Genomic DNA, 113,590 nt, shown 5'->3' on the forward strand with positions numbered 1-113,590 from the left:
ATGGCCTTGCCGCGCACATAGGGTTCGGCAATCTGCTGCATGGTCAGTGCGGATTGCACGCGGGCAATCAGACCCACCTTGCCCATTGCATCCTTCAGCGCCAGTGCATTCATCACCGTCGCCATCATGCCCATATAATCGGCCGTTGCACGATCCATGCCGCTGGCAGCACTGGAAACGCCACGGAAGATATTGCCGCCACCAATCACGATACCCACCTGCACACCAAGCTCTACCACTTCCTTGATCTGGCCAACAATCTGCTCGATGGTCGAGCGGTTGATGCCGTAGTTATCGTCGCCCATCAGGGCTTCACCAGACAGCTTGAGCAGAATGCGTTTATAGGAAGGAGCTTGGCTCATGATAACCTCGAGTTGGGTGTTTTTAGGGCATTCAGTTTGCAAAACGGCACCCTGCAGGCAGGGTGCCGTTCGATCATACAGTCTTGTCAGACTTACAGCTTGGCAGCAGCAGCCACTTCAGCAGCATAGTCTACAACCTTCTTCTCGATGCCTTCGCCAACAACAAACATGGCGAATGCCTTCACAGAAGCGGATTTTTCAGCCAGCAGCTTTTCAACGGTCACGTCCGGGTTCTTGACGAAAGGCTGACCCACCAAGGTCACTTCAGCCAGGTACTTGTTGACGCGGCCTTCTACCATCTTGGCGACGATATCAGCCGGCTTGCCGGATTCAGCAGCTTGTGCGGTGTAGATCTTGCGTTCTTGTTCCAGGGTTTCGGCCGGAACCTGATCCTTGGACACGCAGATCGGCTTGGAAGCAGCGATGTGCATGGCAATGTCGCGACCCAGCGCTTCGTCACCCTTCAGGTCGACGATCACGCCGATCTTGGCACCGTGCAGGTAGGTGGCGATGGTGCCGTCGGTTTCGTAACGCACGAAACGACGGATGGTCATGTTCTCACCCAGCTTGGCAATGGCAGCCTTGCGGATTTCTTCAACGGACACGCCGTCTACTTCAACAGCGGACAGGGCTTCAACATCAGCCGGGTTCGCAGTTGCAGCAGCCTGGGCAGCAGCAGCAGCCAGCGCCAGGAAGGTCGGGTCCTTGGCAACGAAGTCGGTTTCACAGTTCACTTCAACCAGGGCGCCAACGCCACCAGCCACGTAGGAACCGATGATACCTTCGGCAGCCAGACGGCCAGCCATCTTGGAAGCCTTGTTGCCGGACTTGATGCGCAGAATTTCTTCGGCCTTGGCAGCGTCGCCTTCAGCTTCAACCAGGGCTTTTTTGCACTCCATCATGCCCAGGCCGGTAGCAGCGCGCAGATCCGAAACCATCTTTGCGGTAATTTCCGCCATTTGTAACTCCTGTATTCGATACGTAAGGTAATCAGGTCTAAAAAAAGGGGCTTGCGCCCCCTTTCGAGTCTGCTTACTCAGCCTGGGCCGTTTCAGCAGCGGCTACGACTTCTTGCAGCGACTGAGCGCGGCCTTCCAGTACGGCGTCGGCGATGCCGCGAGCGTACAGGCGGATAGCGCGACTGGAGTCGTCGTTACCCGGAACTACGTAGTCGATGCCGTCCGGGGAGTTGTTGGTATCAACAACGCCGATCACCGGAATGCCCAGTTTCTTGGCTTCAACAATGGTACCTTTCTGGTAGCCAGTGTCGATAACGAAGATGGCGTCCGGCAGGCCCTTCATATCTTTGATACCGCCCAGCGAGCGTTCCAGTTTGTCAACTTCGCGTTGCAGGTCCAACAGTTCTTTCTTGTTGTAACCCATGTCAGCGCCTTCCAGGATGGCACGCTTCTCTTCAAGACGCTTGATGGACTGCTTCACGGTCTTGTAGTTGGTCAGCATGCCGCCGAGCCAGCGGTGATCAACAAACGGCATGCCAGCGCGAGCGGCTTCTTCACGGACGATCTCACGTGCCTGACGCTTGGTACCAACAAACATTACGGTACCCTTGTTGGCGGCCAGACGACGCACATATTCCTGGGCGCTGATGAACAGCGGCAGAGTCTTTTCCAGGTTGATGATGTGGATCTTGTTGCGGCTGCCAAAGATGTACTGAGCCATCTTCGGGTTCCAGAAACGGGTTTGGTGGCCGAAGTGAACACCGGCCTCAAGCATTTGACGCATGGTAACGTTGGTGGACATGCAAAAACTCCTTAAAGGGTTAAGCCTCCATCCGCGCAGACAACCGTCAGTCAATGACGGCACCCTTTGGCACGGATGTGCGTAGTTTATTCCCCTACCCAATGTAGAGGACGCAAGATTCTAGCACCACAGGGCAAGCTCACTCAAGCGTCTTGCCTGCATTTGCCTGCTCACGGGCCAATTCCTGCCTTTTTAGCAGGCGGCGGCGTGTCATTCTTGCAATAAACAGGGTGGGCAGAAAGCCCAGAAAGAACAGAATGGAAAACGCCGCCCACAGACTGTTCTGCGCCACCGCCAGCATCAACACCACGTAGAGCCAGCCAATCAATACCATATACATAATCAAACAACCGTTTGAAATTTTCGAAAAAAGCCTGAACAATAGCCCCACATTGTAAACCACCCGCCCGGTTCCCATCATGCAAACCCGATTTACCGAAACCTTTGGCGTGAGCCTGCCACTAGCCTGCCCCGGCATGAGCTATATCGCCACTCCCGAACTGGTCGCTGCCACGGCCAATGCAGGTGGACTGGGCATTCTGGCAAGTGGCCCGCTCAGCCCGGAACAGACCCGCGCCGCCATCCGCCGCATCCGCAGCCTGACGGATCGCCCTTTTGGCATCGGCTGCACGCTGATGATGCCGGGTGCGCGCGAAAACTGTGAAGTCGCCCTGCAAGAACAGGTAGCGGTGATCAACTTCTCACTGGGCAAAGGTGACTGGATCATCAAACGCGCCCATGCCTACGGCGGCAAGGTCATTGCCACCGTAGTTACCGAGAAACATGCCATTTCTGCCGAAAAAGCCGGCGTGGACGGGCTGTTGGTCACCGGCCACGAAGCGGCAGCACATGGCGGCGAGGTGACCTCGCTGGTGCTGATCCCGGCCATCCGCAAGGCAAGCTCGCTGCCCATCATCGCCGCCGGCGGCTTTGGCAGCGGTGCCGGCCTGCTCGCCGCGCTGGCACTGGGAGCCGACGCCGTGGCCATGGGTAGCCGCCTGGCAATGACGCAGGAAAGTCCGGTCCACGAGCGCAGCAAGGAGATGATTCGTCAGCGCAGCGTGGCCGATACCTTGTACTCGCGCAATTTCGACGGCCTGTGGTGCCGCATGATGGACACCCCCACCGCCCGTGCCGCCACCCGCAAGCCAATGAACCTGCTGGCAGCCGCCTGGAAAGCCAGCGCCATCGCCCGCAAGATGGGCATGCCGGTACTGAAAGTCGCCCTGGGCGGCATGCTGCAAAAACCGCAGGAGCTGCGCCAGCTGGCGCTGTTTGGCGCAGCCACCGAATCCATCCGTCTGGCTATTGAAGATGGCAATCACCAGCAAGGGGTGCAACTGATCGGCCAGGTACAAGGGCTGATTGATGATGTCCCCACCGTGCAGCAGCTGTTCGACCGCATCATGCAGGAGGCCGAACATAGCCTGAGCCACCTGCAACAGCTACACCAAGCCTGATCACCGCGCCGCCCGTTCATTCCAAGCGACTGGCGGCGCATTTTTCATGATGCGTTGTGCCAAATGACAAGATTTACACCATGCAAATCTTGTTTACACGCAACAAGATGCCAGCACGCAGCACCTGACCACATTGCCCGCCTCCGTCCCTTCCCGTATTCTCCCAGACTGACCCACCAGCCCGACAGCATGCCGCCACAGAGCGGCCAGCCCACACATCAAGAGATGACGCATGATCCCGCACCACAACGAGGCCGACCTCAGCACACCACGCCCGCTCAACCGCCAGGACTACCGCACCCTGGCCCTGGCTGCCCTGGGCGGCGCACTGGAATTTTACGACTTCATCATTTTCGTATTTTTTGCCCTGGTCATCGGCAAGCTATTCTTCCCGCCGGACATGCCGGACTGGCTGCGCCAATTCCAGACCTTCGGCATCTTTGCCGCCGGCTATCTGGCTCGACCACTAGGCGGCATCGTGATGGCCCACTTTGGTGACAAGCTGGGGCGCAAGCGCATGTTCACCCTGTCCATCGTGCTGATGGCCGTCCCCACCCTGCTGATGGGCATGCTGCCCACTTACGCCAGCATCGGCATCGCCGCGCCGCTGGCACTACTAGCCCTGCGCATTCTGCAGGGCGCAGCCATTGGCGGCGAAGTGCCCGGTGCCTGGGTATTCGTGGCCGAACACGTACCCGCCCGCCACACCGGCTATGCCTGCGGCACGCTGACTGCCGGCCTCACCGCCGGCATCCTGCTGGGTTCGCTGCTGGCCACCCTGATCAACAGCAGCTTCAGTCCGGCACAAATCAGCAACTGGGCCTGGCGGCTGCCTTTTCTGGTGGGTAGCATTTTTGGCCTGCTGGCCATGTATTTGCGCCAATGGCTGCAGGAAACGCCGGTCTTTGCCGAAATGCAGGCGCGTAAGACCCTGGCCGACGAACTGCCACTGAAGACTGTGCTGCGCGAACACAAACGCGCCGTCATCATCTCCATGCTGCTGACCTGGCTGTTATCCGCCGCCATCGTGGTGGTCATTCTGATGACGCCCACCTATCTGCAAAAGCAGTTCGGTATGGATGCCGCAACCACCCTCAAGGCCAACAGCCTCGCCACCATCGCCCTGACCGCAGGCTGCATGCTGGCCGGCCGCATCATCGACCGCATGGGCAGTGGCCTGACCTTCATCGTCGGCAGCCTGTTGCTGGGCGCTTGCAGCTATCACTTCTACACCAGCGTGGCGAGCGATGGCAGCCAGCTGTATGCGCTGTACAGCCTCACCGGCTTCAGCGTCGGCATTGTCGGAGCCGTTCCCTTCGTCATGGTGCGCGCCTTTCCGCCAGCAGTACGCTTTAGCGGCCTGTCATTCTCTTATAACGTCGCGTACGCCATTTTCGGCGGCCTGACACCAATGGCGGTTTCGCTATGGCTCAAGGCCGATCCGCTAGCCCCAGCCCACTATGTCGTCAGCCTGTGCGGCATGGGCGCATTATTAGGTGTCTACCTGCTACTGACCGAATCACCCCAGCGTGCAGACCGCACATCGACGCAGCACTGATTGCAGCAGCAATCGCTTTTTTCCACGGCCCTGCGGGGCCGTTTTTCATGCAACTGCGACCAGGATAATTCCGCAGCGCAGCAAGAATTAATTCTGACCACAGCGGAACCCTCGCGGCAAATCAGCAGTCCCTAATTTATACACCCGGCATTTCAACCTGCCCGCAACGCCGTTCAAGACACAACTCCCAGCCTCATCCCGCCCCGGCGGGCCTCACCCACAGACCACGGAGACACCCATGAGCCTCCTGCCCTGGCACAGCCTTTCCCTCAACCCGCTGGCTGCTTTTGGCATCCTGCTGACGCTGGGCGTCATCGGCGGCCAGATCGCCAACCGTGCCGGACGCCTGCCGGCCATTACCGGCTACGTATTGACCGGCCTGATCATCGGCCCAGCCAGCTTGCACCTGCTCAACCAGGAATTGCTCAGCGCCGCCGACCTGTTCGTCAACCTGGCATTGGGACTGGCACTGTTTGAAAGCGGTCGCCGGGTCGACCTGCACTGGCTGCGCGTGGAGCGCACCTTGCTGCTGACTACGCTGTGCTATTGCCTGGCGGTGTTTGCCGCGCTGTGCGCACTGCTATTGCAAGGCGGGCTGGGCTGGCAGGCCAGTAGCATGATGGCCGCACTGGGCATGGCCACCTCGCCTATCGTCATTCTGGAGATGCTGCGCGAAACCCGTGCCGAGGGGCAGGTCAGCGAAAGGCTGACCACGGCCACCGCATTATCCAGCCTGCTGTCGGTCATCGTATTCGCCATCGCCCTGGGCTCGGCCCACCTGCAGAACCAGCACAGCACCGAAGATGGCATCCTGTCGCCGGCCTGGCTGATTCTGGGTTCCAGCCTGCTCGGGCTACTGGCCGGCCTGCTGGCCATTGCCCTTAATCGCTGGCTGGGTAGCCAGCGACGCCAACAGCAGACCGTGCTGCTGTTTGGCCTGATCGCCCTACTGGTGGGGCTGTCGGTCATGCTGAACACCCTGCCCTCGCTGGCCCTGCTGGTCTTCGGCCTGGCCACGCGCAATCTACGCGGCGGACACACGGTGAGCGAGCCGGGCCTGTTAAGCGGCAGCCATTTTTTCTTTGTTGCCTTTTTTGTTGCCGCCGGTGCCCAGCTGGCACCGCAGACGCTGGCCACTTACTGGCCACTGGCCTTGGCCTACCTGCTGCTGCGCTCGGCCATCCCCATGCTGTTCTGGTGGCTGCTGGCACCGCAAAACTGCCTGAGCCGCCGACGTGGCCTGTGGCTCGGGCTGGCGCTCAACCCGCTGTCCGGCGGCAGCGCCATGTTAATGGGAATGAGTACGCTGGCACTGGGCACGGACGCCACCGCCTTTACCGGCACCATGATGGCGGTTTTTGTCATCAGTGAACTGGCAGGCCCCCTGCTAACCCGTCTGGCGCTGCGCCAGGTTGGCGACATTCCATCGGAGGACTGACATGCTGCACTTCAACAACAGCACCCCGCTGACACTGGGCGTGGAACTGGAACTGATGATCCTCAACCGGCGCGACTACAACCTGACGCGCGGCTCGGACGACTTGCTGCTACTGATAGACCGCCAGCCGCACGGTTATGACATCAAGCCGGAAATCACCCAGGGCATGATCGAAATCGGCACGGCCATTCACCAGGGCAGCGACACCATGCTGCAGGAGCTGCAGCAGATTCGTGCCCTCTTGGTCAGCAGCGCCCAAAAGCTCAATCTGGGTCTGGCTGGGGGTGGCTCTCATCCTTTCCAGCACTGGAGCGACCAGCAGATCTACCCCAAGGAGCGCTATCAGCTGGTTTCCGAGCTGTACGGCTATCTGGCCAAGCAGTTCACCGTGTACGGCCAGCACATCCACATCGGCTGCCCGGATGGCGATGCTGCCATCCGCCTCAGCCACTATCTGGCGCGCTATATCCCGCACTTTATCGCCCTGTCCGCGTCCTCGCCCTTCTATCAGGGCATGGATACGCTGTTCCAGACTTCACGCCTGACCAGTGTCAACGCCTTTCCCCTGTCCGGCTGCATGCCCTGCGTGGAAGACTGGGCACAGTTCAATGATTATTTTCAGCACATGGCCGAGCTGGGCATTGTCGCCAGCATGAAGGACTTTTACTGGGACATCCGTCCCAAGCCGGAGTATGGCACGGTGGAAATCCGCATCTGCGATACCCCGCTGGACATCGTCACCCCCACCCTGCTGGCGGCTTACGCCCAGATGCTGGCGCATCGCTGCCTGGCTGAGGAATGGCACGACATTCAGGCCGCGCACTACCATACCTATAACTACAACCGCTTCCAGGCCTGCCGTTTTGGCTTTGATGGCGTACTGGTCGATGGCGCGGCACGGCAGCAAATCAGCCTGCAGGAAGACCTGCTGAGCACGCTGAACGCCCTGCAGCCGCAAGCCCGGGCACTGAACTGCGAAAGCGAACTGGGCCAGCTGCGCGAGCGCACGCTCAAGCGCCAGTCGGATAGCCAGTGGCTGCGCGCCATCTACCGCGCCAGCGGTTCCTTGTCCGAAGTGGTGCGCCGCCAGAGCGAGCACTGGATGTATGGCAGCAGCGCCTGAACGCCGACGCGCGCGCTACCCCGCAGTGCAATGCAGCAGACATCGCCGCGCTCAGCAGCTAAACTGGCGGCTTAGCGTCCCAAAGCCTCGTCATGCCGCTCGAACTGCCCGAACACCGTAATCCCGATCTTCCCACGCGCTGGTGCATTTTCGATGGCCCGCGCCTGCTACTGCAAAATCAGGCCCTGCCCGGCGATGCCGCCCGCCACTGGCCGCTGGCCAACCGCCTGTTCATCGACCAGCAGCAAGGCAGCAATCTGTACGCCGCCGACCTGATCGGCCCGCCCCCGCCCGACTGCGAATGGCTGCCGCTGCGCGCCGCCCTGATGGCGCTGCCGCCGGAGCAAACCGCCGGCATCGCCCGTGCTGCGCAGCTGCGCCAGTTTCAGCACACTCACCGTTTTTGCGGCCACTGCGCCAGCCCGCTGCAACAGCATGGTCATGACCAGGGCAAACACTGCCCCGGCTGCGGCCAGCTCTACTATCCACGACTGTCGCCAGCCATGATGGTGGCGGTGTATCGCGGCCAAGAGCTGCTGCTGGCACGCAGCCCGCACTTCCTGCCCGGCGTGTACAGCGCACTGGCCGGCTTTGTCGAACCGGGCGAAACCGTGGAGCAATGCGTACACCGCGAAACCCTGGAAGAAGTGGGCGTGCGGGTAAAAAACCTGCGCTATGTCTGCTCGCAATCCTGGCCTTTCCCGCATTCGCTGATGCTGGCATTCACTGCCGAATATGATGGTGGCGACATCCGCCCGCAGCCGGGAGAAATCGAGGACGCAGGCTGGTATCACATTGACGCCCTGCCCACCATCCCGGCCCAGCTGTCAGTGGCCTACCAACTGATTCGCCACACCAGCGACTGGCTGCACCAAACACAAGCCTGAGCAGTCGTCATACAAAAGGGGAGCCGTCGGCTCCCCTTTTTTGCTCACGGCACACCGCAGACTCAGGCAGACAGCACGCTGCTTTCGATCAACTGCAGCAAGCGACCCAGCGCCGTCAACACAGTCTGCTGCCGCACCGCCGCCCGGTCGCCAGCAAAGTGGCAGACAAAAGCCTGACTCAGTCCATCCGGCCCGGCCAGCGCCAGCCACACCGTGCCCACTGGCTTGGCTGGAGAACCACCACCCGGACCGGCAATGCCGGAAACAGCCACCGCCCAATCAGCAGCGGCACGCTCACGCGCTCCAGCAGCCATCTGCCGGACCACGGCCTCACTGACGGCACCGTGCTCCGCCAGTGTAACGGCCTGTACCCCCAGCAGATCCTGCTTGGCCTCATTGCTGTAGCTGACCAGGCCATAACCGAACCAGGCCGAGCTACCCGCAATATCGGTCAGCGCGGCGGCGATCATGCCGCCGGTGCAGGATTCTGCCGTGGCCACTGTTTCGCCTCGTGCCAGCAGCTGCTCGCCCAGTTGTGCCGCCAGCGCGGCTGCCTGCTTATCCATGCACGCTCCTGAAATATTCAATCAAACCGTGGGTTGAGCTGTCGTGCGCAGCTGGTGCGGCGGCAGCGGCATCCAGCTCGGGCAGGATGCGCCGGGCCAGCTGCTTGCCGTATTCTACGCCCCATTGATCGAAGGAATTGATGCCCCAGATCACCCCTTGCACAAAGACCTTGTGCTCATACAAGGCCAGCAGCATGCCCAGGGTGCGGGGCGTGACCTGGTCCAGCGCAATGGTGTTGGAGGGCTGATTGCCCGGAAACAGCTTTTGCGGCAGCAGCATGTCCAGCTCTTCGCCCGGCAGATCGGGCAATTCAGCCATGACCTCGGCCTCGCTCTTACCGCGCATCAGCGCCTCGGACTGGGCAAAGCAATTGGCCACCAGCACACGGTGCTGCTGCTCCAGCCCGTAATGACCGTTCATCGGCACGATGAAATCACAAGGCACCAAGCGGGTGCCCTGATGCAGCAGCTGGAAAAAGGCATGCTGGCTGTTAGCCCCTTCCTCGCCCCAGATCACCGGCCCGGTATCAAAATCCAGCGGCGCGCCAAAACGCCCCACCCGCTTGCCGTTCGACTCCATGTCCAGCTGCTGGATATGCGCCGGCAAACGGCGTAGGCCGTGGTCGTAAGGCATGATGGCGTGGGTATGCGCCTGATAGAAGGTGTTGTACCAGATGCCGATCAGCGCCAGCAGTACCGGCATGTTCTGCGCCAGCGGCGCATTGAAGAAGTGCTCATCCATGGCATGCGCGCCATCCAGAAACTGGCGAAAGCTGTCGTAGCCCACGGCCAGCATCACCGGCAGACCAATGGCCGACCAGACCGAATAACGCCCGCCCACCCAATCCCAAAAGCCGAACATGTGTTCGGTATCGATGCCAAAAGCCTGCACGGCCGGCGCATTGGTAGACACGGCAACAAAATGCCGGGCAATGTCGCCCTGGCTTCCCGCCTGCAAAAACCAGGCCTTGGCCGCCTCGGCATTAAGCAGGGTTTCCGGCGTGGTAAACGACTTGGACGCCACCACAAACAGCGTGGTGGCCGGGTCCAGCTGCTCCAGCGTACGCGCGATATGCTGGCCATCGACATTGGAGACAAAATGCACCTTCAGCGCGGGATGGGCATAGGCCGACAGCGCCTCTTTCACCACCAGCGGCCCCAAATCCGAGCCGCCAATACCCAGGTTCACCACATCGCGTATCGGCTGGCCGGTGTAGCCCAGCCACTGCCCGCTGCGTACCTTGTCGCTGAAAACCCGCATGCGCTGCAGCACGGCATGCACCTCGGGCACGATATCCTGCCCATCCAGCAGCAGGCTGGCCGACGCGGGCAGACGGAGCGCGGTATGCAGTACAGAGCGCCGTTCGCTGACATTGATGCGCTCACCGCGGCGCATGCGCTGCATCCAGCCTGACAGGTCCGCCTCGTGCGCCAGATCGATCAACAGCTCCAGCGTGCGTTCGGTGATACGGTTTTTCGAGTAATCCAGCAACAAGCCATCCAGCTGCAAGGAAAAACGTTGAAAACGCTGGGTATCGGTCTGGAACAATTCACGCATCTGCATGAAACGGGTGGCACGCTGATGCTGGTGCAGCCTGGCCCAGACGGGGCTGTGATTGATACCGGTTTTGCTGTCGTCAAACATGGTCGTGAGATGGCTGCATTCAAAAATGGAATTGGATTGTGCTTTAATCACCCCGCCACCGATGGCCGGGCTGGCAAGAATAAAGGGGACTGACGTCCCCTTGGCAAAATGCATGTTACCACTGTAGTGCCAGCACTACATCACACCTTGAGAAAGTGCTCGCGGTAGTATTTCAGCTCTTCGATGGATTCCTCGATATCCGCCAGCGCTTCGTGCTTGCCGCGTTTCACCACGCCACGCGCCACCTCTGGCCGCCAACGCTTGCACAGCTCCTTCAGCGTGGACACATCCAGATTGCGGTAGTGGAAATACTCCTCCAGCTGCGGCATCCAGCGCACCATGAAACGGCGATCCTGATGGATGGTATTGCCGCACATCGGCGTGGTCCGGGCCGGCACATACTCGGCCATGAAGGCCAGCAACGTCGCCTCGGCCTCGGCCGCAGTCAGGGTAGAAGCCTTGACCTTGGCAATCAGGCCGCTCTTGCCGTGGGTATTCTTATTCCAGTCATCCATGGCGTCCAGCACGCTGTCCGGCTGGTGGATCACCAGCACGGGCGATTGCCCCAGCACATTCAACTGGCTGTCGGTGGCAATCATCGCCACTTCGATAATGCGGTCGGTTTCAGGATTCAGCCCGGTCATTTCCATGTCGAGCCAGATGAGGTTGTTCTGATCTTGTGCCATACTGTCCAATCTTTGCGAAACCCAAGCATTTTCCTTCATTGCCGCCGCGGCGGCAAACCCACCTGCGTAAATCATGACCGAGGCATTCCGCTATCTCTTTCTGGGCGCTCTGGCGCTGACCCTGATTCTCAAATTGTGGCTGGGCTTGCGCCACATCCGCCATATTGCGCGCCATCGCGCCCGCGTACCGGCAGAGTTTGCCGACGCCATCACACTGCAGCAGCACCAGCATGCCGCCGACTACTGCATGGCCAAAACCCGGTTGGGCTTGCTGTCCAGCTGCATCGACACCGCACTGATCGCCAGCCTGACGCTGGGCGGTGCACTCGACTGGCTGGCACGGCAGATTAGCGGCCTGGCTCTGGGAGAAATCGGCAGCGGCCTGCTGCTGGTCGTGGCCCTGACCCTGCTCACCTCCGCCATCAGCCTGCCCATCTCGCTGTATAGCACTTTCCGTATCGAGGCGCGCTTCGGCTTCAACAAGATGACGCTGGCCATGTTTGTGCTGGATGCCATCAAGGGCAGTGCCATCGGCGCGCTGATCGGACTGCCCCTGCTGGCGCTGGTACTGTGGCTGATGGCCCAGGCCGGGCCGCTGTGGTGGCTGTGGGTGTGGCTGGTATGGTCGGCCTTCCAGTTATTGATGGTGGCACTCTACCCCACACTGATCGCCCCCTTGTTCAACCGCTTCCTGCCGCTGGAAGACCTGGAACTGAAACAGCGCATCGAAGCCCTGCTGGCACGTACTGGCTTTACCAGCCAGGGCGTGTTCGTGATGGACGGCTCGCGCCGCTCCAGCCATGGCAATGCCTACTTCACCGGTTTTGGCAGCGCCAAGCGCATCGTGTTTTTCGACACCTTGCTCAAGCAGCTGTCGGCAGAGGAAATCGAAGCCGTACTGGCGCACGAACTGGGCCATTTCAAACGCAAGCACATCGTCAAGCGCATCGGTTTTGCCTTTGCCCTGTCGCTGGGCTTCCTGTTCATACTGGGTCAATTGCTGCATGCCGGCTGGTTCTACCAGGCATTGGGCGTCAGCACACCCAGCACCGCCATGGCACTGATCCTGTTCTTCCTTGCCGTGCCGGCTTTTACTTTTCCGCTGACACCGCTGTCCAGCCTGCTGTCGCGCCGTCACGAATACGAGGCTGACGAATTTGCCGCCAGCCAGTCCGATGCGCACCATCTGGTCGCCGCACTGGTCAAACTCTATCGTGACAACGCCTCGACCCTGACACCAGACCCGCTGCACTCGGCGTTTTACGACTCCCACCCACCGGCGAGCCTGCGCATCGCCCATTTGCAAGGAGCCCGTCCATGAATCTGCTCGCCCTGCATTGCGAGGCCCAGCACGGCAAAAGCCCGCTGGATGCCAGCACCATCAATCAATTCCTGACCACCCTACCTGGCTGGGAAGTCAAAGGTATCGAGCTGTGCAAGACTTTCCGTTTTGACGACTATTACCAGACCATGGCCTTTGTAAATGCCCTGGCCTGGATTGCCCATCAGGAAGACCATCATCCCGACATGTCGGTGCACTACAACCGCGCCGTGGTGCACTTCAGTACCCACGACGCCGGCGGCCTGACCCTCAACGACTTCATTTGCGCGGCGAAAACCGAAGCGCTGCAAGGCCGGGCATGAGAGCAGCCATCGGACAGATCATCCGCAGCCATGGCCGCCGCTTCATCGTGGAGGCCGAAGGCCAGACCTACGGCTGCTCCACCCGCGGCAAACGGGTGGACTTCGCCTGCGGCGACCGCGTGGAAATCCTGATTCAGAACAAGGAACAGGCCGTCATCGAGGAAAGCCTGCCACGCAGCAGCCTGCTGTACCGTCAGGACGACTGGAAGACCAAGGTGATTGCCGCCAATGTCAGCCGCATTCTGTTTGTGATTGCCGCCGTTCCCAGTCCCAACGAAGAACTGCTCAATCGCTGCCTGATTGCCGCCGAGGCCGCCGACATCGACCCAGTCATCCTGATCAACAAGGCCGACCTGCCGGAAACCGCAGCGCTGATCGAGAAGCTGCAGCCCTATGCCGCGCTCGGCTACAAGATGATCACCCTGTCGGCCAAAGAAGACATGAGCCCGCTGCTGCCGCTGCTGGATGGTGAAACCTGCGTCTTTGTCGGCCAGTCCGGCATGGGCAAGTCCACCCTCACCAACGCCCTGCTGCCCGAGGCCAACGCCCGTATCGGCGATATTTCCGAAGCACTGGATTCCGGCAAGCACACCACCACCCACGCCACGCTCTATCATCTGGATACCCTGTCGGCGGGCAGCGACCTGATCGACTCCCCCGGCCTGCAGGAATTCGGCCTCAAGCATTTGCAGGCCACCGACCTGCTGCACTACTTCCCGGAAATGCGCCCGCTGATCGGCCAATGCCGTTTCCACAACTGCACCCACCGCAAGGAGCCTGATTGCGCAATCAAACAGGCCGCAGAAGATGGCACGATATCCCGGCAAAGACTGGATTTACTACAACGTTTAAGTAATGAATTGTTAAATCATTCTGCATAAAACGTTTTGTCATCTGGCCTGTTTACAATTCGGTGCAGGACTCATATTCTGGTAAGAAAAAAGTCATATCAGACTTCAGATCAGCGAGTTTTTCGCCCCAACAAAGACAAGGAGCCAGCATCATGACAAAACGCATCGCACTCGTAACCGGAGGCATGGGCGGCATTGGCACCGCCATCTGCAAGGCTCTGGCCGAATCCGGCCACACCGTCATCACCACCTACAGCAAGCCGGGCAAGGAACAGGCCTGGCTGGCCGACATGAAGGGCATGGGCTTTGCCGACATCCACGCCTACCAGTGTGACGTCACCGATACCGCAGCCTGCGCTGCCATGCTGGCAAAGGCCCAGCAGGAAGTCGGCGCAGTGGATGTACTGGTCAACAATGCCGGCATTACCCGTGATGGCACTTTCAAGAAACAAACCAAGGATGACTGGGACGCGGTCATCAAGACCAACCTGGATTCGCTGTTCAATATGGTGAAACCGGTGCTGGACGGCATGGTGGAGCGCGGCTTTGGCCGCATCATCAATATTTCCTCGATCAATGGCCAGAAAGGGCAGTTTGGCCAGACCAACTACTCCGCCGCCAAAGCAGGCATGCATGGTTTCACCATGGCGCTGGCACAGGAAGTGGCCCGCAAGGGCGTCACCGTCAACACCATCTCCCCGGGCTATATCGCCACCGACATGGTGATGGCCGTACCGGAAGAAGTACGCAACAAGATCGTCGCCAACATCCCGGTGGGCCGCCTGGGCAAGCCGGAAGAAATCGCCGGCCTGATCAACTACCTGGCCTCCGATGTTGCCGGTTTCATGACCGGTGCCAACCTGGCCATCAATGGCGGCCAGCACATGATGTAAGCCGGATTCCACAAGGGATACCGCACAAAAACCCGGCATCGCGCCGGGTTTTTTATTGCCCTCTTCATGCGCGGCATTCTGCTATGCTGACGGCCTTGAATTTCACATCAGAGCAAGATATGGCTGAACATTTGACCATTCAGGGCGAAACCAAGGAAGAAAAATACCAGACCCTGCTGCCGCAAACACAGGCACTGGTGCAATACGAAGACGACCAGATTGCCGCACTGGCCAATCTGGCTGCAGCACTGCACGCCAGCTTTGACTGGTTATGGACCGGCTTTTATCTGGTCAAGGGCCAGCAACTGGTGCTTGGCCCCTTTCAGGGGCCAATTGCCTGCACCCGCATCCCGCATGGCAAGGGGGTATGTGGCAGCGCCTGGGCACAAAACCGCACGCTGATCGTGCCGGATGTCGATGCCTTTCCCGGCCACATTGCCTGCTCATCCAGCGCCCGCTCGGAAATCGTTGTCCCCGTACGCAATGCAGCCGGCGAAGTGGTCGCGGTGCTGGACGTGGACTCCGCTCAACTCGACCAGTTCGACGCCATCGACGCACAATATCTGGAAACCATCTGTCTGGCGCTGCGACACCTGTTTTAGCCCAAAAAAAGCAGATGCGTAAGGCATCTGCTTTCAGGCTGCTGACAAAGTAAACGGGGGCGATTTCACCGGACCCGGCAAAGCCGGGCCTTTCTGCTCACTGTATTGATCCGGCGGCCTTCCCATTGATTCCCCTTCCCCCCGCCCTTGCCCTGCGAGGGAGCCTCGCTTTCTTTGCAGAAAGCGAGATGGGTGTGTCAATAAGCTGAAAAGCAGATGTGCCATGCATCTGCTCTTCAACCATCCATTCAGGCCAGGGGCAATTGCAACTGCCGGCTGACCCACTCGCGCATGCCAGCCTCATCCAGCACAGCCAGATCCTGACGCGCATCATGCATGGCAGAGGCCAGCCGCTGCAATTGTCGCTCCAGCCCCGCCGCCATCTCCCCAGCCAGCCGCGCATTTTCTCCAGCCATATCCAGCAATCGGGCATTGGCCTGCTCCCCCAGCACCGACTGGCGCTCGGCCGCCTGTTGCAACTCGATATTGCGCTGCTCCAGCATTTCCAGCCGCGCCGCCTGCTTGCCGGATTCGCGATCCCGCTCGGCCAGTCGCTCACGCCACACCTGCTCCACCTGCAATACCTGGCGCCGCGCCGCCTGCAACTCCTCCTGCAAGGCCGCCGTCGCCAGCTTCATGGCCTGGCGCTCCTCCTCGACCTGCTCATACAGGCGTAACCGCAAGCCTTCCAGCCGCTCATAAGCCAGGCTCTCACGCCGCTCGGCCTCCTGCCGTGCCTCTTGCAGCCTTTGCTCATGCCGCGCCTCCAGCTCGGCCACCCGCTCATCACTATCTCGGCGCACTTGCTGCGCCTCCAGCCTGCTGGCTTCCAGCTGCTCACCCAGCCGCTGGCTGTTCGACTCCAGCAAAACATGCCGCTGCTCGGCAGACTGCAGCTTGCCGTCCAGCTCCTGCAGACGGACTGCCCGCAGCTCCAGCTCACGCAAGGCTGACTGCAAGGAAGCCTGTGTGGTTTCCAGCTGGGCCTGGGCCGCCGCCTGTGCCTGGAGCGAATCCGCCACTTGCTGCTCGGCCTCTTGCCGTACCGCTTCCCATTGCTGTTCGGCCGCGGTGCAAGACTGCTGCCAGATCAAGCCGAATGCCTCGGCCAGGCCGGCAGGCCAATCCGGATGACGGGCCGAACTGGCCATACGCGCCAGAAACTCCTGCCGCCACTCCTTGAGTGTGTTGTTGATGGTGGTATTGGAACCGGTACCCAAGCGGCTGCGCACCTCCACCACGGTAGGCCACACCCCTTCCCCCACCAATTCAAAAGCCACCTGCCGAATGCGTGAATAGATGTCAGTTGCCATGCCAACCATACCATTTCAGTTGAATGAGCACATTTTATCACAAGCATAAAATATTATTTATTACGTATTACATTATTTTATTACACAATCGCTACAATTATTTCCGATTACTGTACTTATCGGATGTTTCTTTCAGAAAATTTCAAAATACCAGCCACCATGCAGCAAGCCCCTCCTTCCCAGAGCCCTCTTGCCGACCCTTCTTTAGACACCGCAAGCCAGCATCAATGCATGATCGATGCCGACCGCACACCATCCTGCATAACAACACCCCACACCAAAGCCACCAGCAACGGCCCCCTCCAAAAACAAAAAAGCCCGGCATGCAAGCCGGGCCTTACCAAGCACCACTTCACATCAGGCCGAAGCATCTCCCGCCACCTGGCGCAAATCCGCCACCATCTGCGACAAGCGATTCTGCAGATCCGAAATATCCGCCTGCGAGTTCAGCAACTCATCCACCCCCTCATCCAGCGCCCGATTGAGCACATTCTCCTGATTCGTCGTCAACATCATCGACACATAAGCCGCATCCACCCGTTGCCGCACATTTTCCAGCGCAATGCGACTGGAAACCTGGTTATCCCGCTGCGCCCTGTCCACCTCTCCCAGCACCTCGGTCATGCGCAAGGCCAGCCGCACGATTTCCTCATCACGATTCCGCGCCAACTCCAGCGCAGCCAGCGCACCAGCATGCACATCTGCCGTTTCCACCAGCATGGTCAGGTGATCACGCAAGCGGCCGCAGCGATCCTCATCCCCCAGCGGCATGTCGCGCACCAGCAAGGACACCACCGGATAGTTGATCACCATGCGCGCCTTGAACTGCACCAGACGCCCCATGCCGACCAGATGATCCATCACCGACAGCTCCAGCGGGCTAGCCTCACCACCGCGACAACGCGTTATCCCACCGGTCGGCACGCGCACCTGCACGCAAGACTCCAGCCCATACAGCGCCACACCAGCCACCATGGCATCCGCCAGCTCCAGCACCGTGGATGCCGTACCCAAACGCTTCACCACCTCCAGCAAGGCCCCCATCTCGCTCATGCTCTGCATGGCGGTCATGGCAGCACAGCTGGCATCACGGGCCAATCCATTCAGCCTGCCACGCTCAACAGTGGAGTCAATCAGCCGCTGCAACTTCGCTACCAGTTCCGGCGCAGAAAACGGTTTGACGACATAATCCTCACCCCCAGCCTCGTAGCCGGCCAGTCGGTCTTCTATCTCCTCGCGCGCCGACACAAATACGATCGGCACCTGCGCAAACTCTTCATTTGCCCGGATGCGGCGGCAAGTCTCAAAGCCATCGATGCCGGGATGCATTTCCACATCCAGCAAGATGGCTGCCGGACGCACCTCACTCAGCATCGCCAGCGCCTCCTCGCCGCTACTGGCATCCACCACCTCAAAGCTACGCGACAAGCCCATTTTCAGCAGCCGCCGCACCGTCTCCACATCGTCCACCACCAGTATTTTTGCTTTTTCGTTCATGCCTGAAACACCTTTTCCCCTTACCTATCTAAGTACTCAGTCTCTCTTCTATAGCTGCCAACACCAGTCCTATTCAAGCGACATCAGCAAAGTCAGCTGGACTAGGGCCTGTTAACACTATGTTTTCTGCAGCGCAGGCCCTGAAAGGTTGTCAATGCAAGGCGTAGGGTGCAGCGCTTGGTGGCCCCAAGCGCAAATCCGACAACGCAGCAGTGGCAAGCTAATCCGGCCTGCCCTGCGGGGCGGATGTTGAGCGGCGCGCGGTTTTTCGCGCATTGCATCCCCTCAACATCCGCTGCCGTGAAAAAAATAGCGTTAACAGGCCCCAAGCCCACCCGGCCAAGCACCAACACCGCCACAACGCTGCAAGAGTGCTTGTCCACCGCACCATGCCGCCCTAGAATCGGCAAGCCCATGCCCAATATCCTGCCCGACACCCGACACCCCGACGCCCTGATCGCCGCCCAGTCCGACCAGCAGGCCGTCCTGCTATGGCTGAGCGAATTCATCGACCGCCCCGCCACCTTGCGCAGCTATCGCAAGGAGACCGAGCGCTTCCTGCTGTGGCTGACAGATCGCCACAAGGGCCTGCAAGCCGTGCGGCGGGAGGATGTGCTGGACTACCAGCGCTTTTTGCAAGCACCCTGGCCAGCAGAACGCTGGATAGGACCAGCCCGGCCACGCCAGCATGCGCACTGGAAACCATTTACCGGGCCACTGAAGCCCGCCAGCATCCGCCAGGCCCTCACCATTCTGTCCGCCCTGTTCAGCTATCTGAGCGAAGCCGGCTACCGCCATGGCAACCCGTTCAAGCTGCTGCGCCAGCGCCAGACGCTGGACACGCGCCCGGTGGAACGCTTTCTCGACCACGCCGCCTGGCAAGCCATTCTCAGCGCACTGCAACACCTGCCACACAACACGCACCGCGAGCAACTACAAGCAGCCCGCGCCCGCTGGCTGCTCACCCTGCTCTACCTCACCGGCGCACGCCGGCAGGAAGTAGCCGCAGCCCGCATGGGTGACATCAGCCAGCGGCGGCAACAATGGTGGTGGCGCGTACATGGCAAAGGCGGCAGCACTGCCGATATACCGGTATCCGATGAATTGCTGCAGGCACTGGGCGACTATCGCCACAGCCTGGGACTGGGCCGCCTCCCCCAGCACGCCGAAGACACGCCCCTGCTGTGCCGCATTCCCGGGCAAGGCAAGGACAGCCTGCACGGGGTCAGCGACAAGGCGATCTACCTGATCTGCCAGGAAATCTTCAAACGCGCCGCCAGCCATTGCGAAGACCCGCAAAGTCGCAGCCAGCTACTGCAGGCCAGCACCCACTGGCTGCGCCACACTGCGGCCAGTCATCAGCTGGAAGCGGGCGTGCCGCTGCTGATGGTGAGCCAGAACCTGCGCCACGCCAGCATCCAGACCACCCGCCGCTACCTGCACAGCGAAGACGAGGCGCGGCACGAATTCTCCCAACGACATCGCTTTACCCGCTCAGAGTAATCTTTTACTGATCAGCCTCTGCGGGCGCATACCTGTTGGCTGAAGGCGGACTTCCACCGACCATCCGCTCCTGCCAGCCCAGCAGCCCCGCCCGACATGCCACGCCACATCATCTGCATCAGGCACGCAGGCCCGCCAGCATCACCGTGAGTTTTTCCAGCGACATCACCTCGTCCACACCACCGTGCTGGATGGCCTCGTTGGGCATGCCGAATACCACGCAGGATTCCTCATCCTGTGCCAGGGTACGGGCACCGTTATCATGCATCTCGCGCATGCCGCGCGCGCCATCGTCGCCCATGCCGGTCATGATGACGCCAACCGCATTCTTGCCGGCGCTGACCGCTACCGAGCGGAACAGCACATCCACCGAAGGGCGATGGCGCGACACCAGCGGGCCGTCCTTTACTTCGGCCTGGTACTGCGCACCATTGCGCTTGATCAGCAAATGCTTGCCCCCGGGCGCAATCAGCACCGTACCGGGCAGCAGGCGGTCACCATTGCAGGCTTCACGAATCTCCACCTTGGCCAGCCGGTTCAGCCGCTCGGCAAACGAAGTGGTGAATTTTTCCGGCATGTGCTGCACCACGGCGATACCCGGACAGGTGGCCGGCAGTCGTGGCAGCATGTACTCCAGCGCCTGAGTACCACCGGTCGAGGTGCCGATGGCGATGATTTTTTCCGTAGTACGAAACATGGCCCGGCCGGATGGCGCCTCCAGCACGGCATCGGCGGTCAGCTTGGGCGCTGGGCTGGCGGATGCCGCTGCGCCATGCAGGATGCGCTTGACCGCGCCCATCCTGGCTCCGGCCGCGGCACGCACTTGCTGGATCAGCTCTTGCGCGCTGCCTTGCAGGAATGACTTCAGATTGAGTGCAGGCTTGGTGATGATGGCCACCGCGCCGGCAGCCATCGCTTCCAGCGTGATGTGCGCGCCTTTTTCGGTCAGCGAGGAACAAATGATGACCGGAGTGGGATGATCCGCCATGATCTGCCGCAGAAAGGTCAGGCCGTCCATGCGTGGCATTTCGATATCCAGCACGATCACATCCGGCCATTGCTGCTTCATGCGCTGCATGGCAAACAGCGGGTCGGGCGCGGCACCCAGCACCTGGATATCCGGCGCGGCGGCCAGCATCTGGCTGAGCACTTCCCGCACCACGGCGGAATCATCGACAATCAGCACCCGAATCGGCATGTTCTCACCTTTGTGTATGGCTGACCGGCACATGGCGGTAACGCGAAGGCTGCTCTTGCTGCAAGGGCAGGTCCAGATTGCGCAAGGACTCCGAATGGCCGATCAGCAGATAGCCGCCGGGGCGGATCTTGCTACACAGCTGGCTGAGCACCTGCTGCTTGGTCTCGCCATCGAAGTAGATCAGGACATTGCGCAGCAACACCACATCGAACTGCGCCTGACGAAAGTCTTCGCAATGCAGCAGGTTGATATTGGAAAAATCCACCTTGCGCGCCAGTTCCGGCAGCACCCTGACCTTGCCGCTGTATTCGTCGATGCCGCGCAGCAAGTATTTGCGCCACATGGCTGGCGGTGTTCTGCGCACTCTGTCGTGCAGGTAGACGCCACGCCGGGCAAATGCCGTGACCTGGGTATTGATGTCACTGGCGTACACCTGCCAGTTGCCATGCAGGCCCAGGCTATCCGCCAGCGTCATGGCGATACTGTACGGCTCCTCCCCGGTCGAGCAGGCAGCAGACCAGATACGGATCGCACCACGGCGCTGGCCATGCAGCTCGCGCACATGGTGCTGCAGCCAGTCAAAGTGCTGCGGCTCGCGAAAAAAATAGGTTTCATTGGTAGAGAGCAGGTTGATCGCCCTTTGCTTCTCCACCCGGCCCTCCGCTCCCTGCAGCAATTGCCAGTAGGCCATGAAACTATCCAGCTGCAGCTGGCGGATGCGTTTGGACAGGCGCGACTGCACCAGGGCCAGCTTGCCCGGCGGCAGGTCGATGCCCGCCTCCTGATAGATGAAACGACGAAAGCGACTGAACTCCTGATCGCTCAGCACCGGATCGCGCCCCAATAGCGGTCCTGGGCCAAACACTAGCTGACCTCGGCTTCATCGCTGAAATACTGCAGGCTGGCCGACTCGGCCATGGCACTCAGCTCGGACACCGACAAGGCCTGCTGCACATTCAGCAAAATGGCAAAGCGCTCGTTGATGGTGGCAATCCCCTCGATGAAGTCGCCACGGATGCTGGCACCAAAGCTGGGCGAGGGGTCGATGTCGCGGCGCGGGATTTCCAGCACTTCGCACACGGCATCCAGCAGGATACCGACCTCGCTATAGCCGCTTTCCAGCCCAGGCAGCGACAGAATGGCCACACAGGTGGAGGGCTTGAGCTCGGTCATGCCCCGGCCAAAACGGATGGAAAGATCAATCACCGGCACCACCGAGCCACGCAGATTGATGATGCCGCGCACAAAGCCGGGCATCATCGGCACCTGGGTGATGCCGTCAAACTCAATGATCTCGCGGATGAAGTTGATCTCAATCCCAAACAGATCCTCACCGAGAATAAAGGTCACGCAGTGAAACTTGCTGTCGGTGGCGGCGCCGGCCACAGGTTCAAGACGTTCTTTCATGGTCTTGCTCCTAGTACTTGGTGAATTTGTCGTCGTCTATCTCGTCGTCGAAATCGTCATCACCGTGCGACTGCGGTGGCGGAGCACTGGCCTTGCGCGTGCTCCCTGCGCCATGGCCAAGCTTGCGCATGCTGCTGCGACCACCGCGCAGCTTGAACTGCTGCATCAGCTCTTGCAGCTGCATGGCGGCGGAGCTGAGTTCTTCCGAGGTGGAGCTGAGTTCTTCTGCCGACGACGCCGACGACTGCATGCCGCTGCTGATCTGGGTCACTGCGCTGTTGATCTGGTCGATACCGGTACGCTGCTCGCGCGAGGCGGCGGAGATTTCCTGCACCAGGGTCGCGGTCTGGTCGATGCCCGGCAGCATCTCCTGCAGCAGCACACCAGCACGTTCGGCCACGCCCACCGAGCGCCCGGCCAGATCACCGATTTCCTTGGCGGCCACTTGCGAGCGCTCGGCCAGCTTGCGCACCTCCACCGCCACGGTGGCAAAACCCTTGCCATGCTCGCCGGCACGGGCCGCTTCGATAGCAGCGTTGATGGCCAGCAGATCGGTCTTGTTGGCGATATCGTTGATGACGGTAATGCGCGAGGCGATTTCCTTCATGGCATGCACCATGTCACCCACGGCACGGCCGCCATCGGTGGCGCTGCTGGCCGATTTGGCGGCAATGCCTTCGGTGACGCGGGCATTATCGGCATTCTGGGTAACCGTAGCGGCCATTTCCTCGACCGAGGCACTGGTTTCCTCAACACTGGCCGCCAGTTCCGACGAAGTTTGTGCCAGCGAATTGGCGGTGGCCGACACCTGTTCCGAGGCCGAACCGATCGATTCGGACATGGAGCTAACCTCCAACAGCGTGTCGGACAGGCGGTGTGCCATGCCCTTGATGGAAAACAGCAGGCTGGAATCGTCATTGCTGCGCAGGCGGATGGGCACCGTCAGATCACCCTGGGCCACCCGCGACACCACCTGCATGGCATAGGAAGGATCACCACCCAGCTGGCTGAGGATGCTGCGAATCACCAGCAGCGCCACCACGATGCTCACCACGATGGCCAGCAGCACGATGACCAGGATCATTTCCAGGGTATGCCCGCTGGTGGCCTTGCTTTCATCCATCTCCGCACTGGCCTGCTTGAGATTGGCATCGATCAGCTCGGTCATGATGCTGTTGATGCTGTCGAAGGTAGGCCGGGCCTTTTCCGACATGATCTTCAATGCCAGCTTGTTGTTTTCGCCATTACCGTTATCGGTGTAGGACAGCTTCTTGACTTCAGCCGCATAGCCCTCATAGGCCGCCCAGGCGGTATCAAAACGCCGCAGTGCGTCTACTTCTTGCGGGCTGAGTGCCGTTTTACGGTAGTGATCCAGCGCGCCATTCATTTCCTTTTCAAACTTGCCGATATTGATGTCCACCTGGTCCATGACCTTGGTGTCGCTCTCGGCGATATAGCGGTAGAGCGAACGATTACAGGCCATGGCATAACGCGCGGCATGGCCCAGATCCCTTACCGGTATCAGCTCGCGCTCATACATATTGACGGTTAGGCCAGTCATCTTGTCGGTAGAGGAGTAAGCCAGCACTCCCAGCAATAACAGAAATGCCAACACCAGCGAAAAGGCAATGGTCAGCTTGTTTCTAACCTGCAGTGTGTGAAACCAGTTCATGGCAGCCTCCGGACCTGTTAGAAAATAGGCAATGCGGGTTTAGTTCTTATCGCTCACCAGCGCTTCGGCACGCTGGCGGATGGTACGACGCTCACGCCGGCAGGCGTGCTGGATCAACTGGGGAATGTCCAGCACCAGCGCCGGCTTGCCATTGCCGAGGATGGTGGAGCCACTGATTCCCCGCAGTGACTTGAAAATCTCGCCCAGCGGCTTGATGACTGCTTGTACTTCGCCCATCAGCTTGTCCACCACGATGCCGGCACGATGCTCGCCGTAATGGACAATGACGATAAACTCCGGCCCGCTGGCCGGCGGCAGGCCGAACAGCTCGCGTAGCGAGACAAAGGGCAGCCAGTCGCCACGCAGGTTTACCTGGCGGGTGTGCTGGTTCATGGCCTCCTGCGGCATGTCGACGCATTCGATCATCATGTCCAGCGGCATCACCAGCGCCGAGTCGTTTACCTCCACCCGGAAGCCATCGATGATGGCCAGCGTCAGCGGCAGCCGCAGGCGGAAGGTGGAGCCGACGCCCGGCGTGGACTGGATTTCGATTTCGCCGCGCAGCGCCTCGATATTGCGTTTCACCACATCCATGCCGACTCCGCGACCGGACAGGTCGCTCACCGCGTCGGCAGTAGAAAAGCCCGGCAGGAAAATCAGCTGCAGGATGTCCTGGTCGCTCAGCGGCCGGCCGTCGGCCAGCAAGCCACGCTCGGTAGCCTTGGCCAGCACCTTGTCGCGATTGATGCCGCCACCATCGTCACTGACTTCCACCACCACCGAACCGGCATCGTGATAGGCATTGAGCGTGATGGTGCCCACTTCCGGCTTGCCGGCGGCACGCCGCTTGTCCGCCTGTTCCAGCCCGTGATCAACGGCATTGCGCACGATGTGCATCAGCGGGTCGGTCAGCTTTTCCACCATGGACTTGTCGATTTCGGTGTCAGCCCCCTTGATCTCCAGCTGGATGGCCTTGTCCAGTTGCCGCGAGACTTCACGCACCATGCGCGGGAAGCGGCTGAACACCTCATCCACCGGCACCATGCGCAGGGTCAGCGCGTCATCGCGAATGCTTTCCACCAGGGTATTGATGATGGCCACCGACTCCAGCAGCTCGGCATCGCCACGGCTTTGCGCAATCAGCTTGGTGCCGGACGAGGCAATCACCAGCTCGCCCACCCGGTTGATCAGCCGGTCCAGCTTGCTGGCCTCGATGCGGATGTACTGGTTTTCACTGCGCGGCACGGCCTTGGCCGCCGCGCTGGCACTGGCTACCGGCTTGTCTTCATCCACCACGGCGGGCTGAGTCTCCAGCGGCACATCCTCGCGGACGCGCAGGGCCTCCTCCGGCGTCAGCGCCGCACGTTGCAGCCAGCGCTGCAACTGCTCGGGCTCATCCAGCCGTTGCCACGCGGCGCGGTAATCTGCCAGCGGCGCATGCGGCGGCAGGATGCAGATCAGGCTTTCTTCCTCGATGAATTCAAAGGTGCCGGCGATCTTGTCCAGGCTTTCGTCGGAATCCAGCGCCAGGTCCAGGCCGATGAAGCACTCGGTCGGGTCCAGTTCTTCCAGCTGGGGCGTGGCACGCCAGACCAGCTCGATGCAGCGCACCTCGCCCAGCTGCCCCAGATAGCGCAAGAAGGACAAGGGATCAAAACCATGGCGAAAGGTGTCGGGATGAAAACGCAGCGACAGCTGCCAGTACGGGCTCTGGCTTTGCTCTGCCGTCGCCGGCAGCTCGGCGGCGACCGGACTGGTCACTGCAAGGACCGGAGCCGTCACCCCGGCAGTGGAGGATGACTGCTGGTAGGCACTGAGCCACTTGAGCAGTGCTGCGCCTTCCGGCAGGTCCTGCACCGCCTGCTCCTCATTGCCGTTGGCGGCCTCCAGCAGCAGGCGCAGGTGGTCGTTGCAGTTGAGCAGCAGATTGACCAGGTCATCACTGAGCTCGACCTCGCCCGAGCGCAGGCGCTCCAGCACGTTCTCCACCACATGAGCGAAGCGCACCAGCGCGTCCAGCCCGAAAATACCGGCCGAACCCTTGATGGTATGGGCAGTACGAAACAGCAGATTGAAAGTTTCCGCATTGGGCGGATAGATGTCCGGGTGCAGCAGCGCATTTTCCAGCGCCGTGCACAATTCCTGGGACTCTTCAAAGAAGATGGCCTTGGCCTTGCTCAGATCCATTGCTAATCCTCTGCGTGTGGCGGCAACGACATGCCGATCAACAGCCCTATTTCGTCCAGCACCGGACTGCTGCCAAACAGCCGCAACACGTGCCCGGCTGCGGCGGATTTGGCCTGCAGCAACAGCAATAGCTGCAGACCGCAGCCATCCAGTTCGCTCAGTGCGGATAAGTCCAGCTGCACCCGTGGGTACTGCAGCAAGCCGAGCAAGGCATCCTGCACTTCGTGCATGGTGTAGATCGTCAGCTCGCCGCTGAAGGCGGCCTGACACACATCCTGCTCATGACTGAGGGTCAGCGACATGGCAGGACCTCTCAGGGCTGAATCAGCTTGGCTACCGCATCCAGCAGCTTCACCGGATCAAACGGCTTGACCACCCACGCCTTGGCACCGGCTTCGCGCCCCTGGTTTTTCTTGTCGTCACTGCCCTCGGTAGTCAGCATGATGACGGGCAGAAAACGGGTGGCCGGGCCTTCGCGCAAGCGCTTGAGCAAGGTGATGCCATCCATGCCGGGCATGTTGACATCGGAAATCACCAGATTGACGCGGGTACCTTGCAGCTTGTACAGGGCATCATTGCCGTCCAAGGCTTCGATCACGTTATAACCGGCGCCTTTGAGCGCGATACTGACGGTCGCCCTGATGCTGGCGGAATCGTCCACAATCAATACGGATTTGCTGGCCATTTTCGGCTCTCCCTGGCAATGAAATGGTTCTGCTACCGATGCCGGACCTGCGTCCTGGGCTTAGAAGAAATCCACATCCCCATTGGACGCCGCCACGGCCTGCTGACTGCCACCCTTGTGCAGTGCCGCCTGTTCCAGCGTGGTATAGGTGGATTCAAGACGCCGCAGCCATTCGGCTGGGCTGGCGACCGGCAGGCTCTGCCCCTGGCGCACGGCATCGCGCAATGCCTGCACATGGCCATGCATCAACTGCAGGTCGTTGCCGACGTGCTGCAAGATCTGGCACACCCGGTCCTGATACTGCATGGCAATCAGCGAGGTATTCAGATCCCCCTCCACCTGCTTGCCGTGCAATTGCATGTCGTGATTGATGGTGGCCAACTGGCCGGCCGCCTGGCTGAAATCCTGCACCGAGGCATCCAGCAGCTGCAGGGCGCTTTTGCCTTTTTGCACGTCTTGCGCACCCAGCTCCAGCGTGCTGCTGCGGGTGCGCTCCAGCGCGGCATTGATGATTTCCACCTTTTCGGTCATGCGCAGCCCGGTTTGCGCCGACAGCAGCGACAACTTGCGCACCTCGTCGGCCACCACGGCAAAACCGCGACCGAATTCACCGACCCGTGCGGCTTCGATACTGGCGTTCAAGGCCAGCAGATTGGTCTGGCTGGAAATCTTGCCGACATCCTCGGCCATGGTGCGCAGTTCAGCAGAAAAGGTGGTCAGGCTGGCGACTTCATCGATGATGATCTGGCGGTGGCTGACGATCTCGGCCAGCACCTGGGCAATTTCCTGGCTGCGCTGGCGTGCTGCATCCACCAACCCGCCCAGGCTGTCGCTACCCGCCTCACCGCTTGCCGACCGTGAAGAGTCAATCGTCGCGTGCAGGCCGCCGGCAATATCGGCCAGGCTCTGCGCCACCTGGTTGCCACCCTGGGTGGACTGCGCGATGACCAATTGCAGATTGCCGCCCCACTTCTGGATCACCTGCTCGATCAGGTTGAGCTGGCCATCCAGTTCATGCGGTGCGCTGGTGTTTTCCGGCGAGGGTTCAGACGTGGTATTTGCCGGCTCGGCAGGCTTGGCGCTGACCAGCAACAGCAGGGTGGCGCTGACCAGAAACGAGAAAATCACCAGCAGCCAGAGCGGCAGAGCATGGTTTCCCAGCCAGACCAGGACATTGGCGGACGCCAAGATGGCCAGACTCAATCCCCGTGACACCATGTTGACACCCCCACCCGCTATCGCTTTCACGGCACAGCAGGTGGCCGCAGGCGTACCCACGGCGATTGCATCCTGTATGCACAAGCGAATTTATTGAAATTGGATCAGCTTTATCGGCAGATTTTGCCAAACCGGCCTTGTTAGCTGCTGTTGTTCAATAAAGTTCAGCATCCCCAGGCTGTCAATGTGGATTTGAAATTAATTCATTATTTTACATATTTCATTAACAGTAATATTGATGGTGCTTTTAGCTGCAAGCCGCCGATAGCGATGTCCGGCAGATTGCGCAGCAGGTAACACCGCAAGGTCATCTTGCTATTCTTGACCAACACGCGCGAGGCAGAACACCAGCAGCGACCGCCAGCCCACTGACGGAGAGTGCGGAAAAATCCGCTGTGCGGCAAAAGTCAACCGCCGCCCGGCCATCCGCCCGACAAGCCACAACACCCCTGCGCGGCCCTTCACAAAAAGCGCCATTGCGCGTACCATCCCGCCTCGCTTTTCGGGATGGCATCAATGACTACTAGCAGCGCTGCGCAGGCATGCGGCATCGACTTCGGCACCTCCAATTCCACGGTTGGCTGGCTGCGCCCTGGCGCAGACACCCTGATTCCGCTGGAAGACGGCAAGATCACCCTGCCCTCGGTTGTCTTTTTCAATTACGAAGAGGACCACTCGGTATTTGGCCGCCGCGCCCTGCTGGAATACACCGAAGGCTATGAAGGGCGCCTGATGCGCTCGCTGAAAAGCCTGCTGGGCAGTAGCCTGATCGACAGCCAGACCGAGGTACAAGGCCGCGCCCTGCCGTTTCGCCATCTGCTCACCCTGTTCATCCAGGAGGTCAAGCAGCGCGCCGACCGTGCCGCTGGCCGCCCCTTCGAACAAGTGGTGCTGGGCCGCCCGGTGTTCTTTGTCGATGACAACCCCAAGGCCGACGCGCTGGCGGAAGAAACCCTGGCGCAGATTGCCCGCCAGGTGGGCTTCAAGGAGATTTCCTTCCAGTTCGAACCACTGGCAGCCGCCTTTGACTACGAATCCTCCATTACCCGCGAAGAGCTGGTGCTGATCGTCGATATCGGCGGCGGCACTTCGGACTTTTCGCTGGTGCGCCTGTCGCCGGAAAGACGTGAGCTGGACGACCGCCGCGCGGACATCCTGGCCACCGGCGGCGTGCATATCGGCGGTACCGACTTCGACAAGCAGCTGAGCCTGCACGGCGTGATGCCGCTGTTCGGCTTCAAGAGCCGCCTGCGCAACAATGCCGAAATGCCCTCGGCGCAATACTTCAACCTCGCCACCTGGCACACCATCAACTTTGCCTACACCCGCAAGGCGTGGATGGATTTGCAGGATATTCATCGCGACGTGGAAGACCCGCGTGCGTTCGACCGCCTGTTCAAGCTGATTCAGGAACGCGCCGGCCACTGGCTGGCCATGCAGGTGGAGGAAGCCAAGATCGCCCTCTCCAGCCAGGAGCGCCATCAGCTGCAACTGGAACTAATCGAAGACGGACTGTATGCCGAACTGCTGCGCCAACAGTTCAACCAGACCATTGACGGCATGCTGGGGCAGATCGGCAAAACCATTGGCAGCCTGCTGGCCGATGCCGGCATCAGCGCCAGCCAGATCGACACCGTGTTCTTTACCGGCGGCTCCAGCGGCGTCCCCGCGCTGCGTCAGTGCGTACAGCAACTGCTGCCCAATGCTCACCACGTGGAGGGCAATCTGTTTGGCAGCATTGGCAGCGGCCTGGCCATCGAAGCGAAAAAACGCTACGGCTGACAGATGCAAAAAGGGCTGCCCAAACGGAGCAGCCCTTTGACAAAGAAGGTGCAGTGAATCAGCCCTGGCGCTTGCGCGGGGCTTTTTTTGTGGCTGCCGGCGGCAGGTCGAGATCAAACAGCATGCCGGTGCGCCCGGTCTGCGACTGGCAGGCAATCTGCAGCGCACGGTTGATCGCTTCCTTCTTGCTCACCCCCCACCACTCGATCATCTTGTCCAGCGACTTCTGTGCATCACGACTCAACTCCACCGTCACCGACAGCTCCTGCAAGCGGTTGCGGCGCTGCTCGCGGCTGCGGCGCTTGCGCTCGGCCACCGTCATGGCGCGCTCGCCCAGCGGCTTGCGTCCGGGCTTTTTCTGCACGCCGCCAATCAGGTCGAAGGTGTAGTGATCGCAGGGATCTTTCATGGATGGGTGACGGGTCACAATCAAGAGGGGCGCAAGAATACCACAAAGCCACGCCAGATGGGGCATACAGGCCCATCGCCCCTGCAATTAGTCGCTTCGCATAGCCTGCCCCGCCCAAGCAGCAATTCACGATTTAGCCAACGAAGGGTCAGCCAAGGCGAAAGGGCGTGAAAAAGCGCAATGGACAGGGCATCCATGAGCATGGTGAACGACCTGTCAACGCAGGATCACCCGAGTCTCGCAGAGCGTAAACAGGTTCTTACAGCGGATTGGCGCTGAAGGTATCGCACTGCGCGATATCACCACCGTCGAAACCACGGCGGAACCAGCGCACGCGCTGCTCGCTGCTGCCGTGGGTGAAGGAATCCGGCACCACGGCCTGCCCGGCGGAACGCTGCAAGGTGTCATCGCCGATCTTGGAGGCCGCATTCAGCGCCGACTCCAGATCACCGCCCTCCAGAATGTGCCGCGCCTTGTCGGCATGGCTGCCCCACACCCCAGCAAAGCAGTCGGCCTGCAATTCCAGCCGCACCGACAAGGCATTGGCCTTGCGCTCCGAAGCACCACGCCGTGCCGCATCCACCTTGCCGGAAATACCCAGCAGGTTTTGCACATGGTGCCCCACCTCATGCGCAATCACATAAGCCTCGGCAAACTCGCCCGGTGCACCCAGCTGCTGATTCAGCGTGCGGTAGAAGGCCAGATCGATATACACCTTGCGGTCGGCCGGGCAATAAAACGGCCCCATGGCCGACTGCCCCTGACCACAGGCGGTCGGCGTGCTATTGCTGAACAACACCAGCTTGGGCTGCTGGTAGCTGGCACCGCGCTGCTGGAAAATCTGCCCCCACACATCCTCGGTATCCGCCAGCACCACGCGCACCAGCTTGGCCTCGCGCTGTTCTTCGGCAGAATGCACCTTGGGCTGCTGCGGCTGGGTCTGCACTTGCTGATGCCCGCCACCGCTCAGCGCCGAGATGACCTGCAGCGGGTTGGCACCAAACACCAGCCAGGCCACCAGGCCAATGGCAATCGTACCCAGACCGATACCGCCGCCACCCAGCCTGAACCCGGGAGAGCCACCACCGCCCTCGTCACGGCGGTCTTCTACATTGTCACTTTCACGATTGCCATCCCAACGCATGCCAGCTCTCCTTTTATCCGATCAGGCCGGCAGATAGCCAGCCAGCAGCGCCTGCACCAGCAAGGCGAACAGCGCGGCAATGATGTCATCCAGCATCACGCCAAAGCCGCCATGTACCCGGCGGTCAAACCAGCCGATTGGCCAGGGTTTCACAATATCAAACAGGCGGAACAAGGCAAAGGCCAGCAGCCAGCCCGCCCAACTGGCCGGCGCATACGCCAGCACCAGCAGCATGGCCACCACCTCGTCCCAGACGATGCCGCCGTAGTCGTGCACCCCCAGCGCATCGCCGGTTACCTGACACACCCACACCCCCAGCACAAACAACGGCAGGCATAACAAGGTCAAGCCCAGGCTGCCCACCCCCAACGCATGCAGCAGGAAAAACAGCGGGTAAGCCACCAGCGTCCCCCAGGTGCCCGGGGCCTTGCGTGCCAGACCGCTACCAAAGCCAAAAGCCAGCAGGTGCGCCGGATGGCGACGCAGAAAAGCCCAATCGGGGCGGAAAGCCGGTGCCCGTTTATGCGAAGTGGTCATAACCTGCCTTGTTCAATGTAATTACTTGGCCTGTGGCATCCAGCAAGCGCGCGCCACTGCCTGCCACGACACGGCCGATACGTGTCACCCGGCAGCCCGCCTGCTCTGCCGCCGCCAATACCGCCTCCCGCGCAGACAAGGGCGCAGTGAAGCAAAGTTCGTAATCATCGCCACCTGCTGCCAGAAACTCCAGCCAGCGCGGCCGCTCTGCCTCCAGCGGCGGCAAGGATGGCAGGCTGTCGGCCCAGATTTCTGCCGCCACGCCCGAGGCCGCCAGAATATGCCCCACATCAGCCAACAGCCCGTCTGACACATCGGCCGCAGCATGGGCCGTCCCCAGCAAGGCCTGGCCCAGCTCCAGCCGTGGCACCGGGAAATCCAGCCAGCACTGGCAAGCTGCCAGCACATCATCCGACACGCTGCCAGCCGGCAGCCGCCCCAGGCGCTGCGCCACCGCCAGCGCCCCCAGGCCCAGCTCACCACTGACCCAGACATCGTCATCCACCCGGGCAGCATCGCGCCGCAGGGCCTGCCCTTGCGGTGTTTCACCCATGATGGTGATGGACAGCGTCAGCGGCCCACGGGTGGTATCCCCGCCGGCCAGCTCCACGCCATATTGTTCGGCCAGCGCAAACAGGCCACGACTGAAACCCTGCGCCCAGGCTTCATTCACCTCGGGCAAGGCCAGTGCCAGAAATGCCCAGCGCGGGCGGGCGCCCATTGCCGCCATGTCCGACAGATTCACCGCCAGCGTCTTGTGACCCAGCGCGTGCGGGCTGACATCGGCAAAAAAATGCCGCCCCTCAACCAGCATGTCTACCGACATATGCAGGTCCAGCCCCGGCGTCGGCCGCAGAATGGCGGCATCGTCGCCCACCCCCAGCACGGCAGAAGGAGCTGGGCGGGTGAAATACTGGCGGATCAGTTCAAATTCGTTCATGCGCAGCAACTCCGCGTCTTCATGCAAAAACACCCGCCGTAGCGGGTGTCAGTTTCATGCAGCAAGATTATCAGCCCTGACGACGCGAACGCTGCGAGGCAACCTCGTCGGCGCGTACATCGGCAGCCAGCTTGTCCAGCACGCCGTTGACGAATTTGTGGCCGTCGGTACCACCAAAAGTCTTGGTGATTTCGATGGCTTCATTGATGATCACCGGGTAAGGCGTTTCCGGGTGCTGGGTCAGTTCCAGCGCCGCCATCAGCAGCACGGCGCGCTCCACCGGGCTGACTTCTTCTTCGTTGCGCTCGTAATAGGGACGAATGCGGCCGGACAGCACGGCAACGTCTTTCAGTACACCGTACAGCACGGCGCGAAACAGGGTTTCGTCCGCCTTGGCGAAGTATTCGTTTTCGCGCAGGTGTTTTTCAATCAGCGAAGCCGGACGATCCGGATTCAATTCCCATTCATAGATGCCCTGAACGGCAAATTCGCGGGCACGGCGACGGGCGGTTTTCATGTCGGTTTCCTAAAAAGAACAAGTGAGCGGCATCATCCCCAAGGGATGATCAACCGCGCAGCGTTTTATGCAGATTGGCCATTTCCACCGCAACGCGTGCTGCGTCACGGCCTTTTTCCAGCATGCGCACTTCGGCCTGCTCGTCGTTCTCGGTGGTGAGGATGGCGTTGGCAATGGGGATGTCGAAATCCAGACCAACACGGGTCACACCAGCACCGGATTCATTGGAAACCAGCTCGAAGTGGTAGGTTTCGCCACGGATGATGGCACCCAGTGCCACCAGCGCATCGAACTTGCCGCTCTTGGCCATGGTTTGCAGTACCAGCGGCACTTCCAGCGCCCCCGGCACCGTGGCCAGCACCACGTCATCCGCAGCCACACCCAGCACCTTCAGCTCGGCCAGGCAGGCGTCACGCAGCCCGTGGCACACTTCCTCGGTAAAACGCGCCTGGACGATGCCGACCTTGAGGCCGCGGCCGTTGAAATCGGAAGAAATGCGCTGGATAGCTTCAAGCATGGGAGTCCTCGCTGCTGAAATTCGGATCAGATAAGCCCTCTGTGCCACCGGCAGCTACCGGCACCCAGAGGGAGTCATGACGGAAAACCGGCTATTTTAACCGATTTCGATATGAAAGTGTTCCGGCTGGCAAAAGCCGGTGACTTCCAGATTAAAACCGGCCATCGACGGCACGCTCAACGGCGGCGACATCAGCTTCATCTTGCCCACACCCAGCGCCTTGAGCATTTGTGCACCCACGCCAAAGGTTTTGCCGTCCCAGGGTGAGCGTTTCACATTCTGACCCAGCGCACGCTGCAGCAGGTCATCGCCGGTTTCATCGCGATACAGCAGGATGACCACGCCCTTGCCGGCTTCATCGATGGCTTCCAGCGCACCCGGCACGGTCCAGGAGTGCGGCCGCGAAGTCGGGTCCAGCACATCCATGATGGACAGCGGCTCGTGCACGCGCACCAGGGTTTCCTCCGCCTCATCCAGCTGACCCTTGACCAGCGCCAGATGGGTTTCGCGGGTGGTGACATCGCGGAACACATGTAAGTCGAAAGCACCGAACGGGGTTTCCACCGGGCGCTGCCCCACTTCTTCCACCAGCGATTCGGTACGGCTGCGGTAGTGGATCAGGTCGGCAATGGTGCCGACTTTCAGGCCGTGGGTCTTGGCGAACGCCAGCAGCTCCGGCATGCGTGCCATGGTGCCGTCGTCGTTCATGATTTCGCAGATCACCCCGGCCGGCTCCAGCCCGGCCAGCATCGGCAGGTCGCAAGCCGCTTCGGTGTGACCGGCGCGAATCAGCACGCCGCCATTCTGTGCCTTGAGCGGGAAAATGTGGCCCGGCTGCACCAGATCGCTGGCCTTGGCATTGCGCGCCACCGCAGCCTGCACGGTCTTGGCGCGGTCGGCGGCGGAGATACCGGTGGTCACGCCTTCCGCCGCTTCGATGGAAACGGTGAAATTGGTGCCGAAAGAGGTGCCGTTATTGGCCGCCATCATCGGCAGCTCCAGCAGTTTGCAGCGCTGCTCGCTCAGCGTCAGGCAGATCAGGCCACGCGCATGCTTGGCCATGAAGTTGATGGCTTCCGGGGTGACGAACTCGGCCGCCATCACGATATCGCCTTCGTTTTCGCGATCTTCCGCATCAGCCAGCACCACCATTTTGCCGGCCTTGATGTCGGCAATGATGTCCTGCACCGGAGAAATAACCATTTGCTACATCCTTTATATAGAGGGCACTGCGCGGCTGAGCCGGGCAGACTGCAAATCCTGACGGCTGGCGGTAGTCCTGCCCAGACCGTGAGCGGGGCATCCGCCCCGCGCTGTATTTTCACAACATGGAGGCAATCGGCAGCCTATACAAGCCGATTCGCCACTTTTTTCAAACCAGTCCTGCGCCATGGCGCTGTGCCAGCACCCGCTCCACCGTGTCCACAATGGCCTGGGTTTGCGGATCGACCTCGATATTGATGGCGTCCCCCACCTGCCGGAACTGGATGATGGTGCGCTCCAGCGTTTCCGGAATCAGGTGTACGCAAAAACGGCTGCCTTCGACGCTGCCAATGGTCAGACTGCAGCCATCAATACCGATATAGCCCTTGGCAAACAGATATTTGCCGAACGCTGCCGGCAGCGTGAACCACACCGTGCAGTTGTTCGGGCTGCGGATGACCTCGTCCACCTGCGCCAGGCAGATGATGTGACCAGACATGGCATGGCCGCCGATTTCATCACCGAAGCGGGCTGCCCGCTCCACATTGACCTTGTCGCCCACCTGCAGCCGGCCCAGATTGGTCAGACGCAGGGTTTCGGCCATCAGGTCGAAAGCCACCCGGTCGTCCTGCACCTCGGTTACGGTCAGGCAGCAGCCGTTATGGGCAATCGATGCCCCCAGTTCGATACCGCCCAGCATGGACGGCGGCAGCCGCAGCACATGGCGACGGAAATCCTGTCTTTCCTCGATGGCCACCACCTCGGCCATACCCTGCACGATACCGGTAAACATGCTTGCTCCTGTTCTGGACCGCCCGGCCGCTGCTGCAGCCGTCAAAACACCCATGATAACCAAATCGCCGCCGAGTGCCGACCCGCTTTCAAGCCTTGGCGCAAGGCCCGGCCACGCCGGCAAAGCTATCTTGCTGATGTCAAAAGAAAAGCTTTTGTCAAAACGATGGCAGAAATTTGCAGTCTGCGAGGTTTTGTTGCGCGCCGCTATCCTGTAAAATCACCGCCTTCTTAAGTCAAGCCTGTTCCTACTCCATGTCCGCAGAATTGTCCCGCATTGCCGAGGAAGTGGCGCGCCGCCGCACCTTCGCCATCATTTCCCACCCTGACGCCGGTAAAACCACGCTGACCGAAAAGCTGCTGCTGTTTTCGGGCGCCATCCAGATGGCCGGTACGGTAAAGGGCAAGAAGGGCGGCAAGTTTGCCACCTCGGACTGGATGGAAATCGAAAAGCAGCGCGGCATTTCCGTGGCTTCCTCGGTGATGCAGTTCGATTACCGCGAGCACACCGTCAACCTGCTGGACACCCCGGGCCACCAGGACTTCTCGGAAGATACCTACCGCGTACTCACCGCCGTGGACAGCGCCCTGATGGTGATCGATGCCGCCAAAGGCGTGGAAGAGCAAACCATCAAGCTGCTCAATGTCTGCCGCCTGCGCAACACGCCCATCGTCACCTTCATGAACAAGTACGACCGTGAAGTGCGCGATTCGCTGGAGTTGCTGGACGAAGTGGAAAACGTGCTGAAGATCCGCTGCGCGCCAATCACCTGGCCTATCGGCATGGGCAAGACCTTCCGCGGCGTGTACAGCCTGCTGAGCGACGAGGTCATCCTGTTCGAAGCCGGTAGCGAAAAGCTGATTACCGATATCGAAGTAATCAAGGGCATCGATAATCCGCGCCTGGACGAACTGTTTCCGCTGGAAATGGAAGGCCTGCGCATGGAGATCGAACTGGTCAAGGGCGCTTCCAATGAATGGAATCTGGAAGAATTCCTGGCCGGCGAACTGACCCCGGTATTCTTCGGCTCGGCCATCAACAACTTCGGCGTGCGCGAGATTCTGGATGCACTGATCAACTGGGCGCCGGCACCGCAGCTGCGTGACGCCACCGTGCGTGACGTGGCACCGACCGAAGGCAAGTTCTCCGGCTTCGTGTTCAAGATCCAGGCCAATATGGACCCCAAGCACCGCGACCGCATTGCCTTCCTGCGCGTGTGTTCCGGCCAGTTTGAACGTGGCATGAAGATGAAGCATCTGCGGCTGAACCGTGAAATCTCGGCTTCCAGCGTGGTGACCTTCATGTCGCACGACCGTGAAATCGTGGAAGAAGCCTTTGCCGGCGACATCATCGGCATCCCCAACCACGGCAATATCCAGATTGGCGACAGCTTCTCCTCGGGCGAAGAGTTGGCCTTTACCGGCATTCCTTTCTTTGCGCCGGAGCTGTTCCGCTCGGTACGCATCAAGAACCCGCTGAAACTCAAGCAGCTGCAAAAAGGCCTGCAACAGCTGGGCGAAGAAGGCGCGGTCCAGGTATTCAAGCCGCACAGCGGCGGCGACCTGATTCTGGGCGCGGTCGGCGTGCTGCAGTACGAAGTGGTAGCCAGCCGGCTGGCCGCCGAGTACAGCGTGGATGCCATGTTCGAATCCGCCAGCATCTGGTCGGCGCGCTGGTTTACCTGCAGCGACCGCAAGAAGCTGGACGAATTCATCAAGACCCTGCAGATGAACATCGCCACCGACGCCGGCGGCAACCTGGCCTACCTGGCCCCCAATCGCGTCAACCTGCAACTGACGCAGGAGCGCTGGCCTGACATCGTGTTCCACGAAACCCGTGAGCACGCCGTCAAGCTGAACGACTAGAAAGGCCAGCGCCACCATGCAAGATCTGCTCGAACTGATCCGCCAGCTGCGCACCGATTACTCTCACGAGATCGTGCGCTCGCTGATGCTGGTCGCTGTATTGCTGCTGATCCGCGTGGTGGTGGGCCGCATCCTGTCCAGCAATGTGAGCGTGCCGGTGGAGGAAAGACGGCGCTGGTCGATTTCCACCCGCAACTTCCTGTTCATTGCCGGCCTGGCCGGCATCGGCATGATCTGGGCCAACGAGCTGCAAACCATCGCCGTCTCGATGCTGGCCTTTGCCGCGGCGCTGATTCTGGCCACCAAGGAGCTGATCCTGTGCGTGTCCGGCTTTGTGGTGCGCCACGCTTCCAACAGCTACAGCCTGGGCGACCATATCGAGGTTGGCACGATACGCGGCCGCGTGGTGGACATCGGCCTGTTGTCGACCACGGTGATGGAGATCGGACCGCAGCACAATGCGCACCAGATGACCGGGCGCGCCCTGACCTTTCCCAACAGCCTGTTGCTGTCCAATGCGGTGATCCGGGAAAACTACATGGGCGATTATGTGATGCACATCATCAACATCCCCATGGGCTATCACATCCCGCCTACCCGCGCCCAGCGCCTGCTGCTGGAAGCCGCCGAGCAGCACTGCCAGCAGCATGTTGAGGCGGCGCGCGTCCACATGGAACGCATGGCCGAGCGCTATCTGGTGGACACGCCATCGGTAGAACCGCGCATCGGCATGCAGGCGGTGGATGAAAAACGCTATCAGTTGATCTTGCGCATCGCCATTCCGGCCAAGGAAAGGCAACGTATCGAGCAGGCCATCATTCACCAGTTCATGGAACAGTGCTATCCGGACATTCCGGCCAAATAATTAGAGCTAGAACTCCAAACAGCAGTTATAATCCCGACTTGCCCCATTGTCCGGTGCCCCATGAGCAAACCTCGCATCAAAACCTACGACCGCATCATTCTGGAAAGTCTGAAACTGTTCAACGAACAGGGCGAGCGCAACATCACCACCAACCATATCGCCGCGCATCTGGGCATTAGTCCGGGCAATCTGTACTACCACTTCCGCAACAAGGAAGAGATCGTCTACCAGATTTTCCTGATGTACCGCGACTTCATCAATGAACGGCTGGCCGTACCGGAAGCGCGCGACATGACGGTGGCCGATCTGGTCAATTATCTGGACACCGCCTTTCTGGCGATGTGGCAGTTCCGTTTCATGTTCTACGACCTGCCCGGCATGCTGGCGCGCAGTCCGCAGCTGCAGTCGGAGTATCACCAGTTCGTCAATACCGAACTCAAGGGCATTCTGGGCGAGCACTTCCGCGAATTCATCCGCCTGGGCCTGCTGAAGATGGACGAAGACGATATCGAAGCGGTCAGCATCAATATCTGGCTGGTGGTGAAATTCTGGTTTGCCTTCGAGCAAACCTCGCGTCCCAAATCGCCCATTACCGAAGCCTCTGGTCATCGCGGCGTGCGCCAGGTCATGGCACTGCTCAAGCCCTATGTGCAGCCGGATTTCATGACCCCCTTCCAGCAGCTGAGCGAACGCCACGCCGGCCGCTAACTCCTGCCAGCACAAGCCAAAAGGCCGCCGCCCCACGGGACGACGGCCTTTATTGTTTCAGCCAGCCAGCCTGGCTGGTGCAGACTCAGGGACGGATGGCGATCTTCAGCACACCGTCGCGCTGGTGGGCAAACAGGTCGTAAGCGGCCTCGATATCATCCAGCGCGTACTGATGGGTCACCAGCGGCCCCAGGTCCACCCTGCCCGAGGCAATCACCCCCATCAGCCGGCGCATGCGCTCCTTGCCACCCGGACAGAGCGCGGTATTGATCTTGTGGTCGCCCAGGCCCGCGGCAAACGCCCCCAGCGGAATGGTCAGGTCGCTGGAATACACACCCAGGCTGGACAAGGTGCCGCCGGGCTTGAGCACGCGCAAGGCCGAGGCAAAGGTGTGCTGGGTGCCCAGCGCCTCGATGGCGGAATCCGCCCCGCGCCCGCCGGTCAGCTTCATCACTTCGTCCACCACGTCGCACTGGGTGAAATTGAGGGTGATATCCGCCCCCATCAGCCGCGAAATCCCCAGACGGTGATCATTGCCATCCACCGCGATGATGGTGGTAGCCCCCAGCAGGCGTGCTCCCGCCGTGGCACACAGGCCAATCGGCCCCTGGGCAAACACCACCACGGTGTCGCCAATGCGGATATTGGCGTTTTCCGCGCCCTTGAAACCGGTGGACATGATATCCGGGCACATCAGCACCTGCTCGTCGCTGAGGCCATCCGGAATGGGCGACAGATTGGCCTGGGCATCCGGCACCAGCACGTACTCGGCCTGGGTGCCGTCGATGAGGTTGCCAAAGCGCCAACCGGCCGTGGCCTTGTAGCCGTGGCAGCCGCATTTGCCGGAGGCAATCAGATAACTGCCATCCTGTGAAGCCACACCATCCTGCGCCGCATAGGAATTGAAATTGGGACAGATGGCCCCGGCAATCACCCGCTGGCCTTCCTGATAGCCGCTGACTGCGCTGCCCAGTTTTTCGATGATGCCCACCGGCTCGTGGCCAATGGTCAGGCCCGGTGCTACCGGGTATTCACCCTTGAGGATGTGCACATCGGTACCGCAGATGGTGGTGGTGGTGATGCGGATCAGCGCATCGTTGGGACCTACGTCCGGAATGGGCTTTTCGGCGATTTCAATCCGGCCCGGCGCCACAAAAACTGCTGCTTTCATCATGCTGCTCATGGATATCTCCTGTATGAGAGATGCAATGCACGCAGTGCCGCACACCGGCAGGGCTGCCAGCGCACAGCAGTGTCACCGCCCATGCTCGGGCGGCTATCACTCTCAGGCAAGCCGCGCCACTATTGGTTTCCTCTGGTGGTTTCCCCTAGTGGTTTCCCCTGGCCCGACAAAACAGCCGGTCCGGCTCAGTCGAATTGTTTTCTGAACAGCAGCAGGCCACCGGTAAACACCAGCAGGCCGATGCCGCTCATGCCCAGGATCGCCGGTTGCAATTCCGCCAGCCCCTGCCCCTTCAGCAGCACGCCGAAAGCGATGTCCAGATAGTAGTGCAAGGGCGAGGCATACATCAGCCCGCGCAGCCACACCGGCATGGCTTCCGGCGGCGTCCAGGCACCGGACAGAAACAGCATGGGTGCCAGAATCAGGATGGACAACATCCCCGCCTGTGCCAGATTGCGCGCAATGGTGGCGGCAAACAGCCCCAGCCCGGCCGTGGTAAACACGTATAGCGCCGACAAGGCAAAAAACAGCAGCAGGCTGCCCTTTACCGGAATGGCAAACACCGGAATCAGGATCAGGAACAGGCTGAGCGCCACGCCACACAAGATGACGCCAGTCATCGACACCACTTTGGGAAACAGGATGCCGAACGGCGTCAGTGGCGACACGATCAGCTGCTCCACCGTGCCTCGCTCCTTCTCGCGCACCAGCGCGGCAGCCGGCAGCAGCACGGCAAACACCGTGGCGATGTTCAGCATCTCGGCCACGCCCATGAACCAGCTGTCCTGCTGGTTCGGGTTGTACCAGACGCGGATATCGTTCTGCACTTTTGGCAGGCTGGCCGCTGCCTTGTCGTCCAGCCCCAGCCGCCGCATGGCCGACTCCAGCCCGTACTGGCTGACAATCTGCTGGGCATGGCTGGTGGCCAGAAAACCCAGTACCGAATTGGTGGTATCCACCTGCATGGCCACGCTGGTGGACTGACCGTTGGCCAGTTGCTTGCCGAATTGCGGCGGCACCGACAACACCAGCATGGCACGGCCCTGATCCAGCGCCGCCAGCGCGGCGGCATCCTGCGCCACCGCCCCATCCATGCGGAAATAGGGCTGCTGGAAACGGGACAACAATTCACGCGACTGCGGGCTGCGGTCCTGATCCTGCACCAGCGTGGCGGCATGATTCAGCGACAAGGACACACCGGAAGCCGCCAGAAAGATATCGGCGGTAAAGGCGTAGACGATGAAGGCCAGCAATACCCGGTCCCGCCCCAGTTGCTTCAACTCCTTGACCAGCATCACGGCAAAGCGCCGCCAGTGCAGTTGCCAGCCAGATGGCAGCCATTTCATGTATTCGGCCTCTTGCTGAATAGTCGATAACCAATAGCAAACAGCAGGCAGGCATAGCCAGCCAGCACGGCCAGCGGCCGCCACAGCGACAGCAGCCCCACCCCCTTGAGAAAACAGCCCACCACGATATCGGTGTAATACATGGCTGGCATCAGCTGAGCCACCAGCCGGGCACCGGACCCCAGCGACACGATGGGAATGATCAGGCCGGAATACAGCACGGCCGGAATCATGGTCACCACCATGGTGACAATCATCGCCGCCACCTGGGTACGCACCAGCACCGATACCAGCAGGCCGATACCGGTGGTGCACAGCACGTACACCAGCGTGGCGGGCAGGAAAAACAGCAAGCTCCCCTTGAACGGCACCTGATACAACAACACCGCCAGCAGCCACAGCAGCAGGATGTTGACGCTGGAAATGGCCACATAAGGTGCCAGCTTGCCCACCAGAAACTCGCCGCGGCTGACATTGGAGGCGTAGATATTGAAGATGGAGCCGTTTTCCTTTTCCCGCACCACGCCCAGCGCGGTGAGGAAAGGCGGCGACAGCATCAGGATCACCATGATCAGCTTGGGGGCCAGCGACCAGATGCTGGACACGCTCTGGTTGTACAGATAGCGCGACTCCAGCGCGATAGGCGTTAGCTGCGCCAGGGCGTCCTGCTGCGACAGGCCGGTGGCATGCGATACCGCCTGCGCCACCGCTGCCAGACTGAAGGCGGCATTGATGGCGCTGACATAGCCCTTGGTGGTCATGGCGCGGCTGGGAAAACTGCCATCCACCAGCGTCTGGATGGCAGCTGGCCGGCCCTGCGCCAGGCGCTTGCCAAACTGCGGCGGAATTACCAGCACCACCCGCACCTCGCCCGAGCCGATCAGCTGCCCGGCCATGCGCTCGTCGCCGACGTAGCCGTGAAAGCGGAAATAGCGCGAGTCGATAAAGCGGTAAGCATAATCACGGCTGGCAGCACTGCGGTCGTGATCGACCACGGCAAACGGGATGTTTTCCACATCCAGCGACAGGCCATAACCGAACAGCAGCATCAATAGCGCCGGCACCACAAAGGCCAGCGAGAAAAACAGCCGGTCGCGCACGATTTCGCGCCACTCCTTGCCGGCGATGGCCCATACACGTTGCAGATTCATGCGCTGCCTTTCTGTGCGGACTTCTGTGCCTCCAGCTGACTGACCCGCTGCACGAACACATCTTCCATGCTGATGGGGTGGGACTGCGGCGGCTGCGCCACCCCCAATCCACGCAATACCGTGCCCAGCCGCTCCACGTCCGGCGTCAGCACATGCAAGGCCGTGCCATACGGCGACACATTGGCAAACCCGGCCTGGCGCAGTGCTGCCACCAGCGCGGCGGCGTTGTCAGCGCGGACCTGGTAGAGCTGGCCAACCTCGGCCTGCAGCTGCTGCTTCATGGCATGGGGCGAGGCATCCGCCACCACGCGGCCGGCAAACATCAGCGCCAGATGGTCGCAATGTTCCGCCTCGCTCATATAGTGGGTGGTCACCAGCATGGCCACCCCGTCCAGCCGCGACAGGCGGAACAGAATGTCCCAGAAGGCACGGCGGCCCAATGGATCGACCCCGCTGGTGGGCTCATCCAGAAACAGCACCCGTGGCTGGTGCACCAGGGCGCAGCCCAGGGCCAGCCGCTGGCGCAAGCCCATGGGCAAGGTGCTGGCCAGATCGTTTTCGTGACCATGCAGGCCAGCCATATCCAGAATCCACGCCAGCCGCAGCGCGGTTTGCTGGCGATCCAGCCCGTAGATGCCGGCATACAGGCGGATGTTTTCCACCACGCTCAGGTCCAGATACAGCGAAAACGCCTGCGACATATAACCGATGCGCGACTTGATCAGCGCCCCGGCCTGCTTCATGTCAGCCCCGGCCACCATCCCGCTGCCACTGCTGGGCGGCAGGATGCCGGTCAGCATCTTGATGGCGGTGGTCTTGCCGGCCCCGTTGGCACCCAGCAAGCCGAAAATCTCACCCGGTTGCACCTGGAAACTGACGTCACCCACGGCAACAAAATCGCCAAAGCGCTTGCTCAATCCCTTGGCCTCGATGGCCAGCGCGCTGCTGTCCAGCGGCTGGCGCGGCGCGGCCAGCGCAGCCAGGGTCTGTGCCTGCTGGCTGTCCGGGCCGGGTGCGGCCAGCAGGGCCACGAATACGTCTTCCAGCTCCGGTTCCAGCACATCCAGCTGCTGGCAATCCAGCCCGGCCAACAAGGTAGTCACCCGGGAGCGGGCCTGCTCTGCCGTCAAACCAGGCAGAAACAGCCGAATGGCCGGCCCCATCGCCTCGCATTGCCCGCCAATGGCGCTCAGGCGGCGCATGGCTTCCAGTTGCGGCTCGGCACGGCACAGCACGATGCTGCCCGGCGCGCGCTGCAGAATCTCCGCCGGGCTGCCCTCGGCCAGTTTCTGCCCCTGATGCAGGACGCTCATGCGGGTAAAGCGGCTGGCTTCATCCATATAGGCGGTGGACACCAGCGCGGTCAGGCCCTGGCTGACGATCAGCTCGGCCAGAATGGACCAGAAATCACGGCGCGATACCGGATCGACCCCGGTGGTCGGTTCGTCCAGGATGATCAGCTGCGGGGCGTGGATCAGCGTGCACACCAAGCCCAGCTTCTGCTTCATGCCGCCGGACAGCTGCTTCATCGGCCGCTGGCGAAAGGCGGCTAGGCGAGTGATGGCCAGCAGCTGCTCCTTGCGGGCGGCGGCCTCTGCGTGCGGCACCAGCCGCAGCCGGGCAAAGAAATCGACATTCTCCTCGACCGACAGATCGCCATACAGGTTCTGCCCCAGCCCCTGCGGCATCAGGCCGATGCGGCCTTTGATGACTTCGGCGCTGCGTTCGCTGTCGAGCAACTGGCCGAATACCTCCAGCTGGCCTTGCTCGTAGGACAAGACGCCAGCCACCGCCTTCATCAGGCTGGATTTGCCGGCGCCATCGGGGCCGATCAGCCCGTACAGCTCGCCGCGCTGCACGGCAAGGTCAAGGCCACTGACTGCCTGATGACCAGCATAGCGCTTGCCAAAGCCGCTGGCGCGGATGATGGTGTCGCTCATGGCTACCAGCGCGGCGCTTGCCAGGCCACGCCGTCCTTCCAGCGGATGACGGCATCGGCCGGCAAGCCGGGCGTGAGTCGCCATGCCGGGTTGTCGGCCAAGGCCAGCTTGACCGCATACACCAGCTTGACCCGCTCATCCGGCGTCTGCACCTCTTTCGGGGTGAATTCGGCACGGGCGGCAATATGGCTGACCGTGGCGGCAAAAGCTTGCTGCGGGAAGGCATCGGTATAGATCTGCGCCGGCAAGCCCAGCCTGATCTTGCCGATCTGGTTTTCCGGCACATAGACCTTGAGATAGAGCCGGTTCAGATCGACGATTTCCACCACCGCGCCACCGGCCGCCAGCATCTCGCCCGGTTCGCGCAGGCGGGTACTGACCATGCCGCCGGACGGTGCTTTCAGTTGCAGCTCCTGCAGCACCGCCGAGGCTTCGGCCACGGCAGCGGCGGCCTGATGAATCTGCTCGGCTGCCTGGGTGCGCTGGCTGCGTGCGCTCACGGCAGCCAGCTGCATCTGCTCGGCATGCATGCGGTCCACCGAGCCGCGCGCCAGCAGGTCGGCAAAACGGGCGGCATCCTTGTCAGCCTGGGCGGCAACGGCACTGGCGCGCTGCTGCTGCGCCTGGGCCGCAGCCAGCGCGGCACGGGCAGCCGCCAGCCGTGCCGTCAGCTCGTCCGAACTCAGGCGGGCCAGCAATTGGCCGCTGCTGACCACATCGCCCTCATGCACCCGCACCTCGGCCAGCCGGCCGGGATATTTGGCGGCCACCAGCACGCTATCGCCCTCCAGCCGGCCATTGGCCTGCAGCAGGCCATCCGCCAAGCCACGGTCGCGCGACTGCCACACGCCATAAGCCACCGCCCCCACCAATGCCAGCCCGAGACCGGCCCATACCAACTTGCTCTTGTTCATGTCACAACTCACCGATAGCCCGTTGCAGCGCCACTACCGCCAGGGCGTGGTCATAGCGGGCATTGAAAAGATTGCGCTGGCTGTCCGCCCGCCGCGCTTCGGCGACCAGCACTTCGGTCTGATTGGCCAGGCCGTTGCGGTAGCGATCGCGCTGGATGGCCAGATACTCGTCCGCCGACTGCAAGGCCGCCTGCGCCACCGTGATCCGCGCTGCAGCCTCGATTTGCTGGCTGTGGCTGCGCTCCACTTCCAGCCGCACCAGCGACTGCGCTTCGTGCAGCTGATCCTCCACCGCCATGGCCTGTTCGCCGATGCTGCCGGCGCGGGCGCGGATCAGGCCGCTGTCAAACAGCGTCCAGCTCACGCCCAGCCCGACCGAGCCGACGCCCTTGTTCACCAGATAGGGATTATTGAGATAGCTGTAGGCGGCATAGGCCCCCACTTGCGGCAGGCTTTCCGCCCGTACGCTGCGGGCGCTGGCCTGCAGGGAGGTCGACCACTCGGCCAAGGCGGCCAGTTCCGGGCGCTGGCGCAAGGCCAGATCGCTGAGCTGCCCCAGCGGGCGCTGCTCGGTCTGCAATGTGACTTCATCCGGCAGTGCCGGCTGACTGAACGCGCGTCCCAGCAAGCGGTTATAGGCCGCCTGGCTCAGGCTTTGCGCCTGCTGTGCCGCAATCTGCTTTTGCCGTGCTTCGGCCACCGCCAGTTCGGCCCCCAGCACATCGCCCCGCGCTACCACGCCCTTGCGGAAAAAATTGTTCACATCACGCTGATAGGCCTGCAAGCTGGCCAGATACTGCGCAGCCACCGTGGCCGCATGGCCGGCGCGCAGCACATTGAAATAGGCTTCGGCCACCTGCAAGCGCAGTGCCTGCCGCGCCTGCTCCTGCCCATAGCGGCTGGCACTGGTGGCTGCGGCCGCCGACTGCTGCAGCGCATCGAGCTTGCCGCCGGTGTAAACCGGCAGACTGAGGCGGGCATTGGCAAAGCGCACATCCTCATCGGTCAGTGGCACATCCACCGCGGCCGGCAAGCGGGCGGCCAGCGCCCCCAGTCCCTGGGTGAGCGGGCTGACATCCAGCCGTGCCGTCGGGGTGTGGTCCAGCCGGCTCCAGCCGGCATCGACACTGAGCGTGGGGCCGGCTGCCGCCTGCGCCACCTGCTCCTGCAAATGCGCCGCCCCTACTTTGCGCGCCTCGGCACGCAAGCTGTTGCTGCTTTGCTCGGCCTGCAGCCAGGCTTGTTGCAACGATTCTGCCTGGGCACAAGCCGTTGCGATCAGCAGGCTTAGCAGCCCACAGCGCGAACCCGAAAAAAATGTCATTGCAGTAATGAACACTCATTCATCAAGATGAATAGATTGTATTGCGATGACAGTGATGGCGCTTGCGCTGCATCAGCCCGCTGGCGATAAAACGCAAAAAAAGACCAAAAAAGCTGACAAAAGCAGCTATTTTTGGTCTTTTACTCTAAAAATCAGGCTTTCAGCGCATCCCGTAACTGATGTGCGGCACGCAGGGCAAACGCATAGATGGACAGTTGCGGATTGGCCCCGATACTGGTGGGAAAGACCGAACCATCGATCACGCTGAGATTGCGCAGCTGCCAGTGGCGGCCATATTCATCCACCACGCCCTGCTCAGGCTGACTGCTCATGGCCACACCGCCCATGACATGCGCACTGACCACCCGCGCCAGCAAGGGCTTGAGCGGCAGCTGCATGATCTGTTCGCGCGTGGCCTGCCAGCTGCTTTGCAGGCTCGCCTGCTCGTGCAGCACCAGCACCTGGCGCGCACCGGCGGCGAACTGCAGTTCGGCCATGGTCAGCCAGCTGCGCCGCACGCCATCCCACAGCACATCATTCAGCGGGTAATCCAGCTCCGGCGAGCCATCCTTGCGCAAGCGCACCTGGCCACCCTGGCTGTCCGGATGAAAGCCGTCGCGCAGCAAGGCCAGCATCACGTTCAGATGTGGCAGCTGCTGCATCAGGCTGGTTGTTTCCTGGCCAAAGCCGGACAGGGTGACGCCCATCAGCAAGGGATGCACCGGCGGCACTTCCAGCTTGTAACCCAGTGGGCCATCCAGCGGCTGGGTGTGCATGAAGTGGTCGGAATACACGGTTTGCGGGGCACCGTTATACGGCTCGATGCGTTGCGGCATCACCGCACCGCTGATGACGACCGGGTGCAGGAAGGTGCGCTTGCCCACCTGCCCCCCGCCCAGCTCGCTGCGCAGCAGAATGGCCGGACTGCCAATGGCACCGGCGGCCAGCACCACATGCCTGGCCTTGATGCTGAACTGGCGGCCATTCAAGCTGTGGCCATCAGCAGCCAGCAGGCGGCCCTCGGCCCCCAGCAAGGATTTGCCATCCGCCGCCGGCAGCAGGCGCTCGACCCTGGCCCGCGACAACAGCCCGGCCTTGTGCTGCAAGGCACCGGGAATGGTGGTCACCAGCATCGACTGTTTGGCATTGGTGGCGCAGCCCATGCCGCAATAGCCCAGATTCCAGCAGCCGCGCACATTGCGACGGATACGGCCATGCTTCAGCCCCAGCGCCTGGCAGCCACGTTCCAGCACGCTGTTATTGGGGTTGGGATCGGTCTGCCAGTCGGCGATGCCCAGCCTGGCCTCGGCCATGTCAAACCACGGTGCCATGGCTGGCGGATTCAAGCCTTTGAGGCCATAGCGCTCGCCCCACCAGTTCAGCGTATCCGGCGGCGTGCGAAAGGCGCTGGTCCAGTTGACCGTGGTACTGCCACCCACCGTGCGCCCCTGCAGGATATTGATGGCCTTGTCAGCGGTCTTGCGGCTAGCGGATTCCTGATACAGCTCGGGATAGGCCTTGGCTTCCAGCAGACGGAAATCGCGCGAGGTACGCAGCGCCCCCTCTTCCACCATCAGCACATCCAGCCCGGCCTGGGCCAGCACTTCGGCCGTCATGCCGCCACCGGCACCGGTGCCGATGATCAGCACATCGCAAGTCAGTTGCAGATCCTGCGTCTGCGCCGCACCATCCAGCACCCGCCAGCCGCTGGCCACGCCCTCGGCCACCGGATCGGGCAAACTCATCTTGTCACTCATGGCAGTAGCCCCATGACCTGTTGCGGTTGCTGATAGCCCAGCGCAGCCCAGCTCGCCGGGTTACCAAACCAGGCAGCATTGATCAGCGCATGCAGGGCCTGATAACCGGAGCGCAGCAGCAAGAGCGGGCTTTGCTGCCAGCGCCGCAAAAAAGCGGCCAGATCATCCGGCGTCGCCTGTACCCACGGGCCGTGCACACCAGCCAGCCAGCGCCGGCCCCAGCGATTGCCCAACAGGTCGAACAGCTGGCGCAGCTCCTGCTGCACGGCAGGCAGCAGATTGCGGATGGCCACATCCACCCCGCGCACGATGTCCGGTAGCGGCAGGCCGGCCATGCCCAGCATCACCGGAGCCAGGCTGCGGATAATCTGCTCGTCACCCGCTTGCAGAAATACATGGTGGTCCTGGCTGGCCGTGGGCAGATCCGGCTGCGGGGCGGCCAGGAAGCCGGCCGCCAGCAATACCACGCTACCGGCCATGCCGGTCTTGATCAATTGGCGTCGGGTGATCATCTCAGCCTCGCATCATCAAGCGGAGCAGCCATTGCACGGTGCGGCCATAGGGTGGCCGGGTCATCCAGCTACCCGACCAGCGGCTCTGCTCGAACACCGGTTTGAGCTTGGAGAAGGTGAGGAAACCTTCATAACCATGGTAATGCCCCATGCCGGAAGCCCCGACACCACCAAAAGGCATATCGTGCTGTATCACATGCAGCACGGATTCATTGATGCAGACCCCGCCGGAAATGGTCTGATGCAGGGTTTTTTCGATACGCAGCGGGTCGCTGTCGAACAGATACAGGGCCAGCGGTCGTGGCCGGGCGTTGATGTAATCGAGGGCCTCGTCGAAATTGTCGTAACAGACCACCGGCAGGATCGGGCCAAATATTTCCTCGCGCAGCAGAGCGCAATCGGCCGGGCAGTTCAGCACCAGAGTCAGCGGCAGCTTGCGGGTGCCGGACAGATCCTCGGCGGCGGGGTTGATCTGGCGGATGTCGGCACCGGCCGCACGCGCCTCGTCCAGCCAGCTCTGCAGCCGCTGGTAATGGCGCTGGTTGATGATATTGCTGTAGTCGGGATTATTGGCCAGCGTGGGATAGGCCCGCGGCGCGGCGGCATCCAGCATGGCCAGCAGCCGGTCGCGGTCCTTGGCATTGACCAGCACATAGTCCGGGGCTACACAGGTCTGGCCGGCATTGAACAGCTTGCCGGCGACAATCGACTCCGCCGCCCGGGCAAAATCGGCATCGCGCGCCACCAGTGCCGGCGACTTGCCCCCCAGCTCCAGCGTGACCGGAGTCAGGTTGTCAGCCGCAGCACGCATCACATGGTGGCCGACCTCGGTGGAGCCGGTGAACAGCAAATGGTCGAAGGGCAAGCGGGTAAAAGCCTGCGCCAATTCCGGCCCGCCATTGATCACGCGGATCAGATCCGGCTCGAAGTAACGCCCCACCAGCTCTGCCAGCAACTGACCGGTGGCAGGGGTGAATTCCGACATCTTGATCATCACCCGGTTACCCGCCGCCAGTGCGCCAATCAAAGGGCCCAGGGCAAGAAACAGCGGGTAATTCCACGGCACCACAATGCCCACCACGCCCAGCGGCTGGGGCAGCACGCGATTGCGCGCCGGGCGAAACCACAACGACACCCCGCGCCGCTGCGGCTTCATCCAGCGCCGCAGCTGACTGCGCGCACTGCGCAACTCTTCCAGGCTGGGAAACAGCTCGCCCAGCCGGGTTTCCACGCTGCTGCGCTGGCCAAAATCGCTGCTGATGGCCGCGATCAGAGCATCCCGGTTTTGCTGGATCAGCTGCTCCAGCGTATTCAGCCAGCCCAGCCGGCGGGCCAGTGCAGGGAAACGCTCGGCAGCCGCAGCGCGGCGCAAGGCGGCATGGGCATCCGGCAAGCCGGCAGCGCTTGCCTGCGGCATTGGCATGACATTCATTGTGCTATCCTCGTGTTGTTCCATCCGGCAAACGGTCGTTTAGAGCCACGACTCTAAAGCCAGAATAGCACCGGGAAATTTCCTTGTCACTCTCCGTGGACTGACCATGCTGATCGATTTCTTTACCGCCCTGCGCGACGCCGGCCTGCCGGTATCGCTCAAGGAATTCCTGACCCTGCTGGAAGCGCTGAAACAGCAGGTGGCCTTTGGCAGCCTGGACGCCTTTTATTACCTGGCGCGTACTACGCTGATCAAGGACGAAAAGCATTACGACCGCTTCGACCAGGTATTCGGCCACTACTTTCAGGGCAAGGCGCTGGTACTGGATGATCTGCAGACCGAGATCCCGGAAGACTGGCTGCGCAAGCAGGTAGAGAAGTTTCTCAGCGAAGAAGAAAAGCAGCAGCTGCAGGCACTGGGCTGGGACAAGCTGATGGAAACGCTGCGCCAGCGCCTGGAAGAACAAAAAGAACACCATCAGGGCGGCAACAAATGGATAGGCACCGGCGGCACCAGCCCGTTTGGTGCCTATGGTTATAACCCGGAAGGCATACGCATTGGCCAGGATGGCTCGCGCCACCGCCGGGCGGTAAAGGTGTGGGACAAAAGGGAATTCCGCAATTTCGACAATGCGGCAGAACTGGGCAGCCGCAATATCAAGCTGGCCTTGCGCCGCCTGCGCGAATTCGCCCGCGAGGGAGCGGAAGAAGTACTGGACCTGGACGGCACCATCACCGCCACGGCACGCAATGCCGGCCTGCTCGACCTGAAAATGCTGCGCGAGCTGCGCAACACGGTGAAGGTACTGGTGCTGTTCGATGTGGGCGGCTCGATGGACGACCACATCAAGGCGGTGGAAGAGCTGTTTTCCGCGGTCAAAAGCGAATTCAAGCACCTGGAGTATTACTACTTCCACAACTGCGTCTACGAAACGGTGTGGAAAGACAATCGCCGCCGTCAGGGCAGCAGCCTGTCCACTCATGAGCTGATCCACACCTTTGGCAGCGACTACAAGCTGATCTTTGTCGGTGACGCCACCATGAGCCCGTATGAAATCAGCTACCCGGGCGGCAGTGTGGAGCACATGAATCCGGAGTCCGGCGAAGTATGGATGCGCCGCCTGCTACAGCAGTTTCGCCATGCGGTATGGCTCAACCCGGTGGCCGAGCAAATCTGGGACTACACCCAGTCGCTGCAGATGATGCGCCGCCTGCTGCAAGAACGCATGTACCCGCTCACCCTGCAAGGGGTGGACCAGGCCATGCGGGCACTGAAGAAAACCATGCCCGCCAGCGCCCTGCCCCCAGTCTAATCAGCGGGGAAACGCTGGCCGTTGCCGTCGAAGGCACGCACCTGATCGCGACCAGCCAGCTTGGCCTCATACAAGGCCTGATCGGCCAGCGCCAGTGCCACACTGGCCTCCTGCTGGTCGCGGGCAAAACAGCTGACGCCGATACTCACCCGCACCTGCAGTTCGCCGGCATCCAGCGCAACCCGGTGGGCGCGCACGGCCTGGCGCAATCGTTCCGCCAGCGCCAGCGCCCCGGCCATGCCACAGCCAGGCAGCAGGACGGCAAACTCCTCGCCGCCCAGCCGGCCCAGCACGTCGACCTTGCGCACCACCTGCTGGCAGATGCCGGCAAAGTCGCGCAGCACACGGTCGCCCACGGCATGGCCCCAGCTATCGTTAACCTGCTTGAAGTGATCGATATCCAGCATCAGTACTGCCACCGGATTGCTGAAACGCTGGAAGCGGACAAACTCCTCCTCCTGCTTTTCCATGAAGCTGCGCCGGTTGGCGATGCCGGTCAGCGCATCGGTGGTGGCCAGCAGCCGTAGCGACTCCTCCTGCTGCTTGCGGCTGCTGATGTCTCGGTATACCCACAGCACACTGCGCAAGCGCCCCTCGATGAAGATGGGCACGTGGTCGCGCTCCAGTATGCGGCCGTCGGCCAGCGGCCACTCTTCGCCCAGCACCACCTCGCGTGAGCGCTGTAGCTCCTCCAGCCTTTGCAGCAGCCGTTGCGGGTCGGCAAACTGCTGCGCCGCCATGGCCGCCACCTGCGCACGCCCCTCGTGCTGCAGCTGTTCCGGTGTATAGCCGGGCAGGAACAGCTGGCAGTACTGCTGGTTTACCAGCACTACTTCGCCGTATTGGTCCTCCAGCAGCATGGCACCGTGGAAATTTTCGATGATGGCCAGCAATTGCCGCTGCAGGGTGGCGAGCGCCTCTTCGGCCTGCCGGCGTGCGGTAATGTCATGGATGATGGAAAACAGCAGGGTGCGTCCGCCAGAATCCACCGGTGAGGAATGCACGTCCACCGTGCGCAGCTGGCCATTGGCCAGGCGGTGGGTGAAGGTGAAATGGTTGTGTGCCTGCTGCAGGGCCACGCCCATGGTGCCGCGTATCCTGGCCTCTTCCATCTGGTTGATATTGCTCATCGGCATGCCCACCAGCTCGGCGCGGCGATAACCATAAAAGCGCTCGGCCGATGAGTTGGCATCCACGATCACACCACTGGCCGGATCAACCAGGATCATCACCGCGCCGTGATTCTGGAACAGCATGCGAAAATGCGCCTCGCTGTTCTCCAGCAGTTTTTGCGCCTGCTTGTGAGTGGTGATGTCCTGCACCGTGCCAACGATGCGACAGACATTGCCATTGCCATCCACCTCGGTGGCCTGGCCCTTGTCCAGAATCCACAGCACCTCGCCATTGCGCCGCAACAGCCGGTACTGGATCTGGTATTGACTGGCCTCGCGCTTGAGCAGGGCGCGGATATTGTGCCGCACGGTGGGCAGGTCGTCCGGATGCACCAGTGCCTGCCATTGCCCCGGGTTGTCATGCAGCTCGTGATAGTCGTAACCGACCATACTGACCAGCTGCTGGTTAAAATCCAGCCGTCCCAGCGCCACATGCCAGTCCCACAGCCCGATATTGGCCGCGCGCATGGCCATGTCCAGCCGCTCCTGGCTTTCACGCAAGGCTTCCTCGGTACGCTTGCGCTGGGTAATCTCCGAAATCAGGCCGTGCCAGCGTACCGACTGGTCATCCTGCAATTCCGGTGTGGCGCGGGCCTCTACCCAGATCAAGCGGCCATCCGGCAGCAGGACACGAAACTCGCTGATCCACGGCAACTGATAGCGCAGCGCCGACTCACCCTCTTCCCGCACGCGCTGCCGGTCATCCGGAAACACGCGCTGCCAGACCAGATCGGCATCCTGCTTGACCTGGGCTGGAGTGACGCCAAAGATGGTCAGCACCCCGTCGCTGACATAGGAAAACCTGCCCTGCCCCTGCGGATCGGACCAGAACTGATAGATCATGCCGGGGATATTGGTGGCGATCTTGGCCAGCCGGTCTTCACCCTCCACCTGGTTGCTGACATCCATCCAGTAACCCTGCACCACATCACCGGTCACTTGCTGCACCTGCTCTTCCAGCCAGCACCAGTAACCTGCGCCATGCCAGAAACGATAGCGCCGGCTGCTAAAGCCGTGCTCCTGCCCCAGCCGCCAGCCGCCATCGGCCAGTCCACTCAGTTCGTCCGGATGCAGATGCTGCAGCCACCAGTCAGGCTCCAGCAGAATGTCCTCGGGGAAATAACCCAGAATCGATGCCACATTGGGGCTGACTTCCACCACAACCCGCGGCTGCTGTGCATGGCAGGCGAACGCCACCATCGGGCCATTGGCAAACAGCGCATGCTGGCGCGTCATCAACTGTTGCAGGCGCTTGAGCTCGGTCACGTCCTGCATCACCACCATATAGCCGCCGGCAGCACCCGGCTCAACCATGGCCGTGATGGACAGATTGACGGTATGCAGCCGACCATCCTTGCCACGCAGCGGCCATTCCCGCGTCAGGCTGCGGCCGGGCTGAACTTCGGCAGTGAAAATCTCGACAGCCGCCACCTCGCGCCCCAGCCGGGCCGCCAGCTGGCAACGCTCCTGCTCCAGCAAGTCCGGCTCCAGCAGGACGCTGGGCAGGGCCTGCCCGCACAATTCATCAGACCGATAGGCCAGCAGCTTTTCTGCCGCATGATTGAACAGGATGATCAGGCCATCTGCACTCAGCGCCATCAGCGCGCTGTCGGCAGCATTGAGCATCGACAACAACAGGCCAGCCGGTGGCGGCTGGCCCTGTGGCGCAACCGAAGATGATGACAAGCTCAAGACCGTCTCCCGGCATCGATAGGCTGATTCATGCTTTACTTTATAGATGATGTTTGGATTGCTCCGCAAAGTGCTATGAAATTACTGCGCTTTGCTTGAAAAAAATGGCAATACCCGCATATTTAGCTTGAGCAATCAGCCAGTTGCACCAACAATGAAGGCAGAGGTCAGCCCAACAAGACCTCACCTAGCCGAGGGAAGCCCGCCATGGAAACCATACTGATGATCCTTATGATCGCTGCCTTTGCCATCGTGCTGGGCATGCTGACCGCCCCGCTGGAGAAAAAGCGCGAGCTGATCCCCATCCCCATCCGCATCCGCAAGGAAGACGAGCAGCCACGTCGCCGGTCTTCACGCTAAGCGGATACCCGCGCAAGCAAAAAGGCAGCCACGGCTGCCTTTTTGCATGGGGCGGCCTGTGTCAGAACTCGCGCTGCGGCACCAGCACCGTACGGTTGCCATTGCTTTCCATGGCACTGACAATGCCGGCGGCTTCCATCTGCTCGATCAGCCGCGCCGCACGGTTATAGCCTATGCGCAAATGACGCTGCACCGCTGAAATCGACGGCTTGCGCGTTTTCAGCACGATTTCCACCGCTTCATCGTAGAGCGGGTCGCTCTCGGTTGCCGCCTGGGTCTTGCCGGTGGCCGCAGCAGACTCTTCATCCGCCTCGGTTTCGCCGGTGAGCAGGCCTTCCACATAATCCGGCTCGCCCCACTGCTTGAGGAAATCCACCACGGCATGCACTTCGTCATCGGTGACAAAAGCGCCATGCACCCGTTGCGGATAACCGCTGCCCGGCGGCAGGAACAACATGTCCCCCTGACCCAGCAGGCTTTCCGCGCCCATCTGGTCCAGAATGGTCCGACTGTCGATCTTGCTGGACACCTGGAAGGCAATCCGTGTCGGGATGTTCGCCTTGATCAGACCGGTAATCACATCCACTGAGGGGCGCTGGGTGGCCAGAATCAAATGAATACCCGCCGCCCGCGCCTTCTGCGCCAGACGGGCAATCAGTTCTTCGATCTTCTTGCCGGCCACCATCATCAGGTCGGCGAACTCGTCCACCACCACCACGATGAAGGGCAGATTATTCAGCGGCTCCGGTGTTTCCGGTGTCAGGCTGAAGGGGTTGGTCAGCCGGCGGCCAGCCGCCTCGGCTTCGCGCACCTTGTCGTTGTAACCCGCCAGATTACGCACGCCCAGCGCGCTCATCAGCCGGTAGCGCCGTTCCATTTCACCCACACACCAGTTGAGCGCATTGGCGGCCAGCTTCATGTCGGTCACCACCGGGGCCAGCAGGTGCGGAATATCGTTGTATACCGACAACTCCAGCATCTTGGGGTCGATCATGATGAAGCGCACTTCGTCCGGCGTGGCCTTGTACAGCATCGACAGGATCATCGCATTGACGCCCACCGATTTGCCCGAGCCGGTGGTACCCGCCACCAGCAGGTGCGGTGCCTTGGCCAGATCAATGGCCACCGGCTGACCGGTAATGTCCTTGCCCAGCGCCATGGTCAGGCGCGAGGCCGGCTGCTGGAACACATCGGCCGAGAAAATCTCTGACAGCCGGATCATCTGGCGCTTGGCATTGGGCAGTTCCAGCCCCATGCAGGTCTTGCCGGGAATGGTTTCCACCACCCGGATGGAGGCTAGCCCCAGTGCCCGCGACAGGTCTTTCATCAGGTTGACCACCTGGTTGCCACGCACGCCAACAGCAGGCTCGACCTCGTAACGGGTAATCACCGGGCCGGCATAGGCATCCACCACGCTGACCTTGACCTTGAATTCGGCCAGCTTTTCCTCGATCAGGATGCCGCGCTCCAGCAATTCGTCTTCCGATACCACCGTGGTGGCTTCTTCGGCCGGGCGCAGCAAGTCCAGACCCGGCAGGCAGTCTTCACCGTAAATCACCGGCAGGCTGGAACGATGGGCGACGGCTGGTGGCAAGCTCCATGGCAGCGCAGCGTTTGCGCTACTTGTCGCAGCAGGCTCCGACACCACAGCCAGCGGCGCAGCCACTACCGCAGCCACCTCGCTGTTGGCCGTAGCTGGGGCAGTTTGCGGCAAATCAGTCTCGTCCAGCAGATGCCACACCAGATTGCTTTCCGGCTTGCTGGCCGGGGTGGGCGTGGGAGCGTTCTCACGAATCATCGACCACGGCAAGACCGCTTCAGCTGCAGCCGGGGCGGCCAGCTCTGCCGGCCGGACCAGGCTATCCGGCGGCACCGCCTGCTGTCTTTGCTCGGGCCAGCGCCACGGCTGGCGCTCAGGCTCGAGCAGTGGCGCAACCGGCGCCACCACAGGAGTTGAGGCAGCCATCGTCACGGCCAAGGCAGCAGGCATCGCCGGCTGGATAAGGGGCTGCGCTAGCGGACTTACACTACTGGCTTCCGGCTCGACCGCGGGCAGCGCTTCGCTGACAGCGACAGCGACAGCTGCAGCAGACAGACTGATGGCAGACAGGCCTGCGGCTGAGCCCTCCTCCGCCTGTGGCAAAACGGGCAGCAGGTCAGGCGGCTCGGCGCTGGCAGCAGGCTCACTTACAGTGGCTGCGGCCGGGAGCGTATCGCTCACCGCCAGCTGCTGCGACGGCAGCACCGACGGTGTGGCATCCGGCATGGCTGCAGGTTCAGGTGCAGGTGCAGGTGCAGGTGCAGGTGCAGGTGCAGCAGACTCTGCCACGCGGGGAGACAAAGGCGCATCGGGAATATCGGCCAGCGACAGGCCGGGCAGCACAGCGGCCGGTTCAAGGTCCGGGGCCGGCTTGGCCGCCGCTGGGCGCGGCACGGGCGGGCGGATCCAGCCTTCATAAGCATTGCTGCGGGGCTGTTGTTCGTGCCGCACGATGGCCGGCTCGGGCGGCGGCGGGCTGACCCGTGGCGGGATAGGCTGGGTGATGATCTTGCGTGGCGCAGGATGCACCGGCTGCAACACCACCGCCGGCTTGACTACCGGGGCCTCATGACTGCGCCGTTTGCTGTGCAGGGCGTTGACCTGGGCACGCACTTCATGCGGATCAATCACCGGCAGCTGGCGCGGCTCGGGGTGACCGCCCAGCGACTGGCGCTGGGCCTGGCGACGACGCGAACCGTGATGCAGATTGTTTTGCAGCTCGTCCAGCCCGATGACCGGCAGATTTTCGCCACGCGGCTGACTGGACGATCCGGCTGGCGGCTTGGTCTTGAGCTTGCGGTAGCTACGCTCCAGCTCGACATGCGGCAGATCGGCGGCAGGCATGGCCGGCTTGGTCTGCACACGCGGAGACGCGCTGACCGGCTGCACCGGCACTGCGGCGGCAACTGCTACCGGCTGAGACTTGGCAACAATCGGGGCAGTCTCCGGCTCGCTGCGTGATGGCGGCAGCAGGTCCGCCTCATCATCCGGCGCGGCGGCATCAAAGCGGATGGCCACCGGCTCACGCCGGCGTTCGCGAAATGCCGCTGGCGCGATGTCCAGTTCTTCGTCATGACCCGCGCCCAGCACGCGATCCAGCTTTTTCAGCAGGCGCTCACGCTGCAGCGACACCCGCGCACGCCAGGGGTGCTCGGCTCCCAGCTTGCGCCAGGTCACCCCTGCCGCCACACCCAACATCATCAGCCCAAGCACAAACCACACGATCAGCAACCTCTTTCCTCATTCTGCCGCAGCGGCGGACACCCGGCCCAAAGCCAGTATCGCGCCGCACAGCAGGGGGCAATTCAAAGCGCCGATTGTACCCGGTTTTAACCGCGCTTCGCATTGCCGCACTGCGCAAATGGCGGCATAAACAAAAAAAACCCCGCACATGGCGGGGTTCCTGTTCAAGGTTCAAACCGGTCAGTTGCTGGCCACAGTAGCCGCGATGTCCTGGTAATCCTTGATCTTGTCGAAGCTCAGGTAACGGTAAACCTCGGCACCACTTTCATTGATGATGCCGATGTTTGCCTTGTACTCTTCCACGGTCGGAATCTTGCCCAGCTTGGAGCAGATGGCGGCCAGCTCAGCCGAACCCAGGAACACATTGGTGTTCTTGCCCAGACGGTTGGGGAAGTTACGGGTGGAAGTGGACATCACGGTAGCCCCTTCGCGCACCTGCGCCTGGTTACCCATGCACAGCGAGCAGCCCGGCATTTCGGTGCGGGCACCGGCCATGCCGAACACACCATAGTGACCTTCGTCGGTCAGTTGCTGCGCGTCCATCTTGGTCGGCGGCGCCAGCCACAGCTTGACCGGCAGGTCGCGCTTGCCTTCCAGCAGCTTGGAAGCGGCACGGAAGTGACCGATGTTGGTCATGCAGGAGCCAATGAACACTTCGTCGATCTTGGTGCCGGCGACTTCGGACATGAATTTCACGTCGTCCGGGTCGTTCGGGCAGGCCACGATCGGCTCCTTCACGTCGGCCAGATCAATTTCGATCACGGCGGCGTAGTCGGCGTCGGCATCACCCTTCAGCAGTTCGCCGTTGGCAATCCAGTCTTCCATCTTCTTGATGCGGCGTTCCAGGGTGCGCGGGTCGGCGTAGCCGTCGGCAATCATGGTCTTCATCAGGGTGATGTTGGAGCGCATGTATTCAGCGATCGGCTCCTTGTTCAGATGCACGGTGCAACCGGCAGCAGAACGCTCGGCCGAAGCGTCGGACAGCTCGAATGCCTGTTCAACCTTGAGATTCGGCAGGCCTTCGATTTCCAGCACGCGACCGGAGAAGATGTTTTTCTTGCCAGCCTTGGCCACAGTCAGCAGGCCTTGCTTGATGGCGTACAGCGGAATGGCATTCACCAGGTCACGCAGGGTGACACCCGGCTGCAGTTCGCCCTTGAAGCGCACCAGTACCGATTCCGGCATGTCCAGCGGCATCACGCCGGTAGCAGCAGCAAAAGCCACCAGACCGGAACCGGCCGGGAAGGAAATGCCGATCGGGAAGCGGGTGTGCGAGTCACCACCGGTACCCACGGTATCCGGCAGCAGCAGGCGGTTCAGCCAGCTGTGAATCACACCATCGCCCGGACGCAGTGCAACACCGCCACGGGTGGAGATGAAGGCCGGCAGCTCCTTGTGCATTTTCACATCCACCGGCTTCGGATAAGCGGCAGTGTGGCAGAAGGACTGCATCACCAGATCGGCGGAGAAGCCCAGACAGGCCAGATCCTTCAGCTCGTCACGGGTCATCGGGCCGGTGGTGTCTTGCGAACCCACGGTGGTCATCTTCGGTTCGCAGTAGGTACCCGGACGCACGCCCTGGCCTTCCGGCAGACCACAGGCGCGGCCAACCATCTTCTGTGCCAGCGAGAAACCCTTGCCGGAGTTGACCGGATCTTTCGGCAGACGGAAGGTGGTGGACGGAGCCAGACCCAGTGCTTCGCGCGCCTTGGCGGTCAGGCCACGGCCGATGATCAGGTTGATACGGCCACCGGCGCGCACTTCGTCCAGCAGCACTTCGGACTTCAGCTGGAAGTTGGCAACGGTTGCGCCGTTCTTTTCGATCTTGCCGTCATAGGGGTAGATGTCGATCACATCGCCCATTTCCAGCGCGGAAACTTCCACTTCGATCGGCAGCGAGCCGGAGTCTTCCTGGGTATTGAAGAAGATCGGTGCGATCTTGCCACCCAGGGTTACGCCGCCAAAGCGCTTGTTCGGTACAAAGGGGATGTCCTGACCGGTAGCCCATACCACGGAGTTGGTGGCGGACTTGCGGGAAGAACCGGTACCCACCACGTCGCCCACGTAGGCAACCAGATGGCCTTTTTTCTTCAGGTCTTCGATGAACTGCATCGGACCGCGCTTGCCATCTTCTTCCGGCACGAAGGCAGCACCCGGACGGGTGTTCTTCAGCATGGCCAGATAGTGCAGCGGGATATCCGGGCGGCTCCAGGCGTCCGGTGCCGGCGACAGATCGTCGGTATTGGTTTCGCCCGGCACCTTGAATACGGTAACGGTGATTTTCTTTTCCACTTCCGGACGGCTGGTGAACCATTCGGCATCGGCCCAGCTTTGCAGCACGCCCTTGGCGTTGGCGTTGCCGCCTTCGGCCAGTACTTGCACGTCGTGGAAGAAATCGAATACCAGCAGGGTTTTCTTCAGGCCTTCGGCGGCGATGGCGCCCACTTCGGCATCAGTCAGCAGGTCGATCAGCGGCTTGACGTTGTAACCACCCAGCATGGTGCCCAACAGTTCGGTGGCCTTGGCGCGGGACACCAGCGGCGATGCTACCGTGCCTTCGGCGACGGCAGCCAGGAAGGAAGCCTTGACCTTGGCGGCATCATCCACACCCGGCGGTACGCGGAAGGTGATCAGCTCGACCAGCAGATCTTCCTCGCCCTTGGGCGGGTTTTTCAGGAGTTCGACCAGTTGTTCGGTTTGCGTGGCGGACAGCGGCAGGGGCGGAATGCCCATGGCGGCGCGCTCTGCAACATGCTGACGGTAGGCTTCGAGCATAGCTTGGGACCTTTTTGCTTGGGTTGTTTGCAATGAGTCAACCGCCAGTGCAGGATCAACTGGCGGCAACCGTCCGGGGCAATACGGTTCTACCCCGTTTTGATTGCTGGAAGATTACGCCGTCTGACCGCCAGTGACAAACGAGTAATCGAAACATCGCCTGTGAGTTATACTCACACCATGAGCACTTACCCCCCACTCAACGCGCTGCGGATATTCGAGGCTGCAGCAAGGCTGGAAAGCTTTTCCTCGGCAGCCGACGAGCTGTTCGTAACCCACGGTGCTGTGAGCAAGCAGATCAAGCAGCTGGAGGAATGGCTGGGCGTGCGGCTATTCGAGCGCGCCGGCGGACGGGTAAAACTGACCGATACCGGCTGGCGCTACCTGATCCAGGTGCAGGACGGGCTGGACCTCATCGCCAACGCCACTTCCCAGCTGCTGCAGCCGGACAACCAGCGCCGGCTCACCATCAACTCCACGCCCACCATGGCCATGCACTGGCTGATGCCCAGGCTGCACGTATTCCGCGAAAGCTACCCGGATGTGGAGCTGCATCTGGTGACCTCCGACCGCGACATCAGTCGGCTGGACAGCCCTTTTGACATCGCCATCCGCCGCGGCCCCGGCGACTGGCCCGGCCATATCGCCAAACCATTTCTGGAGGAGTGCGAGCTGCCGCTATGCTCCCCCGCGCTGCTGAAACGCTTTCCAATCGAAAGCCCGGCCGACCTTGCACAGCACACCCTGCTGTATGCAGACACCCGGCCGACGGCCTGGCAGCGCTGGCTCACCCTGGCTGGCGTGCCGGAGCTGAAACCGGCATGCGGCCTGCACTTCGACCGTTTCTCGCTGGCACTGCAAGCCGCGCTGGATGGGCTGGGCGTGGTGCTGGGGCCACTGCCGATGGCGCAGTCGCTGGTGGATTCCGGCCAACTGGTGGCCCCGTTATCCAGCCCGGTGGTGCCAGTACGTGATTACTGCTGGATCGTGCCGCGCACCGCATCGGGCGACTCCACCGTCGCGTCCTTTTGCCGCTGGCTGGAGCAGGAAGCCGGGCAGATGCGTCCCTTTCCGGCAGCCGGACTCAACGACAACATGATTGCCCACGCTTTTCCGGAAGACTGATAGCGCACCATTCAGTATCAGGGCTGCTGCGGCGTCAGGCCCAACTGGCGCATTTCCAGCGGCACACTGTCACGCGGCAGCCATTTATTGTAGATACGGCGAAAACTCCCGTCCTTCTTCATGGCTGCCAGGCCCTCGTACCAGCGCCTGACGGTGCGGGACGAGGTGCCACGTGAGAAGGCCAGATAAAGTTCCAGCGACTCCAGCACCCTGACCACTTCCACCGCATCGGCCGGCTGGTGAATGCTCTTCAATACCGAAGCCACCACGAAGCCGCCCTCCACCCACAGGTCATAGCGCCCGCCCAGCAATTTCTGCGCCGACACCTGCGGCGTGGGGGCCAGATCCACCTCGACAAAACCGGCAGACACCGCCGCATCGGCGAAAATACTGCCCCGGTACGCCCCCACCGGCCGGCTGTAGAGCCCGGAGCCCAAGGCCAACAAATTGCCAGCTTCCCCCTTGCGCGACAGCAGCACGGTCTGCGACACCGCCACCGGCCCGACCAGCGTCATCAGCTTTTCACGCGCATCGCTGCGCCCCACGGTAAACAGCAGCACATTGGGGGTACTTTCCAGTTCGCGGTAACCGCGCGCCCACGGCACGACCTCGATGGCCGTATTGTCATGAATGCGCGCTTGAATCTCCCGCACCACCTCTACCGCCATACCATCCGCCACACCATTGTGCTGAAAGGTGATGGGTGGCCACTCCTCGGTGAAGATGGTCAAGGCCGCAGCCGGCGGGACAACAGACAACAGAATCAGCAACAAGAGAATCCGCATGGCAGTCATCTCGCTTGGGTGACTGTTTATTGATAGCTGTTAGCGCATGACGATGCAGGCATATTCGTTATAATGTCCGCCTGAGATTGAGCCGCTGCGCCTGAACCCAGCCAGTACCGCACACCCACCGAACGCAAGGAACGACATGAGCCGCATCACCCTTTCCCGCTTTCTGATCGAACAACAGCGCAAGGCCGGCACCCTGCCGCCCGAACTGCGTTTGCTGATCGAAACCGTTGGCCGCGCCTGCAAGGCCATCAGCTTCTCTGTCAACAAGGGCGCGCTGGCCGGCATTCTGGGTGAGGCCGGCACCGGCAACATCCAGGGCGAAGCACAAAAGAAACTGGATGTGATCGCCAACGACTTCCTGCTGGATGCCAACGAATGGGGCGGCAGCCTGGCCGCTATGGCGTCGGAAGAAATGGAACTGCCCTACCATATCCCGGGCGAATACCCGAAGGGTGAATACCTGCTGATGTTCGATCCGCTGGATGGCTCATCCAATATCGATGTCAACATTTCCGTCGGCACCATTTTCTCCATCCTGCGCTGCCCGGCAGGCATCGACCATCCCACCCCGGAAGCCTTCCTGCAGCCGGGCACCGAACAGGTCGCCGCCGGCTACACCGTATACGGCCCGCAAACCATGCTGGTGCTGACTTTCGGCAGCGGCGTGCACGGTTTTACGCTGGATCGTGAACACGGTTCCTTCGTACTGACCCACTCCGACATGCAAGTACCGGAAAGCACCCAGGAATTTGCCATCAACATGTCCAATATGCGCCACTGGGAAGCCCCGGTTAAGCGTTATGTGGATGAAATGCTGGCCGGCAAGACCGGCCCGCTGGGCAAGGACTACAATATGCGCTGGGTGGCCTCGATGGTGGCTGAAGTGCACCGCATCATCACCCGTGGCGGCATCTTCATGTACCCGAAGGATGCCCGCGATCCGGACAAGGCCGGCAAACTGCGCATCATGTACGAAGGCAATCCGATGGCCTTCATCATCGAGCAGGCTGGCGGCGCCGCCACCAACGGCTATCAGCGCATCATGGAAATCCAGCCCAAGGGCCTGCATGAGCGCGTAGCGGTCTTCCTCGGCTCCAAAGAAGAAGTCGAACGCATCACCGCTTACCATCAGCAGTAACAAACCAGTCAACCCTGCCGCCACGGCAGGGTTTTTTCATTGCCGGCCATGACAGCGCCGCCAAAGCGCCTATATTGGAATGTAGCTACACAGAAAACGGGAAAGCGCATGCTGGCCATCCAACACTTGATCGTCGCCCTGGCAGAAAGCTCGTCGGTTCAGGCACAAATCATCCGCAACGCCCTGTCCGAACTCGGCATTACGCGCATGGAAGTATTCGAAACCGGGGAAGCGCTGCTGGAATACATCGGCAAATACAAGCCGGACGTGGTAATGAGCGCCTTCCACCTACCCGACATGACGGCCGGAGAAATGATTTTCCGCATGCGCGGCCTGACAGAACTGCGCGACCTGCCCTTCATCCTGGTTTCCAGCGAAACCAATCCGGAACTGATCGACCCGATGCGCCAGGCCGGCCTGATGGGCATACTGCCCAAGCCCTTCGACCTGCCCCAGCTGCGCAAGGTCATCAACGACACCCTGGATTTTCTGGCGGCCAACCAGAATGACACCGACAGCGACCTCGACTACGCCGATCTCAACATTCTGGTCGTGGACGACAGCGTGATGGCACGCCGCCACATCCGCACCGTACTGGAACGACTGGGTTTCGAAAAAATCACCGAATCCTGGAGCGGCAAGGACGCGCTGCCCCTGATAGACAGCACCCTGTTCGATCTGGTGCTGACCGACTACAACATGCCGATGATGGATGGCTGCGAGCTGGCCAGCTATATCCGCACCAGCAGCATGCAGAGTTCGGTGCCCATCATCATGATTTCCAGCGAAGAAAACATGGAAAGACTGGCCGCAGCAGAGGCAGCCGGGGTATCCGCCATCATGGGCAAGCCATTTGAAACCTCGGCCGTGCGCCAGGTGCTGCGCACGCAACTGGCGCAACGCTGATCAACGCGGCATTACCCACACCAGGCGCGAGCCGCCTTGCGCATCGTTGACCGCCTGCCGTCGCCAGTAGCCCGGCGTGGCGTAATGCTCGGGCAAGGTTGCCGCGCCGTCCAGCCGGCAATAACTCACCTCCTGATAGCCGGCTTGCAAGAGCTGGCTGCGCCCCTTCTGTCGGCTCTTGGCACAGGCTGGATGCATGGCCAGTGCCACACTGGCTGGCGGAGCCGAGCCTTCCCAGCCCCGCACCAGCGCCAGTCGCGGCTGCGTCATCAAAGCCAGGCCATTCAATACGGCCGATAGCAAGCCACGCCACGGTGCGGCCACCGCTGCCAGCGGCTCCGCCAATTCGCCCGGATAGCTCACCAGCAAGGCCAGGCTATCTTCCACATCAGCCAGCCAGTCGGCACCGGCCAGCGAGAAGTCTGCCCGCAACAACAGCAAGGCCACTTCCTGGCGATCCGGTACCTGCATGACGAATGCACCACCTTCTGCGCCATCAACATGCAGGTAAAATGCCGCCGCCGGCAGTTGCAGCCGGTCGGGTAGATTTCCGGGCACGCGGGTATGCCTCAGCGCCTGCATCAAGCCGTCTTCCAGATGCGCCATGACCTTGCCATGGCGGCAAAACTGCCCATAGGCATCGGCCAGCCGCTGCTCGGCCCCCGTACGCTCGGCGACCGCCGGATAAACCTGGGCGGCACGCGCCAACTCACGCTGCACCAGCTCCAGCACCTGCTGTTGCGCAGCCGCCTGATGCACCGCCTGACCATACAGCTGCCCGACCCGCTTGGCCCATGGCCGTGTGGCCGCATAGCGCTGCACTGCGTAGATCATCCCCATCAACCGCCCCGGACAAGAAAAAAGGGCCGCATTGTAAGCGCAAGTACAGCCCTGCCGCCAGCCCACGCACTCGCCCATGTGTACTGACAGCCTGACCCCAGATTATTAACCAACCCCCTCTCGCTTTCTGGAAAGAAAGCGAGGCGCCCTTCTTCAATTGGCAGGGCAAGGGCGGGGGGATGGGGAATAAATGGGAAGGCTGCGGAATCTATAAATTAGCAGAAAGGCCCGGCTTTGCCGGGTCCAGTGCAATCGCACCGAATAACGTTGTCAGCAGCCTGAGGCCAGACAAGGTGTCTGACCCTTAACAAATATCTGGCTACCCTTAACGATCAGCCGCCTCCGCCCTGCCAACGCCGACGGACGACGGCACGCGGTCCTGGGTAATGCCGGAGTACAGCCACTGCCGGAAGTGATTCAGCGTCATCGGTTTGCCGAAATAAAAGCCCTGCAGGAATTCGAAGCCTTTGACCGACAGGTAGTTTTGCTGCCCCTGGGTTTCCACGCCCTTGACGATCACCTGCACACCCAGTTGATGTGAGGTCTGCAGCAGGCTATCCAGGATATTGGTCTTGAAACTGTCCTTGCCCAGGGCCGACACATAACCCTTCTCCACCTTCAGGTAGTCAAAGCCCCAGCGTCTGAGATAATTGCGGTCGGCGTGGCCGATGCCAAAATCGTCCAGCGCCAGCTTCACGCCCATCTGGCGCAAATCCTGTACCACGCGGTGGGTGACCTGATGCTCGGGCAGCGGAAAGCGCTCGGAAACCTCCAGCACCAGTACAGCTTTTTTCTCGCGCAGCACCGCCAGCAGAATCTTGCAGTCTTCCACCAGGTCCGGCATGCCCAGATGTTCGGCCGCAATATTGATGCCGACAAAGAAACCGGGCGGCAAGGCAACCTGTTTCAACTCCTTGGTCACACGGCGGATCAGGTAGCGGGTTAGCGGCACGATCAGCCCGGCATCTTCGGCTGCGGGGATGAACAGATCAGAGCGGATGGCACCCTGCACCGGATGGCGCCAGCGGGCCAGCACCTCCACCCCGACGCACTCGCCATGCTCTGCCGTCACGATGGGCTGGTAGTGGGTAAAGAATTCCCGGTTGCGGATACCCTGGGCGATTTCCCAGCCAGTAGAGTTGCGCGCCACCTCGCGCCGCAGCAAGGACCACGCAAGCAGCAGCCCCGCCAGCACCGCCAGCAGCAAGGTGTCCGGCCGTCGCAGCAGCGAACCCTCCAGCACGGACAGCCAGGACTCCTGCATCACGATGCTGAACTGGCCGCTGGGTGCAGACATGCGATAGCTCAGGCCCTGGCCGATACTGTCATCCAGCGGCCGCACCTTGCCATCGGCCGCCAGGTATTGCTCGCCAATCACCATGACGGCCTGCATGTCGCCGGGAGCTGCCTGTTGCAAGAGACCGACGAAAGCATCTCCTCCCAGCTCGATCATGCTGACACCATAGCCATGGCGCTGCAGCCGCAAGGAGGCCTTGCCATCGTGACTGCCATTCAGCAACAGCACCCGGCCATCGCTCGGCAACAGTGGAACATCTTGCCGCGACAAATCGGAAGTACATGCCGTGCCATCTGCCCCCACACGCAGGGCGTAGCGGGCATGCGGAGTGGACTGCACCACCGAGGCCAGCATCTGACGCGGCAGATCACATGCAGCACTAACCGGTACGGCGTCGATACGGCCCAGCGCGCCATTGGCCAGGCCAATCTGCTGCTCCAGTTGCTGCGTCAGCAGGGCTACCCGTTCATGCAGTGCGGTGCGGTCTTGCTGCCAGGTCGCCAGCAGCGACAGCAGCCAGCCAGTCAGCAGGCATGACGCAAGCACAGCGGAATAAACAACCGCCGGTTTGGGTGACAATGCGTAACGCGACCATAGCGTCCTGACTTTTTTAAGCATCCACTTGTTCCAGTCACCATGCCCATGGCTGGTTGATCACGGCAGGTCGCCGGTTAACAGCGCCTGGCCTGGTTATTGTCATCATAGCTCTTATTATCCCCAACCCAAGCGGGACAAGGCTTGCAAGGATATCCTTTCGGATAAGGCAGGAAAAGCATAGTTTTGCTTACAACAGCTTGCTTAAGTCCTGTCATCCTGCACCGGCGTCCGCGGCAAGCTGCCCGACAATACACATCAGACAGACCGCAGCCTGCCAGCTGCGCGACAAAAACACCATCACGGCGCATCCCCGACGACCTGGTAGTTGGCACCCCTGAGCAATGCGCGCCAAGCAATAGCACGTCGCCCAGTATAACTGTGAAATATGACGAGTATTCTCGACTGAGCACTTACAACTGCAGCGCAGCGCTACGACGACACCGCTCTGCCCCAGGGCCACAGCAACAAAAATGCCGGCAGTCGAGGACTGCCGGCATAGCCGAATCATTTCCAGCGAGGCAGCTGCTGCCTCATGCCACCGTCACGGCTCAGCCGAAATGACACACGTAGTGCAGGGTTTCCAGCACTTCAATCTGGAAGGAGCTGTCACCTGGCACATTAAAGCTCTGGCCACCCTGATAGCTTACCGCTTCGTTGCTGCCGGCCAGCGTGATGCGGCACTGCCCTTCCAGCAACTCCATGATTTCCGGCGCACCGGTATTGAACAGCAGCTTGGACGGCAGAATCACGCCTACCGACTTGCGGGTGCCATCGGCCAGGGTGATGCTGTGGCTGACACATTTGCCGTCAAAATAAACATTGGCACGCTTGGCCACGCTGACATTATCGAACTGTTCCATGGGTATCCTTTGCTCGTGTTTTTGTTATCAACGATAAAATGATCGGCTAGCATACCCGAATCCGCCCTGACGGCAAGATGCATGAATGCGTCGCTACCAACCGCAACAACACCGTGCCGCATGACATACTGAGCGCCAGTCCAACCCATACTCAGGAGCCAGGAACCATGGCCATCCTCTCGCGCAGCTGCCTGCTGCTTGCTGCCTGTCTGCTGTCCGCCTGCACCACCATGGCCGACAGACTGCAGGGCAGCATCACCCCTCCCCCCGGCTATGGCTATGCCATCGTATCGCTCACCGCCCGCGCATTTGACCAGGACTCGGCCAATACCGGCATGCACATCGTCGACAGCCAGGGCCAGACCGTGGCCAATGGCCGCGCCAGCATGAATACCGATACCGTCTTCGGCGAGGAAGGCATGAGCCCGGTCGACGGTCGTCTGCAATTGTTTGCCTTGCCGCCGGGGCATTATCAGGTGGCCGACGCCTGGGGCAACTGGATAGAAGAATCCGGCTGGAGCAGCCAGTGGCACTCGGTCAGCATGCCGATTCATGCCGGCTTCGACATCAGTGCCGGCAGCAGTGTCTATCTGGGAGAGGTGTTTCTGGACTTGTCACTGCGGCCAGAAATGAAGCTGAGCAATCAGCAGAAACGTGATTTCGGCCACATGCACCGGGTATGGAAAGTACAAGACCTGAGCCGCGTGGAGATCAAGCCCTTGCAACTGCCTGCCGCCGCCAACACAGGCACGAGCGCACCCTGAAATACCAGATCAGCCCAGTCGCGAAGTCCACAAGCGGGTCAGATAGGCCGGCTTGACGGCGGCACTGGCGGCAGCCACTGCCTCGAGTACGCGATAGCCAGACTGGCGAGTATCGCGCAGCAGCACATCCGCATAGGGCGGGCCGTCCAGCTTGCGCAAAGCTGCCACCCGCGGCTGGTTGGCTTTGTCACCACTATGCGTCACCACGGCAATTTCATTGCTGGCCAGCCGCACGAATGTGCCTGGCGGGTAAATACCCATTTCCTTGATCAACAAGGTCACCAGCGACGGCGCAAATTGCCCCAGCTCGCCGCGAAACAGGCTGGCCATCACCAGTGATGGCAACACCGCATCCTGTTGCAAGTGCTCACACAGATTATCGACCAGCGCCAGCAAACGGGCATCCGGATGAATCTCCTCCCCACGCAAGCCCGCAGGGTAACCCTGGCCATCGTCCTGTTCGTGATGGGTCTGCACCAGCAAATGCCAGTGCTCATCCACCACGCCCGCCTCGCGCAGAATGGCCGACCCCATTACCGGGTGGGCATAGATCTCCTCCTGCTGGCTCAGCGTCAGGGCCTGCCGCTGCACCCCCAACTGGTTTAATAGCTGGCTAATGGCCACATTCATCGACAAACCAGCGCACACCAGGCTATGCAGCCGGGCTGGTTCCAGCCCCAGCCGCCGCCCCAGGAGTGCCAGCAGCGTAGCCACCTTCAGGCTATGCGAGCGGACAGGCACCAGAAACAGCGAGGCCAACATGCCATCGCGAAAACGCTGCGTGAGTAACAACAGCTCTTCGGCCATTTCTTCCAGCCGACCGGCCAGCCCCGGCACCGCTAGGCCATGCAAGAGCAAGGCTTCCAGCCGCCCCGCCATGAAGCCGACTTCCACCAGCGGATTTTTGGGGGTCATGCTAACGGCTTCACGTTCGCGCTGCGCCGCCCGGTCCAGCCGCTCCCGCTCCAGCCTGACCGCCACTTCCTCTACGTCCCCGTGTGCCACATCCATCAGCCGCTCGCGCTGTTCGGGTGTCAGCACATAGTGGCCTTTTTTCAGCAGCAGAAAGCCGTTTTTGGCGTATACATCTACGGTAAGCTGCTCTCCCACGCGCAGAAAACTGCCGGGAAGCTTTATCTTGGATGGCGGCTGGGACATGAGGAAAATTGGGTAACCGAATCTAGACTGCAGTTTAGTCAAACAACGCCCTTAACGCCGACAAACCACGACGCAGGCGGACGCTGGAGCGGCATTGTCGCCAAGCCCGCAGCAAACCACAAGTCCTGACTGCAGTAGTCGACAGGACTCACCGGAGCATGCCCGCATGGATACTTTCAACCCGCCGCGCCGCGCTTTCATTCAGGGCGCGCTGGCCGCCGGTTTTGCACTGGCCGTACAGCCGGTGAGGGCCGGCAGCATCGCCACCGACAGCCGGGCGCTGGATAGCGGCCTCGCCGGCATTCCGCTGGACGATGGCATTCTCCCCGTTTATTTCGCTCGCCCCGCCGCCAGCAGCAGCCTGCCGGTTGTGCTGGTGGTGCAGGAAATTTTCGGCGTGCACGAGCACATTCGCGATATCTGTCGCCGCCTGGCCAAGCTGGGCTATCTGGCAGTGGCGCCCGAGCTGTATTTTCGCCAGGGCAATCCGGCGGCAAGCCCGGACATTGCCAGCATCATCAAGGACATCGTCAGCAAGGTGCCCGACGCACAGGTGATGCAGGATCTTGACGCCACACTGGGCTGGGCCGTCGCGCATGGCGGTGATGCCAGCCGCGTCGCCATCACCGGTTTTTGCTGGGGTGGGCGCATCAGTTGGCTATATGCCAGCCACAATCCGCACGTGAAAGCCGGCATCGCCTGGTATGGCAAACTGGAAGGCACACATGATGCACTGACGCCAGCCCAGCCGACCGACCTGGCGGCCCGCCTGACCGTGCCGGTTCTGGGCCTGTACGGAGGGCAAGACAACAGCATCCCGCAAGACAGCGTTGAGCGCATGCGGCAAGCCTTGCAGCAAGGGCAAAGTGGCTCGCAAATTGTGGTGTATCCAACAGCCGGCCATGCTTTCAACGCCGATTACCGCTCTTCCTACCAGGCGGCCGCAGCACAAGATGGCTGGCAGCGACTGCAAGCCTGGCTGGACAGCCATGGCATGCAGGCCAGCAAGCCGGCCGGTACCGACTAGGCGGGAGACTGCTCCAGCATGCGGCGAATCACCTGATTGAACGGGTCAAGCCAGGCCCGTTCAAACTGGTCATCCGCCGCATTCAGCTCCGCCGCAGCCCGCAACATGGAGCGGCGTTGCCCACGATGAGCATGCTTGAGCATCACCGCCTCAAACGCGTCCACCAAGGCCAGAATGCGCGCGCCCTGGCTGATTTCACCACTGGCCAAGCCATAAGGATAACCTTCACCATCCGGCGTTTCGTGGTGTTGCAGCACCATCAGCGCCGCCTCTTCCCAACCCGGCATGCGCCCCAGCAAGCCGGCCACCCAGGCCGGGTGCAAGGCCATCAGCCGGCGCTCGTTGTCATTGATCTGCCCCAGTTTCAGCCATACAGCCTCCGGCAAGAACATCATGCCGACATCGTGCATGTATACCGCAGCCTCCAGCTGCTCGGCATCCACCCAGCCACCGGCCTGACGATTCAACTCCAGCGCCAGCTTGAGATTGCGCTCACTGCGGCCGAGAAACTCCGGCATGCGCTGTTCCAGCTGCAGCGCCAGGGTGCGAAACAGCAACATGTCCTGCTGGCGCGACTGTAAAACCGACCTCGCGCCCTCGGCCACCGCCGGCGCTTCACTCTTGCCCTGTACGCCCACCATGGCAGCCACCAGCCGCGAACAAGTCGCCAGCACCGAGGGCAGTGGCAGGCTTTCCAGCGAACACAGGGCCTCCAGCAAGGTATGCATCTGCCCCTCATCCACCGGACGCGCACTGGCGATCTGCGCCATGACCAGCTCGATGCGATCCAGCACCAGCAGCAGCACGTCGCCCATCACCTCCTGATACAGCAGCTCGCCACTGCGCAGCCGGGCCAGCAAGCCCTCCAGCGCATGAGCAAACGGCACCACGAACATCACCCGGCACAGCCCGGCATCGCCCTTGATGGTATGTATCAAACGGAAGAGATCGCCCACCAGCTCGGGCGAGGACGGATTCTGCCCCAGCTGAGAAGCCAGTTTCTCGATTTGCGGTGCATAGTCGGACAGCACGTCGCGGAAGTCCTGAAAGCCTTCCGCGTCTTCCCGCACAAACTGCAGTTGCACTTCATCGCTCATGACATGCTCACATGGTGGCCTGATGTGATTGCACTATAAATCATCAAACAGCGTCCAGCGGGCACAATCCATCTGCGCAAGCCCAAACCACAGGCGTATGATGAGCGCCCCCTGCTCATCCTTTGCCGGAGTCGCCACCGTGAACCCCTCTTTTGCCGTATTGCAAAAACAGATCGATTTCATTCTGGAAGTCGACAAGCTCAAATCCGTGTTGCGCAAAACCAAACCTCTGGGGCTGGAACGTTATGAAAATTCGGCTGAGCACAGCTGGCAGGCCGCGCTGCTGGCGCTGAGCATGGCGCAGCACGCGCCGGTGCCGCTGGATGTCGACAAAGTGATTCGCATGCTGCTGATTCACGACCTGGGCGAAATCGACACGGGCGATGTCATCGTCTATGCCGAGACCGACAGCGCGGCGCGCGAAGCAGAAGAACTGGCCGCCATCCGCCGCATCTGCGGCCTGCTGCCGCAAGATCAGGCCAACGGACTGGTAGCGCTGTGGCAGGAATTTGAAGCCCGCCAGACTGCCGAGGCCCGCTTTGCCCGCGCCATGGACCGGCTGATGCCCATTCTGCTCAACCTGAGTCGCCAGGGCCAAAGCTGGCGTGAAAACGGCATCAGCAAACAGCAGGTGCTCGCCATGGCCGTCAGCAAGGTAAGCGATGGTTGCCCGCTGGCCGGCGAGTGGCTGCTACAGGCACTGGACGCTGCGGAACAGCAGGGTTTCTTCGCCTCCGCTGACACAGCCCGTGGATAGAAACCACAATCAATACAATGTTTTTCGCCGGGTATCATTACAAACAGGTCGCATTGGCCGCAGAAAATACTTGCCAACATTCGCAACAATGGGCAGTATGCCTGCCTGCAGGATGCTCAAGTTGTGGATGTGTAGTTGTCGTAGTGGCATTTAGTCCGTACCTCAGTCGCCATTTCCCTTGAACTTCATGCGTTTTATCAACTTGCTCGTTTTGAGGATAAACAAAATGGCAACCGGTACCGTTAAGTGGTTCAACGACTCCAAAGGTTTTGGCTTCATCACTCCGGATGAAGGTGGCGATGACGTATTCGCTCACTTCTCCCAAATCAATGCTAAAGGCTTCCGCACCCTGGCTGAAAACCAGCGCGTAAGCTTCGACATCGTTGATGGCCCGAAGGGCAAACAGGCCTCCAACATCCAGCCGCTGTAATCTTCTTAAAGATTACTCGCTGATGAAAACCCGGACTCGTCCGGGTTTTTTTGTTTTAGCGCGCCAGACATCGCGTGCACCGCCTCGCGGCATGCCTTAACATTCACTCCTATCCCGTCATTCCAGAGTCAGTCTCCATGCAAACGCCTACCCACGACGAAGCCATCGCCAGCACGCGCGAATGGCTGGAAAAAGCCGTCATCGGCCTCAACCTCTGCCCTTTTGCCAAATCGGTCTACGTCAAGAACCAGGTCCGCTTCGTGGTCAGCGATGCCACCGAACCGGCCCAGCTGGCCGAAGAATTGGCCAAGGAGCTGCGTCTGCTGGCTGACAGCAGCCCGGATGAAATCGACACCACGCTGCTGATTCATCCTTATGTGCTGCAGCGTTTTCTGGATTTCAACGAATTCCAGGACATCGCGGATGCCATCGTCGAAGAACTGGAACTGGACGGCGTACTGCAGGTGGCCAGCTTCCACCCCAAATTCCAGTTTGGCGGCACCGGCATCAATGATATTGGCAACTACACCAACCGCTCGCCCTGGCCCACCCAGCACCTGATCCGCGAAGCCAGCATCGATCGCGCTGTCGAGGCATTCCCCGAAGCAGAGGCCATTTTCGAGCGCAATATCGAAACCGTCACCAAGCTCGGCATCGAAGGCTGGCAAGCCCTGTTCGCACCCAAGCACTGACAGGCCAGGCAGCCGGGCCTTATTGCTCATCTGCCAGTCACAGGGTACAACAACACATCCCCCCTCCACCGAGGTCACTATGAAGATGTTGCGTTGTGCCCTGTCGCTGCTCGCCTGCCTGCTGCTAACACACTGTGGCAGCACCCCGGTACGCAAACCGGTACAGGGCGACAGCTTCAGCTCGGCCGAGCTGGGGCAAAGCGCCGCCAACCGCATTGCCAATCTGGCCATGCGCGACAATCTGGCCAGCCTGCACACCTTGCTGGACAAGCTCTATCGCCGTAATCCATCCCAGTGGCAGAAAAGTGGTGCCGCCAGCAGGGACGCCGCCATCGCTCAGGTCATGACAGCCATCCGCAACAACAGCAAGCTGCCGGCACTGGGACAGGTTCGCTCGACCGCAGCACTGACTACCGCCTTCGACCCGCAATTCAGTGGCGATCGCGCCGGTACGCTGATTTTTGGCCTGGGCAGCATGCTGATTGACGTCTACGGCGGCCGCACCGAACTCTATCTGGTGCACGGCCTGGACGCGCAACAACTGGCCAACGCCGCCTACAATGTCGAAGTCGCTTCCTGGCTGCTGGGTCGCCGCCAGAATGCCGACGGCAGCCCCTTGCTGCTGGCCAATGAGATAAACAGCCAGCAACGCAACCTCTCGTTTGAGCGCGAGATGGCCAAGATCATGGCGCGGCTGGAATTACTGGCCGAACTGTCCGATGAAAAACTGCGGCGCAGCGCCATCGATTTTGGTCAGTCCCTGGTAGCCGGCCCCTTCCTGCAGTTCCTGCCGGTATCCGCAGTCAGCAGCGCCATTCCCACCGCCACGCCCTGAAGTCTTGACGCCGCCACAATAAAAAACCCGCCGGACAAAGCCGGCGGGCGTGGTTCCGCAGCGGTTGAGATCAGTGCTGATCCGGGTGCTTGCCCACCTTGTCGCGATAAAAAGCCTGAATGCGCGGTATGTCAGCTGCGATGTCCCCGCTGGGGTAAAACACCGGCCCGAAGCCGCACTCCTTGCGCTCATAATCCATATAAGCCAGCACAATCGGCACCTGCGCACCGCAGGCAATGTGATAGAAGCCGGTTTTCCATTCTTTCACCCGCTGGCGGGTACCTTCCGGCGGAATGGCCACCACCAGCTGCTCCGACTGCTGGTATACCGTCACCATCTGCTGTACCAGCGAGTTATTGCGGCTACGCATGACCGGAATACCACCCAACCAGCGCATGACCGGCCCCAGTGGCCCCCAGAACAAGGTGTGCTTGCCCATCCAGTACAGCTTGGCGCGCAAGGCGAAACAAACCCCCAGCGTCAGCGGGAAATCCCAGTTGCTGGTATGCGGTGCCGCAATCAATACGTATTTGGGCAGATCGGGAAAGTTGCCCTCAATGCGCCAGCCACGCAAGCGCAGCAGCAAAATGGACAGAGCGCGCATGAAACTGCGCAAGAGCGGAGTATCGAAAATGGTGTAGTGCATGGAGTCCGGCATAAGGGCAGGACCCGCGCTACGGATGGCGGACAGCCCTCCGGTCAGAGGCCTGCCTTGACGATGGAAAACGCGGACTGTACCGGATATGGCCACGCGGGTAAATCAGAATCACGCTGTTTGCCGGCCTGCAGGCCGCCAATAGCGGCAGGCTAGGCGCGTTGCAATATTTCTTTCAGGTCTTTTTGCACATCCCAGAAGGTGACATCGGCATCGTATACGCCCAGACAGGTGGGCTTGGCCAGATAGCGCTGGGCATTGCGGCTATCCATGGAGCAGAACAGCAGACGCTCCTTTTCCCAGATCACGATGCATTGACCCTTCTTGGACAGGCGGTCGATCAGGGTGCTGATCTGCTCGCTAATAACCCGGGCCGAGAGGTTTGCGCCATATTTGCCGGCTTTGGAAAATTCATTATTCATCACTTCGGACAATCTTCTCTGGGTTGGTCAATGACTCACCCGTCGTATTATCCGCAGCCGTAAAACAATACCTATCAGACGTTTCGGAAAGATAGCCAGCGCCTTTCAATCAAGGCGCATGGCAGGATCAACACACCACCAGACCACGTGCAGCAAACTGTTCGCGTGCGGCAGCGACCAGGGCCGCCGTCGGCACCGGGGTATCCGCCAAAGGATAATCCAGCCCCAGCTGCGCCCATTTATCAGCGCCCATCTGGTGAAATGGCAGCACCTCCACCCGCTGCACCATGCCACCCAAGCTGGCCGCATAGTCAGCCAGCCGGGCGATATCGTCCAGATCATCGGTCAGACCGGGCACCAGCACGTAACGCAGCCATATCGGCTTGCCAAGGCGCTTCAGCCGCTGGGCAAAATCCAGCGTCGGCTGCAGCGGCTGGCCGGTAATCAGCTGGTAGCGCTGCGGATCGCTGTGCTTGATATCCAGCAGCACCAGATCCACATCCGCCAACCAGTCGTCACTGACACTTTCATGCAGGAAGCCCTGGGTATCCAGCGCAGTATGCAGGCCAAAGCGCTGTTTGATGGCATGGAACAGCGCGCCAACAAACTCCGGCTGCATCAAGGGCTCTCCACCAGAGATGGTGACGCCGCCGGCAAACTTGAGAAAGCCAGCATAGGGAGCCAACTCGGCCAGCGCCTCATCCAGTGTCAGCTGCCGACCGGCATGCAGCTTCCAGGTGTCGGGGTTATGGCAATACTGACAGCGGAACTGGCAGCCGGACATGAAGAAGACAAAACGCATGCCAGGGCCATCCACGCCGGCACCGCTCTCGGTCGAGTGCACATAACCGGAAAGCTGGCCCTGACTGAATGGAGCCGTAACACTGTGCTGCTGAGACATGATTCATTCCTGACATGAAAAACCCGCCCGGCGACCGTGGTCGGCGAGCGGGCTGACAGCGCGATTACAGGCTGGCGTGGAAGGTGCGATTAATCACATCCAGTTGCTGCTCGCGGGTGAGCTTGACGAAGTTGACTGCGTAACCAGACACACGAATCGTCAGCTGCGGATACAGCTCGGGGTGCTCCATGGCATCCAGCAATGTCTCGCGACGGAAGACATTGACATTGACATGAAAACCACCAGCAGCAGCAAAGCCATCCAGGCAATGCGACAGATTGGCGATGCGATCTTGCGCGGTGTGCCCCAGCGCATCCGGAGTAGCCGATGCCGTCCAACTGATGCCATCGAGCGCTGCGGAGTAAGGCAGCTTGGCCACCGAGGCACCGGCAGCCACGAAACCATGCACATCGCGGCCATTCATCGGATTGGCACCCGGCGCAAACGGCTCACCGGCGCGGCGACCGCACGGGGTATTGCCGGTTTTCTTGCCGTACACCACATTGGAGGTGATGGTCAGCACCGACTGGGTCGGCGTGGCATTCCGGTAGAAACACGGCTGAGCCTTGATCTTGTTCATGAAGGTTTCGGTCAGCCACACTGCCATGCTGTCGACGCGATCATCGTTGTTGCCATAGGCCGGGTAGTCGCCCTCGATGCGATAATCCACCGCCAGGCCGGCTTCGTTGCGGATGACGTGGACACGGGCATGCTTGATGGCGGACATCGAATCCGCCGCCACCGACAGGCCGGCAATGCCGCAGGCCATGGTGCGCAGGATGTCGCGGTCATGCAGCGCCATTTCGATACGCTCGTAAGCGTACTTGTCATGCATGTAGTGAATGCAGTTGAGCGCCTTGACATAGGTCGAGGCCAGCCAGTCCATCATCTTGTCGAACTTGGCCATGACTTCGTCAAAATCCAGCACATCGGCCGTGATGGGCTCAAAGCCGGAGGCCACTACCGCCCCGCTCTTTTCGTCCACGCCACCATTGATGGCATACAGCATGGCCTTGGCCAGATTGGCGCGCGCACCAAAGAACTGCATCTGCTTGCCGATGCGCATGGCCGATACGCAGCAGGCGATACCGTAATCATCGCCCCACAGTGGGCGCATATTGTCATCGTTTTCGTACTGGATCGAGCTGGTATCGATGGAAACCTGAGCACAGAAATCCTTGAAGCCCTGTGGCAGGCTGGTCGACCACAGCACGGTCAGGTTCGGCTCTGGTGCCGGCCCCAGGTTGTACAGGGTATTGAGGAAGCGGAAGCTGTTTTTCGACACCAGGGTACGGCCATCTTCGCCCATGCCGCCGATGGACTCGGTCACCCAGGTCGGATCGCCGGAGAATAGCTGGTCGTATTCCGGGGTGCGCAGGAAGCGCACGATGCGCAACTTGATCACCAGATCATCAATCAGCTCTTGCGCCTGCTCCTCGCTCAGCACACCAGCGGCCAGGTCACGCTCGATATAGATGTCGAGGAAGGTGGCGATACGGCCCAGCGACATGGCCGCGCCATTTTGCTCTTTCACTGCAGCCAGGTAGGCAAAGTAGGTCCACTGCACCGCCTCGCGGGCATTGACCGCCGGACGGCTGATATCATAGCCATACTTGGCCGCCATCTGGCGCAACTCGTCCAGCGCACGGAACTGTTCGGACAACTCTTCACGCTGGCGCAGCACGTCTTCGGTGAACACGGCATCGTCCAGCTCGTGGAACAGCTGCTGGCGCTCCTTGCGCAGAAAATCAGTGCCATACAGCGCTACACGGCGATAGTCACCGATGATGCGGCCGCGGCCATAGGCATCCGGCAGACCGGTAATGATGCCGGACTTGCGTGCCGCCAGAATATCGGGGGTATAGGTGTCGAACACACCCTGATTATGGCTCTTGCGGTATTTGCCCCAGATTTCCTTGATTACCGGGTCCAGCTCGAAGCCATAAGCCGCCAATCCGCTTTCCACCATGCGCAAGCCACCATTGGGCATGATGGCGCGCTTCAGCGGTGCGTCGGTTTGCAGGCCGACAATCAGTTCCAGCGACTGGTCGATATAACCGGCGTCATGCGCGGTGATGGAGGTAGCACGATCAGCCGATACATCCAGCACACCCTTTTCCCGCTCCTGACGCAGCAGCTCACCCAGCACATCCCACAGCTTGCGGGTGCGTTCGCTGGCACCCGCCAGGAAAGTGGCATCGCCGGTAAAGGGCCGATAATTCAGCTGAATGAACAGACGTACATCGACATGGTTTTGCCAGTTGCCGGCAGCAAAGCCCCGCCACGGGTCCGCCTGTACGGCATTGTGAGCAATCGCTTCCATGACTACCTCCTGAATTGAAGTCCGAAACTTGTCCCTACAGAAACAATACTACATTCACTATCGAAAACGGCTTATTGATGTAAATCAAACTCCGCCATGGCAGATCAGCGAAGCCGGACATTCTACCAGCAAGCGTCATCTACCATCTGGCAACACCACACCCGGCACAGCAATTTTATTTATATTTTTCAACAAGATAAAAAACAAACTCAGTCAACATTCAAGCATTACTGCAGCATGCATCGCAGCAACCGCACCCGTTTATAGCACAAAATATCGTGATAATTACCAGTATCCAACAGGAAGGCACTCATGATTACAAATCAGAAAATGTTCGTTTTCAAACATTGAATTTCACATATCAATCTCAACCACCAAGGCGACCGCCTGCATTGCGTAGTTTTACTACCAAACTCATCAACAAAACCCGACCCGACAACACTTATCCATCCAGCGTCACAACAGACAACCTCCCCTATCCCATGCCAGCAAGGAAAAGCCCACGGCGGGAACCAAGCAGCAGCACAATGCTCTGTAAATGAGTACAGTATCAGGAATAACCATGAACAAATTTCACCTTGCCACCCTGCTCGCCAGCCTGTTCGCGATCAGCGCCTGCACCCAGCAGCAAAACGATGCCGCGCAGCAAGCCGCTTCCGCCGCCATCAGTACCGCCCATGCCAAGCTGGACGAAGCCAGCGCACCGCTGGCAGCACTGCGCCAACAAGCGAGTGCCGCTGCTGGTGAGGCCAAGCAACAGGCCGCCCAGCTGGTGGCCGACAATCCGGCCTTGGGCCTTGCGGTATCTGCCGTGCAACAAGGGATGGGGAAATCGGCCAATGCCGTGCAATGGCCGCAACTGGAAGCAAAAGTGGGCAGTTATCCGGCGGACATCGGCCTGTATCAAAAAGGCGCGGTAGCCGAAGCACTCCGCCGGCTACTGGGTGAGAAGATGCCGGTATTCCTGCAGAACATGCAGGTCAGCAGCCCGCTAGGCAAGGACCAGCTATTGTTTGTCAGCGGTAACAAACCGCATCAGGGGGGAGAGGACATGGCCTATCTGCTGCTTGACCCCGCCAGCAAACAGCTGGAAGTGGGTCTGATCGAACAGGGCAAACTCAGCGTTTACCGCAGTGGCCCACCGCTATACCGTCCGGCAGAAATCAACACCATGCTGGGCAATCTGGCCGGCCAGCGCTAAGTGCCGTGGCCGCTCAGGCGGCCAGCCCGCGCGGCCACAAGCGGCCGGTTTTCTGCATGTACAGGCGATAGGCATTGCCCGCACGCTGCAGCATTTCCCCCTCCTCACGCCGCACGCTGCCCCGATAGCTCAGCAGCAAGGCCAGCATGCCGCTGGCAGCCACCCCGTCCTGCAACAGCAACCACTGAGCCAGCGCAGCCAGCCACAGCGCGGCATACAGCGGATGGCGGATGCGTTGATAAACACCCCCCTGACACTGCGCGGCTCCAGCCGGTTGCAGCAACAGATCGTGCTGGCTGCGCCAGAACAACCAGCAGGCGTAAGCCAGCAACAAACTGCCGGCGGGTGCCGCCAGCGGCGGCAGTTCCAGCGGCCACCAGCGTTGCCAGCCGGTGCCGGCGGCCAGCAAGGGCACAAACAGCATGCCAGCCAGCACTGGCCAGCGCAAAATGCACTGCCCCACCACCATGCAGGTGCGCTGCTGTAATAATGGACGGTAGGCCAGCCGCGTCAGCAGCATGATGACTACTCCGGCAAGCTGAATGATGGACCACAGCATGACACGCCTCCTTACCGTCAGTTAATAACAATGATTATCATTTACAAATACAATCACGGCAAGCCCTATCTCGCCATTGCACACCCCGTCGCGCAGCCAGACATGTCAGAATCGGCAAACAGGCAGCGGCCATGACATCCAGACAATGCGCAGCGCCTGTAATCAGACATGCCCCGGCACCAGTGAAAGGTCATACCATGCCCAAGCTCCGCCTCGCCAGCCTGAGCGCCCTGCTACTGCTTTATCTGTCAGCACAGGCCAGCGCCCAGTGTGCCCGACCACCTGCCGCCGGCATGCAAGCCCTGCCCGGCCTGTGCGCAGAAGTGATTGCCCGTGGCCTGAAAATGCCGCGCGGCCTGACCATCTTGCCCAATGGCAACTTGCTGGTAACGGAGATGGTGCGCTGGGATGCCGCGCAAGGCCGGGTGCTGCAACTTGCCGCCAGCGCAAACGGCTGGCAGCAAAGCGTAGTGGCCAAGGGCTTTGACCGCCCGCACGGGGTAGTACAGGGGCCGGATGGCAAGATCTATGTCGGCGAAGTGGGCCGCATCGTCCGCTTCACAGTCGAGCGGCCGGATGAGCGCGAAACCGTTGCCACCCTGCCACTGCGCCAGCGCCACCCGCTCACCACCTTTGCCCTGGCCGGCAATGGCGATCTGTACGTCAATATTGGTAGTTCATCGGACAATTGCGAAAGCGCCAGCCCGGCCGAACAGGCGGCGCAGCGCTGCCCGGAAAGTGAGCAGGACCAAGCCGGCGTCGTCTGGCGTTATCACCTGGACAAAGACGGCAAGGTCAGCGATCTGGGCGTCTTTGCCAGAGGCCTGCGCAACAGCATGGCCTTGGGTGTGCATCCGGCCAGTGGCATTGTCTTGCAAGCTGAAAACAGCCGCGACGCCATTCAGCTGAAACTACAACTGCCCAATGACAACGAATTGCCACACGACGAGCTGAATCTGCTGCAGGCCGGCAAGCACTATGGCTGGCCCTTCTGCTACGACAAGCAGGTGGCCGCGCCGGAGTTTCCCAGCTACAACTGCCGCACTACGCAGCCACCCTATTTGTTGCTGCCCGCCCATGCCGCGCCACTGGGGCTGACATGGTGGCTATCGCCGCAGGCCCCGCCGCGTTTTGCCGGCTGGCTGATTGTCGGCTTTCATGGCTACCGCCAGCACGGCCACCGGTTGATGGCTTATCCGGTAGACAAGCAAGGCCTGCCCAAGGGCAAGCCACTGGAGCTGATCAGCAACTGGAAGGACAGCAAAGGCCCGGGCGGGCCGGTCGAAATGCGTGCCGGGGACGATGGAGCGCTCTATCTGACCGATGACCGGCACGGCCAGGTCATCCGCCTGTATGCCGCTCAGTAAACAAGCAGCGCATGAAATTGCCGGGCCAGCGGCTTCCCGCACCGCACCAAAGCCCCTATCATCAATCCATCACGTTTTTGCAGGCCGGCCATGACCCAGACTCAGCAGCAGCAATGGACAGCCTTGCTGTCCACCCAGCGTTTCAAGGTAGTACAGGGTGAAATCAGGCCAACCCACACCCCCGCCACCGACGAAGGCAGCGCCGGCCTGCGCAGCGATTTTCACATCGACCACGACCGGGTGGTATTTTCCAGCGCCTTTCGCCGGCTGGGCCGCAAAACCCAGGTCCACCCGCTGGCACAGAACGACCACACCCATAACCGCCTGACCCACAGCGTGGAAGTGGCCAGCGTGGGACGCAGCCTGGGCAACCGCGTGGGGGTGATGATGCAGCATGCCGGCGTGATGCCTGCCGGTTATGGTCCATTCGACATTGGCGCGGTGGTGCAAGTAGCCTGCCTCGCGCACGATATCGGCAACCCGCCCTTCGGCCATACCGGCGAAGACGCACTGCGCGACTGGTTCCGCGACAGTCGCAATGCCCACTTCCTGCAGACGCTGGATGCCGCCCAGCAGCGCGATGTGCAGACCTACGAAGGCAATGCCCACGGCCTGCGCATGCTGGCTACGCTGGAAATGTACAGCCACGAGGGCGGCATGCGGCTGACTGCGGCCGCACTGGGTGCCCTGATCAAGTATCCGTGGACAGCGGATGCCCCCAAGGCACTGGCGCGTGACAAGTTCAACATCTACCGCACCGAACTGCCCTACTTCGAGCGCATCGCCGAAGAACTACGCCTGCCGCGCAAGGGCCCGCTGGAATGGGGCCGCCATCCGCTGTCCTACCTGATGGAGGCGGCCGACGACATCTGCTATGCCATTCTCGATCTGGAAGACGCCGTGGAAATCGGCATTCTGGACGTACACGAATTCGAGCGCCTGTTTGCCCGCTTCACCGAATACGAGCGGGTATGGGACATCCACGACGTCAAGCAGAAATGCGCCACCCTGCGCGGCATCGCCATCGGGCGCTGCGTGGCGGAAGTGGCCCAAAAATTCATGCTGCATCACAACTCGCTGCTGGCTGGTGAATTCCCCGCCAAAGACCTGATCAACCTGACCGACTCCGAGGTGCAGGAAGCGCTGATCCAGGCCAAGGAGCTGGCCAGCAACAAGGTCTACCGCCACCGCACCAAGCTGGTGACCGAGCTGGCCTCCTACCCCTGCATGGCCACCATACTGGATGTGCTGGTCCCCGCCGTGCATGCCTACATCAACAAGGGGGCCGAGCAGCTCTCGCCGCGCCAGCACCTGGCGATGGGCTTGCTGGAACAGCACATCAAGCCGGATGACAACCTGTACCAGGCCTATATGAAGGTACTGGACTTCGTCGGCGGCATGACGGACAACTACGCCGCCAATCTGGCGCGGGAAATCTCCGGCGTCGGCATCCTGTGACACACCACAATCCGCCAGCGAGCCCACCCATGCCCCTGACCCGCTTCTGCCTGATTCGCCACGGCGAAACCGACTGGAACCGCGAACGCCGCCTGCAAGGCCACCTCGACATTCCGCTCAACCAGCAAGGCATGGCCCAGGCCGAAAAGCTGGCTGCCGCCTTGCAGCATCAGCAACTGCAGTTTGCCGCCCTGCATGTCAGCGAGCTGACCCGCGCCCGCCAGACCGCCGCCGCCATCAGCCGGCAACTGGCGCTGCCGCCGCACACCCATGCTGCCCTCAAGGAGCGGCATTACGGCGCATTCCAGGGCCGTACCTTCGATGAAGCGCGCGAACATATCCCGCACGTTTACCGGCTGCATCAGGAGCGTGACCTGCATTTCGACCTGCAAGGCGGTGAAAGCCTGCACACCTTCCAGCAGCGCATCATGCAGTGCATGCAGCAGTTGGCAGAGCAATATGTAGGGCAACAGATCCTGGTGGTCAGCCATGGCGGCGTGCTGGAAATGGTTTACCGCACCGCCAGCGGCAAAGGCCTGAGTGGCGCGCGCGACTTCCCCATTCCCAATGCCGCGCTGAACTGGGTCAGCTACCAGGACGGCAACTGGCACATTGAAAAATGGGCTGATCAGGCACATCTGGATAACAGCCTGGATGAAGTCTGAAGCAGACCAGCGACAGATTCGCCAGCACGCCACGACAGACTGACGCCACCCCGCCAAAGGAAATACCATGAGCACGCCCAAACAGCACAACGACGCCGAGTGGCGCGCCCGCCTCAGCCCCGAGCAATACCGCGTCGCCCGCCAGGGCGGGACCGAACGCCCTTTCAGCGGTGAACACTACCAGCGCACCGAGCACGGCGACTATCACTGCATCTGCTGTGGCAGTCTGTTATTCCACTCAGACAGTAAATTTGACGCTGGCTGCGGCTGGCCCAGCTTCTGGGAAGAAGCCGCTGGCGACCGCATTACCCGTTTGCGCGATACCTCGCACGGCATGATTCGCGTGGAAGTACGCTGCGCGCAGTGCGATGCACATCTGGGCCATGTATTCCCCGACGGCCCGGAACCCACCGGCGAACGCTACTGCATCAATTCGGTATGCCTGAGCTTTACCCCCAAGCCATGAATGCAGGAACTGGGCTGCCGGGCTTGGCACATCAACGCCAGGCGGTAGCCCATGCCACGGGCTAGTCTCAGACCAGCCGTTCGTGAAAGTCCGCCTCGCCCTGCCGCCAATAGGCGGCCACTCGTACACCTTCGCGTGGCAGGGCTTTTTCTTCCAGCAGAATGTTTCTCACCTGACGCATCAGCCCACCCTCGCCGGCGCACCAGGCAAAGCCATTGCCAGCAGGCGCTTGCCAGTGGCGCAGGGCGGCCAGCAAAGCAGCTGGGTCTGTCACTTGCTGCAGCTGCCATTCTTGCTGGCGCGGCACGGACCAAGCTGCCAGCCCGGACGGGCGCAGCAGCAAGACATCGGCACGGGCGGATGCCGGCAGCTCGGACAAGCGGCGGCGAATGGCCGGCAAGGCGGAATCGTCGCCCAGCAGCAGGTGCCAGTCTTGCTGCTGGGGAATGATCATCGAGCCCTTGGGGCCAGCGATCATGGCACTCATGCCCACGACAGCCTGTGCCGCCCAAGTGGCGGCTGCACCATCGCCATGCAGGGCGAACTCCAGCACCAGTACACCCTGCGCCGCATCCCAGTGGCTGGGGGTGTAATCGCGCAGTATGGTTTCGCCCTGCGCATTGCTGAAGATGAACTTGATGTGGTCATCAAAAGACTGGGACTGGAAACCGGCCAGGTCCTCCCCGCTAAAGCGGATACGGGCAAAGCCGTCGCCAGGGCGCTCGACCTTGCTCACCGTTACCTTGCGCTTGATCAGTTCATATCTGACCCGTTCAATGCGGTGTTGCGGCAAAATGCTAGACATAGTCACTCCAATTAATTGACAATATCACCTAATATGCAAAATAAAGTTGACCTTGTCAACCAAGTTGACGACACCGCCGAGCAGATTTTCGAATCCATTCACACGCTGATGCATCAATATCGCGCGCTCCAGTTTGCTGCCATTCGTGCAGACGAGCTGGGCCTGACGCATATGGAAGGCAAGGTGCTGGGTTATTTCTCCCGTCATCCGGGAGCCAGCCAGAGTGACCTGGCCCTGCACTCGGGCCGTGACAAGGCGCAGCTCACCCGGCTGATTGCCCGCCTGAAGGAAGCCGGACTACTGCAAGCCCATGCCGACGAGCGCGACCGCCGCACGGTACGCCTGACGCTGACGGCAGACGGCCAGGCACTGCACAGCACCTTGCGCCAGCAGGGTCGCCAACTGGCAGCCAAGGCCATGGACGGCATCAGTCCACAGCAACGCAGCGAGCTGTTGCAGTTATTGCAACAGGTCAAAAGCAATCTCGACCAGCCCGACTAGCCACTCCCCCTCTGCGACGGTGGCCAAGCGGCTGCCGATAGCCCCGCCAGACAAGGCCTGGCGGTGGCCGGCTGGCTGTCCAGCCCTCTTCCCCGACCCATTCGCCTATTTGATGATTTTTGTTTTAAATAAATCAACTATTGCCAGTATTGATTTTCAAGCGCGCCACTTCTACACTGCAAGCACAATTACTTACAAATGAATGGCTTTATTTTAAATCACATTTTGCGATTCAAAATAGGCCACCCCGGATGAGTGCAGGAGGTGTGTGATGAAGAAAATTATTGGCGTGATGATTGCCCTGGCCTGCCTGCAAGCAAATGTTGCCAGTGCCGACAACGGCGGCCGTATCGATTTTTCCGGGCAGATCACCAAGAGCACCTGCGCCATTCCTGCTGCCACCCTCATGGCTTATGCCAGCCAGCCACGCCTGTATCAGGCAGCTCGCCAGCAAGCTTCCGGCCCGTCCTGCTCCGGCATGGACAACACCCAGTCGCTGACCCTGAGCAAAGTGCAAGGCACGGCAACGGGTAGTGGCATCGTCAATATCGTCTACAACTGAAACCGCCCTGCCCGGCGGCGGTCCGCCAGAATGCAAAAAACCAGCAGCCTGATTTCAGCTGCTGGTTTTTTCATATTGCACGGCCCGGCAAGAGCGCCGGCCTGCGCGCTATTGATACAACATGGTGACGCTGACAATGGACTGTACTGTCCCGGGCACCATGGTTGCCGTCCGGTAGTACTCAACATAAACCGGCAGTTGCGCCATCTGCGATTGCACATTCACCACCCGGGTATTGTTGGTGGAGTTGGCACCGATATTCAGCCCATCACCAGCCGATGCCATATTGACCGCCACCCCTTTCGCCGTACCGTTATTGGCAAACTCGGTGCCAATATTGCTGTCGGGCGTACCGGAAAAATTGAAGGTGGCAGTACGCACGCCAGTCGAACAATTACTGGCGGTAATGGTGAAATAGGTCCGGCCAAAGGTGCTGCCCACGCCGGGGAAGTTGAAGGTCGAGGCATTGGGCAGGGTGATGCTGCGGTTGACATCAGCAGCGCTCAGCGCGCAGGTCCCACCCGGAGTAAAGGTGACACTGCCGTTCAGCAACTGATTAAAATTAATCGGCACATTATTCAGACCGCCCTTGCCATCCAGCTGGAATACCGGGTAGCTATTGATGTTGACCACACCGCTGCTGGGTGAATTGGACGACTTCAATATCACGATGGAGTACTGCAGATTGCTGGTGACCTGCCCGCCACTGGGTATGTAAATACCGGTATTGATGGCGCCACTGGTCTGGGTATAGGTGACGCCATTGAAAATGATGCCGATCTGCACGCCTGCCGCCAGCGTCTGGTTTGTCGGGTTGACCCAGAAATAGACGTTCTCTCCCACACTCTGCGAGCAGTACACCGAGATGCTTTGCAGCGGAGACTGCCAGATGACCGTTCCGGTGGCTGCAGTCGAGGAGATATACACATTATTCGGCAGCGTCAATGTGCTGCTCAGCGGCCCACCGGACTGGTTCAACCAGCAACCCAGCGCGTGGCTGGCATTGGGCAGCAATAACAGCAGCAAACCCAGAGCCGCGAATGTCTGTTGCAGGTACTTGCGCATATTCATAACCATTTCAGTAAAGGACGGATCGCCGTATGCCATGCCTCAAGGCTGGCTGCCCGATCCGTCGGGTGACTACTGGCATACCGCTTCTGTCTGCAGATAGCCCTTGTTCTTGCGGACGCCGGCGTCTTGCACCGGACTGGTGTAGCTGAAGCTGCACTGCTGTCGGGCCTGTGCGCCCCAGCTCACGCGCAGGGCCTTGCCTTCCTGACCACGCAGGAAGGTGCGACCACCCTGCCCCACCATGGCCAGCTCGGTACCGTCGGCCTGCTGCACGCTGGCGCCCACCGGCAGATTGTCGCCATTGCTCTGCCGCAAACGGACAATCATCGGCTTGCCCTGCTGGGTGGGGAATTTCACCATGGCGATGGCACCGGAGCGCGGTGCCAGCTTGCTGGAGGTTTCCTGCAATTCCACGTCTTCACTCATGCCCTTGGGGTCGAGCGTGATGTCGTTTTGCCGATACGGCATCAGGTTGGTGACCACGGCATAGCCCTTGCGGTTAACCTGCACGCCATTGACGTTATTGACCATGGCACCTTCCGCGCCAGGCGCTTCGATCACCGCGATGGATTCGCCCAGTGACTGCGCTGCCGTCACCCCACCGGGGTGGAACACCAGCGCACCGCTCACCCCCAGCGATTGCTGTGAGGTGTTGCCCATGCTGCTGGCCCCTGCCGAGAAGGTAGCGACCGAGGTGGCATATTGCAGATTGCCACCACCGCCGGTGCTGCTGTCCTTGCCGTTGAACTGGTTGGCGCTGGCATAGGCGTTGTAGCTGATATTGCGCATTTCGCCGGCCGAGCCGCTCAGCGACAGCTGCTCGCTGCCATTGTGTTTGCTGTCGCGGGTGAGGCTGGCGGTGAGCAAGGGTGAAGTGGGCTGCTTGCCCAGCGGAATCGATACGCTGAGCATGTACTGGGTGGTGTTGTTGTTCTGCGAGTCCTTGCTACGACCTGCCGACACGCTGAAGCTGCCCCATTTGTAGCTATTGGAATAGCCAGCCTGGTAAAGCAGGTCACGCCCCGGCTGGTTCCAGTAATCCTGAGTGGAACCACTGACAAACACATGGCCCCAGCCCTCGGCCAGCGGCTGGTCGACATTGAGCTGGAACTTGTTGCGCGTGCGGTAGACCACGCTGCTCTGATTGATCAGCGCGGCGTAGCTGTTGAACTCCAGATAGCCCTCGGTCGAATAGCGGTAAGCGGCCACGGTGAAGTTGGTGCGGGTGGCTTCCAGCAGCTTGCTATAGGTGACACGGTAACTCTGACCGGTCAGCTGCGAGCCCAGGCCTGCCGAAGCGGGCAGATCGCGCGCCTGCGACTGGGTGACATCGGTGGCCAGCGCACCAAACGGCGTATTCAGCGCCACGCCCAGCATGCCGGCCTGGTAGTGCTCGGCTGCAATCACCCCACCATAGACGGTGACGGTATTATTCAAGCCACGCTGATAAGTGGCCTGGATAAATTTTGGCTGGGTGTTGAGGCTTGCATCGCGCAGCTGACCCGCCGTGATGCTGTAGCGCGACTGACTGGCACGCAGCAACTGCGGCACCGCGGCATACGGCACCACAAACTGGCGGGTGCGGCCATCGGCCTCAGTCACCGTGACATTCAGGTCACCTGCATAGCCGGTGTTATACAAGTCGTTGATCTGGAACTCGCCGGGCGGCACGGTGTTTTCATAGATCAGATTGCCGTTCTGGCGAATGGATACGCGGGCATTGCTCTCGGCCACACCGCGCACCACCGGCGCATAGCCCTGCATCGATTCCGGCAGCATGCGGTCGTCGGAGTTGATCTGTGCCCCGCGGAAACCCACCGAACTGAACAGATCGGACGGCGTAAAGCTGTCGCCCACCGTCAACACCGATTGCCATGCCGTCAGGTCGTGCTGGGCATAGGCAGAAATACTCTGGTAATGGCGTCCGTCGCCAGACTGGTTCTGGTAGCTCTGCTGTGTCAGCGCCGCATTATGGCGCAGCCGCCACTCGCCGATATTCAGCCCGGCATTGCTGCCCAGATAGTACTGTGTGGTCTTGCCGACGCTACCGTTGTCATAGCGATAGGCATTGGCGTTGTAATTGATGAAGCCGGCAAAGGGTGCACCGGCATCCCAGTATTGCGGGTCCACATAACCACGCGCATGGCTGTGGACATACAACTGGGGAATGCTGACATCCAGCTTCAGATCGGAAGCATTGAAGCTGCTGCTTGCCCCCGGCACGATGGCACCGATCTCATGGCAGCGGCTTGCGTCTTGTCGGGTCAGGGCGTCGCTGTCTTGCAGGCGGCTGAAGTCCACACCCATTTCATCCAGCATGGCGCGGTTAAAACAGGCCACCACCTTGTGATCATCCCGCTCGCGCAGCACGACATCGCGCCGTCCCAGCCAGCCCATATTGACGAACACATCGGCACGATAAGTCCCCGGCAGTGCCGCACCATTGCCGCTGAAGCGCGACAGATCCAGCGGCTTGCCATCCGGAGTCTGCCCCAGAAAGGCGGGATTGAACTGCACATCGTTCAATGCCACGACGCCGTCCGCCGGATTGGTATCGGCCGCCCAGGCTGCCCCCGGACTGAACACGGCGATCAGCATCAGGCTCAATGGTTTGGGTATCCAGCAGGCCGATGCCTGTCGGCTAGGATTTTTTATCATGGCAGCACGCTATCTGGCATGAACCCGGCCGGCACAAACGACATGCGTCGCGGCGGCCCGGTCCTGATTGATCAAGGTTTCAGCTGCAGGCTGTGCGCAACCGGAGCACCAAAATCATTGATGCTTTCGTAGAGCAGCGCGGCCTCGCCGGTGGGGCGCGCAGTCAGCCCCTTCAGCTTGAAATCGGCACTGCCACCGGGTGCGACCATGCCACCCTCGCTGCGGTATTCATGACCACCCAGCTGGATGGCACTGAAATTGAGCGAGACATGAAAGGCACTGGCATTGCTGGCGCGCAAGGCGTAGCCAAGCTTTCCCCCCAGGGAAACCAGCTGCCAGCTGAGTTTGTCTGCCGCATCATCCGGATTGCCGGCCAGGCCGGCCGGGCGATAGAACAGCTTGAGGCGGGAGCGGAAGGCCACCTGCACATAGTTGTGCTGCTCGTTGCTGGCCTTGGGCAGGGGCGGAATATCCAGGATATTCAGCCAGAACACCGACTCGCGGTCTTGCGGCACGCTATCGCCGGTAAAGGTCAGGCGCACCGTTTGCGCCTTAGCCGGGTCCACCCGGAAAATCGGCGGCATGATCAGGAAGGGCGCATCGGCCGTGGTGGGTTCGGACTTTTCATTGCCACGATCTGCCCACGCCTGTACCAGCGCCGGGTCATGGCCAACATTGTCCATCTTGATGGTGACTTCGCGATCATCTGACTTGTAGATGATGCGTGTACCGGTAATCACCACATTGGCCTGCGCGGCGGATGCCAGCAACATGGCCATGCTGGTGAACACGACTGCCCCGAGTTTTGCTATTTTTTTCATTCTGCACCTGCCTCAACGATTGCCCTGGCGATCCGGGGAGGCACTCCCCAGACCACCGGGCGGGTGCTGCTTAGTTGTAAATCATCGAGTACTGAACACTGGTATTCACCGTACCCGCGGTGGATGCGCCACCGGTGGCGATGTACTGGGCGTAGTAGTTCATGGTGCCGGTCTTGTTCGGCGAGCTGCCGGACAGGGTGACGGTTTGCGAGTTGGCGCTGGTGGCAACATTGATCGGCTGGAAGGTATTGTTCAGCAGCTGTACTTCCACATTGGTGGCCATGCCGGAACCGCTGGCATTGAACAGGTTACCGGTGCTCTGGTCCACCGTGGCACCCAGTTCGAAATGGGTCTGGGCACTGGTGCCGTTACAGTTGCTCAGGTTCAGCGCAAACGGGGTGACACCGGCAACCTGGCCGGCAGTAGCCAGCGCAGAGGTGGACACCGTCGGCAGGGTCACGGTGACGTTGCTGCCACTGGTGCCGGTGATGGTGCAGGTATTGGCCGTGATCTTGCCGTTGATGGTAATGGTGCCATCCGCTGCCAGCGCGCCAGCAGAGTAAATGCCCAACCCGATTACCAAGACAGAAACAATCTTTTTCATTTTCTAAAACTCCATCGCATTAACAGGGCAGCACACTGCCCCAGACAGAACGCCAGCCTGGCGCCCTTCCCCGCAAGCTTCCACCGCCACTGCGCAAGACGCAGTCAGCCAGAACACTCGCAAACCACCCGCAACAGCCTTGCCACCCGCCTCAGCACCATGACAATGGTGTCGAGCGAATTAGATATTAAATGTTTAAGCTGTTGTTATTTACAATTGTAAGCTCAGCATCTTCATGTTGAAAAGAATTTTCTTGAAAGTGTTGTAATTTTTCCTGTCAAATATGACAAAAGCTAGATTGCACGGGGGTGCTGCAAGCAGAGCCACCATTTCAAGCCGCTGATTTTTAATCAAATCATTCAGTTGCCTGCCAGCGAGGACACACAGCCACAACCGCAGCCGCAGCCGCTGCTTTTTGTGGCGTGGCGAGTCAGCAGCCGTGCGTTTGTACATTTGGCAGGAAGCAAGACAAGGAAAATGCATGCAGAGGCGCTGATGAAAACCAGGAAATGAACCGAAATGCAGTGCCTGACAAAATGCGAACACTTAAGGAGGCTTGCCTTGCCAGGAGCCACTGCCGGCCGCCCGTGGGCAGCCCGAGGCTGGAGGTGCCAGACAAGCAGCACCCGCGCCATGCCCGGGGCGTGCGCCAGGGCGGCCATTTTGCGCAGGGCATGAAGTTGGCGTATCCTGACGGCCATTGATGGTGCCGGCAACGCCGGTGAAAAGGGAATGCAGTGCAATGCTGCAACTGCCCCCGCAACTGTAATCGGTTAGGTTTTGCGCATCATGTCACTGGCTGTCTTGGCTGCATCCACCAGCAAGACACCAAGCCGGGAAGACGCGCAACGCTGCTGGAGCCGGAAGTCAGGAGACCTGCCATCATCGTCTGTGAGCGCGCTTGTCATGCAGCCGGGGGGCTGTATAGAGAGTCCGCGCCACTTTCACTGTGGGTCATCCTCATGCACATCATGGAAGGCTATTTGCCGGCCAAGCACTGTCTTGCCTGGTATTCCGTTTCTGCTCCTTTCTTTGCCGGCGGTGTCTGGCACATACGCAAAATCCTGTCGGAACGTCCGCAAGCCAGAATGAATCTGGCCGCTGCCGGCGCCTTTGCCTTTGTCTTGTCTGCCCTGAAAATGCCCAGCGTGACCGGCTCCTGCTCGCACCCCACCGGTACCGGTTTTGGCGCGGTGGTATTCGGGCCGGCGGTGATGGCGGTGCTGGGGGCCATGGTCTTGCTGTTCCAGGCCTTGCTGCTCGCCCATGGCGGCCTGACCACGCTCGGGGCCAACCTGTTCTCCATGGCCATCGTCGGCCCCTGGGTCAGCTATGGCTTGTGGAAGCTGGGGCAGCGCCTTGGCTTGTCGGTGGCGGTGTCGATGTTTCTTGCCGCTGCGCTGGGGGATCTGGCCACATATATCACCACCTCCATCCAGCTGGCACTCGCCTATCCGGACCCGGTGGGTGGCTTCATGACTGCCGCCATCAAGTTCGGTGGCATTTTTGCGCTGACGCAAGTGCCATTGGCCATTGCCGAGGGCATGCTGACGGTGGTGGTGATGGATGCGCTGGCCGGCAAGGTAGCCGATATCAGAAAAGTCAGCATTCTTGCCGGGGAGACACGCTAATGGCCAAGTCATCCCGTAGCAAATGGCTGCTGTTGGGCACGGTCGCACTGCTGGTGCTGCCGCTCTTGCTGGTCGAAGGCAAATTTGCCGGCTCGGACGATCAGGCCACCGCCGCCATTACCCACGCCAAGCCAGGCTACCAGCCCTGGTTCTCCCCCATCTGGGAGCCGCCAAGCGGCGAAGTGGAAAGCCTGCTGTTTGCCTTGCAGGCCGCCATTGGCGCTGGCGTCATCGGCTACGTCATCGGCAAACGCCAGGGACTGGCCGCCCGCGATGAAGCTGAGCATTGATCACTATGCGCATCTGAGTCGCTGGCGGGAAAGGCCGGTGCTGGAAAAGGCCCTGCTGGCTATCGGCATGTTGCTGCTGGCCATCAGCCTGCCACCCTGGCCGGCCGCCCCTTGCATCATCGCCAGCGTACTGAGCGTGACGCTGCTGGGTGCAAGAGTGCCGTTGCGACTCTGGTTGCGCTATGCCCTGATACCCGCCGGCTTCCTGCTGACCGCCGGGCTGAGCATGCTGTTTGATGTCAGCCGCCACGGCCTGAGCTTGTCCCCAGCGGCGCTGCCAACGGTATGCGGCCTGCTGCTCAGATCTTTCGCCGGAATCTGCTGCCTGCTGCTGCTTGCCCTGACCACCCCGGTCACCGATATCCTGGCCAGCCTGCGCAAAATCGGCCTGCCGCGCGAGATTGCCGAAATCAGCCTGATCATGTACCGGCTGGTTTTCCTGCTGCTGGACACCGCCAGCGCCATGCATACGGCACAGGCCGCGCGACTGGGACAAAGCAATCGCAAGCAACAGCTGCGCTCGCTCGGCCTGCTACTGGCCAATCTGTTTCCACGCGCCATGGATCGGGCCGGCAGGATGGAAAACGGCCTGGCCGCCCGCGGCTGGAACGGCGAATTCAACGTCCTGCGGCGCACGCAGCCGCTATCCCTGACACGCCTGACATGGACCAGCCTGTTACTGGGTAGCGTAGTGCTGGTCGGAACCCTTTTTTCATGAACACCATTCTCAGTGTCCAGCAGCTTGGCTATACCTTTCCTGGCAATGTCATTGCGCTGTCAGGCATCAATCTTTCCATTCAACGGGGCCGCTGCCTGGCCTTGCTCGGGCCAAACGGCTCGGGCAAGAGCACTTTTTTGCAGCATCTGAATGGAACCTTGCGGCCGGATCATGGCAGCGTGTTGCTGGAGCAGGAGGCCGTGACCTACTCGCGCCAGGGGCTTAACCGGCTGCGCAGCAAGGTGGGCCTGGTCTTGCAGGATGCCGATGACCAGCTGTTTGCGGCCTCGGTATTTGAAGACATCTCGTTCGGGCCATTAAACCAGGGGCTGGAGGCCGCCGCCGCACAACAAAGAGTAGAGGAAGCAATACGGGCCATGGGCCTGGCCGGGCTGGAAAACCGCCCGCCGCACATGCTCTCCGGCGGACAAAAGAAACGGGTCGCCATTGCCGGCGCATTGGCCATGGCCCCGGAGGTGCTGCTACTGGATGAACCCACCGCCGGGCTGGATCACGAAGGCATTGCCCAGCTGATTGAAATCCTGCAAACCCTGATGCAACAAGGCATCACCATCGTGTTTTCCACCCACGATGTCGATCTGGCCTGCGGGCTGGCGGATGATATCGCCCTGTTTGCTGCCGGGCGGGTCATCGGCTTTGGCGAGCGCCGCCAGATCTTGCTGGACAAGGACATGCTATTGGCCGCCAAACTCAGCCCCTCCCTACTGCTGCAAATGGTGGTCTTTGCACAGGACAAGGGCCTGCTGGCCGCCGATGCCGTCATGCCGCGCACTGCTGGCGACATCATGGCGTTGGTCGGGCAGTGGCAGCACGAATCTCATCAAACAAACCTGGCCGACTGAAGAGGTGGCACGCATTGAGCCGCCAGGTTTAAGCCTGCCACCGCCATGGCCGGCGGCTTTCCTTGTCAAAAGCTGTTCATAGCCTGCTGCGCTGCGGTGATACCGTGTTAAAAGCGCCTGCGGAATGCTCATTGACTCCAGGCAAACTCCGCGTCCTTAGTCGTTCTCGCCTTGTCTCACTCTCGCTCGCGACACTCGGCACAGGCTTTCACATCCGGCCGGCCGGGGTAAACACGAGTGGCCCTGCCCTGCCAGCAGGCTGACTTCAAAACGGTGGATGGCTGCCCGGCTATGCCTACCTGCAAATGGGCATTGCATTTATATCGTAGTGCGATATATTTAAATGACAGCACTGCTGTTTACCAAGGAGACTGTCATGAGCCCGCTTAGCCCCCTGCGCATGCTGTGGTCGTCAGGCCATAGCTGGGACACCCTGTCCCAATCCCATTCCTCGGTTTCGGCCAGTTTTTATCGCATCGTCCTACCCGGCTCGCTGCTGGGTACGGCCATGCTGCTGTTTGCCGCCAGTTACCATGGCAATGTCTATGCCCCAGAAGTTTCCTTCACCCACTGGCTGGTGGTAAGCCTGTTATTCATGGTCACCAATTGGCTGGCCGTGCCGCTGATGGCCTGGGTCATCCGCCAGTCGGTGCATGCGCCCTCGCGCCCGGCATTTGCCGACTGCTATCGCCTGGCCGCCATTGCACCTGTGCCCATCTGGCTCTCCACACTGACCCTGCTGCTGCCGCTGCCCCTGTTCAATATGGCCTGCGGCGTGATCGGCCTGCTGGCATCGGGCATGCTGCTCTATCACGGACTGGATGCCTTGTTTGAACATGACGACTCAGTCAGCACCCAGTCCATGGCCTACACGGTGTTTTCCGTGGGTGCACTGGTGTGGCTGTTCGTGGTGGCCTTGCTGATGACGCCGCTGCTGTAGGCCAGCGGGCAGCAGCTTGCCGGCGGACCGGATATGTTAAGGTAGCGCATTACCATTGCCCTGCCCGCCCATGTCCAGCCCGCTTTGCAAACAGGATTTTGAATATCTGGCCGATTTTCGCTACCGCTTGCGCCAGTTCTTGCGTTTCAGCGAGGAGCTGGCGCAAAGCCATGGCATCACGCCATTGCAATACCAGCTGCTGTTGCAGGTTCAGGGTTATCCAGAGCGCGACTGGGCCACGGTGGCCGAGTTGGCCGAAAGGCTGCAATCGCACCATCACAGCGTGGTGGGATTGATCAATCGCTGCGAGACGCAGCAACTGGTACGCAAATCCCCCGGCCGAAACGATGGCCGTCAGGTGGAAATCAGTTTGCTGCCCAAGGGGCTGGAACTGGTGGAAAAACTGGCCCAGGCCCATCGCGATGAATTGCTGATGCTCAAGGATCTGGCAGACAGCCCATCGACGGATTTGCTACTGAATATCCAGCAAGCACTCAAGACCGGACAGTAATCAGGCCATTCATTTACATCGCAATGCGATATTATAGCCACCCCCCCCATCCTGGCTGCGACCGTGCCTGACTTCATGAAGCAACTTCTTCACTACTTGCAGGGCTTTGTTCCCCCCACCCTGGGCGCTGGACGCCGCGAACGTCTCTATGGCTGTATTGGCGCCGGCCTGGGCCTGCAAGTGACCGCGCTGTTGAGTCACCTGATGCTGGGCCAGATCAATCCGTGGTTCATTGCGCCCATGGGGGCATCTGCCGTCTTGCTGTTTGCCGTGCCGTTCAGTCCCCTGGCCCAGCCCTGGTCCATCATCGGCGGCAATATGCTGTCTGCGGCCATTGGCGTCAGTTGTGCCCGCTACATTGGCGACCCGGTGCTGGCAGCCAGCATGGCCGCTGCGCTGGCCATTGCCGCCATGTTCCAGCTGCGCTGCCTGCACCCGCCTGGCGGTGCAGTCGCCATGACCGCCGTACTGGGCGGGCCGGCCATCAGCGCGCTGGGTTACCAGTTTGTGTTGTGGCCAGTGGCGGTCAACTCTGCCCTCATGCTGGGCATGGCCTTGCTGTTCAACAATGCCTTGCGCCGTGGCTATCCGCACCGTCCGCAGCCGGCGAGCAACGCGCACCACACGGCCGACCCCCTGCCCAGCCAGCGCCGTGCCATCAGCCAGCAGGATTTGCACCAGGCGCTGGCAGCGCATGGCGAAGTACTGGATATCAGTGAGGAAGATTTGCTCGCCATTTTGACGGCGGCAGAAGAACAGGCGCAGCAGCGCCGGCTGGGTGGCATTCATTGCGCCGACATCATGTCACGCGATGTGGTGAGCATAGGTGCACAGGCCAGCCTGCAAGAGGCCTGGGACAAGCTGGCGCATCACAAGATCAAGGCGCTGCCGGTCATCAGCCCCATGCAAACGCTGGTGGGCATTGTGTCACTGCATGATTTTTTCCTGCCGCGCCATGGGCAGGCAGCGCATCTGCCGGGCAGCACCGGCTGGGAAAGCAGTACGGTGGCCGACATCATGACCAGCCCGGTACGCCATGTTGCAGCCCTGCAGCCCATCACCGCCTTGAGCCAGGCTTTTTCCGATGGCGGCCTGCATCACATGCCGGTGGTGGATGCCGATGGCAAGCTGTGCGGCATCATCACCCAGTCCGACCTGATTGCCATTCTGCTGAAAAACTGACTCAGTCCGCCGAGCCCTGCAGGCGGTCGGCGTCCAGCAGCACGATTTCACGGCCATTGACTTCAATCAGCCCGCCCTCGCTCAGCTGGTGCAGCATGCGCGAGAAGGTTTCCGGCGTCAGGTTGAGGCGGGAGGCAATCAGGTTCTTGTTCACCGGCAGCGTCACTACCGGCAGTGGCCCGCGCTGCGGATCGACATTTTGCAGCAGATAGCCGGTCACCCGTTGCAATGAGTTTTCGATGGAATAGCGCTCCACATCGCGTACCAGACCATGCAGGCGCATGGCCAGGCCGGCCAGCAAGCGGCGGGCAAACGCGGCATCGCGTTCAATCGCCTGATAAATGGCTTCTGCTTCCACCTTCAGCAAAAAGCCGTCTTCCAGAAACTGTGCCATGACCGGACAGGGCCGCCCCAGAAACATCACCGCCTCGGCAAAGCTCTGCCCCGGATGAATGATTTCCATCACCTTTTCGCTGCCCTGCGCCGAGGAAAGGGCCAGCTTGACCCGGCCATACACCACCAGAAACATGCCATCGCAGGGGTCGCCCTTCTGGAACACGACCTGCCCCTTTCCCCCGCGTACTTCGTGGGTGAAAGGCACCAGCGCCTGGATCTGCGCTTCCGACAGTTCCTGAAACAAGGGCTGGTGACGCAAAAAAGAAGGGATATCAACTGTAGCCATGGTCATTTCCGTATGCCAAACCGGGTGGATAACAAGCGGCGCCATCTCCAGCCGGCCGATACCGCCCACGCTGGCGACTATAGGCCACTGGCCTTAAAGCCACCATGCGTAGTAAGCAGGGAGTGGGCTAGTTCTACCGGCGTAGTCCGGCCAGCAGGTGGCAGGCCGGAGCGAGGGCATCTATCTAATGGCTGGTGCCTTCCGAGCGGTTGACCTTGTTGAATACATTGTATTTGCCGATGGGCTTGGCCATGGGCAAGGCGGCCACTTCGCGCAGGGTTTGCGCATCCACCACGATCAGCTCGCCCGGATTTTCCATCACCGACACCAGCGCATAGCGGCCATCACGGGTGAATTCGACGTGGGCGGTAGTCTTGCCCGGTCGCAACACCAGCTGGCGCACCACGCTGAGCGTGCGCTTGTCGATGATGGACAGCGTGTCCTTGTGCGCGCTCATCATGGAATCGGCCCAGGCATAGGGCGTGTTTTCATGGCTGCGCAGGAAGAAGCCCGGCCCCGGCAGCTGCACTTCCTTGATCAGCTGCCAACTGTCCATGTCGACGAAACTGAGCTGGCCGCCCTTGAGATTGGGCGTGGCCATGATGCGGTGGCCATCGCGCTCGAAGCTGATGCCCGAGCCCAGGTGCGGCATGCCCAGCAGCGGCAGGTCGGCCACCTTGCTGCGCGCATCCAGGCTGATCACCTGCGCCTGGCCGCTGCGCGAGGCACCCAGCACATGGCGGTAGGACGGATCGAAGTAGAAGTCGTCCAGCACCATGGACAGCGGCGTCACCCGCGGGGTGAGGAAACCCGGCTGCGCCAGCGCCTCGCCCATTTTGTAGTCGTGCACCAGGCCGGGGTAAACCGGCTCGGCATGACGGTCGTAGCTGATTTCCCACAGCTCGGGCACATCTTTTAACGCCACCACAAAGCTGTGGCGCGGTGCGGCTTCGTAAACGGCGGATACCCGCGACGGGCGGCCGGCGGCATCACGCACGGCAATGGTCTTGACCGGGGCCAGACCGTGGGCATCCAGCAGCACCAGTGTCTGCGGCAGGGTGTTGCCGGCCAGAATCCAGTTGCCGTCATCCGATACCGCGATATTGCGGGTGTTCAGCCCCACGCGGATGTCCGCCACCACCTGCAAGCTGTACAGGTCGTACTGGGTCACCCAGCCATCGCGGCTGGAAAAATAGACAAAGCGGCCATCGGGCGAGAACTTGGGCCCGCCATGCACCGCATAGTGGCTGGCAAAACGGGTGATGGGCAGGAAGCGATCGCCATCCAGCACCGTGACATGGTGATCGCCCGCCTCCACCACCACAAACAGGTTGAGCGGATTAGCTGTGTATTGCGGCTTGGCCGGCAGGCTGGACAGTGCCACCGGCTGGCGGTGCGAGGCGCGCATGTCGGCCTCGCTCCAGCGCGGCGGCGTGGCCGGGGCGCTTTGCACATAGGCGGTGAGCTGGCTGATCTGCTCATCAGTGAGCTGGCCGGCAAAACCGGCCATCTGGGTGGCGGTGCGGCCCTGGCGGATGGTGTTGCTGATCTCGGCGGTTTTCAGCCGCTCCAGACTTTCCGGCAGCAAGGCCGGGCCCATGCCGCCCAGCCGGTCTGCCCCATGGCAGCTTTGGCAATGCTGGCCGTATAACTGCGCAGCCGGCGATGGCTCGGCTGCGGAGGCGGCATGGAGTGGCAGGCTGAGCGCCATGCCCAACAAGGCTAGCCAGCGTTTGATCATGCTGTCTCCTTCTGCCAGGGAGTGAGCGGTGCCAGCGCATGCACGCCGCTGGCGACGCCCACTTCTTCGTCGCTCAGATAACAGGCCGGGTCTGCCGCCCAGAAATTGCCGGTCAGCTCCCAGGCGCGCACCCGGGTATTGCCATTGCAGATGGCCAGATGCTGGCAGGCGGCACAGCGCCCTTCCACCGGCCGTGGCGACTGGCGCAGACCAGCCATCAGCGGGTGGGATTCATCCTGCCAGATGGCGGAAAACGGCCGCTGGCGCACATTGCCCAGTGTCACCTTCCACCACATGGTGTCCGGGTGCACATTGCCCAGATTGTCGATATTGGCCACGTTCACCCCGCTGGCGTTGCCCCCCCAGGCCAGCAGACGCTGACGCAGCTGCGCGGCCTGCTCCGGGTAATGGCGCGCGGCCCAGTGCAGCAGGTACACCGCATCGGCGTCGTTGTTGCCGGTGACGAAATCACGCGGCTTGCCAGCGCGGATGTGTTGCAGACAGGACTCGATCAGCAAGTCCATCGCCCAGCGGGTGCGCGGCTGGCGTGCGTCGTCGGCCCGGTGCTTGTTGCCGCGTCCGGCATAGTTGAGATGGGAGAAGTAGAATTTGTCGATGTCCTCCACCGCCAGCAGCTGCAATAGCGCCGGCAGGTCATCGGCATTGTCTTCGGTCATGGTGTAGCGCAGGCCCACCTTGAGGCCGGCATCGCGCGCCAGGCGCATGCCGCGCAAGGCCAGCTCGTAGCCACCGGCCAGGCGGCGGAAGCGGTCGTGGGTGGCACCGATGCCATCCAGGCTGACGCCGACATAGTCGAAACCGACCGCGGCCAGCGCAGCAATATTGTGCTCATCAATCAGCGTGCCATTGCTGGACAGGCCGACATAAAAACCCATGGCCTTGGCGCGGGCGGCCAGCTCGAAGATATCCGGCCGCAGCAGCGGCTCGCCACCGGACAGGATCAGCACCCGCACGCCAAAGGCATACAGATCGTCCATCACCGCACAGGCTTCGGCAGTGGACAGTTCGCCCAGGAAGTCTTTGTTGGCTGAGGTGGAATAACAATGCTGGCAGGTGAGATTACAACGGCGGATCAGGTTCCAGATCACCACCGGGCCGCTGGGTTTGCCACCGCGTGCGGGTGTGGCAGCCGGGTCCAGCAGGCTTTGCAGATAGGGTGTCAGGCGCAGCATGAAAGGCTCCGGCAAGGGTGACGGCAGACAGTGTGCGGGGACAAGCGGGCCATGCTCCTTGACCCGTATCAACGGGATGAAGCAAGACCGGCTAACAAACCGCTGCTGCGGCCTTGCGCCTGCTGGTCGTACAGCTTGTCCTAACTGCAGCGGCGCGCCTTGACCCTGCTGCTCTGCAAGGATTTATCAGCCGCACGGGCCTACACCCGCAGGCCGGATTTTTTCAGGATGCGGGTGGAAAACAGCAGCGCATGGCGACGGCAGGCCGGGCCCAGCAGTTGCAATAGTTGGCCCTGCTGCTCGCGCACCGCCCGGCGGCTGCCACCATGCACCATGGCAAACAGGTTGTACGGCCAGTGCGGCAGATGACGCGGGCGGCGATAGCAGTGGCTGACGCAATCAAGCTGCCCCAGCTGCTGGCCCAGTTCGTCGACCTGCTCGTCCGCCACATCGAACACCGCCATGCCGTTGGCGCGGTAGCCGATGGCGTAATGATTGGGCACCGCACCGATGCGGCGGATCACCCCCTGCTCCAGCATGCGGCCCATTCGGCTCAACACCTCCTGCTCTGGCAATTGCAGACTGTCGGCCAGCTGGCGGTAGGGCTGTTGCACCAGCGGCAGGCCGGCCTGGGTGGCGCGGATCAGCCGCCAGTCGTCTTCGTCAAGTTCCGGGTCCAGCTCCGGCACATGCTGGCTGTGGTCCACACTGGCGCGCCCGGCACTGGCCTGCCCCACCGCCGCCTGGCCGCCCACGGTAAAGCGCATGCCGACAAAGTATTCGCGCTGCTTGGGGAAGGCATGCACAGTGAGGCCGGTGAGCAGTTCGATGGCGCTGCAGGCGGCGGAAATCCCCGCCTGGCTGGCCGCGGCCAGCACAAACCACATATTGAGCTTGTGGGTGCGCTGATAATTGTGTGCCACCGCCGGCAGGCTGTTGACCGCCGCCGCCACCTCGTCGAAACGGGCCGGCGGCACCGCCAGTGCGGCCAGCACAAAGCAGCCGCCCATGCGCTCTATCTGGTAAAGCGGGCCAAAGCGGGTGAGTACCTGGCGCTGCAGCAGGCCATCCAGCCCCTGCAGCAAGGCCAGCTCGCTACAACCCAGCGCGGCAGCAGCGCCGGCAAAGGGCTGGCTGTCCAGCGGAAAGCCGCCTTGCAACTGGTTGACGATGCTGGTTTCCAGCGGGTTGAGCGTAGCCCGGCTATGCGTGATGGCCATAACAGGCTCCGCGTTGGGTGTAGCGTTTCAGGGAGGGCAACACGGCATGCGGATAAGGCTGCAGGCCATGGCGCTGGATGATCTGCCCCAGCGCAGCCTGCAGGCTGGCGGCATCGCTGGCGTGAATCATGCAGAACAGCTGGTAAGGCCAGTGCGGTGGCCGCGCCGGACGTTCGTAACACAGCGTCACCGCGGCCTCGCCAGCCAGTTGCCGGGCAATGCGCTCACGCGTGGCGGCATCGTCGATCTGCCACACACACATGGCATTGTGGCGATAGCCCAGCTCGGTATGGCGCAAGACTGCGCCAAAGCGCCGCAGCACGCCTTGCGCCTGCCAGTCCTGCAACTGCTGCAACACCTCCTGCTCGGTCAGGCCGCAGCCGCTGGCCAGCCGCTGGAACGGGCGCAATTGCAGCGGCAGCCCATCACGCAGGGCAGCCAGCAAGCGCTGCTGGCGCCAGTCCGGGCTGATGGGGTCTGGCAGACGCTGCGGCTGACGCACAGCAGTGCTGCCATCCAGCGCAAAACCCAGATCGATATGGTATTCACGCAGCAACGGCAGGTTCAGCGGCACCAGACCGGTGGCCAGACGGATGCGCGACAGCACCTCGGCCACGGCAGCGGCATCGCTGGCCGTCACCACGAACCACAGGTTGAAGTGATGGTCGCGCTGGTAGTTGTGGTTAACCTCGGCATGACTACTGACAAAGGCGGCCACGGCATCCAGCCGTTCCGCTGTCACGGCCAGCGCGGCCAGCGTGCTGCTGCCCACGGTATTGGGGGCAAACACCGCGCCCAGCCGTGACAGCAGGCCAGCCTGCCGGGCCGACTGCAGCAGTTGCAGCAGCTCGCTGGCCGTCCAGCCATCGCCCAGCAGGGCGGCCATGTCGGCAAAGGGCATGGCGCTGAGCGGAAACTGCTTCTGGCAACGGTCCAGGGCATGCAGGCTGCGCGGCGGCAGCGCGGTGGGGCTTGGCAGGTCTGGCATCACATCCCCATGCGGCTGGCGCGCCAGGTAAAGAAAATGCCGGACGGCTCCAGCGCCGGCAGCGTGCTGCGCGTAGTGAGCGTGGCGGTGTCGATCACCACCAGCTTGTTGTCGTCACGGCTGGACAGCCACACCGCATCGCCACGGGCGGTGAATTCCATGTGCAGGATGGCGCGGCCCGGTTGCAGGGTCTTGATCACCTGCCTGCTCGGCACATCAATCACCTGCAGCTTGTCATTGTCGGGAAAGGCAAAATTCACCCACACCCGGCGGCCGCCCGGTTCGGCCATCACGAATACCGGCTGGCCCAGCACCGGGACACTGCCTGCCTGCTTCCAGCTGCGGTTGTCGGCCACCAATACCTCGTGCTGGCCGATGGCGGGCAGGAAGGCGTAGTCGCCGGCAATCGACCAGCCACGCAAATGCGGCATCTTGTACACCGGCAGCGCCTGCCGGCCACGGCCATAGCCGCCCAGAATGCGCCGCACGCCAGCATCGGCATGCCAGCTATCGAACAAGGCCAGGCCATCTTCGCCATACAGGCCGGCAATGAAATAGCGGCCATCGCTGCTGGCCAGGCCGTCGTAAGGCTGCTTGCCGATGTGCTCGAAGCGCTGAACCTTGGGTGCCGTGGGCGTGCTGGCATCCAGCAGCCAGATTTCGCCACTGTCGTACAGGGCAAAGGCAAAGCGATTGCCCGGCATGTCGGCCAGACCCACCACCTTGGATTCGCCACCGCCAAAGGCCGCCGTGCTGATACTGGACAACAGCTGCAGGCTATCGGCATCAAACAGCTTCACCCCGCCGGGGCTGTAATTCTGCGCGGCGATCACCCGGCCATCGCTGGAAATGGCACCGCCTATGCTGTTGCTGGCCTGCTCCACGCGCTTGACCAGCCGGGCGGTAAGCAAATCCACCTTGCTGATGGCACCGTCGCGGCCAAACACATAGGCATAGCGGGCATCGCGCGAAAATACCACCGAGGCATGCGACAGATCACCCAGGCCCTGCACCCGCGCCAGCGACTGTTCATGCGTGTTGTCGACGATCTGCACGCTGCCGCTGGCCCGCTCTATCACCACACCCAGATCACCTGTGCCACGCAGCGGCGTGCTGGCGCAGGCGGCCAGAGCCAGGCACAGCAGCGGTGCCAGCAGACGGGCTAGCGTGCGCCGCCCTGTTGCAAGAGTTGAACCAGCCATTGCGCTTCTTCTTCGGAAAGGAAAGGCCGCCATGGCGGCATCGGGGTGCCGGGGCGGCCATTGAGGATGGTGGCCACCAGGCTGTCGGCCGGTTTGCCGGCCAGCGCCTGGGGGGTGAGCGGGCTGCCCAGCCCGCCCTTGAGGCTAAGACCGTGACAGGCACCGCAATCGTTATGCAGCAGTTGCAGCAGCGCGCTGGCACGGGGTTCGGCCGGGGCGGCCGCTGCGGCCTGCTGGCACAGGCTGGCAGCCAGCAAGGCCGCCAGACAGATGCCACGCCTTACTGGGCCAGAATCCATGCCACCAGCTGCTTGAGATCGGCATCCGGCACTTGCGGATTGGGCGACATCGGAATGGCACCAAAGCTGCCGGAACCGCCCGCCTTCACCTTCTGCATCAGTTTGGCCGTGACATCCTGGCCCTTGTATTTGGCTGCCACCTGCTTGTAGGACGGGCCAACCAGCTTGGCATCCACGCTGTGGCAGGCCAGGCAGTTGTATTGCTTGGCCAGTTCCGGCCCGGTGGCCGCCTGGGCCAGCGAAGCAGCAACAGCCCCACACAGGGCCAGCGCGATCAGTGCATGTTTCATCGTATTCTCCTTGGTCCGGCAGACCATGTGCTGTCTGCCGGATTTCAACAGCGGAAGAGCGGGAGCGACTTATCCCAGATCAATAAATGTCGTGCTGGGTGTTGAAGACATTGAATTTGCCGGTCGGCGTGATCAGGCGCGGGTCCTTGATCACGGCTTTCAACTTGCGGGTCTTGTCATCCACCACCACGATGGCCGATTGCTTGTCCTTGCCGCTCCATACCGAGAACCACACCTCGCTGCCGTCCTTGCTGTACTCCGGCTGCAGCACGCGCTTGGCACCGTCGCCCAGGCCGGACCATTCGCCGATCGGCAGGGTGACAAAGCCCTTGTCCAGATGGTTGATGTCAAACACAGCGGCGCTCTGGCTTACCGCAGCATCCGGGTTCAGCGCGGTATCCACCCACAGATTGTGTGATTTGGGGTGAGTCTTGATGAACAGCGAACCACCGCCCTGCCCCTTCAGCACGCGTATCACTTTCCAGGCCTGGGCCTTGTGCTTGTCCGGGTCGGTGCCGATCAGGCTGATGCTGTCGTCGCCCAGGTGGCCGGTAGCCCATACCGGGCCGTATTGCGGGTCGACAAAGTTGGCACCACGGCCCGGGTGCGGGGTCTTGCCCACATCCACCAGCGCGGCCAGCTTGTCCAGCTTGGTATCCACCACGGCTACCTTGTTGGAGGCGTTGGCCGCCACCATGAAGTAACGGCCGGTGGTGTCGAAGCCACCGTCATGCAGGAACTTGGCGGCGTCGATGGTGGTGGTCTTGAGGTTGGACAGGTCGGAATAATCCACCATCATGATCTTGCCGGTTTCCTTGGCATTGATGACGAATTCCGGCTTGTAATGGCTGGCCACGATGGAGGCCACACGCGGCTCGGGGTGGTATTCGTTGTCCACCGTCATGCCACGGGTGCCGACAATCTTCAGCGGCTTGAGGCTGTTGCCGTCCATGATCACGTATTGCGGCGGCCAGTAGGCACCGGCCACCGCCAGCTTGTCTTCAAAGCCCTTGAACTTGGAGGTTTCCACCGAGCGGGCTTCCAGGCCGATGCGGATTTCCGCCACGGTGTCGGGCTTGGCCATCCACAGGTCGATCAGGTTGATCTTGCCGTCGCGGCCAATCACGTACAGATAGCGGCCGGATTGCGACAGCCGGGAAATATGCACGGCGTAGCCGGTTTTCAGCACGCTGACGATCTGCTTGCTATTGCCGTCGATCAGCGCGATCTGGCCGGCGTCACGCAGGGTGACCGAGAACAGGTTGGCCACATCCAGCTTGTTTTCCTTGTGGGTCGGGCGCTTCTCCGGCGGAATCAGCACCTTCCAGGTACCCAGCATGTCCTTCATGCCGAATTCCGGTGGTGTCGGCGGCTCCTGCTGCACATAGCGCGCCATCAGGTCGACCTGGGCATCGTTCAGCTCACCCGAAGTACCCCAGTTGGGCATGCCGGCCGGCGAGCCGTACTTGATGAAGGTCTTGAGGTATTCGGTACCGCGACCCAGCGTGATGTCCGGTGTCAGCGGCTTGCCGGTGGCCCCCTTGCGCAGCACACCGTGACAGCCGGCGCAGCGCTCGAAGTAGATCTGCTTGGCGTGGCTGAACTCCGCCTCGGTCATCGGCGGTGCCTTGGGGTTGATGTTCTGGTGCATCGGCTCGGAAGCCAGCGGCGAGGCCGCACCCTGGTATTTCGCTTCCGGGGCGGAAGTCGAGGTGGCGGCAGTATCCGCCCAGGCCTGCATCACGGAAAAAGGCAGGGCCGCCAGCAACACACTTCTTGGCAGCCAGGACAAGCGCGGGGTCTTCATGGTTAGGGCTCCAGCGTGACAGTAATGCTTGGTTGCCGGCATCTTCATCCCGCAGGCATATGGCCCTCCTTGATTCGAATCAACGCTTTAACCACAAGCCAGCAATGGTTTAAACAAAGCAGCGCCGCCCGCCTGCCACAACGCTGGCCATGGCGGGATTCATTCCTTTTCCGGCAAGGTCAGCGATTTTTGTTCCGGCTGCACATCCAGCCCCCAGTCGCCGTATTCGTACCAGTCGTCCCCCAGCACTTCCGCCGGGTGCTGGGTGCGGCCGGAGCCATTGCCGCATTGCAGGGAATCGGCCGGACAGTATTTGTCGCAGCCCCAGCAGATGCGCTCCGGGTGCGGTGGATTGAGTGGGAATTTTTTAGCCATGCGCCATTATCCGGTCGCGGTGCCGTCTGCTCATGGACACATATCAAGAAATGGCATGGCCGCTGCCCAAAAAAATCCCGGCCACCAGGGGCCGGGGAAAAAGGTGCGTACACCTTGGAGTACAGGTCAAGAAAACCGCAGCAAGCTCAGCGGGTAAAACCGGCATACAGGCGGGTCAGTACCTGTGGCAGGGTCTGTGCCTGCTGCACCACCACATAGCCACGGTGGCCAAACAAATGCGGCAGGTAGTCACCGGCTTCGCGGTCTACCGTGACGCAGAAGGGCAGCAGGCCGTCGCGCCGGGCTTCCAGAATGGCCTGGCGGGTGTCCTCGATGCCATAGCGGCCTTCATAGTGATCCAGATCATTGGGCTTGCCATCGGAAATGATCAGCAGCAAGCGGCGGGCTGCCGGCTGTTGCAGCAGGATGCGGCTGCTCTGGCGGATGGCCGCACCCATGCGGGTGTAATAGCCGGGGCGAATGGCGATGATGCGGCCACGGGTGTTGTCGTCGTAGCGTTCGGCAAAGTCCTTCAGCACCTGCAGCCGCACTTCCTGCCGCCGGATGGAGGAAAAACCGTACAGGCCAAAGGCGTCGCCACTGGCCGACAGCGCTTCGGCAAACAACAGCAGGCTGTCACGTATCACATCGATCACCCGCCCGGACTCCCCCACCCAGCTTTCGGTGGACAGCGACAAGTCAGCCAGCGTGAGGCAGGCCAGGCTGCGCTCGCCGGGCGGCCAGGCCTGGTAGAGCGCGGGCTCGGCAATGGCCACGCCGCTCATACGCTCGGACATGAAACGGATGACGCGATCAATATCGATATCCGGGCCGCTGGCTTCCCCGCTGCGCCGCACCCGCTCCGGGGCCAGCGCCTGAAACTGGCGGCGCAGACGCCGCGCCAGTGGCTGCAGGCGGTCCGGCAAGGCCGCAGGATGGGCATCACGCGGCAGCATGGGCTTGATGATGCAGTGGTCTTCCACCAGCTTTTGCTGTTTCCAGTTCCATTCCGGCAACTTCAGGCCCGGCCCCAGCGGGCTGTCATCGTAGGCGGCCGCTGGCAAATCCAGATCGAACTTCAGCTTGCTGGATTTGGTATCGGCATCCTGCGCGATCGACAGGCGGTTCATGTCTTCTGCCGCCGCCTCGCCATTGTTGTCGTCATCTTCTTCGGTATGGCGGTTGACCTTGACGTACTCATCCCAGGTAAACAGGCTTTCGGCACGAAACACCAGCAGCATGCCGTTTTTCCGTTCGTCCTGCGCCACGCGCTGGGCGCGATAGCGGCGGCGGCGTGAGCGCTGGTCCGGCGGCTTGCCCTGCGGGTTTTGCGCCTCACTCTGCGCAGCCGCCCCTGCCTGATCTACCGTAGGCGGTTCCGGGTGCAGCCATAGCGGCACCGGCAACGGTGGCTGGGTAATCGGCGGCAAGATTTGTTCGATGTCCGGCTGGCGCAAGGCAGCCTGGATGGCGCGTTCGACCGCGGCCTCGGCTGCGGGCAGCCGTGCCGGATCGGGGCGCATGGACAGCAAGCCCGCCACTAGTCGCTGATACACCAGCGCCAAGCCCGGCATGGCGGCCAGGCAGGCAGCGGTGGCGGCGCGGTTGCGGTTCAGCCAGTCACCGGGCGGCACCGGGGCGGCTGCCAGCGCCATCAGCCAGAAATACAGTTGGCGATTCAGCGCTGCATCCGGGTACAGGTCCAGTTTGTCCGGCAGATAAAAAGCCTGACTATCGCACCAGGCCAGCTCCACCTTGGTCCCGGTGCCGGCCAGCCGCTCCAGCAGCCGCCGCCGTGCGCCATGTTCGGTGCCAACAGTAGAGCGCAGCACCAGCGCCGGGTCGCCGCCCATGGCCCGGAAAAACAGCGGGGCCTGCGCGGCGATGCTTTCCAGCTCCACCGCTGCGGCGGGATGGCCACGGTAAGCCGCCCGACGCACCAGCTTGTCCCACCAGCCCCCTACGATGTCTTCCATGTGCGTGCTACCTGGCGGGGAACTGGGTGTCGATCACCGCCATGAGCGCGGCAATGGTATCGGCCTCATCGCTCAGCGGCTCGGCCAGCGCGGTGCGGCAGGCCAGCTGCGGCGACATGCCGGACATCATCAGCTTGGCGGCATACACCAGCAGACGGGTACTGACCGACTCATCCAGATCGTAGCCGGTGAGGCGGCGCAACTGCCCGGCCAGTGTCACCAACTGGCGGGCCTGGCTTTCTGCAATGCCGGTTTCCTGCAGCAGCACCGCCAGCTCCACATCCGGGGCGGGGAAATCAAAGGTCATGGCGACAAAACGCTGGCGGGTGCTGGGCTTGAGGGTTTTCAGCACATGCTGGTAGCCGGGGTTGTACGACACCACCAGCATGAAGGAAGGCGGCGCTTCCAACAGCTCGCCAGTGCGTTCGATGGGCAGCATGCGCCGGTCATCGGTAAGCGGGTGCAGTACCACGGTGGTGTCCTTGCGCGCCTCCACCACTTCATCCAGATAGCAAATGCCACCCTGGCGCAGGGCGCGGGTCAGCGGGCCATCACACCAGACAGTCTGGCCATCGCCAATCAGGTGGCGGCCTACCAGATCGGCAGCGGACAAATCGTCATGGCAGGAAACGGTAATCAGCGGCAGGCCCAGCCGGGCTGCCATATGGGCAACAAAGCGGGTCTTGCCACAGCCGGTGGGGCCTTTGATCAATACCGGCAACTGCTGTTGCCAGGCGGCTTCGAACAGGCGGCATTCATCGCCCTGGGCCTGATAAAACGGCGCTGCCACAGCAGCGGGTGCGGGTGCATTCATGTCCGGGCCTCAGCAAAAACTTACAATCAGCAATCCCGTCACCAGCAGCAGCCAGCCATGCACCACCAGCCGCAGCCAGCGGGCAGCGTGGCGCAGGCCCATATAGTGCTCGATCACGGTGAAACCCTTGACCCAGGCCAGCAGCAACACCAGCCGGGCCAGGGCCCCCTGCCCCAGCGACAGGCCCTGTTCGGCCAGCAATGCAGCCATCAGGGTCAGGCCGCTCAGCCAGAGCCACAACAGCCATTGACGGGAAGATGCGGGATAATTCATCTGCACAGCATAGGGGACATGCTGCCCGGCATCCTTGATACCGGATAAGGGTTTGACCCTGCACTAGCGCGCCACATACACCAGGGCAAACAGCACCAGCCACACCAGGTCCACCATATGCCAGTAGGCCGCTGCGGTTTCCACGCCGTCCAGCCGCCCCGGGCCATAGCGGCCATCGCGCGCCATCCACCACACCGCCGCCACAATCACCATGCCCAGCACCACATGCAGGAAATGAAACACCGTGAGCGACAGGTAGAACATCCAGAAATCATTGCTGGACAAGCTGATGCCCGCCCTGAACTTGCCCACCAGCTCATACAGTTTGCACAGCAAGAAGCCGCTGCCAAACGCCATGGCCAGTAGCAGCGCCCGGCGGGCTGCGTGTTGCCGGTCCTCGGCAAACCGTTTCACCGCTGCCACCATGCAGGCGCTGCCGGCAATCAGCAACAGGGTATTGAGGGTGGGCAGCAGCAAGGCCAGATGCGACTGCCCCTCGGCAAACAAGGCCGGCTGCTGCCGGCGGTACACGCCGTACACCAGGAAAAACACGCCAAACACCGCCAGCTCCGCCAGGATGAAAAACCACATGGCCAGATCACCCGGTATATGGGGCTCTGGCACATGGCGCGCTGGCTGCACCTCGGTCAACTCCAGACTTTGTTCACTCATGCCGGTCTCCAAAATCAAAGAGGCGGCCCGCAAGCCGCCTCATTTCCGTTACGCTCAGCCGCTAATCAGCTTTCGCGTTTGCCGGTGACAAAAAAACTGGTGACATACATCATCAGGCCAGTGAAGAAACACAGACCAAAGCCGAAACGTGCCCAGTACATCGGCATGATGTGCTGCTGGGTTTCCATGAAGGACAGCGGCGAGGCCGACAGGCGCTGCAGCGATACCTGGGTCACCGCGGCGGCAGTCAGCGACAGGGTGATCCCCACGATGGACAGCGTCATCACCCAGAAAGCGGTCTTTTCCAGCTTTTGTGCTGCTGCACTATTGGCTTCACGACCACGCAACAGCGGCATGGTGTAGGAAATCATGGTCAGCACCACCATGGCATACGCACCATAGAAAGCCATGTGACCGTGTGCGGCAGTCAGCTGGGTGCCGTGAGTGTAGTAGTTCACCACCGACAGCGTACCCAGGAAACCCCATACCCCGGCACCAAGGAAGGACATCACCCCCGTACCCAGCGCCCACAGCGTGGCGGCCTGGTTCGGATGCTCACGCCGACGCCGCTTGACCATATTGAAGGCGAACACCGTCATCATGAAGAAGGGAACCGGCTCCAGTGCCGAGAAGATGGACCCCAGCAGCTGCCAGTAACCCGGCGTACCAATCCAGAAATAATGGTGACCAGTACCAATGATGCCGGTGATCAGGGTCATGGCAATGATCAGGTACAGCCATTTTTCGATGATTTCACGGTCGACCCCGGTCACCTTCACCAGCACGAAGGCCAGCATGGCACCCATGATCAGTTCCCATACGCCTTCCACCCACAGATGCACCACCCACCACCAGAAATACTTGTCCAGCACCAGGTTGTTCGGGTTCACAAAGGAGAACAGGAAGAAAATCGCCAGCCCCCACAGCCCCAGCATCATCACGATGCTGATGCTGGTCTTGCGACCGGACAGCAGGGTC

The 113,590-nt window shown here is 61.2% G+C and carries 109 protein-coding genes and 1 riboswitch (2 of these 110 cut by a window edge); of the genes, 41 read left to right on the top strand and 68 right to left on the bottom strand.

The annotated features are described in order from the left end of the window. From pyrH to FAZ30_RS16840, 4 genes are all read right to left on the bottom strand, one after another. Positions 1 to 362, bottom strand: partial view of a UMP kinase gene (pyrH, locus tag FAZ30_RS16825; RefSeq protein ID WP_103524543.1) — the 5' portion only. Its footprint begins 358 nt before the window's first position; only the first 362 of its 720 coding nucleotides appear in the window; it begins with the start codon at positions 360 to 362; the stop codon falls past the left edge of the window. A 92-nt stretch (positions 363 to 454) separates the two neighbouring features. Continuing rightward, positions 455 to 1,321: a translation elongation factor Ts gene (tsf, locus tag FAZ30_RS16830; protein WP_124643997.1), complete on the bottom strand. Its 867-nt coding sequence runs from the start codon at positions 1,319 to 1,321 to the stop codon at positions 455 to 457. A gap of 73 nt (positions 1,322 to 1,394) precedes the next feature. Further along, positions 1,395 to 2,123: a 30S ribosomal protein S2 gene (gene rpsB, locus FAZ30_RS16835; RefSeq protein ID WP_059285475.1), complete on the bottom strand. Its 729-nt coding sequence runs from the start codon at positions 2,121 to 2,123 to the stop codon at positions 1,395 to 1,397. A gap of 139 nt (positions 2,124 to 2,262) precedes the next feature. Next, complete coding sequence (locus tag FAZ30_RS16840; RefSeq protein ID WP_246043374.1) at positions 2,263 to 2,544, bottom strand: hypothetical protein; 282 nt, start codon at positions 2,542 to 2,544, stop codon at positions 2,263 to 2,265. On the opposite strand from FAZ30_RS16840, the gene FAZ30_RS16845 reads away from it, so the two are divergent. The 5 genes from FAZ30_RS16845 to nudC all read left to right on the top strand — a co-directional run bounded on the left by FAZ30_RS16845 (position 2,543) and on the right by nudC (position 8,589). Then, a complete protein-coding gene (locus FAZ30_RS16845; RefSeq protein WP_124643996.1) occupies positions 2,543 to 3,583 on the top strand; it encodes an NAD(P)H-dependent flavin oxidoreductase in 1,041 nt (346 codons plus the stop codon). The two genes, FAZ30_RS16840 and FAZ30_RS16845, sit on opposite strands and share 2 nt — an antisense overlap. 232 nt (positions 3,584 to 3,815) lie before the next feature. Continuing rightward, on the top strand, positions 3,816 to 5,141 hold the full coding sequence (locus FAZ30_RS16850; RefSeq protein ID WP_137009899.1) for an MFS transporter: 1,326 nt from the start codon (positions 3,816 to 3,818) through the stop codon (positions 5,139 to 5,141). Between the two features lie 238 nt (positions 5,142 to 5,379). Beyond that, on the top strand, positions 5,380 to 6,579 hold the full coding sequence (locus tag FAZ30_RS16855; protein ID WP_137009900.1) for a cation:proton antiporter: 1,200 nt from the start codon (positions 5,380 to 5,382) through the stop codon (positions 6,577 to 6,579). Between the two features lies 1 nt (position 6,580). After that, positions 6,581 to 7,702 (top strand): YbdK family carboxylate-amine ligase, encoded by a 1,122-nt coding sequence (locus tag FAZ30_RS16860; RefSeq protein ID WP_124643993.1) that lies wholly within the window; start codon positions 6,581 to 6,583, stop codon positions 7,700 to 7,702. 92 nt (positions 7,703 to 7,794) lie between these two features. After that, positions 7,795 to 8,589 (top strand): NAD(+) diphosphatase, encoded by a 795-nt coding sequence (gene nudC, locus FAZ30_RS16865; RefSeq protein WP_137009901.1) that lies wholly within the window; start codon positions 7,795 to 7,797, stop codon positions 8,587 to 8,589. Positions 8,590 to 8,651: 62 nt separating this feature from the next. Here nudC and FAZ30_RS16870 read toward each other — a convergent pair whose 3' ends face one another. From FAZ30_RS16870 to orn, 3 genes are all read right to left on the bottom strand, one after another. After that, entirely contained in the window at positions 8,652 to 9,155 is a 504-nt protein-coding gene (locus FAZ30_RS16870; RefSeq protein ID WP_124643991.1) for a CinA family protein, read from the bottom strand. Further along, the gene (gene pgi, locus FAZ30_RS16875; protein WP_137010250.1) at positions 9,148 to 10,800 is read right to left on the bottom strand and encodes a glucose-6-phosphate isomerase; all 1,653 of its coding nucleotides are present in this window, start codon (positions 10,798 to 10,800) and stop codon (positions 9,148 to 9,150) included. The genes FAZ30_RS16870 and pgi overlap by 8 nt, the downstream gene beginning before the upstream one ends. A gap of 140 nt (positions 10,801 to 10,940) precedes the next feature. Next, positions 10,941 to 11,486 (bottom strand): oligoribonuclease, encoded by a 546-nt coding sequence (orn, locus tag FAZ30_RS16880; protein ID WP_137009902.1) that lies wholly within the window; start codon positions 11,484 to 11,486, stop codon positions 10,941 to 10,943. A 73-nt stretch (positions 11,487 to 11,559) separates the two neighbouring features. On the opposite strand from orn, the gene FAZ30_RS16885 reads away from it, so the two are divergent. The 5 genes from FAZ30_RS16885 to FAZ30_RS16905 all read left to right on the top strand — a co-directional run bounded on the left by FAZ30_RS16885 (position 11,560) and on the right by FAZ30_RS16905 (position 15,476). After that, on the top strand, positions 11,560 to 12,807 hold the full coding sequence (locus FAZ30_RS16885; protein WP_137009903.1) for a M48 family metallopeptidase: 1,248 nt from the start codon (positions 11,560 to 11,562) through the stop codon (positions 12,805 to 12,807). Then, complete coding sequence (locus FAZ30_RS16890) at positions 12,804 to 13,130, top strand: 4a-hydroxytetrahydrobiopterin dehydratase (protein ID WP_137009904.1); 327 nt, start codon at positions 12,804 to 12,806, stop codon at positions 13,128 to 13,130. The genes FAZ30_RS16885 and FAZ30_RS16890 overlap by 4 nt, the downstream gene beginning before the upstream one ends. Next, a complete protein-coding gene (gene rsgA / locus FAZ30_RS16895) occupies positions 13,127 to 14,011 on the top strand; it encodes a ribosome small subunit-dependent GTPase A (RefSeq protein ID WP_124643987.1) in 885 nt (294 codons plus the stop codon). Before FAZ30_RS16890 ends, rsgA begins: the two co-directional genes overlap by 4 nt. 122 nt (positions 14,012 to 14,133) lie before the next feature. Then, on the top strand, positions 14,134 to 14,874 hold the full coding sequence (gene phbB / locus FAZ30_RS16900) for an acetoacetyl-CoA reductase (RefSeq protein ID WP_124643986.1): 741 nt from the start codon (positions 14,134 to 14,136) through the stop codon (positions 14,872 to 14,874). Positions 14,875 to 14,993: 119 nt separating this feature from the next. Continuing rightward, positions 14,994 to 15,476, top strand: a complete 483-nt coding sequence (locus FAZ30_RS16905) for a GAF domain-containing protein (protein ID WP_137009905.1) — start codon at positions 14,994 to 14,996, stop codon at positions 15,474 to 15,476. Positions 15,477 to 15,724: 248 nt separating this feature from the next. On the opposite strand, the gene FAZ30_RS16910 is transcribed toward FAZ30_RS16905, so the two are convergent. Both FAZ30_RS16910 and FAZ30_RS16915 read right to left on the bottom strand, forming a co-directional pair. Then, positions 15,725 to 16,789 carry a DNA-binding protein gene (locus FAZ30_RS16910; protein WP_168190872.1) on the bottom strand — a complete coding sequence of 355 codons (1,065 nt, stop codon included), beginning with the start codon at positions 16,787 to 16,789 and terminating at the stop codon, positions 15,725 to 15,727. 357 nt (positions 16,790 to 17,146) lie between these two features. Then, entirely contained in the window at positions 17,147 to 18,286 is a 1,140-nt protein-coding gene (locus FAZ30_RS16915; protein WP_124643983.1) for a response regulator, read from the bottom strand. A 414-nt stretch (positions 18,287 to 18,700) separates the two neighbouring features. Between FAZ30_RS16915 and FAZ30_RS16920 the strand changes: the two genes are divergently transcribed. Then, positions 18,701 to 19,789 carry a tyrosine-type recombinase/integrase gene (locus tag FAZ30_RS16920; protein WP_137009907.1) on the top strand — a complete coding sequence of 363 codons (1,089 nt, stop codon included), beginning with the start codon at positions 18,701 to 18,703 and terminating at the stop codon, positions 19,787 to 19,789. 118 nt (positions 19,790 to 19,907) lie between these two features. Here the strand turns inward: FAZ30_RS16920 and FAZ30_RS16925 are convergent, their stop codons facing one another. Genes FAZ30_RS16925 through FAZ30_RS20460 form a run of 8 tightly spaced genes read right to left on the bottom strand, consistent with a single transcriptional unit; the run spans position 19,908 to position 28,141 of the window. Then, on the bottom strand, positions 19,908 to 20,987 hold the full coding sequence (locus FAZ30_RS16925) for a protein-glutamate methylesterase/protein-glutamine glutaminase (RefSeq protein WP_137009908.1): 1,080 nt from the start codon (positions 20,985 to 20,987) through the stop codon (positions 19,908 to 19,910). 4 nt (positions 20,988 to 20,991) lie between these two features. Further along, positions 20,992 to 21,852 carry a CheR family methyltransferase gene (locus tag FAZ30_RS16930; protein ID WP_124643980.1) on the bottom strand — a complete coding sequence of 287 codons (861 nt, stop codon included), beginning with the start codon at positions 21,850 to 21,852 and terminating at the stop codon, positions 20,992 to 20,994. Further along, positions 21,852 to 22,394, bottom strand: coding sequence for a chemotaxis protein CheW (locus FAZ30_RS16935; RefSeq protein ID WP_124643979.1), 543 nt, complete (start codon positions 22,392 to 22,394; stop codon positions 21,852 to 21,854). The genes FAZ30_RS16930 and FAZ30_RS16935 overlap by 1 nt, the downstream gene beginning before the upstream one ends. A 10-nt stretch (positions 22,395 to 22,404) precedes the next feature. Then, on the bottom strand, positions 22,405 to 24,066 hold the full coding sequence (locus tag FAZ30_RS16940; protein WP_137009909.1) for a HAMP domain-containing methyl-accepting chemotaxis protein: 1,662 nt from the start codon (positions 24,064 to 24,066) through the stop codon (positions 22,405 to 22,407). Between the two features lie 39 nt (positions 24,067 to 24,105). Further along, positions 24,106 to 26,253, bottom strand: a complete 2,148-nt coding sequence (locus tag FAZ30_RS16945) for a chemotaxis protein CheA (RefSeq protein WP_137009910.1) — start codon at positions 26,251 to 26,253, stop codon at positions 24,106 to 24,108. A gap of 2 nt (positions 26,254 to 26,255) precedes the next feature. Then, positions 26,256 to 26,555, bottom strand: a complete 300-nt coding sequence (locus FAZ30_RS16950) for an STAS domain-containing protein (protein WP_137009911.1) — start codon at positions 26,553 to 26,555, stop codon at positions 26,256 to 26,258. An 11-nt stretch (positions 26,556 to 26,566) separates the two neighbouring features. Next, positions 26,567 to 26,938, bottom strand: a complete 372-nt coding sequence (locus FAZ30_RS16955; RefSeq protein WP_124643975.1) for a response regulator — start codon at positions 26,936 to 26,938, stop codon at positions 26,567 to 26,569. Positions 26,939 to 26,998: 60 nt separating this feature from the next. Next, a complete protein-coding gene (locus tag FAZ30_RS20460) occupies positions 26,999 to 28,141 on the bottom strand; it encodes a methyl-accepting chemotaxis protein (RefSeq protein ID WP_158613592.1) in 1,143 nt (380 codons plus the stop codon). A 531-nt stretch (positions 28,142 to 28,672) separates the two neighbouring features. On the opposite strand from FAZ30_RS20460, the gene FAZ30_RS16965 reads away from it, so the two are divergent. Beyond that, positions 28,673 to 29,938, top strand: a complete 1,266-nt coding sequence (locus FAZ30_RS16965; RefSeq protein ID WP_124643973.1) for an Hsp70 family protein — start codon at positions 28,673 to 28,675, stop codon at positions 29,936 to 29,938. Positions 29,939 to 29,996: 58 nt separating this feature from the next. Here the strand turns inward: FAZ30_RS16965 and FAZ30_RS16970 are convergent, their stop codons facing one another. The 8 genes from FAZ30_RS16970 to FAZ30_RS17005 form a co-directional block, all read right to left on the bottom strand. Then, entirely contained in the window at positions 29,997 to 30,347 is a 351-nt protein-coding gene (locus FAZ30_RS16970) for a hypothetical protein (protein WP_103524561.1), read from the bottom strand. A gap of 259 nt (positions 30,348 to 30,606) precedes the next feature. Continuing rightward, on the bottom strand, positions 30,607 to 31,491 hold the full coding sequence (gene ypfJ, locus FAZ30_RS16975; protein ID WP_137009912.1) for a KPN_02809 family neutral zinc metallopeptidase: 885 nt from the start codon (positions 31,489 to 31,491) through the stop codon (positions 30,607 to 30,609). A 21-nt stretch (positions 31,492 to 31,512) separates the two neighbouring features. After that, positions 31,513 to 32,028 carry a phosphatidylglycerophosphatase A family protein gene (locus FAZ30_RS16980; protein ID WP_124643971.1) on the bottom strand — a complete coding sequence of 172 codons (516 nt, stop codon included), beginning with the start codon at positions 32,026 to 32,028 and terminating at the stop codon, positions 31,513 to 31,515. Beyond that, entirely contained in the window at positions 32,012 to 32,968 is a 957-nt protein-coding gene (gene thiL / locus FAZ30_RS16985; protein ID WP_137009913.1) for a thiamine-phosphate kinase, read from the bottom strand. The genes FAZ30_RS16980 and thiL overlap by 17 nt, the downstream gene beginning before the upstream one ends. Before the next feature lie 70 nt (positions 32,969 to 33,038). Further along, positions 33,039 to 33,485, bottom strand: a complete 447-nt coding sequence (gene nusB, locus FAZ30_RS16990; RefSeq protein WP_059287032.1) for a transcription antitermination factor NusB — start codon at positions 33,483 to 33,485, stop codon at positions 33,039 to 33,041. A gap of 49 nt (positions 33,486 to 33,534) precedes the next feature. Further along, entirely contained in the window at positions 33,535 to 34,002 is a 468-nt protein-coding gene (gene ribH / locus FAZ30_RS16995; RefSeq protein ID WP_103523180.1) for a 6,7-dimethyl-8-ribityllumazine synthase, read from the bottom strand. A 96-nt stretch (positions 34,003 to 34,098) separates the two neighbouring features. After that, complete coding sequence (ribBA, locus tag FAZ30_RS17000) at positions 34,099 to 35,205, bottom strand: bifunctional 3,4-dihydroxy-2-butanone-4-phosphate synthase/GTP cyclohydrolase II (protein ID WP_124643969.1); 1,107 nt, start codon at positions 35,203 to 35,205, stop codon at positions 34,099 to 34,101. Between the two features lie 169 nt (positions 35,206 to 35,374). Continuing rightward, positions 35,375 to 35,998 carry a riboflavin synthase subunit alpha gene (locus FAZ30_RS17005; protein WP_124643968.1) on the bottom strand — a complete coding sequence of 208 codons (624 nt, stop codon included), beginning with the start codon at positions 35,996 to 35,998 and terminating at the stop codon, positions 35,375 to 35,377. On the opposite strand from FAZ30_RS17005, the gene FAZ30_RS17010 reads away from it, so the two are divergent. The 4 genes from FAZ30_RS17010 to FAZ30_RS17025 are packed head-to-tail and all read left to right on the top strand — an operon-like array spanning position 35,997 to position 39,436. Beyond that, a complete protein-coding gene (locus FAZ30_RS17010; RefSeq protein ID WP_124643967.1) occupies positions 35,997 to 36,215 on the top strand; it encodes a hypothetical protein in 219 nt (72 codons plus the stop codon). The genes FAZ30_RS17005 and FAZ30_RS17010 overlap by 2 nt on opposite strands. Positions 36,216 to 36,252: 37 nt before the next feature. Next, entirely contained in the window at positions 36,253 to 37,863 is a 1,611-nt protein-coding gene (locus FAZ30_RS17015; RefSeq protein WP_124643966.1) for a peptide chain release factor 3, read from the top strand. Between the two features lie 16 nt (positions 37,864 to 37,879). Further along, complete coding sequence (locus tag FAZ30_RS17020; protein WP_124643965.1) at positions 37,880 to 38,728, top strand: mechanosensitive ion channel domain-containing protein; 849 nt, start codon at positions 37,880 to 37,882, stop codon at positions 38,726 to 38,728. 60 nt (positions 38,729 to 38,788) lie between these two features. Next, positions 38,789 to 39,436 (top strand): TetR/AcrR family transcriptional regulator, encoded by a 648-nt coding sequence (locus tag FAZ30_RS17025; protein ID WP_124643964.1) that lies wholly within the window; start codon positions 38,789 to 38,791, stop codon positions 39,434 to 39,436. A gap of 85 nt (positions 39,437 to 39,521) precedes the next feature. On the opposite strand, the gene FAZ30_RS17030 is transcribed toward FAZ30_RS17025, so the two are convergent. The 9 genes from FAZ30_RS17030 to FAZ30_RS17070 all read right to left on the bottom strand — a co-directional run bounded on the left by FAZ30_RS17030 (position 39,522) and on the right by FAZ30_RS17070 (position 50,995). Next, positions 39,522 to 40,619: an NAD(P)-dependent alcohol dehydrogenase gene (locus FAZ30_RS17030; protein ID WP_124643963.1), complete on the bottom strand. Its 1,098-nt coding sequence runs from the start codon at positions 40,617 to 40,619 to the stop codon at positions 39,522 to 39,524. 185 nt (positions 40,620 to 40,804) lie between these two features. Next, on the bottom strand, positions 40,805 to 41,965 hold the full coding sequence (locus tag FAZ30_RS17035; protein WP_124643962.1) for an ABC transporter permease: 1,161 nt from the start codon (positions 41,963 to 41,965) through the stop codon (positions 40,805 to 40,807). Further along, complete coding sequence (locus FAZ30_RS17040) at positions 41,962 to 43,116, bottom strand: ABC transporter permease (protein WP_124643961.1); 1,155 nt, start codon at positions 43,114 to 43,116, stop codon at positions 41,962 to 41,964. The genes FAZ30_RS17035 and FAZ30_RS17040 overlap by 4 nt, the downstream gene beginning before the upstream one ends. Beyond that, the gene (locus FAZ30_RS17045; protein ID WP_205676611.1) at positions 43,113 to 45,140 is read right to left on the bottom strand and encodes an ATP-binding cassette domain-containing protein; all 2,028 of its coding nucleotides are present in this window, start codon (positions 45,138 to 45,140) and stop codon (positions 43,113 to 43,115) included. The genes FAZ30_RS17040 and FAZ30_RS17045 overlap by 4 nt, the downstream gene beginning before the upstream one ends. Next, positions 45,059 to 45,970 (bottom strand): HlyD family secretion protein, encoded by a 912-nt coding sequence (locus FAZ30_RS17050; protein ID WP_137009915.1) that lies wholly within the window; start codon positions 45,968 to 45,970, stop codon positions 45,059 to 45,061. Before FAZ30_RS17050 ends, FAZ30_RS17045 begins: the two co-directional genes overlap by 82 nt. 1 nt (position 45,971) lies before the next feature. After that, entirely contained in the window at positions 45,972 to 47,294 is a 1,323-nt protein-coding gene (locus FAZ30_RS17055) for a TolC family protein (protein WP_124643958.1), read from the bottom strand. Positions 47,295 to 47,446: 152 nt separating this feature from the next. After that, a complete protein-coding gene (locus tag FAZ30_RS17060; protein ID WP_124643957.1) occupies positions 47,447 to 49,039 on the bottom strand; it encodes a GMC family oxidoreductase in 1,593 nt (530 codons plus the stop codon). A gap of 8 nt (positions 49,040 to 49,047) precedes the next feature. Next, a complete protein-coding gene (locus FAZ30_RS17065) occupies positions 49,048 to 49,563 on the bottom strand; it encodes a hypothetical protein (RefSeq protein ID WP_124643956.1) in 516 nt (171 codons plus the stop codon). 1 nt (position 49,564) lies between these two features. Then, complete coding sequence (locus FAZ30_RS17070; RefSeq protein WP_124643955.1) at positions 49,565 to 50,995, bottom strand: coniferyl aldehyde dehydrogenase; 1,431 nt, start codon at positions 50,993 to 50,995, stop codon at positions 49,565 to 49,567. Positions 50,996 to 51,101: 106 nt separating this feature from the next. On the opposite strand from FAZ30_RS17070, the gene FAZ30_RS17075 reads away from it, so the two are divergent. Continuing rightward, a complete protein-coding gene (locus FAZ30_RS17075) occupies positions 51,102 to 52,307 on the top strand; it encodes a vWA domain-containing protein (protein WP_137009916.1) in 1,206 nt (401 codons plus the stop codon). On the opposite strand, the gene FAZ30_RS17080 is transcribed toward FAZ30_RS17075, so the two are convergent. Further along, positions 52,304 to 55,171, bottom strand: a complete 2,868-nt coding sequence (locus FAZ30_RS17080; RefSeq protein WP_124643953.1) for a sensor domain-containing diguanylate cyclase — start codon at positions 55,169 to 55,171, stop codon at positions 52,304 to 52,306. The genes FAZ30_RS17075 and FAZ30_RS17080 overlap by 4 nt on opposite strands. 207 nt (positions 55,172 to 55,378) lie before the next feature. Between FAZ30_RS17080 and FAZ30_RS20465 the strand changes: the two genes are divergently transcribed. Further along, complete coding sequence (locus FAZ30_RS20465) at positions 55,379 to 55,531, top strand: hypothetical protein (protein ID WP_168190873.1); 153 nt, start codon at positions 55,379 to 55,381, stop codon at positions 55,529 to 55,531. A 61-nt stretch (positions 55,532 to 55,592) separates the two neighbouring features. Here FAZ30_RS20465 and FAZ30_RS20830 read toward each other — a convergent pair whose 3' ends face one another. Both FAZ30_RS20830 and acnB read right to left on the bottom strand, forming a co-directional pair. Further along, on the bottom strand, positions 55,593 to 58,793 hold the full coding sequence (locus FAZ30_RS20830; RefSeq protein WP_246043436.1) for a DNA translocase FtsK: 3,201 nt from the start codon (positions 58,791 to 58,793) through the stop codon (positions 55,593 to 55,595). Between the two features lie 201 nt (positions 58,794 to 58,994). Beyond that, a complete protein-coding gene (gene acnB / locus FAZ30_RS17090; protein WP_124643952.1) occupies positions 58,995 to 61,589 on the bottom strand; it encodes a bifunctional aconitate hydratase 2/2-methylisocitrate dehydratase in 2,595 nt (864 codons plus the stop codon). A gap of 180 nt (positions 61,590 to 61,769) precedes the next feature. Here acnB and gcvA point away from each other — a divergent pair, with 180 nt between their 5' ends. Next, positions 61,770 to 62,714: a transcriptional regulator GcvA gene (gene gcvA, locus FAZ30_RS17095; protein WP_124643951.1), complete on the top strand. Its 945-nt coding sequence runs from the start codon at positions 61,770 to 61,772 to the stop codon at positions 62,712 to 62,714. 17 nt (positions 62,715 to 62,731) lie between these two features. On the opposite strand, the gene FAZ30_RS17100 is transcribed toward gcvA, so the two are convergent. Continuing rightward, the gene (locus tag FAZ30_RS17100) at positions 62,732 to 63,499 is read right to left on the bottom strand and encodes a substrate-binding periplasmic protein (RefSeq protein ID WP_158613591.1); all 768 of its coding nucleotides are present in this window, start codon (positions 63,497 to 63,499) and stop codon (positions 62,732 to 62,734) included. A gap of 145 nt (positions 63,500 to 63,644) precedes the next feature. Here FAZ30_RS17100 and FAZ30_RS17105 point away from each other — a divergent pair, with 145 nt between their 5' ends. Both FAZ30_RS17105 and FAZ30_RS17110 read left to right on the top strand, forming a co-directional pair. Beyond that, on the top strand, positions 63,645 to 64,646 hold the full coding sequence (locus FAZ30_RS17105; protein ID WP_103523166.1) for a class 1 fructose-bisphosphatase: 1,002 nt from the start codon (positions 63,645 to 63,647) through the stop codon (positions 64,644 to 64,646). Positions 64,647 to 64,754: 108 nt separating this feature from the next. Then, a complete protein-coding gene (locus FAZ30_RS17110; RefSeq protein ID WP_124643949.1) occupies positions 64,755 to 65,552 on the top strand; it encodes a response regulator in 798 nt (265 codons plus the stop codon). Here FAZ30_RS17110 and FAZ30_RS17115 read toward each other — a convergent pair whose 3' ends face one another. From FAZ30_RS17115 to ppnP, 3 genes are all read right to left on the bottom strand, one after another. Next, positions 65,553 to 66,392 carry a hypothetical protein gene (locus tag FAZ30_RS17115; protein ID WP_124643948.1) on the bottom strand — a complete coding sequence of 280 codons (840 nt, stop codon included), beginning with the start codon at positions 66,390 to 66,392 and terminating at the stop codon, positions 65,553 to 65,555. Between the two features lie 325 nt (positions 66,393 to 66,717). Further along, positions 66,718 to 68,307, bottom strand: coding sequence for an EAL domain-containing protein (locus FAZ30_RS20835; protein WP_233578460.1), 1,590 nt, complete (start codon positions 68,305 to 68,307; stop codon positions 66,718 to 66,720). Between the two features lie 527 nt (positions 68,308 to 68,834). Next, complete coding sequence (gene ppnP, locus FAZ30_RS17125; protein ID WP_124643947.1) at positions 68,835 to 69,146, bottom strand: pyrimidine/purine nucleoside phosphorylase; 312 nt, start codon at positions 69,144 to 69,146, stop codon at positions 68,835 to 68,837. A 167-nt stretch (positions 69,147 to 69,313) separates the two neighbouring features. On the opposite strand from ppnP, the gene FAZ30_RS17130 reads away from it, so the two are divergent. Further along, a complete protein-coding gene (locus FAZ30_RS17130) occupies positions 69,314 to 69,910 on the top strand; it encodes a hypothetical protein (protein WP_124643946.1) in 597 nt (198 codons plus the stop codon). Between the two features lie 9 nt (positions 69,911 to 69,919). On the opposite strand, the gene FAZ30_RS17135 is transcribed toward FAZ30_RS17130, so the two are convergent. After that, positions 69,920 to 71,068 (bottom strand): HD-GYP domain-containing protein, encoded by a 1,149-nt coding sequence (locus FAZ30_RS17135; protein ID WP_137009917.1) that lies wholly within the window; start codon positions 71,066 to 71,068, stop codon positions 69,920 to 69,922. Between the two features lie 166 nt (positions 71,069 to 71,234). Between FAZ30_RS17135 and FAZ30_RS17140 the strand changes: the two genes are divergently transcribed. Continuing rightward, the gene (locus tag FAZ30_RS17140) at positions 71,235 to 72,095 is read left to right on the top strand and encodes a dienelactone hydrolase family protein (RefSeq protein ID WP_124643944.1); all 861 of its coding nucleotides are present in this window, start codon (positions 71,235 to 71,237) and stop codon (positions 72,093 to 72,095) included. Here FAZ30_RS17140 and FAZ30_RS17145 read toward each other — a convergent pair. Then, positions 72,092 to 73,192: an HD domain-containing phosphohydrolase gene (locus tag FAZ30_RS17145; RefSeq protein WP_124643943.1), complete on the bottom strand. Its 1,101-nt coding sequence runs from the start codon at positions 73,190 to 73,192 to the stop codon at positions 72,092 to 72,094. The two genes, FAZ30_RS17140 and FAZ30_RS17145, sit on opposite strands and share 4 nt — an antisense overlap. 139 nt (positions 73,193 to 73,331) lie before the next feature. On the opposite strand from FAZ30_RS17145, the gene FAZ30_RS17150 reads away from it, so the two are divergent. From FAZ30_RS17150 to FAZ30_RS17165, 4 genes are all read left to right on the top strand, one after another. After that, complete coding sequence (locus FAZ30_RS17150) at positions 73,332 to 73,949, top strand: HD domain-containing protein (RefSeq protein ID WP_233578458.1); 618 nt, start codon at positions 73,332 to 73,334, stop codon at positions 73,947 to 73,949. A 226-nt stretch (positions 73,950 to 74,175) separates the two neighbouring features. Then, positions 74,176 to 74,379, top strand: a complete 204-nt coding sequence (locus FAZ30_RS17155) for a cold-shock protein (protein ID WP_045845074.1) — start codon at positions 74,176 to 74,178, stop codon at positions 74,377 to 74,379. Positions 74,380 to 74,516: 137 nt separating this feature from the next. Further along, entirely contained in the window at positions 74,517 to 75,071 is a 555-nt protein-coding gene (locus tag FAZ30_RS17160) for a DUF1415 domain-containing protein (protein WP_124643942.1), read from the top strand. A gap of 79 nt (positions 75,072 to 75,150) precedes the next feature. Next, positions 75,151 to 75,906 carry a hypothetical protein gene (locus tag FAZ30_RS17165; RefSeq protein ID WP_124643941.1) on the top strand — a complete coding sequence of 252 codons (756 nt, stop codon included), beginning with the start codon at positions 75,151 to 75,153 and terminating at the stop codon, positions 75,904 to 75,906. A 70-nt stretch (positions 75,907 to 75,976) separates the two neighbouring features. On the opposite strand, the gene FAZ30_RS17170 is transcribed toward FAZ30_RS17165, so the two are convergent. From FAZ30_RS17170 to pflB, 4 genes are all read right to left on the bottom strand, one after another. After that, positions 75,977 to 76,552, bottom strand: a complete 576-nt coding sequence (locus tag FAZ30_RS17170) for a lysophospholipid acyltransferase family protein (protein WP_124643940.1) — start codon at positions 76,550 to 76,552, stop codon at positions 75,977 to 75,979. Positions 76,553 to 76,713: 161 nt separating this feature from the next. After that, complete coding sequence (locus FAZ30_RS17175; protein ID WP_124643939.1) at positions 76,714 to 76,983, bottom strand: hypothetical protein; 270 nt, start codon at positions 76,981 to 76,983, stop codon at positions 76,714 to 76,716. Positions 76,984 to 77,110: 127 nt separating this feature from the next. Then, on the bottom strand, positions 77,111 to 77,884 hold the full coding sequence (pflA, locus tag FAZ30_RS17180; protein WP_124643938.1) for a pyruvate formate-lyase-activating protein: 774 nt from the start codon (positions 77,882 to 77,884) through the stop codon (positions 77,111 to 77,113). 64 nt (positions 77,885 to 77,948) lie between these two features. Continuing rightward, complete coding sequence (gene pflB, locus FAZ30_RS17185; protein ID WP_124643937.1) at positions 77,949 to 80,207, bottom strand: formate C-acetyltransferase; 2,259 nt, start codon at positions 80,205 to 80,207, stop codon at positions 77,949 to 77,951. 562 nt (positions 80,208 to 80,769) lie between these two features. Here pflB and FAZ30_RS17190 point away from each other — a divergent pair. Then, positions 80,770 to 81,408: a hypothetical protein gene (locus FAZ30_RS17190; protein ID WP_124643936.1), complete on the top strand. Its 639-nt coding sequence runs from the start codon at positions 80,770 to 80,772 to the stop codon at positions 81,406 to 81,408. Between the two features lie 13 nt (positions 81,409 to 81,421). Here FAZ30_RS17190 and FAZ30_RS17195 read toward each other — a convergent pair whose 3' ends face one another. After that, entirely contained in the window at positions 81,422 to 81,967 is a 546-nt protein-coding gene (locus FAZ30_RS17195; RefSeq protein WP_124643935.1) for a hypothetical protein, read from the bottom strand. Between the two features lie 197 nt (positions 81,968 to 82,164). On the opposite strand from FAZ30_RS17195, the gene FAZ30_RS17200 reads away from it, so the two are divergent. From FAZ30_RS17200 to msrB, 4 genes are all read left to right on the top strand, one after another. Further along, positions 82,165 to 83,334 carry a PQQ-dependent sugar dehydrogenase gene (locus FAZ30_RS17200; protein ID WP_158613590.1) on the top strand — a complete coding sequence of 390 codons (1,170 nt, stop codon included), beginning with the start codon at positions 82,165 to 82,167 and terminating at the stop codon, positions 83,332 to 83,334. 90 nt (positions 83,335 to 83,424) lie between these two features. After that, positions 83,425 to 84,792, top strand: coding sequence for a deoxyguanosinetriphosphate triphosphohydrolase (locus tag FAZ30_RS17205; RefSeq protein ID WP_124643933.1), 1,368 nt, complete (start codon positions 83,425 to 83,427; stop codon positions 84,790 to 84,792). A 29-nt stretch (positions 84,793 to 84,821) separates the two neighbouring features. Next, complete coding sequence (locus FAZ30_RS17210; RefSeq protein WP_124643932.1) at positions 84,822 to 85,457, top strand: histidine phosphatase family protein; 636 nt, start codon at positions 84,822 to 84,824, stop codon at positions 85,455 to 85,457. A 67-nt stretch (positions 85,458 to 85,524) separates the two neighbouring features. Further along, positions 85,525 to 85,923, top strand: coding sequence for a peptide-methionine (R)-S-oxide reductase MsrB (gene msrB / locus FAZ30_RS17215; protein ID WP_124643931.1), 399 nt, complete (start codon positions 85,525 to 85,527; stop codon positions 85,921 to 85,923). Positions 85,924 to 85,990: 67 nt separating this feature from the next. Here the strand turns inward: msrB and FAZ30_RS17220 are convergent, their stop codons facing one another. Continuing rightward, positions 85,991 to 86,728: a siderophore-interacting protein gene (locus FAZ30_RS17220; RefSeq protein WP_124643930.1), complete on the bottom strand. Its 738-nt coding sequence runs from the start codon at positions 86,726 to 86,728 to the stop codon at positions 85,991 to 85,993. Positions 86,729 to 86,761: 33 nt separating this feature from the next. Between FAZ30_RS17220 and FAZ30_RS17225 the strand changes: the two genes are divergently transcribed. Both FAZ30_RS17225 and FAZ30_RS17230 read left to right on the top strand, forming a co-directional pair. Next, positions 86,762 to 87,229 (top strand): MarR family winged helix-turn-helix transcriptional regulator, encoded by a 468-nt coding sequence (locus FAZ30_RS17225; protein WP_124643929.1) that lies wholly within the window; start codon positions 86,762 to 86,764, stop codon positions 87,227 to 87,229. A 271-nt stretch (positions 87,230 to 87,500) separates the two neighbouring features. Then, positions 87,501 to 87,791 carry a hypothetical protein gene (locus FAZ30_RS17230; protein ID WP_124643928.1) on the top strand — a complete coding sequence of 97 codons (291 nt, stop codon included), beginning with the start codon at positions 87,501 to 87,503 and terminating at the stop codon, positions 87,789 to 87,791. Between the two features lie 108 nt (positions 87,792 to 87,899). Here FAZ30_RS17230 and FAZ30_RS17235 read toward each other — a convergent pair whose 3' ends face one another. From FAZ30_RS17235 to FAZ30_RS17250, 4 genes are all read right to left on the bottom strand, one after another. Further along, a complete protein-coding gene (locus FAZ30_RS17235) occupies positions 87,900 to 88,862 on the bottom strand; it encodes a fimbrial protein (RefSeq protein ID WP_124643927.1) in 963 nt (320 codons plus the stop codon). A gap of 69 nt (positions 88,863 to 88,931) precedes the next feature. Beyond that, the gene (locus FAZ30_RS17240; protein WP_246043437.1) at positions 88,932 to 91,460 is read right to left on the bottom strand and encodes a fimbria/pilus outer membrane usher protein; all 2,529 of its coding nucleotides are present in this window, start codon (positions 91,458 to 91,460) and stop codon (positions 88,932 to 88,934) included. Positions 91,461 to 91,591: 131 nt separating this feature from the next. Next, the gene (locus FAZ30_RS17245) at positions 91,592 to 92,341 is read right to left on the bottom strand and encodes a fimbria/pilus periplasmic chaperone (protein ID WP_137009919.1); all 750 of its coding nucleotides are present in this window, start codon (positions 92,339 to 92,341) and stop codon (positions 91,592 to 91,594) included. Positions 92,342 to 92,411: 70 nt separating this feature from the next. Further along, a complete protein-coding gene (locus FAZ30_RS17250; protein WP_124643924.1) occupies positions 92,412 to 92,945 on the bottom strand; it encodes a fimbrial protein in 534 nt (177 codons plus the stop codon). A gap of 687 nt (positions 92,946 to 93,632) precedes the next feature. Next, positions 93,633 to 93,843, top strand: a riboswitch (cobalamin riboswitch). 64 nt (positions 93,844 to 93,907) lie between these two features. Between FAZ30_RS17250 and FAZ30_RS17255 the strand changes: the two genes are divergently transcribed. From FAZ30_RS17255 to FAZ30_RS17285, 7 genes are all read left to right on the top strand, one after another. Then, a complete protein-coding gene (locus tag FAZ30_RS17255; RefSeq protein ID WP_124643923.1) occupies positions 93,908 to 94,576 on the top strand; it encodes an energy-coupling factor ABC transporter permease in 669 nt (222 codons plus the stop codon). Beyond that, positions 94,576 to 94,866 carry an energy-coupling factor ABC transporter substrate-binding protein gene (locus FAZ30_RS17260; protein WP_124643922.1) on the top strand — a complete coding sequence of 97 codons (291 nt, stop codon included), beginning with the start codon at positions 94,576 to 94,578 and terminating at the stop codon, positions 94,864 to 94,866. Before FAZ30_RS17255 ends, FAZ30_RS17260 begins: the two co-directional genes overlap by 1 nt. Further along, positions 94,850 to 95,584 carry a cobalt ECF transporter T component CbiQ gene (gene cbiQ / locus FAZ30_RS17265; RefSeq protein ID WP_124643921.1) on the top strand — a complete coding sequence of 245 codons (735 nt, stop codon included), beginning with the start codon at positions 94,850 to 94,852 and terminating at the stop codon, positions 95,582 to 95,584. Before FAZ30_RS17260 ends, cbiQ begins: the two co-directional genes overlap by 17 nt. Continuing rightward, complete coding sequence (locus FAZ30_RS17270; RefSeq protein WP_124643920.1) at positions 95,581 to 96,447, top strand: energy-coupling factor ABC transporter ATP-binding protein; 867 nt, start codon at positions 95,581 to 95,583, stop codon at positions 96,445 to 96,447. The genes cbiQ and FAZ30_RS17270 overlap by 4 nt, the downstream gene beginning before the upstream one ends. A 376-nt stretch (positions 96,448 to 96,823) precedes the next feature. Then, positions 96,824 to 97,387, top strand: a complete 564-nt coding sequence (locus FAZ30_RS17275; RefSeq protein WP_124643919.1) for a YIP1 family protein — start codon at positions 96,824 to 96,826, stop codon at positions 97,385 to 97,387. Between the two features lie 70 nt (positions 97,388 to 97,457). Then, on the top strand, positions 97,458 to 97,898 hold the full coding sequence (locus FAZ30_RS17280; protein WP_124643918.1) for a MarR family transcriptional regulator: 441 nt from the start codon (positions 97,458 to 97,460) through the stop codon (positions 97,896 to 97,898). A gap of 75 nt (positions 97,899 to 97,973) precedes the next feature. Next, on the top strand, positions 97,974 to 99,080 hold the full coding sequence (locus FAZ30_RS17285) for an HPP family protein (RefSeq protein ID WP_124643917.1): 1,107 nt from the start codon (positions 97,974 to 97,976) through the stop codon (positions 99,078 to 99,080). Between the two features lies 1 nt (position 99,081). Here the strand turns inward: FAZ30_RS17285 and FAZ30_RS17290 are convergent, their stop codons facing one another. The 15 genes from FAZ30_RS17290 to FAZ30_RS17360 all read right to left on the bottom strand — a co-directional run. After that, positions 99,082 to 99,762, bottom strand: a complete 681-nt coding sequence (locus tag FAZ30_RS17290) for a Crp/Fnr family transcriptional regulator (RefSeq protein WP_124643916.1) — start codon at positions 99,760 to 99,762, stop codon at positions 99,082 to 99,084. Between the two features lie 184 nt (positions 99,763 to 99,946). Beyond that, a complete protein-coding gene (locus FAZ30_RS17295) occupies positions 99,947 to 101,503 on the bottom strand; it encodes a cytochrome D1 domain-containing protein (protein WP_124643915.1) in 1,557 nt (518 codons plus the stop codon). Continuing rightward, positions 101,500 to 102,696, bottom strand: coding sequence for a heme d1 biosynthesis radical SAM protein NirJ (gene nirJ, locus FAZ30_RS17300; protein WP_124643914.1), 1,197 nt, complete (start codon positions 102,694 to 102,696; stop codon positions 101,500 to 101,502). Before nirJ ends, FAZ30_RS17295 begins: the two co-directional genes overlap by 4 nt. A gap of 200 nt (positions 102,697 to 102,896) precedes the next feature. Next, the gene (ahbB, locus tag FAZ30_RS17305) at positions 102,897 to 103,916 is read right to left on the bottom strand and encodes a siroheme decarboxylase subunit beta (protein ID WP_137009920.1); all 1,020 of its coding nucleotides are present in this window, start codon (positions 103,914 to 103,916) and stop codon (positions 102,897 to 102,899) included. Beyond that, a complete protein-coding gene (ahbB, locus tag FAZ30_RS17310; protein WP_137009921.1) occupies positions 103,900 to 104,904 on the bottom strand; it encodes a siroheme decarboxylase subunit beta in 1,005 nt (334 codons plus the stop codon). Before ahbB (FAZ30_RS17310) ends, ahbB (FAZ30_RS17305) begins: the two co-directional genes overlap by 17 nt. Continuing rightward, entirely contained in the window at positions 104,904 to 106,106 is a 1,203-nt protein-coding gene (locus FAZ30_RS17315) for a cytochrome D1 domain-containing protein (RefSeq protein ID WP_199731011.1), read from the bottom strand. Before FAZ30_RS17315 ends, ahbB (FAZ30_RS17310) begins: the two co-directional genes overlap by 1 nt. Next, positions 106,067 to 106,405: a c-type cytochrome gene (locus tag FAZ30_RS17320; protein WP_124643910.1), complete on the bottom strand. Its 339-nt coding sequence runs from the start codon at positions 106,403 to 106,405 to the stop codon at positions 106,067 to 106,069. The genes FAZ30_RS17315 and FAZ30_RS17320 overlap by 40 nt, the downstream gene beginning before the upstream one ends. Next, complete coding sequence (locus tag FAZ30_RS17325) at positions 106,387 to 106,695, bottom strand: c-type cytochrome (RefSeq protein ID WP_124643909.1); 309 nt, start codon at positions 106,693 to 106,695, stop codon at positions 106,387 to 106,389. Before FAZ30_RS17325 ends, FAZ30_RS17320 begins: the two co-directional genes overlap by 19 nt. A 79-nt stretch (positions 106,696 to 106,774) precedes the next feature. Beyond that, the gene (locus FAZ30_RS17330; RefSeq protein ID WP_124643908.1) at positions 106,775 to 108,502 is read right to left on the bottom strand and encodes a cytochrome D1 domain-containing protein; all 1,728 of its coding nucleotides are present in this window, start codon (positions 108,500 to 108,502) and stop codon (positions 106,775 to 106,777) included. Between the two features lie 159 nt (positions 108,503 to 108,661). Next, a complete protein-coding gene (locus FAZ30_RS17335; RefSeq protein ID WP_124643907.1) occupies positions 108,662 to 108,877 on the bottom strand; it encodes a DUF3079 domain-containing protein in 216 nt (71 codons plus the stop codon). Positions 108,878 to 109,023: 146 nt separating this feature from the next. Then, positions 109,024 to 110,853, bottom strand: coding sequence for a nitric oxide reductase activation protein NorD (locus FAZ30_RS17340; RefSeq protein WP_124643906.1), 1,830 nt, complete (start codon positions 110,851 to 110,853; stop codon positions 109,024 to 109,026). Between the two features lie 7 nt (positions 110,854 to 110,860). Next, positions 110,861 to 111,667 (bottom strand): CbbQ/NirQ/NorQ/GpvN family protein, encoded by an 807-nt coding sequence (locus FAZ30_RS17345; RefSeq protein ID WP_124643905.1) that lies wholly within the window; start codon positions 111,665 to 111,667, stop codon positions 110,861 to 110,863. 9 nt (positions 111,668 to 111,676) lie between these two features. After that, positions 111,677 to 111,940 carry a cytochrome C oxidase subunit IV family protein gene (locus FAZ30_RS17350; protein WP_124643904.1) on the bottom strand — a complete coding sequence of 88 codons (264 nt, stop codon included), beginning with the start codon at positions 111,938 to 111,940 and terminating at the stop codon, positions 111,677 to 111,679. Between the two features lie 63 nt (positions 111,941 to 112,003). Then, a complete protein-coding gene (locus FAZ30_RS17355) occupies positions 112,004 to 112,612 on the bottom strand; it encodes a cytochrome c oxidase subunit 3 (RefSeq protein WP_124643903.1) in 609 nt (202 codons plus the stop codon). Between the two features lie 65 nt (positions 112,613 to 112,677). Next, positions 112,678 to 113,590, bottom strand: the 3' portion of a protein-coding gene (locus tag FAZ30_RS17360) for a cbb3-type cytochrome c oxidase subunit I (RefSeq protein ID WP_124643902.1). Its footprint extends 515 nt past the window's final position; 913 of the gene's 1,428 nt are visible here — the last part of the coding sequence; the start codon falls outside the window, past its right edge; it ends in the stop codon at positions 112,678 to 112,680.

Source organism: Aquitalea aquatilis, from assembly GCF_005155025.1.
Taxonomy (GTDB): domain Bacteria; phylum Pseudomonadota; class Gammaproteobacteria; order Burkholderiales; family Chromobacteriaceae; genus Aquitalea; species Aquitalea aquatilis.

Coding starts and splice junctions, on each gene's coding strand:
- FAZ30_RS17335 (WP_124643907.1), bottom strand. CDS start 108,877: ATGGCTAAAAAATTCCCACTCAATCCACCGCACCCGGAGCGCATCTGC.
- FAZ30_RS16915 (WP_124643983.1), bottom strand. CDS start 18,286: ATGAACGAAAAAGCAAAAATACTGGTGGTGGACGATGTGGAGACGGTG.
- FAZ30_RS17100 (WP_158613591.1), bottom strand. CDS start 63,499: ATGCGGATTCTCTTGTTGCTGATTCTGTTGTCTGTTGTCCCGCCGGCT.
- FAZ30_RS16855 (WP_137009900.1), top strand. CDS start 5,380: ATGAGCCTCCTGCCCTGGCACAGCCTTTCCCTCAACCCGCTGGCTGCT.
- ppnP (WP_124643947.1), bottom strand. CDS start 69,146: ATGGAACAGTTCGATAATGTCAGCGTGGCCAAGCGTGCCAATGTTTAT.
- FAZ30_RS17280 (WP_124643918.1), top strand. CDS start 97,458: ATGTCCAGCCCGCTTTGCAAACAGGATTTTGAATATCTGGCCGATTTT.
- FAZ30_RS17210 (WP_124643932.1), top strand. CDS start 84,822: ATGCCCCTGACCCGCTTCTGCCTGATTCGCCACGGCGAAACCGACTGG.
- nusB (WP_059287032.1), bottom strand. CDS start 33,485: ATGAAAACCGCCCGTCGCCGTGCCCGCGAATTTGCCGTTCAGGGCATC.
- FAZ30_RS17220 (WP_124643930.1), bottom strand. CDS start 86,728: ATGTCTAGCATTTTGCCGCAACACCGCATTGAACGGGTCAGATATGAA.
- gcvA (WP_124643951.1), top strand. CDS start 61,770: ATGAGCACTTACCCCCCACTCAACGCGCTGCGGATATTCGAGGCTGCA.
- nudC (WP_137009901.1), top strand. CDS start 7,795: ATGCCGCTCGAACTGCCCGAACACCGTAATCCCGATCTTCCCACGCGC.
- FAZ30_RS16955 (WP_124643975.1), bottom strand. CDS start 26,938: ATGGCCAGCAAATCCGTATTGATTGTGGACGATTCCGCCAGCATCAGG.
- ahbB (WP_137009921.1), bottom strand. CDS start 104,904: ATGCCAGACCTGCCAAGCCCCACCGCGCTGCCGCCGCGCAGCCTGCAT.
- FAZ30_RS17115 (WP_124643948.1), bottom strand. CDS start 66,392: ATGGGGATGATCTACGCAGTGCAGCGCTATGCGGCCACACGGCCATGG.
- FAZ30_RS17040 (WP_124643961.1), bottom strand. CDS start 43,116: ATGAATCTGCAACGTGTATGGGCCATCGCCGGCAAGGAGTGGCGCGAA.
- FAZ30_RS16925 (WP_137009908.1), bottom strand. CDS start 20,987: ATGCCGATTCGGGTGCTGATTGTCGATGATTCCGCCGTGGTGCGGGAA.
- FAZ30_RS17250 (WP_124643924.1), bottom strand. CDS start 92,945: ATGAAAAAGATTGTTTCTGTCTTGGTAATCGGGTTGGGCATTTACTCT.
- FAZ30_RS17255 (WP_124643923.1), top strand. CDS start 93,908: ATGCACATCATGGAAGGCTATTTGCCGGCCAAGCACTGTCTTGCCTGG.
- FAZ30_RS17290 (WP_124643916.1), bottom strand. CDS start 99,762: ATGGCTACAGTTGATATCCCTTCTTTTTTGCGTCACCAGCCCTTGTTT.
- msrB (WP_124643931.1), top strand. CDS start 85,525: ATGAGCACGCCCAAACAGCACAACGACGCCGAGTGGCGCGCCCGCCTC.
- FAZ30_RS17320 (WP_124643910.1), bottom strand. CDS start 106,405: ATGGATTCTGGCCCAGTAAGGCGTGGCATCTGTCTGGCGGCCTTGCTG.
- pflA (WP_124643938.1), bottom strand. CDS start 77,884: ATGTCTCAGCAGCACAGTGTTACGGCTCCATTCAGTCAGGGCCAGCTT.
- FAZ30_RS17025 (WP_124643964.1), top strand. CDS start 38,789: ATGAGCAAACCTCGCATCAAAACCTACGACCGCATCATTCTGGAAAGT.
- FAZ30_RS16890 (WP_137009904.1), top strand. CDS start 12,804: ATGAATCTGCTCGCCCTGCATTGCGAGGCCCAGCACGGCAAAAGCCCG.
- FAZ30_RS17165 (WP_124643941.1), top strand. CDS start 75,151: ATGAAGATGTTGCGTTGTGCCCTGTCGCTGCTCGCCTGCCTGCTGCTA.
- FAZ30_RS17345 (WP_124643905.1), bottom strand. CDS start 111,667: ATGAATGCACCCGCACCCGCTGCTGTGGCAGCGCCGTTTTATCAGGCC.
- FAZ30_RS17075 (WP_137009916.1), top strand. CDS start 51,102: ATGCTGATCGATTTCTTTACCGCCCTGCGCGACGCCGGCCTGCCGGTA.
- FAZ30_RS16950 (WP_137009911.1), bottom strand. CDS start 26,555: ATGTCGCTGACCCTCAGTCATGAGCAGGATGTGTGTCAGGCCGCCTTC.
- FAZ30_RS16965 (WP_124643973.1), top strand. CDS start 28,673: ATGACTACTAGCAGCGCTGCGCAGGCATGCGGCATCGACTTCGGCACC.
- FAZ30_RS17140 (WP_124643944.1), top strand. CDS start 71,235: ATGGATACTTTCAACCCGCCGCGCCGCGCTTTCATTCAGGGCGCGCTG.
- FAZ30_RS17190 (WP_124643936.1), top strand. CDS start 80,770: ATGAACAAATTTCACCTTGCCACCCTGCTCGCCAGCCTGTTCGCGATC.
- FAZ30_RS17170 (WP_124643940.1), bottom strand. CDS start 76,552: ATGCACTACACCATTTTCGATACTCCGCTCTTGCGCAGTTTCATGCGC.
- FAZ30_RS17145 (WP_124643943.1), bottom strand. CDS start 73,192: ATGAGCGATGAAGTGCAACTGCAGTTTGTGCGGGAAGACGCGGAAGGC.
- FAZ30_RS17135 (WP_137009917.1), bottom strand. CDS start 71,068: ATGTCCCAGCCGCCATCCAAGATAAAGCTTCCCGGCAGTTTTCTGCGC.
- thiL (WP_137009913.1), bottom strand. CDS start 32,968: ATGAACGAATTTGAACTGATCCGCCAGTATTTCACCCGCCCAGCTCCT.
- FAZ30_RS17330 (WP_124643908.1), bottom strand. CDS start 108,502: ATGAAGACCCCGCGCTTGTCCTGGCTGCCAAGAAGTGTGTTGCTGGCG.
- FAZ30_RS16860 (WP_124643993.1), top strand. CDS start 6,581: ATGCTGCACTTCAACAACAGCACCCCGCTGACACTGGGCGTGGAACTG.
- FAZ30_RS16845 (WP_124643996.1), top strand. CDS start 2,543: ATGCAAACCCGATTTACCGAAACCTTTGGCGTGAGCCTGCCACTAGCC.
- FAZ30_RS17295 (WP_124643915.1), bottom strand. CDS start 101,503: ATGATCAAACGCTGGCTAGCCTTGTTGGGCATGGCGCTCAGCCTGCCA.
- ribH (WP_103523180.1), bottom strand. CDS start 34,002: ATGCTTGAAGCTATCCAGCGCATTTCTTCCGATTTCAACGGCCGCGGC.
- FAZ30_RS17060 (WP_124643957.1), bottom strand. CDS start 49,039: ATGAGTTTGCCCGATCCGGTGGCCGAGGGCGTGGCCAGCGGCTGGCGG.
- FAZ30_RS20465 (WP_168190873.1), top strand. CDS start 55,379: ATGGAAACCATACTGATGATCCTTATGATCGCTGCCTTTGCCATCGTG.
- nirJ (WP_124643914.1), bottom strand. CDS start 102,696: ATGCTGCGCCTGACACCCTATCTGCAAAGCCTGCTGGACCCGGCTGCC.
- FAZ30_RS17030 (WP_124643963.1), bottom strand. CDS start 40,619: ATGAGCAGCATGATGAAAGCAGCAGTTTTTGTGGCGCCGGGCCGGATT.
- FAZ30_RS17240 (WP_246043437.1), bottom strand. CDS start 91,460: ATGCTGATCGCCGTGTTCAGTCCGGGGGCAGCCTGGGCGGCCGATACC.
- FAZ30_RS17285 (WP_124643917.1), top strand. CDS start 97,974: ATGAAGCAACTTCTTCACTACTTGCAGGGCTTTGTTCCCCCCACCCTG.
- ribBA (WP_124643969.1), bottom strand. CDS start 35,205: ATGGTTATTTCTCCGGTGCAGGACATCATTGCCGACATCAAGGCCGGC.
- FAZ30_RS17340 (WP_124643906.1), bottom strand. CDS start 110,853: ATGGAAGACATCGTAGGGGGCTGGTGGGACAAGCTGGTGCGTCGGGCG.
- FAZ30_RS17205 (WP_124643933.1), top strand. CDS start 83,425: ATGACCCAGACTCAGCAGCAGCAATGGACAGCCTTGCTGTCCACCCAG.
- FAZ30_RS17195 (WP_124643935.1), bottom strand. CDS start 81,967: ATGCTGTGGTCCATCATTCAGCTTGCCGGAGTAGTCATCATGCTGCTG.
- FAZ30_RS17160 (WP_124643942.1), top strand. CDS start 74,517: ATGCAAACGCCTACCCACGACGAAGCCATCGCCAGCACGCGCGAATGG.
- FAZ30_RS16945 (WP_137009910.1), bottom strand. CDS start 26,253: ATGGATCTGAGCAAGGCCAAGGCCATCTTCTTTGAAGAGTCCCAGGAA.
- FAZ30_RS17245 (WP_137009919.1), bottom strand. CDS start 92,341: ATGAAAAAAATAGCAAAACTCGGGGCAGTCGTGTTCACCAGCATGGCC.
- FAZ30_RS17315 (WP_199731011.1), bottom strand. CDS start 106,106: ATGGCTGGTTCAACTCTTGCAACAGGGCGGCGCACGCTAGCCCGTCTG.
- FAZ30_RS16970 (WP_103524561.1), bottom strand. CDS start 30,347: ATGAAAGATCCCTGCGATCACTACACCTTCGACCTGATTGGCGGCGTG.
- FAZ30_RS17325 (WP_124643909.1), bottom strand. CDS start 106,695: ATGAAACATGCACTGATCGCGCTGGCCCTGTGTGGGGCTGTTGCTGCT.
- FAZ30_RS17015 (WP_124643966.1), top strand. CDS start 36,253: ATGTCCGCAGAATTGTCCCGCATTGCCGAGGAAGTGGCGCGCCGCCGC.
- FAZ30_RS16840 (WP_246043374.1), bottom strand. CDS start 2,544: ATGATGGGAACCGGGCGGGTGGTTTACAATGTGGGGCTATTGTTCAGG.
- FAZ30_RS17275 (WP_124643919.1), top strand. CDS start 96,824: ATGAGCCCGCTTAGCCCCCTGCGCATGCTGTGGTCGTCAGGCCATAGC.
- acnB (WP_124643952.1), bottom strand. CDS start 61,589: ATGCTCGAAGCCTACCGTCAGCATGTTGCAGAGCGCGCCGCCATGGGC.
- FAZ30_RS20835 (WP_233578460.1), bottom strand. CDS start 68,307: ATGCTTAAAAAAGTCAGGACGCTATGGTCGCGTTACGCATTGTCACCC.
- cbiQ (WP_124643921.1), top strand. CDS start 94,850: ATGAAGCTGAGCATTGATCACTATGCGCATCTGAGTCGCTGGCGGGAA.
- FAZ30_RS17175 (WP_124643939.1), bottom strand. CDS start 76,983: ATGAATAATGAATTTTCCAAAGCCGGCAAATATGGCGCAAACCTCTCG.
- tsf (WP_124643997.1), bottom strand. CDS start 1,321: ATGGCGGAAATTACCGCAAAGATGGTTTCGGATCTGCGCGCTGCTACC.
- FAZ30_RS16905 (WP_137009905.1), top strand. CDS start 14,994: ATGGCTGAACATTTGACCATTCAGGGCGAAACCAAGGAAGAAAAATAC.
- FAZ30_RS17230 (WP_124643928.1), top strand. CDS start 87,501: ATGAAGAAAATTATTGGCGTGATGATTGCCCTGGCCTGCCTGCAAGCA.
- FAZ30_RS17110 (WP_124643949.1), top strand. CDS start 64,755: ATGCTGGCCATCCAACACTTGATCGTCGCCCTGGCAGAAAGCTCGTCG.
- FAZ30_RS17130 (WP_124643946.1), top strand. CDS start 69,314: ATGGCCATCCTCTCGCGCAGCTGCCTGCTGCTTGCTGCCTGTCTGCTG.
- FAZ30_RS17225 (WP_124643929.1), top strand. CDS start 86,762: ATGCAAAATAAAGTTGACCTTGTCAACCAAGTTGACGACACCGCCGAG.
- FAZ30_RS17005 (WP_124643968.1), bottom strand. CDS start 35,998: ATGTTTACCGGTATCGTGCAGGGTATGGCCGAGGTGGTGGCCATCGAG.
- FAZ30_RS17235 (WP_124643927.1), bottom strand. CDS start 88,862: ATGAATATGCGCAAGTACCTGCAACAGACATTCGCGGCTCTGGGTTTG.
- pgi (WP_137010250.1), bottom strand. CDS start 10,800: ATGTTTGACGACAGCAAAACCGGTATCAATCACAGCCCCGTCTGGGCC.
- FAZ30_RS16910 (WP_168190872.1), bottom strand. CDS start 16,789: ATGGCAACTGACATCTATTCACGCATTCGGCAGGTGGCTTTTGAATTG.
- rsgA (WP_124643987.1), top strand. CDS start 13,127: ATGAGAGCAGCCATCGGACAGATCATCCGCAGCCATGGCCGCCGCTTC.
- FAZ30_RS16940 (WP_137009909.1), bottom strand. CDS start 24,066: ATGAACTGGTTTCACACACTGCAGGTTAGAAACAAGCTGACCATTGCC.
- FAZ30_RS17355 (WP_124643903.1), bottom strand. CDS start 112,612: ATGAGTGAACAAAGTCTGGAGTTGACCGAGGTGCAGCCAGCGCGCCAT.
- rpsB (WP_059285475.1), bottom strand. CDS start 2,123: ATGTCCACCAACGTTACCATGCGTCAAATGCTTGAGGCCGGTGTTCAC.
- orn (WP_137009902.1), bottom strand. CDS start 11,486: ATGGCACAAGATCAGAACAACCTCATCTGGCTCGACATGGAAATGACC.
- phbB (WP_124643986.1), top strand. CDS start 14,134: ATGACAAAACGCATCGCACTCGTAACCGGAGGCATGGGCGGCATTGGC.
- FAZ30_RS17070 (WP_124643955.1), bottom strand. CDS start 50,995: ATGAATGTCATGCCAATGCCGCAGGCAAGCGCTGCCGGCTTGCCGGAT.
- FAZ30_RS17055 (WP_124643958.1), bottom strand. CDS start 47,294: ATGACATTTTTTTCGGGTTCGCGCTGTGGGCTGCTAAGCCTGCTGATC.
- FAZ30_RS16920 (WP_137009907.1), top strand. CDS start 18,701: ATGCCCAATATCCTGCCCGACACCCGACACCCCGACGCCCTGATCGCC.
- FAZ30_RS17200 (WP_158613590.1), top strand. CDS start 82,165: ATGCCCAAGCTCCGCCTCGCCAGCCTGAGCGCCCTGCTACTGCTTTAT.
- FAZ30_RS17010 (WP_124643967.1), top strand. CDS start 35,997: ATGCTTGCTCCTGTTCTGGACCGCCCGGCCGCTGCTGCAGCCGTCAAA.
- FAZ30_RS16935 (WP_124643979.1), bottom strand. CDS start 22,394: ATGAAAGAACGTCTTGAACCTGTGGCCGGCGCCGCCACCGACAGCAAG.
- FAZ30_RS17270 (WP_124643920.1), top strand. CDS start 95,581: ATGAACACCATTCTCAGTGTCCAGCAGCTTGGCTATACCTTTCCTGGC.
- FAZ30_RS17260 (WP_124643922.1), top strand. CDS start 94,576: ATGGCCAAGTCATCCCGTAGCAAATGGCTGCTGTTGGGCACGGTCGCA.
- FAZ30_RS17350 (WP_124643904.1), bottom strand. CDS start 111,940: ATGAATTATCCCGCATCTTCCCGTCAATGGCTGTTGTGGCTCTGGCTG.
- FAZ30_RS17155 (WP_045845074.1), top strand. CDS start 74,176: ATGGCAACCGGTACCGTTAAGTGGTTCAACGACTCCAAAGGTTTTGGC.
- FAZ30_RS17035 (WP_124643962.1), bottom strand. CDS start 41,965: ATGAAATGGCTGCCATCTGGCTGGCAACTGCACTGGCGGCGCTTTGCC.
- FAZ30_RS17020 (WP_124643965.1), top strand. CDS start 37,880: ATGCAAGATCTGCTCGAACTGATCCGCCAGCTGCGCACCGATTACTCT.
- FAZ30_RS16850 (WP_137009899.1), top strand. CDS start 3,816: ATGATCCCGCACCACAACGAGGCCGACCTCAGCACACCACGCCCGCTC.
- ahbB (WP_137009920.1), bottom strand. CDS start 103,916: ATGGCCATCACGCATAGCCGGGCTACGCTCAACCCGCTGGAAACCAGC.
- FAZ30_RS17045 (WP_205676611.1), bottom strand. CDS start 45,140: ATGGCGACTCACGCCCGGCTTGCCGGCCGATGCCGTCATCCGCTGGAA.
- pflB (WP_124643937.1), bottom strand. CDS start 80,207: ATGGAAGCGATTGCTCACAATGCCGTACAGGCGGACCCGTGGCGGGGC.
- FAZ30_RS17050 (WP_137009915.1), bottom strand. CDS start 45,970: ATGAACAAGAGCAAGTTGGTATGGGCCGGTCTCGGGCTGGCATTGGTG.
- FAZ30_RS16980 (WP_124643971.1), bottom strand. CDS start 32,028: ATGACCACTTCGCATAAACGGGCACCGGCTTTCCGCCCCGATTGGGCT.
- ypfJ (WP_137009912.1), bottom strand. CDS start 31,491: ATGCGTTGGGATGGCAATCGTGAAAGTGACAATGTAGAAGACCGCCGT.
- FAZ30_RS17065 (WP_124643956.1), bottom strand. CDS start 49,563: ATGATCACCCGACGCCAATTGATCAAGACCGGCATGGCCGGTAGCGTG.
- FAZ30_RS16870 (WP_124643991.1), bottom strand. CDS start 9,155: ATGGATAAGCAGGCAGCCGCGCTGGCGGCACAACTGGGCGAGCAGCTG.
- FAZ30_RS16885 (WP_137009903.1), top strand. CDS start 11,560: ATGACCGAGGCATTCCGCTATCTCTTTCTGGGCGCTCTGGCGCTGACC.
- FAZ30_RS17105 (WP_103523166.1), top strand. CDS start 63,645: ATGAGCCGCATCACCCTTTCCCGCTTTCTGATCGAACAACAGCGCAAG.